We start from the raw sequence: 83,992 nt of genomic DNA, 5'->3' as shown, positions 1-83,992 counted from the left end.
CTCCCGGCTACCACCATCATAAGATGCCTATAAAAATAGGCCAACCAGAAATCTCTGGCTGACCTAATAATACGAAGACGCCCCGCTCATGTTCAGCTGTGGGACGTCTTTTTCATTATTATTTGATGATAGAGAAGTGAATCCGATGGATGCTCACTCCACAATCCTGCCAGGAGATTTTATCATCGACGATTTTTCATCTTCATGGTAGGCAAGTCTTACTTCTTCTGTTCAATAGGAATCAATTGATCCAAATCATCAGCCAGCCTGCTCCACATGAATGGAGATTGGCCATCCTCTAGCGAGGTGAGAATAGCACTCATGGATTCCTTCAATTGCTCTTCTAATACTGAAACATGGTGCTTAAGCGAGCCTTCGGCCATTCTGACATAATGCTCAGTCAATTGACCTTCCCGTATAGCGACCACGTCAGCCACGGCTTCTTTCACTTTCGGCTCAGCCGCCTCACGCAGCTTCGAGCTGCCGCTGCCTTCAAAGAAATGCTTCGGGTTCTTAAAGGTCGACCAGAAGGATAACCAATCTCCTTGAATTTGCAGCTCTGTTTCTTCCAGCTCGGGCGGTGCCCATTCCTTATCCTTACGAAGGGCCAAGGATAAACCCTCGGTCATCCCATTGATATCGGCTGCAGCCTTCAATGCTGCGCTTTCCGTTAATTGACGTCCTGCCATCTCCAACCGAAGCGTTGTCGCCCACAACTCCTGATCGAGCTCCAGGGACATCGTGCGCATCAAATCACGCCCACATGCCGTGAAGGCCGATTTCAAATGACCGGCATCTTCCCTAAGCACGGAAGGGTTGAATGCCTCCTGGAAAAAGCGAGTCATAGCATAATCCAGCCGCTGCCGCACATGAAAGAGCAGTTCGCTGCTTTCCTGCGCGATTTCGCGGGTCATCTGCAGCTCGCCGAATGCGGCAAGCCGGGACAGCGCTCGCTCCTGAACTGCCTCCAGCTCCGCAATCTTGCGTGCGCGGGTCGTCTCGTCCTGGGCGGCCATGTCCGCCCAAGACTTGATACGATCACGAACGGAAGTTATTTCATCATAACCCGCTCGCTGGGACAGCTTTGGCAGCTCTTCAACCGCAAATCGGCTGAGCGCTTCCTCAAAGACCGAGAAGCCAGATCCTTTCAAGTTCTCTTCATCTCCACTTAGCTTGCTGTCTAAGGCCGCAAGACTGGAGACGGGGAAGATGTGCGGGCTGCCTACTCCGCTAGCCGTAAGATTGGTACGAACATGCTTCACAACCTCATCCAGCTCCTCTTCGGATTGGGCAAGGTCTGCTGCATTGACAACAAAGAACATTTTATCCAGAGCAAAGCTGTCTTTGACGCGGCCAAGCTGGGACAGAAATTGTCGGTCCGCTTTAGAGAAGGCATGGTTATAATACGTTACATATACAATGGCATCGGCATTCTTAATATAGTTGAATGTTACGCCAGTATGGCGAGCATGCAGGGAATCGGCTCCCGGCGTATCGACCAGCACGATTCCTTGCTCTGTCATCGGACAGCTGTAATACAGATCAATCCCGTCTACAAAGCAGGACTTGGTTTCATCAGCTACATAACCGCGATATTCCGCCAGCTGTACAGTTTCCGTTGTACCGAGTTTGGCTTCCATCACATCCCAGCCGGCAGCAGCGGCTTTAAGGAAGCCGTAATGCGGCAGGCCTGCCGGGTGAATGCCGGCCGGATTCAATCCTTCAGCCACACTGCGCCACTGGTCGGGGGTCGGCTCTTGGAGACCTAAAACACCGAACGAATATTTAAGATCATCCCACCACATCTCCCGGCTCTTCATGCGCACGGCTGCGGTACCATGACTGTTCCCTTCAGCCGGTGCCAGAATGCGATTCACCGCTGCCGTAGTCGGGTGCGGAGATACCGGTAAGACTGACTCGCCAAGAAGTCCATTGGCGAAGGAGGACTTCCCGGCGCTGAACGCTCCGAACAGCGCCAGTGTGAACGAGCCGCCCGCCATCGCCTCCGCGCGGGCGGTCAAATCCCGCGCGGCCGAGGCAAGCGCGGGGTGCGGCGCCAGTAGCGCAGCCGCCGCGTGCAGCTCGGCTGCAGCGGCCTCAAGCCGCTGGCGCCGCTGCGGTGCCGCCGCCTGCGCAGCGGCGGGGCGGGGCGCTGTGCGCCCGTGCCCCGGCTGCGCCGCTGGGGCACCGCCCAGGGCAGCCGCTGACGCAGGCTGCCCTTCCGGCTCCCTCACCTCCGGCAGGAGACCCGGAGGGAGGGAGGTGCGCGGCGGGAGCAGCTGTGCCAGCTCGGCCGCGCGGGCGGCTTCCGCCTGCTCCAGTGCCGCATAGCTGGCGGAAGCCGCGGATTGCGCCAGAAGCTCCGCGCTCTGGCGTTCCAGCTCTTGCAGACGGACTTGCGCAGCGTCCGTCAATACCTCCTTCAGCCGGTCGGCAAGCGCCAGCACGGCTCGGCGGTAGCTGGCCTTGATTTCCTCGGCCAGCTCCCGGTTATAGTTCAATACATATTCACCGGATACCGTTGCTTCCGGATTCACGGTCCGTGTGATCATATCTTCGTGAACACCTGGGAGTTCAGCATCCATCAAACTCTCCCATTCTGTGCTCCATTCCGTATGCTGCTCTAAAATTTGGCGGAACGCTGTACGCAGATGCCAATCGATCTGCGAAGCCGTCTGTTCCTCTAACCGATGATGAAATGCCTCCAGACGACGTTTCCGTTCCTCTTCCGTCTTACCGCCTGAGAACAGGAATCCGACCTTGAACCTGCTCTTACGACTTTCAAGGAAGGACAGACTTAAATCCCGTACATCGGCAGGGGTCAAATTGGCATTTGCCAAAAGTGCATCCGCTTCTTTGCGGAGCTCTGCACGAACGGATTCGGGCAACAGCTGGGCCGATTTCTTCTCCGCATCCAGCTCCTGCATGCGCGCTTTCAACGCAGCTGCAGCTTCTTCTCCGCCCATTTCCGTAAGCAGCCGTTCCTTTTCTTCCAGATGGCTGCGGGTATAAGCCTCCACATGCTGATCGACAGCATGACGGATGGAGCAGGATACGCTGTAGCGCAGCAAAGGTTCCTTGCGAGATATCAGTTCACCAATTAGAGACTTCAGCGTTTCCCATTGATTATACGGATGATCCTGTACTTTAAGCGAAGTGCACAGCAATCCCTTATACGTTATTTTCCATTGGGCGAATGCCTTCTTGATATCGTTCAAATAAGAAGTCAGTGATAGCTCGCCATCCCGGTGTTTATCGATCTGATTTACGATCAGATAGAGCGGTTTCCCCCAATCCGACAAACTCTTGGCAAACATTAAATTGCTCTCCGACTGCACATGGTTATAATCCATGACATAAAAAACAATATCAGCCATATGCAATGCAGAATGCGTGGCAAGCCGGTGCCCGTCATCGGTGGAATCAACCCCGGGAGTATCCATCAACACGCCGTCCTCGCCAAGCAAAGGAACATCATCCCACACTTCAATCGCCGAATACTCGCGGCCTTCCTTGCAATATTCCGACAACTGGTCGATCGTCACGGTTAACGGACCGCCGTGTTCGGCTGCCGACCGGTGTATCAGCGCCCGCGGCTCGCCGCTGCGGATTGTAACTACATTCGCACTCGTAGGCACAGGCCCCGAGGGCAGCACCTTTTTACCACAGAGTGCATTGATCATACTTGATTTGCCTGCGGAAAAGTGACCGCAGAAAGCGAGCGTAAGCTCGCCGCCCGTCCCCTTGCGTATTAAATCCTCCGCCAACGCGGAGGAGGATTCATCATTCCACGTCAAGAATCGATCGCGAACGTCGGTTAGTTCTGTCATGTTATATCCGATTTCTTGTTCAGTAATCAGCTTCAATGTCATGTCTCGCTCCTGTCCATTGATCTTTCAATATCTGACACAATCTTTTCACATCATTTTATTTTATCACCGCTCGGCTCGTAAAGGAATCATTGTTTCATTTACAAGATGTCTTCATCATCACTTGACCATTATTATATGCAAAAATGGCAGGTAAGGAGGTAAAACTCCTTGCCTGCCATTTCCTCAAACATATGTGGTGCCGGCACCACGTTGATAATTAATATCACTGCTGAATTGCTTATGATACGACAGTTGTGTCCTCTGCAGGGATCAGAATTTCAAATACGTTTCCATGCTGCAGAATGGTCAAACCGCGGGATTTATCGCGCATGACAACCACTTCCGGCTTCTGAGACATCCGCTCCAAATAATGTTCGGGAGCATCTCCGGAATGGCTAAACGTTACGCCTTCGATTTCTTGCTCTTCATTCTCATTCAGTTGGTTTTGGTTCTCCACCACATGTTCAAAAATATCGGAGAACAACTCAAAGTTGTCGGTGTATACGGAGATGCATTTCATGTGTAATCCCATCCTCTTTTTAGTTTGGCTTATTCCGTTTCAAATTACCGTCTTGTTGTCCTCGCGAAGTACCGACGTTTCGATCACTTTTATTTCCAGATCTCCATTCCCTGTCTGACAGGTTTAGAAATCCGGAGACAAAGGCGAGCGCTGCACCTTATGCCCAGTCTGTCCCATTCGTTTGTGACTTAGCAAGCGATGTTTTTCTTAAATCGGATAAACCTTTCTTTTGTCTAGTTCTTGCCCGTTTTACGCTTGTTCCTTATTCTTCCTGACTGCTAAGGTTTTCATACGTTTTTTTCCTTCACGGCAAACATCCAGCAACGGGCAGACCGGACATTGCGGATTTTGAGCCTTACAGTGGTACCTTCCGAAGAAAATGATCCGATGATGTGTCATGATCCATTCATCCCGCGGCACGCGCTTCATCAGCTTCTTCTCCACCTCGAGGACGGAGTCTTTCCAGGCTGCCAGGCCAAGTCGCTTGGAAACACGCTCCACATGCGTGTCGACCGCTATCGCAGGCACACCAAAAGCATTCGACACGACGACATTGGCCGTTTTACGTCCAACTCCCGGTAACTTGACCAGCTCATCATGGGCTTCGGGTACTTCACCGCCATACTGTTCAATCAGAATGCTGCACAATCGCTGAATATGTTTGGCTTTATTCCGATATAACCCGATTCGTCTGATATCCTGCTCAAGCTCCTCAATCGGTACCGATACATAATCCAAAGGCGTTTTGTATTTCTGAAACAGGTCCTTTGTCACTTTGTTCACTGTTTCATCCGTGCACTGGGCGGACAGCAGCACGGCGATGGTCAGCTCAAACGCATTGCTGTGATTGAGTTCACAATGTGCATCCGGAAACATAGTCTCTATCGTATCCAGAATATGCCGTACCGTTGCCGCATTCATATGATTTCCCTCCTGCAAAAAAAAATCTTGATGCGGGAATCCCCGCATCAAGACGGTGTTTTTAGAGCAATCCCCAGGTAAATACCTACTGTTTTACAATCTCTACAACGACACCGTTGTTTAAGTACAGTACAATATTATCATTTTCCTTGAGGGATTGCACGGACAAAGTCGTGTCACCTTGATGAACAAATACGTTACTGGCTAAGTTAAACCGGAAATTGTCACTCATCGATTTACGCTTCACTTGAATTTCCGTTTGGTTCGCCTGCCAGAATGGACGCTCTACCTTGTCCAGAACCTGAATAATCGTAACGCCCTGCGTATCCTTTCGGATCTCGACGCGATCACCTGAATTAATTGGGCTCAGATTCGACGCAGTGGATCCGTTCTTAATCACTTTAACGTCCGCGCCTCCACCAAAACTTTGGCTATTGCCTGAATAGTCCTTTAACGTCAACACCTGACCTGAAGGATCTACACCAGTAACCTCACCAAGCGTCAACTTGACCTCAGCTACGGACACAGCGGTTAAGCCCTGGAATGTAATTTGGACCAGTGTACCAGGACGGAGGTCAGCCAGCAGAATGGCTTGTCCGTTATCTCCGGCTAATGTAGCTTTGTCGGTATAGATATCGCTTGTAGTGCCGTTCGCTTTTACCCGAATTCGGTTCTTCAACGGTTCTGTGAAGACAACCTCGAATTGTGACGCAGTTTTGACCTTCAAGCTCTGCAAGTACTCCTGATTGCTGGCGAGCTGGGCAGATACTTCGTCACCAATGCGTACATCAGCTAACGAAGCATTCGATTTGCCGAAGATCTCAACTTTCATCAAACTGTTGTACGGTACTTCTTCTATCTTCCCGTTAGCAGTCAATACCGAAATCGACATTTTGGAAGTATTAATATTGCTGATTTTCCCTTCAACTTTATATACTACTTCAAGTGAAAGTGCACGGGTGCCGATCAGTGAGACGCTGACTTTACGGCCTGCGCCAAGCAGCGGCTCCACTTTATCCAGCGTCACTCCGTTGCTTGACTCGAACTTCGTCTTGTTATCTAAGACAATGACCCGAGGCTGATTGTCGGTATCTTTGACTGTAAGCCAATGTGTTTTCGGATCATAGTTCACGATGGTAACTGCGTCCATGTGCTCCATCTGGCGACCCGTCACTTCGATCTTGGTAACTCGTTCTTCGCCATTGATCGTCAGCGTCACTTGATCTCCTGATACAGCGTCCGCGAGCAAATCGGTCAGAACGGGTTTCGCCACGCCGCTCATAATGATTTCCGGCTTTTCAACCAAAAATTTCGTTTCAAGCTGAGCACTGCCACTGCGCTTGTACGTAATGGTTTTTCCGTTCTCTTCAACAGAGTACAGCATCGCTTGAATCGTCCGGTCGACGCTTTGCGTAACCTCGATCGACTGCACTACGCTGTTCTTCACCGTAAAGTTAACCGTGAACCCATTCTTGAGCTCCGCAGGAGTCAATATTTGATTCTGATAGCGAATAACGGTTGCATCATCCCATGTATACGTGTCCTCGTAACCGGAGCTATCCTTAAGCGTTACTTTTTTGTTCGTCGTATCCACGTTTTGGACGACGCCAGCTCCCGTTTTGTTTACCAAACCGCTCTTCACGCGGATCGATACAATTTTCTTTTGCGGGCTGTACGTCTCACGCTCAATTGTAAGCAGGCTGCCTGCGGCGAGCGTCTTCGGATCGATTTTGACACCGTTCTGGTCCAGGAACACCGTACTTGGATCATAGCTCAGCTCCTCAAAGGTGCTGCCAGTATCAAGCCAAATCAGGTTGTTCGGAGACAAACGGGCATATGTTCTGTCAAACCGCTCCACTTGCTGGGTAGCATCCGTAACTTCCAGGTATGCAGCAGTGCCGTTGTTTACAATGACTACAGCTTGGGTATAAGGAAGAATATCAGAGGATTGCAATCTTTTCTCTGAATCCGATGAGAAGTAAGCAGTAGAAGCATCCAGTTTAAAAGAGTGCAGCTTTCCATCCGCATACAATTCTAATTTGCCGTTCTCAATAGAGGCGATGGAGCCTTTAAACTGATTCTCGTAATTTGTATTAATATAGGCTTGGGCACGGCTAAAAAACGTAGCAAGCTGAGCACGGGTAACAGCCCCTTGCGGATCGAACTTATTGCCGTTCACGCCTTTTGCAAGGCCTAGCTCAACTGCAATATTGACGTATCCCAACCGATCTGGGGATATCTTGGCATTGTCCGCAAAGCCTGTCGCTTTATTCTTGGCTGCATTGGCCTCCGCGGTGCGTCCAATGGAACGTACAAGCACTTCCGTTATCCATTCCCGGGATGCTTTCTGCGCGCCCCAGATGACTTTTTCATCCGTGTATCCGGACTCTTTTTGCTTGTCGAGCAGGTTTTGCTGAAAAGCCAGTTCTACATACTTTGTAAAATAATCATTTACTTTAATATTTGTCGGTAATGTCGCAGCGCCGCTGCTTAATTGATCCTGCATACTTAGGAATCGGATCGCCATAGTTACAGCTTCCTGCTGCGTTACAGGATCATTCGGGCGAAACTTTCCGTTATTCCCGGTTACGATCCCTTGTGCTGCTAATTGGTAGATATACTTTTCTCCCCAATAACCGGCACTCACGTCACTGAATACGTTAGTTGCCGTTTGGGTTGCATTCGCTGCACTCGTATTTGTTGCTGATTCATCTGCCGAGACAAGCGAAGCGCCGCCTCCGAAAGCTATAAGTCCGGCCATGACGGCGGAGACCACTTTTTTGGAATGAACATGTTTGCTGTGTCTAAGTACCATTTTCTTTCCCCTTTCAATAACTACTGCTTCATCTACTAGTATTCGACAGCAGAACGTGATCTCCTTCAACCATCATTACCGAGTCATTGGATACTCCAGATCGACATGTCCCATCAATGACTCAGCCTGCTGTCCATCAACCAGAAGTTGAATGGATTTAACCTCGTCAAACTGGAAGAAGGTTTTCTTGATCGCATCAATCGCAAAAGCCTCTCCGCCTGCGCCAAGATTGGCTTCATCCGGAACATGAACATCGATCGTAATAGTCCCGTTATCGAATTTCAACGATTTCATTTCGATTTTTTCCCAGAGAGGAATCATGTCGGGATTATCACTTTTTTGTAATGTTTGATAAGCAGCTTCGTATTTGTCCTGATCTTCCTTGTACGATATGTTCGCTGTCCCCTCTACCAGCTCCATTACATCTGGATCCGTGTAGTAGGATTTAATGCTTTCCGTTTTCGTTTCAGGCTTCGTTACTTCGTTACCCGTGGAAGCTCCACCCGCCCCGCTAGTAGGGTCTTCATTTCCCTGACCCGTCTGACCACCAGGTGCTGGTGTCACTTGCTCAGGCGTATTGTCGGGAGCAGCTCCCGGCTTCTGTCCACAGCCTGCACTAATCAGCATTACAGCTGCCAATAGGCCGATTGACCAAAATTTTCTATTCAAAAGTAGCCACCTCCTGCAATCACGATAACTTTGTCGTATCGTTAATCAACCTTCAGATATGTTTTAATACCTCTGACAATAGCCTCTGCTACGCGATCCTGAGTCGCCGAATCAAACAGCTTGCTCTCATCATTCTTGTTGCTCAGGAATCCAATTTCCAGTAGAGAACCAGGCATCGTTGTCTCGCGAATCACATGGAAATTCCCGAACCTCACTCCGCGGTCCTTTAAACCAACCGCCTTGACGATTTCTTTATGGAGTGCGTTTGCCAGCGCTTTGTCAGATTCATGGTAATAATACGTTTCGGTTCCGCTTGCAGTCGAAGGGCCGCTATTCGCATGTATCGATATAAATACATCTGCCTTCAGGCTGTTCGCAATCTTCGCACGCTCTTTTAGCTCAAGGAAAGTATCGGTAGTGCGAGTCATGACGACTTCGATATTCTTCTCCTTGGCGAGCAGCTTCTCAACCTTGAGTGCCATCGCTAGATTGAAATCTTTCTCCTTTTTCTTCGTCGCCCCTAATGTTCCCGGGTCGTGAGCCCCGTGTCCCGCGTCAATAACCACGAGTTTCTTCCCGCTTGTTCCAGGTGACGGGACAGGGTCGGAGGTCGCATTCAAATCAACAACGAGCAGGCCTGAACCATCCTCAAGTCCTGAGACGGCATAATTTTGGGCGTGATTGAGATCAATGACAATCCGAACAGTCATCGGATTAGTATCGTACAGGGAGTAACGGACAGCTTGTACATCCGGATATCCTGATACTGAAAATTGACCGTTCTTGTTGATCTCATCAAAATTGTTGTTGCTGCCGAATGTGTCCGAGAATTTCGCATTCACCATATCAATGACGATACGGTTCGGATTGCTCAACTTCGATACATTGGCTTTCGCATTGCCTGTAACAGCTACTAATAATCTGTTCTCGTCGAAGACAAGACCGTCTACGGTAGCAGCGTTGGAGCCAGTCGTTTCATCAGGGTTGAATTCACCGTAAGTTGATGTAAGATAAACCGCCTTTTGCGCATTATCCCATCTTACTTGAAGACCCATTTGCTCACTTACGAAGCGGATAGGGACTAATGTCGTTCCGCCGCGCAGAACAGGTGCATTGGTCATTTGTACCGATTGACCGTTAATGTCAGCAAGCCGGTTTCCGACCACCATCGTAACATTTTGCGACCCGTCCTGGACTGTGACCGTCTTCGTCGCCTTGTTCCAGCCAACGTTAAATCCGAGATTCTCGGAAACCACCCTGATTGGAACCATCACTGTACCGTTGTTGTTCTCCACCTTCACGCCAGATGACAGATTGATTTGTTGACCATCCAGGTAAATCTTTGCGTTGTACGAACTCGCATCCGCCACTTTAGGAAACGCAATCATGATGACAACCAGAAACATAAAAAAACCGAACTTCTTCATCCTTCACCCCTACCATCCTATTATTTTGCCATAGATTGGCGTTTCTTAACTCGGCCTGTCCGACATTACCTGACAACCTATAGACGCGAAGGCTCAATAAAAGTTGCGAAAATGTTCCCCTTTTACCAAAAAAACACCTATTTCGAATATCGAAATAGGCGTTTAGTCCTTCGTATGTTTTTCGTCACTAGTTCTTAGCGACTAATTTCGCACCATTGGATGCTCTAACTCAACATGTCCCATCAAACTTTCAATCTGCTGACCATCGACCAGCAATTCAAGAGATTTGACTTCCTCAAACTGGAAGAATGTTTTTTGTAAAGCTTCAATCGCAAACATTTCGCCACCAGAACCAAGATTAGCCTCATCGGGTTTTGTAATATCCAGTGTTAATGCTCCATTATCAAACTTGATCGAATTCAACCTAATCTTCTCCGACCATAATGGATTAAGTTGTGCATCGTCACTCTTTTGCAGTTCTTCAAAGGCTTTCTTAAATTTATCTTCTTCGCCCGAATAGGCAATCTCTCTGTTCGCCTCTTTCAGATCCATAACTTCCGGATCCGTATAATAGAGTTTAATCTGAGCTTTCTTGGAATCAGCATTTGCCGCTTTTACGTCCTTGGTTTCCGTTGTAGTCGCCGTATTTTCCCCAGCTGTTTGCTGCGGAAGAGCTTCGCCGCCCTCGTTAGCGTTCACCACGACATCTTCAACTTCACCATCATCCACGACCGCTGTATTATCCGTTTCATTCGTTGCCGTTTCCACTTGTCCTGCTGCATGATCCGGACTTGTCCCAGCGGGGGCAGCAGCCGGCTTCTGACCACAGCCAGCACTAAAGACCAGCAACAACGACAGCAATCCTGTCATCCAATATTTTTTATTCATCGCTTTCGTCCCCCTCCTCAATGATCCAAAACCGCTAAGCACATCATTGTATATTAAGATATTCTTTTATACCCGCTACAATACCTTGTGCAACACGATTCTGAAAATCGTCATTAAACAACTGGGCTTCGTCACCCTTGTTGCTCAAAAATCCAATCTCGAGCAGGACGGCCGGCATCGTTGTTTCTCTAGTAACATGAAGATTGCTGTACTTCGCGCTGCGATCCTTCAAACCGGTCGCTTTGATCAGATGTTTATGCATGATATTCGCCAAGGATTTGCTTGAATCCCTCGTATACAGAGTTTCGGTACCACTCGGACTGCTGACTGTGCTGCTGTTAGCGTGAATGGACACAAAAATATCGGCATTCAGGTTATTTGCGATCTTCACGCGATCACTAAGTTCAAGATGAGAATCATCGGTGCGAGTCATCACTACATTAATATCTTTCTCTTTCTTCAGAAGTGCTTCAACCTTCAGCGAAAGATCCAAATTGAATGCTTTCTCTTTTATACCCGAAATGCTGACCGATCCCGGTTTGATGCCACCATGTCCCGGATCGATTACAACCGTTTTCTTGCCGTTGCTGGTCATTGGAGGAACAGGAGGGACAAGGATGTCTCCTTCAACGTTCAGATCAACCATAATGATACCTGATTCATTGTTAACAGCGTAATGCTTGGGCCCGGTGAGGTCCATCACGATCCGCACGGTCGACGGATTGTCACTGAACAGGGCATATCGTACTTTTGTGACGTCTGAATAATCACTGATTGCGAGCTCACCACTGCCTTGTATATTCCCTGCATGTCCATCCAAGAACGAAGAAGCGAAGACGGTATTGGGAAGATCAATGACAATCCGGTCCGGTCCCGTTATGCTGGATACTTTCGGCTGGACATTACCTTCGGTAGCGATCATTAACCGGTTATCGCTAAAGCTAAGTCCGATCAAAGCAGATTCATATGATGAATCAACGGATGGAGGCGTTTGACTATCCGGTACCTCTTCGGTTTCCGGAACAGTTATAACTTCTTCAGCAGCAGGCGGAACTGAGCTGGAAAGGAAGACGGATTTCATCTGATTATCCCATTTTACATCTAGCCCCATCTGCTCACTCACAAACCGGAGCGGAACGAGGGTCGTTTTCCCGTCCAAAACAGGGGCCAAGTTCAGTTCAACCTGGGTTCCGTTCATCTCGGCCTGCTGGCTGCCAACCACCATGCGGACGGCCTTCTGGCTGTTCTCGACTGTTACGGTTTGACTGGCCTTCTCCCAGCCTACCTTGAAACCAAGATTTTCGGATACTACGCGTATCGGAATCATTACATTGCCCTTCATGTTGGCTACGTGGACACCCGAAGACAAATTCAGCTGTTCCCCATCAAGATAAATGTTCGCGCTTGAAGAACTCGCTTCCAGATTTTTTGGAAACGCTAGCAAGAAGACGATCAACACCATTACAAACCCTAACTTCTTCATGAATCCTCCTCGTTCATCCCATGTTTGAATTTGAAAAGCAATCTAGCATAAAGCGATACTGCAAAAATGTGAATCAGCATTCCCGGCGTATATCTGCCGAACAAATACTGACATAAAACATTGGTTTCTACCGGCAACCTTTGCATATTAATTCCATAATACCAAAAAAAACTTCCATTTCCTACATCGGAAATGGAAGTTTAATAATCTTGTAAACTTTTGTTGCATGATTTGCGAGATTACGCGAACAGACGATCGTTGTGTTTCTTCTCGTAAGCATCAATCGCATCTTCATGCTGGAGCGTCAAACCGATGTCGTCCAAACCTTGAAGCAGGAATTGACGGCGATGCTCGTCAAGATCGAAATCAATATGAAGCCCTTGATCATCCGTAATCGTTTTGTTCTCCAGATCCACGTTCAGCTGATATCCTTCATTCGCTTCCGTGCGCTGGAACAACTCTTCCACCTGCTCTTCCGACAACTTGATCGGCAAAATCCCGTTCTTAAAGCAGTTATTATAGAATATATCCGCAAATGACGGAGCGATGACAACACGGAACCCATAATCAAGAATAGCCCAAGGTGCGTGTTCACGGGATGAACCACAGCCAAAGTTCGCGCGGGAGATCAGAACCGTCGAGCCCTGGTAACGAGGCTGATTCAGCGAGAAGCTGTCGATGTTGCCTCCTTCTTCATCAAACCGCCATTCATAAAACAGGAATTGTCCAAACCCTGTGCGTTCGATTCGTTTCAAAAATTGCTTGGGAATAATAGCGTCTGTATCTACATTCACCCGATCCACGGGTGCGACTAAGCCTTTTAATGTCGTAAATGCTTGCATATCCTTCTCCTCCGTCCTTCTTAGCTCACAACTTCTTCAGTTGCAAAGTTCCAGTCACGTACATCCACGAAGCGCCCTTTAACCGCAGCTGCCGCTGCCATTGCCGGCGATACGAGATGTGTTCTGCCACCGCGGCCTTGGCGTCCTTCGAAGTTACGGTTGGACGTGGAAGCGCAGCGCTGTCCAGGCTTGAGCACGTCCGGGTTCATGGCCAGACACATACTGCAGCCTGCTTCACGCCATTCAAATCCGGCTTCAACAAAAATTTTGTCAAGTCCTTCTTTCTCGGCCTGAATCTTCACTCGGCCCGATCCCGGTACTACGATGGCCGTCACATTGCCGGACACTTTATGTCCTTTCGCAACAGCAGCGGCAGCACGCAGATCCTCAATACGCCCATTCGTGCAGGAACCGATAAATACATAATCAATCGGAATCTCTGCCATCGGGGTGCCAGGCACCAGATCCATATACTCCAAAGCCTTCTCAGCAGCCTTACGCTCGTTCTCAGTCTTGAAGTCAGCAGGATTCGGAACCGTGGAGGAAATGTCTGTACCCATGCCCGGGCTCGTACCCCAAGTCACTTGAGGGATCAGGGATTCTACGTCGAACTCAACCACAGTGTCAAACCCGGCGCCTTCGTCTGTTACAAGCTGTTTCCAGGCTGCAACTGCAGCATCAAAAGCTTCGCCCTGCGGTACGTATTGGCGTCCGCGCAAGTATTCAAACGTTGTTTCGTCTGGAGCAATCATACCCGCTCTAGCTCCGCCTTCAATGGACATGTTGCACACGGTCATGCGCTCTTCCATGGACAACTCGCGAATTGCTTCGCCTGTGTATTCAATAACATAGCCCGTAGCAAAATCTGTTCCGTATTTCGCGATAACGCCAAGGATCATGTCCTTCGCTGTTACGCCCGGATTGCGGTGACCGACAAAACGTACTTCCATCGTTTTTGCCTTCGCCTGCTGCAGACATTGGGTTGCCATAACATGCTCTACTTCACTGGTGCCGATACCGAACGCAAGAGCGCCGAATGCGCCATGAGTTGAAGTATGGCTGTCGCCGCACACAATCGTTTTGCCTGGATGAGTCAAACCTAATTCAGGTCCCATAACGTGCACAACACCTTGATCAATCGTGTCCAGATCATAGAGAGTAACACCGAAATCCTGACAGTTCTTGGTCAGTGTATCAATTTGCTGTTTCGAGATCGGATCGGTGATATTAAAGCGGTCTTTCGTAGGTACGTTGTGGTCCATCGTTGCAAACGTCAGTTCAGGACGGCGTACTTTGCGGCCGCTGAGACGCAGGCCCTCAAATGCTTGCGGGGAGGTCACTTCGTGCACCAAATGCAGATCGATGTACAAAATCCCCGGTTTACCTTCTTCTTGATGAATCACGTGGTTATCCCAAATTTTCTCGAACATTGTCTTCTTACTCATCATAATCACCCCATTGTTCTTTACGTCCATGGAAGATAACTGCTTGGATCTTCAACACATGAGGAGGAAGATCTACAACGCATCATCTTTACGTTGATAGTAATATATCATTTCCTTCTTCATTGTTCCAAGATATAATATCTATAAATGTAATAGGATTCAGCTATAGTGGAGTGATGCTTATATGGAATTAAGACAATTGCAATATACACTGCAAATCGCTGCAGATCGAAATTTCTCTCGCGCTGCCGAGAAGCTTCATATTGCCCAGCCTTCCTTGAGCCAGCAGCTTTCGAAACTGGAGAAGGAGCTTGGAGTCATGCTGTTCCAGCGCAATACCAGCAGTGTGGAGCTTACCCATGCCGGGGCCAGCTTCGTCGAGCACGCCCAGAAGATTATGGACGCAGTCGAACAATTGAAGCAGGAGATGTCGGATATTTCGCAGCTACGCAAGGGAAAAGTTGTTGTCGGCAGCATGCCGATAACAGGCTCTCATCTGCTGCCTAGAGTACTGCCCGCCTTTAAAAAAGGATATCCGGATATCGAGATCACCCTTCTGGAAGACTCCTCTTTGAACCTGGAAAAGCTGACGGCCAGCGGTAAGGCCGATCTGAGCCTGCTCGCGCTTCCGCTATCCGAGCCGTCACTGTCGTGGATTCCCATCGGCGAGGAGATGATCGATTTAGCCGTTCCACCGCAACATCCGCTTGCATTGCGTGCGACCTCCGATCCCGTTCGCCCCATTACCGTAGATGAGCTCCGAAATGAAGCGTTTGTCGTATTAAAGAAGGGGCAGGGCTTTCGGAAACTGACCTTTGATATTTGCCGTGAAGCCGGCTTTGAACCGAATGTTGTTTTTGAGAGCAACAACATTGAGACGCTCCAATCCCTAGTCGCAACGGGAATGGGGATTACGCTCGTGCCTCGTTTCATAGCCAGAGCCAAACGCAGCGAGTTTATCCCGGTATATTTGCCGCTTGCTGACCCGGTCCCGAGCCGCACGCTGGTTGTTGCATATCGTGATGGCCGTTATCTGTCCAAAGCGGCTGATGCGTTCATCGATACCTTCAAACAGGTCATGGACCATCTTGTAGTAGAAAGTATAAGAAATCATGAATGAACACGCATAAAGAGGCTCAGCCAAGGTCTGTACGCAACTTGGCTGAGCCTCTATTTGTCGTTATGTCTAACCATGTGATGCGCATCTCTAAAACAGACTATTTGCGCAAATTCTGCTGATCAATCATTCGGTTCTGTTCATCGGCGGTACGGGATTGATCACGCAGCGATTCATTCTTGCTGTTGTTCTCTCCCGCGACCTGCTCAACAAAACTGCGGAATTGATCTTTCTGCTCTTGTTCCTGCTCATTGTTTCGGCTGTCGAATTGGTTGTTCTCTGCCATGATTCTAAGCCTCCTCTCAGACGGATTACCCTTAGTATACCCGTCAACGCGCAGTTGAAACTTTACTTTAAAGTTTAGAGACGCGCAGCCCTATGAGCATTTATTTAAAATACAAATTGGGCCGGCGGTCTTCAAATACCGGGATGCGCCCTCTCACTTCATCCGTAAGATTGCAGTCGATCGTTCCGGTCAGGATCGCTTCCTGGTCATCGCCTTCCACAATGACTTCTCCCCAAGGATCGATGATCATCGAATGGCCGAAGAAATCCGTATCACCGCTAGTGCCTACTCGGTTGCAAGCTACCACATACATTTGGTTCTCAATCGCTCTGGCCATAAGTAAAGTTCTCCAGTGATGCAGACGCGGGTGCGGCCACTGTGCAGGCACAAACAGCACTTGAGCATCAGCCAGTGCAAGCGTACGCATAAATTCCGGGAATCGGATATCATAACAGATTGAGGCACCTGCCTTGATCCGCTCCAAATCAAAGGTCACCGTATGCTGACCAGCTTCCAGATGCTTCTCTTCATCCATGAGACGGAATAGATGAATCTTGGAATATTTGGCGACCTGTTCCCCATCCCGGTTAAAGACATACATCGTGTTATATATCCGGTCCTCCACGCGTTCAGCTACAGAACCACCAACAATCTGAATGCGGTGCTCTTTCGCAAACTCGCTCAGCATCCGGGAAGTTTCTTGTCCCATGGGATCAGCGATATCCTGAATCTGATCCAGCGCGTACCCTGTATTCCACAATTCCGGCAGCACAATCACGTCCGGCTTCGTATTTGCGGTTGCAGCCTTATTCATCATGTCCAGCATTTTATTCATATTGGCCTTTACGTTACCTATCTCAATATCAGCTTGGATAAGGGCGATATTCATTGGTGCTTCAGCTTTTGCAGTCATCTTACAGCCTCCTGTTATCGGTTTGAATCCATAAGGATAACGGAAAGAGGTTGTACCATTCTGGTTACCGCTTCCTATTACGGATTTATCCGACTCGATATGTCCTCATCATAGCCTCACTGGCACGGCTGCCGCAATACCTAAAGCTGTATCTCCCTCTATACACCTCTGATAAATCGTGTTAAATTAATCCTGATTGTTTCCCATATCAGACTTACTGAAGCACAAATAGATAACGGAGTGATGAACCTGCGATGAACAACAAATTAAACGAATTCCACATAGAGCCCGCTGAGATCATGTCCCAGCTGCCTACGCAATTTTTTGCAACCTTGGTTTCCAAGGTAAATCGGCAAGTGGCACAAGGACATGATGTGATCAACCTGGGACAGGGTAATCCCGATCAACCTACGCCACCCCATATTATAGCCAGCCTGAAGGAAGCGGCCGATAATCCGCTGTTTCACAAATATTCGCCATTTACCGGTTTTTCTTTTCTTAAAGAGGCCATTGCTAAGCGGTACAAGGAAGACTATAACGTGGATCTGGACCCGGAGACGGAAGTAGCCATCATATTCGGAGGAAAAACCGGTCTGGTAGAGCTGCCTCAAGTTCTGCTAAATCCTGGTGACGTCTGTCTGGTACCTGACCCTGGTTACCCAGATTACTGGTCAGGGGTCGCGCTGGCACGTGCCCAGATGAAGTTCATGCCACTAACCGCGGAGCACCAGTTCCTTCCTGATTATGATGCCATATCACCAGCAGACAGAGAGAAAGCGAAACTGATGTTCTTGAATTACCCGAATAATCCGACGTCCGCCGTCGCTCCATTATCCTTTTATGAAGACACGGTAGCCTTCGCCGCTGAGCACGGCATTGTCGTGGCTAGTGATTTTGCCTATGGTGCGATTGGGTTTGATGGCGATCGTCCGGTCAGCTTCCTGCAAGCCGAAGGAGCCAAAGAAGTTGGCGTAGAGTTTTATACTCTCTCCAAAACCTACAATATGGCCGGATGGCGTGTTGGCTTCGCCCTAGGGAACAAGAAAATCATCTCGCTGATCAATATGCTGCAAGATCACATCTATGTCAGCCTGTTCGGCGGCATCCAGGCGGCAGCTGCCACAGCTCTTACATCTTCCCAAGATTGTGTCGATGCACTGGTCGCGCGTTACCAATCAAGAAGAGATGCCTTCTATGGGGCCCTCTCTGAAATCGGCTGGGAAGCCAAGAAACCGTCAGGCTCCTTCTTCTGCTGGCTGCCTGTGCCCGAGGGCTTTACCTCAGTATCCTTCGCCGACCTTCTCCTCGAGGAAGCCAAGGTTGCTGTAGCGCCGGGTGTCGGGTTTGGCAATCATGGAGAGGGCTATGTCCGCGTCGGACTCTTAAGCACCGAAGAACGGATGAAGGAAGCAGCCTATCGAATAGGCAGACTAAATCTCTTCAACCGATCCTAATTCCTTTTGAAAAAAACAAACTGATGTGCTATTCTTGCTGTAATCTATAAATGCATAATGAAACGTGAAGACGGGACCAGTACGAAAGCATGTGGCACGCCTTAACAGAGAGCAATCCCCTGGCTGCAAGGATTGCCGTGACCCCCTTTCCGAAACCTACCCCCGAACGGCCTGGCTTGCCAGGACAGTGCCTTCTGTTACAGGGCTAAAGCCGGGTGGGCTAACGCTCATCAACAAAGGTGGTACCGCGGAAGTTAGACTTTCGTCCTTTTTCATATAGGACGGAAGTTTTTTTATTTTTATCTAAAGATCCAGACAGTTATACCACTATCATACAAGGAAGTGATCACGATGCGCTCACGCATCGTCGTAAAAATCGGAAGCAGCTCTCTAACGACAGATGAAGGCGGACTTAACCTTGATGCCATCGCTTTTTTTGCCGGAGAACTTGCGGCACTGCGCAAGCGCGGACATGAGGTTTTGCTTGTAACTTCTGGAGCCGTCGCTGCAGGCTTCCGGGAGATTGGCTACGACACAAGACCTAAGCTATTGCATGAAAAGCAAGCCTCGGCTGCGCTGGGTCAAGCGCTGCTGATGCGTGCCTACCAGAATGCTCTCGCATCGTATCGTATGAAGGCTGCGCAAATTTTGCTGACAAGAACGGATTTTGCCAATCGCAAACGAATGAACAATGCAAACATGACCATTACGGAACTCCTCAAACAAGATGTCATTCCCATCATCAATGAGAACGATACGGTTTCGATTGACGAATTGAAATTCGGTGATAACGACACGCTCTCTGCTTTGGTTGCTAATTTGGTTCGTGCCCAGCGATTGATCATTCTGACCGATATGGACGGATTGTACACGGCAGATCCCCGCAAGTCACCAGACGCGACAAGATATGAAGAAGTTGATGAAATCACAGAGGAAATTTACAACATAGCCGGCGGGGCAGGTTCCAGTGTAGGCACAGGCGGCATGCGCTCCAAGATTGATGCTGCCAAAATCGCTACCCGGGGCGGTGTTCCCGTATTTATCGGTAAAGCCAACGAGACCGGTGATCTGCTGAAAGTTCTGGAGCATACAGGCAAAGGAACCTATTTTGCCACTAACCTATCCTCTCTGCCTATGAAAAAACAATGGCTTGGCTTTATGTCCTCACCGCTAGGCCGGATTGTGGTCGATCCGGGAGCTGAGCAGGCTTTGCTTCACGGCGGCCACAGCCTTCTTCCTGTTGGTATCAAACGGATCGAAGGCAGCTTCCACGCAGGGGATGTGGTCGAGGTCGTCAATATGAGCAACGAACAGCTCGGCAGAGGGATCGTGAATTACGATGAGGAGCAGCTCCAAGCCGTGCTCGGTTTACCGAGCAGTCAAGTGATTGGCATCATCGGTGAAATCCATCGATTAGAGGTCATCCACCGCGATGAATGGATCACATTAAAGTAAACCAAGTGTTGCAGTTATTATTCAAATCCATTTCCAAGGAGGAGTTATCATGAGTGAAGTACGCAGTAAAGCCCAACTCGCCAAGCAGGCCGCATTCAGTCTCGGCAAATTAAGTACAGATGAGAAAAACCAGGCACTGATCATTATGGCAGACGCATTGATTCAGCGAGCTGCTGATATCATCGAAGCGAACGCAGAGGATCTGCGCCTCGGAGAAGAAGGCGGCACTTCTGCTTCCCTGCTCGACCGGCTTGCGCTCAATGAAGCCAGAATTAAAGCTATTGCTGAAGGCCTTCGCCAAATCGCCGAGCTGCCTGACCCAATCGGTGACATCTTGGAGACGATCGAGCGCCCCAACGGACTGAGCATCGTTAAGAAACGTGTTCCGCTGGGTGTCATTGGTATCATCTATGAAGCACGTCCTAACGTGACGGTGGATGCAGCCGGACTGTGCTTGAAGACAGGCAACGCGGTCGTGCTTCGAGGCGGCTCATCCGCCCTCGCCTCCAACCGCAAGATTGTCGAGGTGCTTCACGAAGCCATGGAGCGCACGGCATTGCCAAAGGATGCACTTCAGCTAATCGAAGATCCGAACCGATCTTCCGTGGATGAAATGTTAAAGCTGCGAGGTATGCTGGACGTCATTATTCCGCGTGGCGGAAGCTCCCTCATCCAAAATGTCGTTATGAATTCTACTGTTCCTGTGATCGAAACCGGCGCGGGAATCTGCCACACTTATCTGGACGCATCCGCTGAGCCAAGTATGGCAGCAGCCATTAGCATCAATGCCAAAGTACAGCGCCCTTCGGTTTGCAATGCCATGGAAACACTGCTTGTCCATGCTGACTATGCAAAGTCGAATATGACGGCGTTAGCTGAGGCTTTCGGGGAGCGCAAAGTGGAACTACGCGGATGTGAGCGCACCCTGCAGTATGCGCCATGGGCCACTGAAGCTACAACTGAGGATTATGCTACCGAGTACAACGACTATATATTGAATGTGAAAATTGTGGATCATCTGGATGAAGCCATAGCTCATATTTCAAAATACGGAACGAAGCATTCGGAATGTATCGTGACTGAAAGTGCGGATCATGCAAACCGATTCTTACAAGAGGTAGATGCGGCAGCTGTATACCATAACGCTTCGACCCGCTTTACGGACGGCTTCGAATTCGGCTTTGGCGCCGAAATCGGCATCAGCACCCAGAAGCTCCATGCACGTGGACCGATGGGGTTACCCGCGCTGACCTCCTCGAAATATGTTATTATCGGTAGTGGTCAAATTCGCGAATAAAGACATTCATATTTATCCTTGAAGGAGGAAACTACGATGTGCCATGCCCCACAGAACAGACCCCTAATAGATAAAGCGATCACCTTTTTCGGTGCAGGCTCGATGGCTGAAGCGATCGTGCGAGGACTGGTGAGCCGTTCCGTCGTGCTTCCAGAGAATATCACGATGCTCAACCGGAGTAATGCCCAGCGCCTTCAGGAACTGAGTGAACGTTATGGCATCCAGATCAACAACGACGATGCCGCCAAAATCGAAATTTTAAAAACTTCGCCGGTCATTGTACTGGCCATGAAACCGAAGGATGCTGCCAAAGCGTTGAAGGAGCTCGGTCCGATGCTCTCGAGTGATCAATTGATCATCTCCGTGATCGCCGGTCTGTCCATCTATACAACGCAGACACTGCTCGGGAAGCAGCAGCCCATTGCGCGTACAATGCCCAACACCTCCGCTTCGATTGGCCTGGGTTCTACAGGAATTTCCTTCTCGAAGGAAATGAGCGAGGAGCAGCGTCAGCTGGTACTCACCATATTCGAAGCTGTAGGTAACGTGACCATTATCGAAGAAGAGAAAATGGATATCTTGACCGGTATTTCCGGCAGTGGCCCTGCTTACTTCTACTATATGATGGAAGCCATGACAGCTGCGGGAATCCGAGGTGGTTTAACCGCAGAGCAAAGCGGCGATTTAACGCTCCAAACCATTCTGGGCGCGGCCCGCATGGTACAGCAGACCGGAGAGCTGCCTTCATCGCTGCGCGCTAAAATTACGTCGCCGAACGGTTCCACGCAGGCTGCGTTGGAAACCCTCGATCAGGGTGAGTTCTTTGAAACCGTCATTGCCGCGGTAAACCGCTGTGCAGAGCGCTCTAAGGAAATGGGCGCCATGCTGAAGGAGCAAATCTCATGAGCCGCTGCATTGCAACATACCGTATCTATGACGACCAGGCGGATTTTCGAAAAAAAGCAACCTCCATTGCCGTTGGCATGACGGTTGGCAGCTGGACTGAGCTGCCCCAGGCTAAACGCGAAGCTATGCAACAGCATCTAGGTGAAGTCGTTGATATCCAGGTTAACGAGGGCTGGGAGCCCGGCAGCCGTTATGCCGATGTCAGCATCGCCTATCCGGATATTAATTTTAGCCGGGACATTCCGGCGCTGCTTGTCACTGTGTTCGGCAAAATTTCCATGGACGGGCGCATCAAACTGACGTCCCTAGACCTGTCTCCCGACTTCTTAAGTGCGTTCCCTGGGCCGAAATACGGTATTGACGGAATCCGTGACCTTCTTGGTGTCCATGACCGTCCGCTGCTCATGAGCATCTTTAAATCCGTGATCGGACTGAATGCTGACGAGCTTAGAACGCAATTCGTCCGCCAGGCCCTTGGCGGTGTGGATCTGATCAAGGATGACGAGATCCTGTTCGAGAATGATCTAACTCCGATCGAGAAACGGGTCAGCATGTGCATACAGGCGGCAGCTGAAGTCGAGCAACAGACAGGTAAAAAACTGCTGTATGCAGCCAATCTGACTGGCAGGACTTCAAAGCTCCGTGAGCAAGCACTACGCGCGATCGATGCAGGCGCCAATGCCCTGCTCTTCAATGTGCTCTCTTATGGTTATGACGTTCTGCATGAGCTGAGCGCAGATCCGGACATTACAGTCCCTATTGCGGCCCATCCCGCTCTCGCGGGCGCGCTCTATCCATCTCCCCATTACGGGATCACGGCTCCGGTACTGCTCGGTCAACTGATGCGGATCGCGGGCGCGGATCTGGTGCTCTTCCCTTCTCCTTACGGCTCTGTAACGATGCCAAGAGAAGAGAATCTCGCCATTCGTGATGAGCTGCACAGTGCAAAACTGGGTGTAAAACGCAGCATGCCGGTACCGTCCGCTGGCATTCATCCTGGACTCGTTCCGCGGATCGTTCGTGATTTCGGCATGGATGTAGTCGTCAATGCCGGCGGCGGTATCCACGGTCATCCGATGGGAACTGAAGCGGGCGGCAAAGCCTTCGTACAAGCGATTGAGGCAACGATGAGATCCTTGCCTCTTGCCCAATATGCCGAAGAACACGAGGAACTAAAAGCAGCACTCGATATCTGGGGAGGAGAAGCATGACATCAAGAGATAGACAGCCCATCATTTTTTGCGATTTCGACGGAACCATTACGAACAACGACAACATTGTCGCCATCATGAAGCATTTCAAGCCGGAAGGCTATGAGCCTATCATGCAGGATACGCTCGAACGAACCATTTCTATAAGGGAGGGCGTTGGCCGCATGTTCGCGCTCTTCCCTTCCTCCATGCAGGAGGAGATCACCGATTTCGTTCTGAGCCATGCAGGAATACGCGAAGGGTTCGGGACATTCCTTGATTATTTGAAGTCCGAGCAGATTGAGTTTTATGTTACAAGCGGCGGGATCGATTTTTTTGTAGATCCATTGTTGAAGCCGTTTAATATTCCTACAGACCATATCTTCTGCAACGGTGCGAATTTCGATGGGGAACATATTGAAATCACATGGCCTCATCCTTGCAAAGAATCGTGCAATAACGATTGCGGAATGTGTAAAGTGACGGTCATGGACCGATTCCCTGCTGAGCGATATTACCGGATTCTGATCGGGGACAGCCTTACCGATTTTGAAGGCGCGAAGCAGGCTGACCTGGTCTATTCCCGCTCCACGCTCACCGAGCAGTGCAAGAAGCTTGGTGTACATCACGTGCCTTTTGAGACATTTACGGATGTTCAAAACGATATGAAGAACAAGTTTAAACAGGGGGTGCTGTAAATGTCATTTTCAGCGATCCGGCTTGAACAGAAACAAGCCGCACTGCACGACCTCAGAGGAATCAAGGAGCTGTTTGCTGCGAGAAATTGGTTCCCCGGCACCAGCGGCAATCTATCCGTCCGTGTTGGCGATTTCGCGCCTGAGCAGTTTTATTTTGCGGTAACCGCCAGCGGGAAAGACAAGTCCGTGCATACACCTGAGGATTATTTATTCGTGGATCAGGATGGCGCGCCTTGCGAGGAAACCGGTTTGAAGCCAAGCGCGGAAACCTTAATCCACTGTGAAATTTATCGTAAAACCGGCTGCGGGGCGATTTTTCATGTGCATACAATTGATAATAATTTGATGAGTGACTGGTATGGAGACCAAGGCTATATGCTCGCCCAAGGCATTGAGCTGATCAAAGCGTTTAATATCTGGGAAGAAGACGCAGCGATTCGCATCCCGATTCTTCCAAATTATGCGGATATCCCGCGGATTGCCGAGCTCGTTCCTGATGCGCTTGATCCCGCAGTGCCTGGTATTCTGCTGCGTAATCACGGCATCTATGCGTGGGGCAAAAATGCCTTTGAGGCGAAGAAACATCTGGAGGCGTTCGAATTTATATTCGAATATTCGTATCGCCGACTGCTTCTTAACGCTGCCGGCAACAAATAAAATGAACGAATACAAGTATTAGAACAGTAACAGCCGGAAAGTCGCATACAGTTAGCATCCGGGTACCAACAGGGCTCGGGTGCAGCCGGCACGTTATTATCAGAGGAGTGCAAGGCTAGTGCTTGAAAGTTTGTTTATCGGGATCATTTTTATTTTGTATGGACTGCTGCTTTTTTTGATCCCACCTAAGAGTACCAAAAGCTTCTATGCTTACAAAACTACATCTTCTCTTAAGAGTGAACGCAATTTCAAAGCATCCAATGCATACGTCAGCTTGCTGTTGATGATCTTCGGGGTCATCCTGCTGCTTATTGCGAGGCTTACCGGCTCTTTTACGATCACCGGTATCGCAACCATAATCGTTTTCATCTTGATTTATATTCTGGTGGAGCGGAAACTGAAAAACCTGTAAAACGACGGAGTCGTTTACAGGTTTTTTTCATTCCATTGTCAAGATACGGGGCGAGGTGGTTCGTACAGATCGGGATGCTAACCAGCAACCTATGCATGCAGCCATAATACTCAGGGGGAACATCGCTGCCACGCCTGCTCCATTCATAATCAAAGGAACTTTAACAATCCCGTAATCCGCTAAAATGAAGTTAAGCAATGGCGGCAGACCTGTAAGTCCTAATGGAATCCCTACTAAAGCTCCTAGTGTCGAGATAACGAATATTCCCGCCGTTACCGACATCCGAATCTGCCTGGACGTCATGCCGATTGATTTATAAATACCGTACGTCCTGCTTTCCTTCTTCATGTTAATACGGGATATGCTGTAAATAATAACAAAGGTAATGATGAGGAACAACAGGATCATGATCGACATGGGCAGTATCAATATCATTACCGCTTGAGAAAACACCTCATCCACTAACGCAGCTTGACTTGCCGTCCCGATCGCACTGCCATACCTGAGATGAAGTTCGTTCACGAAGCCCTCGATTGAAACGCCGTCTTGCAGATTGATGAAAACCGTATTCATCACGGATTCATCATCGCGACTGCCTTCTTGGATGACCTCCGCTGTGATACGTCCCGTATAGGCCATGTTGGCAATCGCCTGATAAATGCCGGTAACGGTAAGCGTATGTTTCACTCCTTCAATATAAATATCCACGGGATCTCCCAGATCGATATTCAGACTTCTGGCGATGTTAACTCCTACCGAAATTTCTTGGTCATTCAACGGATTTCGGCCTTTGATGTTCTCATAGCCGATCTCATCATAATTTCCTTCTGCCACCGTTAGCAGGATGCCCATCGTATCCTGGTTCTTGCCGGCTGATAACTCCTGATTTAGTGGCAGGACTGCATTGGCATCTCCATATCGGCTATAATTCTTCACTCTTACATCTGTTAATACATCCTCGCGAAGCTGATCATAGCTCAGTACAGCAGGATTATCGATTCTTATGGATAAATCGGACGAATCATATCCCCATTTCCCAATCGTTCCATGGATGGAAGAGATACTGTAAACGAATATAAAACCAAATACAAGGACCGCAGTGCATAATGCCGAGATCACTAGGATCAGCACAGAGCCTCGCGCATTCTTCCTTATCCCTCTTAGGCCGATCACCATCTCTATCGGAAGCGAGCCCAGCTTCAGCAGCTTCTTCTTCCATGTGCTTTCCATACCTAATGCTCTTGAACCCTTCTTCTCTGACATCCCGTAACGAATCGCTTGAGCCGGTTGGACACTGTGAGCCTTATAGGAAAACAGGAGGGCTGATAGAAAGATGACTGCGATCACAACAGCTCCTACCCATATAGCGAGCTCCAAGAATTGTACATTCCTATCTGTTCCCGTATTGAGATAAGCCATCGAGCTGTTAACAATTTGGTTGGAGAAGAAGAAACTGAGTCCAATCCCGGGTAATACCGACATCAAGGCTATCAGCGTATATTGTGACACGTAGACTGAAACCACTTTACGAGAGGTTAAGCCTATGGACTTGATTATACCGATTGTCCTGTAGCTCGAAAGAATCGCATCGGATATCGTAAAACCAAGTGTATATAGAGCAACAGAGATCATCACAACCGCAAGAAATACCATAATGAAGCTAATAATACGATTCGCGATCATATAGTAAGAGGATATACTCTCAAAATCCTTCACTGACTCCAGGTATGGTCCACCAAGAGCTCTCGCAAAGCCCTCCCAATAGGCTCGATGCTGACTGTAATCATCAAAACGCAGCCCGATCATGTACATATCGCCGCCATGCAGCGGGGACATATGAGTATCGTAATCCTGATCATTCATCCATATTCGGCCGCTCGTTGCAAAAGGTGAACAATACGATATATCTATCACAACAGCTGCGACTCGCAATTGAAATGTTCCTTTATCTGTCTTGAATTCTATCGGATCGCCGACTTTAATATCGTTGGAATAAGCAAGAGATGTCGGAATCCAGGCTGTCCCAGGCTCAGGTGCCTTCCTCTCCTCTCCTTGTACAAACAAAAGCTTATCGACGGAATAAGGGCCTTGCGGCGTATTCATCATAAACAAGTCCACATTTGGAATTTCTTCTCCAGCATGAGACATGCTGGAGAGATAGCGGTACCGCATCATATCTGAAGCCCTTACTCCCTCCTGTGCGGCCCACCACTGGTGGACTTGCCCGGGATCATGGATGCCATTCTCCAGACGCAATATTTGGTGGGCGCCATGAGTCTTGGCATGCATATCCTCATAAACCCGGTTCGTATTATTGATAACGAGCACCGCTGTAGTGAGAAGGAAGGTAGATAACATGATGATGATCGCTATGAAGCTGTTCTGTACTTTTTTAATTATGAGGTTAGACCAGCATAGCTTCCAGACCGCATACATTCTTAATCACTCCTTATCCGCCATGAACTTGAATATCTGGTTTTCTCTCGCTTTCAATTGATCTGTCGAATATTTCCCCAGCTCCAATATTCCATGGATGCTCCCATCTTCCACCAAGACCAAACGATCCGCTCTGCACGCTGCCTTTATATCATGTGTGACCATGACAATCGATTGGGATTTACGGTTCATGTCCGTCAAAATATCCAAAATGATCGTACCTTGCTCCTGACTGAGCGCTCCCGTTGGCTCATCGGCAAAAATCACCTCAGGTGAATTGATTAAGGCTCTGCCAATGGCTGCCCGCTGCTGCTGACCTCCCGAGACTTGAGACGGCAGGCGATCAGCTTGTTCAGCAATTCCCACCATTTCGAGCAGGTTCAGCGCCTGGTGATGGACCTCGCTTTTGCTGCGGCCAGCCACATATCCTGGAAAAGCAACATTCTCCAATAAAGTCAAATCGGGAATTAAATGGATCGATTGATAGACGTATCCGATTTTGTTGGAGCGAAAATAAGTAATTTCTTTTTCAGAATATTCGTCAATCCGCTGTCCTTTAAAGTACACTTCCCCGGAGGTTAGCGTATCCAGACCGCTCAGCAGATACAACAGTGTGGATTTGCCAGAACCCGAACTTCCCATAATGACGGTAAAATCCCCTTCGTACAAATCCAAATTCACGCTTTTTGCTGCATGGAATTGTGCGGTTCCCGTATCGTATGATTTGCATACATTCACCGCCTTGATCATAGCTGCCTTCTTGGGTTGGATCTTGATCAACTATACTCCTCCTAACAACATCGCTATATTCAGTACTGTTTAATATTCAATACCATTAATCCAAATATTAACATCCAGTACTGATTAATGCAAGATACTTATTAATATATCCTTCCAGTTTGAGCCCAAACTTAAAAAGAACACCGTCTCCGGTGTTCTTCTCAGCAAATCTTCGGTATGTTATTATCCATCTCTTACACTAAAGCCGGTTCTGATTCTGCTCTGATAAAGTGATTGAAGGTGACGGAGGCGAGTCCGGCGATGAGTAAGCGTTAACGATAAACAAACAAGTCACAACAAACAGAGCAATATACAGCAGATAATACAGATTTTTGGCCACTATATCTCCTCCATATTTCGTTCATATATACTATAGACGTTCCCTTTTCATTGAATCCTTTTTGGAGCCTGCCATAAGCTTAATTCCTCCGCCTATCAGAAGAACGGCAATGATCCCCGTCTTCAAGTACTCCCCGATAAAGGAATAATGATGTATGTCCGGAAACAGTGTATTCAGATATGGAAGTATCACACTTGTAAATACGAAATAGATACCGAGAATGAGCAGTCCAAGCCCAAGCCAGCGCTGGTGATTGCCCGCCCCTGAGATGATTGGACTATCCCGTAGCGGTTCTCTGCCATATCGGCTTACTTGCTGTAAACCATCAAAAAAAGCATAAAACCAGATCAGCGGAATCAAAAATAGGAACAGCGACAGCTTGAGTACGTCCAATACATAAATACTGCCGAGAAAGAGAACCATGAGCTGAAGTCCACGCTTCTGCAGCCCTAAATACATTTGTCCTGCTCCGGGAAACGCGGATAACAAGGTAGCAACCACTTTACTGCGGCGCCCGCTATCCCGGCCGCTCTCTAGCTCATCAAAGAGGGTTCGGTCTTCGATAAATTCGCCTGCTTGTTTGCGATGGACCAGCTGCACCACGTCGAACATGCAATAGAGCCATATGATTGGCAGCATGCCCAGGAACAGCAGAAATACCGTTTGGTTGGTTAAGCCCGTCAGAAACAGCAGAATCGTTCCAAGTCCGAAAAATGCGATCAGAAATGACAAGCCGCGCTGCATCAAGCCCAATTGAAAATGACCAAGGCCGGGTATAAAGGATAACAAGATGGTGTAGAAGCGCTCGGACTCATCGCTCTTTTCCTGGCGAATCTCCATCGGCCGCCCGAATTCATCGCGAATTATCGTTACGGGATTATAGCGGATGAGAGCAATTAACAGATCAAGCATGCTAATCCCCCAGAACATGATAGCGCCGAGAAGTCCCAGCACAAAAACTTGCTCGGCACCTGCCATGATCCCGAGCATAAATCCGCCAAACAAGCATCCAAAGAACAAGAAGGGGTATAACAGAGCACGCCCTTTTCTTCCCCAATAATAATGGCCGAGGCCAGGAAGAATATTTAATATAAAGGCAAACCCTTTATTTCGTTGCGGTTGCACAAGGCATCTTCCTTTCATTTATCAGTTCTAGATAAAAGCTGGTCAAGCCAGCCTGTCGTTTTTTCCATCCAATGCTCGCTGTAGGAAGGTGTATTTGACAAGGAGTTATCCCTGCTGGTTTCACCCGGAAGCAGCTGGTTGAATGCCCCGGTGAAGAGGAAGAGCATTGTAATGGACGCTGCAATGGTATAATGGACGATCGCTCGTTCGTACCAGCGCTTTGGACGTTCCTGAATCCGCAGCGCTGCTCTATGGGCATAAGGCTTAATCTGCTCATGGCCAACCAATTCATCCGCAAATGCTTCCGGATCCGGCAGGTTCGGCAGTTCAGAATCGAGTTCCGCCAGAACTTGCATGTACAACGTCAGCACACTGTCATCCGACAACATGAGTTCTTCATAATTCGACCGTTCTTCATCTGAACCCTCTCCTCTGACATATCGTTCCGTCAGCTGTCTGTACTCGTTAACCTCCCTGTTCATTTCCACTCCTCCTCCTTCCAAGACTTGCGGATCCATTGTCTGGCCCGGTACAATTTGGATTCAACTGTTTTTACTGTAACATTCATCTCGTCAGCGATTTGTTCGTAATTTTTCTCATTCAAATAAAATGCTGTTATGATATCGCGATGGTTGTCAGGTAATTGTTCGATTTTCTCTCGGAGCTCCTCTCTCTTCTCCTTATGTATGAGCAGAGAGGCCACATCTTCGTCCCGGGAAGGGAGTTTATCCATTACTTCATCATGGTCGCCGGAGAGCTGCTCCGGCGGTTTGCGGGAAAGCTTCCTCTTCATATCAATCGCCTTATTCACGGTGATTCGTGTAATCCAGGTCTTAAAGCCTTCAGATCGGTACTGGGGGAGAGCTTTGTATACTTGAATAAACACTTCCTGCGACGCATCCTCCGCTTCCTTGGCATCTCTCAGGACTGAATATGCCGTATGGAACACGTGCTGGCTGTATTGGTTCACCAGCTCCCGAAAGGCATCTTGCTTACCTTGCAGGATACGCGTGATTAACGTTTCTGCATCAATAACTCTCCCCTCCCTTCCCATATCCATTGACGTCAGCTTTGCGAGCTGCCCCTGCACTTTTTTATAAAAAAATTAAAGAAATTAAAAAAACATGACCAGCATATTCTGCCGCATATTATTTCCCTATATGGGAAAAACGAAAAAAAGAGCGTCTATAGACGCCCTAATTACGAACAGACCGCAGATACTGGTATCCATATTTAAGAAGATAACTAGCAGATCCAGAACCTCATCCGTAAAACAACTGATTACAGGATCATGCCGCTAAGCACAAATAGAATGTTCATCACAAAATGCATGGCCATAACGGGGACCAGTCCCTGTGAACGGATAGCTACTCCGCCCATCATAATACCAAAGATTGAAAACAACAGGCACACGGGCCAAGAAAAACCGAGATGGTAGTGATATAAACCAAAGGTAGTACCGGCAATGATAAGCCCCTGTATTACGCCAAATCTGCTCACAAAATGACTAAGTATAAATCCCCGCCATAACAGTTCTTCAAGTACTGAATTAATCAGCGCGAAAGATAGGGCATAACCGACAAGAACGAGGAGTCCCGGTTGTCCCCAGTCAATAAAAAATGAAAACAAAGCACAAGTGATAATCAGGAAAATCAGCATGAAGCGCCAGATCGGGTCTTTTAACGGGCCCTTGAATATCCATGGAAAATGAATCGTTGTCACCCAGGTACCTTTTGCGAGATAAAGCGGCTTTTCTCTCATCAATATCATTGTGATTGCAAATGGCATCACAAAAAGTATCAGGCTCAGTCTCGACAGAATGATTCCCCATGCCTCGTGGTCAGCTAATCCATTCCTAATCAGGTCACCGAATAAATGGTAAAGAATATATCCGATAATCATAAGAAGTGCCAGAATGGATGTTTCTCTAATTAAATTTGATATTTTGGATAATGTGAAGCTATTCGGCTTGTACAACATATAAGCCAACAGAGCAAGTCCGAATACCCACAACATGGGCATAGGAAGTGATGTGCACTGAATCCAGGTGATGGCTGCAGACATTAAAATAAAGCAAATTGCAAACTCGCCTGCGTGCTTCCTTACCAACAAGCTCTTCTCTCCTATTCTTCAAACGTGTAATGATCCCATGATACCTTTCTCTAATAGCTGGGGCAACCGGAAATTAAGTTATCAAGATAATTCCACCGGCTTCACCACATTCAGCAGAAACGAATCCCCACTCAAATATGTTTCGATGTAGGCTAGAGCATACATCTGCTCCTGCTTGATACCCTCCGTCTCACTGGGATTGGAAGCATGATGGCTATAATTCTCTATCATAATCATGATGAAAAGAATTCCAGCGATCCAATATAACCCGAATCCAGTGGTCTCACACTTTGATATCCCAGAATCACTTTATAACGCTGTTTTGGAACAAGGGATAACATAACGGCGGTCAGATCATACAGATAATGTCCGAATCCACATCTGCCAAAATCGATCGGATAGGGATGATCTTTTGCAAATACGATATTACCCAAATGTAAATCAGCATGTATAAGACCAAAGTTACCTTCATGAACATTCATTTCATCTAACTGAGACAGAACTTTGTCAACTGCTCGTTGGTACAGCAACCACGAGGCTGCCGATAAGAAGTTGTGCGCATACCTTTCCAGCTTGGCGACCGCCTCTTTAAAGCTGTCCCTCCCCCATGTTGGTCTGGTAAAACCAGCAGGTTTTTCGAAAGCTATAGCTGCCTCGTGCAGCTTGGCTATCATAACACCAACATTAGATGCTTGGATATCTGTAAGACTCTCGTTAGCGTGCTCCCCATTGACCCATTTCATCAACGTAACATTAAGCGCCGAGGAACCCTCGAATGAGTCAATTGGGATCACTCTTAAGCCATCAGGAGCGGTTAGACCTGTCGGTACCATAAAACCTGCAGCATGAAGAGCATCCAGAAATTGAAGCTCCGACAATAATTCAGCTCGGCTTCTTCCCTCCGGATGAATCCGCAATAAATATTTGTTCTCCTTCTCGGTCTTTACTTGATATGTGATCGTGTCCGAATAACCGATAAATTCAATCGCGACCCGCTTCAGGTTAAATGACTGCAATACCGATCGCGCAATCGTTTCTGCTCTAGCGAGCAGCGTTTTCCGCCCTTCTCCATCCTCAAACTGACCATAATCGTTCATGTAAACCACCTCTGTTATAACCGTAATCGTTCATAAAGCCATTATAGTAGTGAGGCAGTTCGATATCCTATATAACGAATGATTTAACATAATGTTTACATACACAAAGTAAAAAGCCACATCAGAATTTAGTCTAATGTGACTTTGCGTTATTTGTCCTTACTATACACAATTTTCTTGATGGAATCGCAAGATAAACAAAATTGAGCGGAAAGCTCATCAATCGTTGTACCGTTACCGAATAGTCTCCGAATCTCCTGGTTCCTGTTCTTCAAATATAACCGGCTGCCCGAGTTTTCTCCCCATCTCTTGCGCAAGCCTTCAGGCTTAGGTATGTATACCATTCCACCCTGTACATATTTTTGTACTTCCTTGAGCAGTTCCTCAGGAAGTATGATATCCGCGTTTATATATTTCATGGTATGCTCTGCTCCTTAAAATGTAAGTTAAGGTTTTAAGGATGCAAAGTCCACAAGATAAACGGCCTCTCTATGCGAGGTAATTAGGCGGTACCTTTCTTATCGCTCCATGCAAACAACCGCCGTTGTTCATCATATAGACCTTGCATAGAGCTCATTGTCAATCTTCCCATCATGATCATGCCCCTCCCTTCAAAATAATGACAATCCGACTGGTTGTGACCATTATACCCGATATTGCACAAAAAATCGAAGCACTTTCCTGTCAATGAAGAATTTTATACCGTCAAGCCTGTAAACGCCCCCTGCATCTCCTCCACCGTCTTGAAATAATAAGTAGGTTCGCATGCGGTCAGCTCTTCCTCCGAGCCAAAGCCATATCCAGCGGCAATGCTGTGCACGCCGCAGTTCTGAGCTCCTATCAGATCATGCTTGCGGTCCCCGATCATCACGGCATCAGACTTATCAATACGGCATGTATCCAGCACATGCTGAATGATATCGGTCTTGGCAGATCGGGTGCCATCCAGCTCGCTTCCACACACCATTGTAAAATAAGAAGACAACCCAAAATACTCAAGGATCGTTACGGCAAAAACGGTTGGTTTCGAGGTGGCGACATACAACTGGCGTCCATGCATCACCAATGTTTCCAATAGAACCCGTATACCGTCATACACTTCATTTTGGTAAATGCCGGTGTCCTTGAAATATTCACGGTAACTCAGAACCGCTTCCCAAGCTTTGTTTTCATTGAAGTGGTATTTCTCTGTGAAGGTCGCCTGGAGCGGTGGACCGATAAAGCATTCCAGCTCGGAGAGATCACTTACGTAAACTCCATGCTTCTCGAGTGCATATTGGACAGCTTTCGTAATACCTTCGCGCGGATTCGTCAAGGTTCCATCCAAATCAAAAAGAATATGGTTGTATTTCATTGAATCGTACCCCTCCATTCTTAATATCTAAATCTAAACAAAATCTTTTATTTCCATGAGATCCTTAATGATATAAGCAGGTCGCTGATGGTCACTTAGAGGGGTATCCCGGCGATTATAATAACAAAAATCGATCCCGGCTCTCGATGCTCCTTCATAATCATCCGCAAGCGAATCTCCAATATACAAGACCTCGTCTGGACCTACCATCAAATCCTGCAAAGCCAGCTCGAAAATTTTCGGGTCCGGCTTCCAGCAATTGACCTCATCGGAAATGATGAAGGACTGAAAATAATGACTTAATCCAGCTGAAGTCAGACGCTTACGCTGAGCTTCACCGATGCCGTTGGATATGACTCCGAGCGTAAAGCTGCTTTGCAAAAGTTCCAAAATAAGGTCGGCATTAGGCTCCATATGGTTGGAACTGCAGAACAATCCCCAATAGGTTTCAGAAATTTCTCGGCATTGATGAAATTCCCGATTCAACCGCACAAAAGTATCCGTAAAAGAATGCTCCAACACCTGCCAAATATTATGATTACTCTGAGTACGGTTCATCCAGTATGTAAAATTGATCGGCCCATACGTGCCCCAGAATTCCTCCCACGTTAGTTCCTCATGCAGCCGGTAATGCTCAAGGGCCTGCTGCAAACAATTCCTTTCACTCTGACTATAATCCAATAGCGTGTGATCCAGATCAAAGATAATAGCCTTATATCGCATCTTCCATCTCCCTCCAGCCTTGTTCCAATACTACCTGTTCAGTAGTCAAGTTATATGAAAATCTACCAGGAGCTTTTTCAGAGAAGTCACTTTCTGTATATTCTTCACAGGCCACTCTTTTCCCTTTCCATCAAATAACTCAGTCATAATATTCGATCGTTTGGACACAGTGAATGGAATGAAAAAGAGGCCTTCCCTTAGTCATCAGCTGATGACGTTTGGGACAGCCTCTTCTCTTCTATCTTCCAATATTTCTGAATTTCTGTGTATAAGCTTTGGCATCCTGCGCTGTACGCACGCGATTACGGCTCCATTCGAGCAGGATCCGATCAATGTAGCGGAAATGCAGCTTACCTGCAAATACCGCTTCCTTCAAGGCTAACAGGATTAACTCGTCCGGATAGCGATCCGCATCGACCCAGCCGGAGATCGTCTCCAGCTCCATGGGAGACAACGGACGCCCGAATTCTTTCTCGAAAATGGTGAACAAATTTCGTTCTTCCTTATCGGGCAGATCCATTCCTTTTTCCGATCCCTTAGCGGATGCAGACTTTGCATTCAATAGCGGGGAGGCAAAAGGCGTTACTGCCGTTCCATTCTCCTTGCCGTCTTCAGCCAGCCGCAAAGCAAGTTTCTCATACAAACCATTCAGGTTGTACCGTTCATAGTGAATCCCTTGCGACTCGTCCACATACTCATCGATACCGATCAGCCCGATCTTCATCAAGCGTTGCAGGCTTGTGGCAACGAATGCCGCCGGGGAGCCTGTTACTTCCGCAAGCTCTTCAAATGAAGGGAACGCTTTGTACTCTACCTGCTGATAGCCTAAGAGATGGATCACCAGCATGGCTTCACGATCACTTAAACCAAGCGACCGGTAGTGCCGGAGCAAGGTATATGGAATGACGGCCATAGCTTGGCTCATGCCGGCAGCGGCGCCGGCGCTCCAGCCTTGTGCGTCACTGCCAGCATGACCGTGGTTCATCGACTCACCTCTCACGGCTTACGGGTACAACCTGTACAGCGTACGAGGGAACGGAATGGTTTCACGGACGTGATCCAAACCGCAGATCCAGGCAACAGTACGCTCCAGGCCTAAACCAAAGCCTGAATGAGGCACGGTACCGTATTTACGCAAATCCATGTACCATTGATAGGTTTCCATCGACAGCTCATGCTCCTTGAAGCGCTCTTCAAGCAGCTGCGGATCATCGATCCGCTGCGATCCGCCGATAATCTCGCCATAGCCTTCCGGAGCAATCATGTCGGCACACAGTACAACTTCAGGACGATTCGGATCCGGCTTCATGTAGAAAGCCTTGATTCCTGCCGGATAATGAGTAATAAAGACCGGTTTGTCATACTTCTCGGCAATAGCCGTTTCATGCGGTGCCCCGAAGTCCTCGCCCCATGGAATATCGAAATCCTGGGTATGCAGGAAATCAATAGCCTCATCATAAGTAATCCGTGGGAATGGTGCCTGAATCGCTTCAAGCTTCGATATGTCACGACCGATCGTTTCAAGCTCCTGGCGGCAGTTTTTAACCACGGATTGCACCACATGACTAATGAACTGCTCTTGCACCTGCAAGCTCTCCTCATGGTCCGTGAAGGCCATCTCAGGCTCAATCATCCAGAACTCAATAAGGTGACGACGAGTTTTGGATTTCTCGGCACGGAACGTTGGACCGAAGGAGTATACTTTACCAAGTGCCATCGCAGCAGCTTCCATATAAAGCTGTCCGCTCTGGGTCAAATAAGCATCCTCGTCGAAATACTTTGTATGGAACAGATTCGTTGTACCCTCTGCGGAAGTAGGGGTTAAGATCGGTGGATCTACAAGCGTAAATCCGTTCGTATCGAAATACTCCTGTACGGCGCGGATGATCTCTGCACGAATCACCATAATCGCACGCTGTTTCTGGGTGCGCAGCCATAGATGACGATGGTCCATCAAATAATCGACACCATGCTCTTTAGGCGTAATTGGATAATTCTCCGTAAGGTGTATAATTTCAATGCCGGTAACCGTCATCTCATAGCCTGATTGACTCCGCGGCTCTTCTCGTATAACGCCCGTAACATATAATGAGCTTTCTTGTGTCAAGCTTTTCGCGTCATCCCATACTTGCTCAGGTACTTCGCTCTTCACAACAACACCCTGGATATAACCAGACCCATCGCGCAGCTGCAGGAATTGAATCTTCCCGCTGGAACGCTTGTTATTAATCCAGGCGCCGATCGTGACAGTCTCGCCGACATGCTGGTTGACGTTGCGAATCACACTTTTGGTGGCCATGCTAAAATCTCTCCCTTATATCACTACTGTATTAACGGTTAGAAGCTTGTACGATGCGATTCGTATCCCGGGCAATAACCAATTCCTCATTGGTAGGGATGACAAGCACCTCTACTTTCGAATTGGCCGCTGAAATACGGCGCGGTTCGCCGGAACGAATACTGTTCAGCTCCTCATCCAATTCTACCCCCAGATAGGTGAGCTGCTCAAGCACTCTTTGACGAAGAACGATCGAATTCTCGCCAACACCCGCAGTAAAGACAATAACATCCACGCCATTCATTACCGCAGCATAGGAACCGATGTATTTACGGAGACGATATTCATACATGTCAAAAGCCAATGTGGAATTAGGCTCCCCTTTCTCCATGCCTTCCGTAATCTCGCGCATATCACTGCTGATTCCGGAGATCGCCAGCAAGCCGCTGTGCTTGTTCAGCATGGAGTTCACTTCATTGACAGTCAGCTCTTCCTTGTTCATGACAAACGGGACGATTGCAGGGTCCAAATCACCGCTGCGCGTTCCCATCATCAAGCCTTCCAGCGGAGTCATTCCCATCGATGTGTCCACGGACTGTCCACCTTTGACTGCTGTCAAGGATGCACCATTGCCGATATGACAAGTGATAATCTTCAAATCCTCGATCCGGCGATTCAGAAAGTTAGCAGCCGCCTGGCTTACATATTCATGAGACGTGCCGTGTGCTCCATACCGACGTACTTTATACTTACTATAAAGCACTCTAGGTATCGCGTACAGATATGCTTTCTCCGGCATTGTCTGATGGAAAGCCGTATCGAATACGACCACCTGCGGAACCCCCGGCATGTTAGCTTCTGCAGCATTAATCCCCATCATGGAAGCAGGATTGTGCAGAGGAGCCAAGTCGAACAAACGGCGAATTTCGGCTTTGGCGTCACTGTCAACGAGCGCAGACTCTTTAAATGACTCGCCGCCGTGCACCACACGGTGTCCAACAGCTTGGATACTAGCGATGGACGGAATGACACCATGCTCCTCGTTTGTCAGCATGCCCAGCACCTTACGAATCGCAGTGGTATGCTCCAGTATTTCACTGACTTCGGTCACATCCTGCTTTCCTGTCGGCTTATGTGTCAGAATCGAGGAATCCATGCCGATCCGCTCCACTAAGCCTTTTGCCAGAACGGATTCATCATTCATATTATATAATTGATATTTCAGTGAAGAACTGCCTGCATTGATTACGAGAATATTCATACCCGGTCACCATCCTTGTCGTACTTGAAAAAGCCTTCTCCCGTTTTGACGCCCAATTGTCCAGCACGAACTCTTTTCTTCAAAACAATCGATGGACGGTACTTCAGTTCGCCATATTCCCGGAACATACGCTCCAAAGCTGCCAGAATGGAATCCAAGCCGAAACGATCCGCCATCTCAAGTGGTCCATGTTGGAACTTGTATCCGATTCTCATCGCATCATCGATATCCTCGGCTGATGCCACGCCTTCTTGAAGCAAATGCATAGCTTCATTGATCATCAGCGTAATCATACGGGTTGTGACAAAGCCAGGGGATTCATATACCATGATGCCTTTTTTATCCGCTACTTCTTCGACAAAGCGTTTGGTTTCGGTAAAAGTTTGGTCTGAAGTCTTCAGTCCACGAATAATTTCAACCAGATCTACTTTGGAAACAGGGTGAATAAAGTGCATGCCAATAACACGCTCAGGATATTTGGTAGAGCTGGCGAGCTCCGTCAAACTAAGCGTGGATGTGTTACTTGCTAATATGATATGGCTCGGACATACCTGGTCAAGCTGTGCAAATACTTCTTTCTTCGCTTCCAAATCCTCTATAATGGTCTCAATCACCATATCGCAGGAGCTGAGTTCGGCAAAATGAGTTACTTTTTGAATCCGGCTCAAGATGAGCTTCTTCTCTGCCTGAGTAATGCCCCACTTCTCAAGTTGTTTATCCAGGCTGGCTTCTATCATGCGGTATGAATAGTCCAATTTCTCTGGAGTTTTCTCTACGAGCAGCACGTCCAGACCTTTGGCAGCCAGCATCTCCGCTATGCCCTGTCCCATGGTCCCGCCGCCTACAACGCCGATTTTTTTGAAGTACATGGTTTCTACTCCACCCTTTCCTTATCTCTATACTCTATTGTACCCCATTTGTCGAAAAAATTTGTCGAAAAATACATTTTTGGAGCACAACCTCTAATGATATCTTAGCACGGCAAAAAAGTAAAAAAAAATAACCAGCATAATAATTTATGCTGGTAAAAGCTTGTTTTCACGAAATTGACATCTAAATTGTTCTCCCGAGAGAATTTCTTCCTTTAAAAGGATATCAAGAGAATTGTCGAATATTAGTCTTTGTTGTTCCAAGAGATGCTTAGTACGGTTCATTAACTCTTCCAATATTTTATTATTCTCTTTCATTAACTCTTCCGTCGTTACCATATTCATATTCACGATGCCGAGAGCCGTTAAACCAGACTTCATCATCGTCTCCACAATATTGAGCGATTGCTCAAAGTCATTGCTGGAACCTGTGCTTCGGCCGCCATAATACATTTCTTCAGCAGCGGCGCCGCCAAGCGCTATCATGATCTGCTCTTCCAGAAATGTCTTGGTATACAAATATTGCTCCTGCTGCGGATTATGACGAACATAACCCAGCGCTTTACCACGCGGACTGAGGGCAACTTGTTTTACGCTGCCGGGACGTACAAGCTCTGCCATAATAGCATGTCCCAATTCATGAATGGCAACCCGCTTTTTCTCTTCCAGATTCGATTCGCGATCAGATCGTTCACCCATCATGACTTTATCAATCGCCATTGATAAATGCCGCTGATGGATAAATTGTTCATTCTCGCGCATCGTGTAGATGGCTGCCTCATTCATAACACTTTCAAGCTGCGCACCGGAGAAGCTGTAGGCCTCCTCGGCAATTTTCTCCAGATCCACATCTTCGTGCAGCGGTTTATTGCCTGCATGGAGGTTCAAGATATGCGTGCGGCCCTTCTTATCCGGCAAATCCACCTGAATATGTCGGTCGAATCGACCTGGACGCAGCAGCGCACTATCGAGCATTTCTTTCCGGTTCGTTGCGGCTATAACGAGAATGCGCGGTGTTTCCTGCGAATAGATACCGTCCATCTCCGTCAGCAGCTGATTCAGCGTCTGGTCATATTCTCGCTGCTGACCGCCTTCGCGCTTACCGCCAATAACATCAATCTCATCGATAAAGACAATGGCGTTCTGCTTGTTTTCTTTAACTGCACGGTTTCGTGCATCTTTAAACAAGTCACGGATACGACCTGCACCAACACCTACATACATTTCAACAAATTCACTGCCTGAAGCAGCCACAAAGACTGAATCTGTATAATGGGCAGCTGCTTTTGCCATTAAGGTCTTGCCTGTCCCCGGAGGCCCGGTGAGAAGAATCCCTTTTAATGGACGAATGCCGAATTTCTTAATATCTTCATGGCGAATCAGAAAATCCAGAGCTTCACGCAACTCTTGCTTTGCATTATCCTGCCCGCCGATTTCTTCGAACGTCAGCTTCGCCGGTCCGCTCTTCTTGCGTTTGCGTTCATTCCCAGCCCCTACAGCGATTCCGCCCTTCATTTTCGCAATAAATAACAGGGCCCCGACCAGTCCTCCCGCGATCAATAGAGGTACAATGTTCACACCAATAAATACTAGAAATACCAACAACACCGGAATAAAGCCTAATATTATTTCTTTGGCCAGCTTAGGCATGATTCCACCCCTCCATTTTACCAGGTTGACGCGGTAAGATTATAAACTTACCTGACTTGCCATCGGACAAGCTGACATAAACATTATTTTCATCAATTGTTGCTTTTGCTTTCAAATTCGAGGAATTACCAGCGAGCTGCTCCAGCGAAGTTTGAATTTGAGTATATTGTTTATTATCCATGGCTTCCGCCACTGACAGCATGGCTTGATCCCACCACTGGTCCAAGGCTTCCGATGAATGATCTTCAACCTGGACTTTCAGTTCTCGACTTCCGATCACGGATTTACCTTCATGCTTGATATGCTGAATCAGTCCTTGTAAATTCGTATTTGGTTCCAAATCAAGTTTCAAAGTGACGGTATCCTGTTTAATATCTATTTGAGAATTCTTCACGCCATCATATTGGGACACAACCGAGGCGAGCGGATTCTGCAGAGCCATTTGCCGATACAGAAACCATCCACCAAAGAGAACCGATGCTGAAATCACGACAGTCAGCACGATAGGAACGATGCGTACTTTCATGAATTTCCTCCTTCAATATATTTAATTTTTTATCTATCGATAAAATAATAAAATGGCAAACTAATTTCCTATAACAATGATATATCAAAACACTTGTCTATTTATATACTCTTCTGATACATGTACGAGTATATCATATCTTATATACTTTTTCATGCATCACTGTGAAAATATTTAGAACATTTTTTCCAATATTTTCTGTATGCGCTTACATGATTATTGAATCAAAAGAGGCATCCCCTTTAACCTTTCAGGGACGCCTCTTTTCCATTGTTTACGCATTAATTGGGTAGAATAATATCATCTCCGATGGCATTCCCATCCTGAAAACGATAGAATCGATAGCCCCGCTGATCATGATTTTCATACTGCAGCTGCCACGCATACTCTCCTTCATACATTCCGGGCAGCAATCGCTTAATGACCGCATCCGGCATTTCCTGATGAATTTGAGCCAGCATCTGGGCCTCTGACAATCCTGTCTTCAGAAGTAGAGAGTGAACGGCATTATCAGCTTCGACAGGTACGTTATCGTCGGTGAATTTCACCCATACCATGCGATCTTGATTATCTGCGTCCTTCCCCGTGACTACCCAGTAATTATTGTCTTCGCCCCATACCGATTTATAGGTTTTTTCGGACGAAACCAGCTCCCCATACTGTTTGGCAGCTTGGATGGCCATGGTTTCTTCATTCCATGTATCTTTCATAACATAAGAATAATAGAGCTGTATGCCAAGCAGCAGCAGCAGTAATCCGGTTATGCTCCATAATATCCACTTCGTCTTTTTCTTCAATCCGTCTTCCTCGCTCCCCTTGAATATTCCCTAGAGGGTTGTAAGACGCTCAAATGCCATCTGTGTTTCCCGGCGGATCCGTTCCTCGTCAAGGGTAAGGCTGGCACCATGCTTTACTACCTGTTTCCCGTCAATCCAAACATGCTCCACATCCTTCGCGCTGGCGGAATAAATGGCATGTGAAATATAATCCGTTCGTGGCAGGAAGTGAGCTTGATCGGTGTCAAGAGCAACGATATCTGCTTTCATTCCTACCGAAAGACTGCCGATATCGTTCAGGAATACCGATTGAGCTCCATACGCAGTTCCCATCCGAAGAGCTTCCGAAGCCGGGATGGCAGTCGGATCCCCGCTAACTCCCTTATGGATCAGGGCAGCCAGGCGCATCTCTTCAAACATATCCAGATTATTATTACTAGCGGGTCCATCCGTACCCAGTGACACTGTTACGCCGGCTTTTAATAACTCAGGCACTCGGGCGATGCCACTGGCTAGCTTCAAGTTGCTGCCCGGATTATGTGATACTGCTACGCCATGCTTGGCCAGAATCTCAATTTCCTCGTCGGTCAGATGAACGGCATGGGCAAGCAGCGTTGGCCGGGAGAACATCCCCAGCTTCTCTAAATGGGCGACGGGGCGAAGGCCGTAGTCATTCACATTCTGAGCCACTTCAGCTTTGGTTTCGGACATATGCGTGTGCATCGGCAGATTCAAATCATGCGATGCCAGAACGAATTTCTCAATGAAATCTGGCGGGCATGTATACGGGGCATGCGGCGAAATCATCGTTGTGATTCTGCCGTCAGCCTGTCCGTGCCAGTCTTTTGCAAACGCTACAGCCTCATCCAATTTCTGCTGTTGCACTTCTGGAGGGCATAGTCCGATAACGCCACGTGTCAGAACGCCGCGCATTCCCGAATCCTCTACTACTCTGGCAACCTGATCCATATGATCGTACATATCGACGAATGTGGTGGTTCCACCCTTAATCATTTCCAGAACAGAAAGGGAGGTGCCCCAATACACATCGTCAGCCGTGAATTTGGCTTCCATAGGCCACATTTTCTCCTGCAGCCATACTTGCAAAGCCAGATCGTCCCCATAACCCCGAAGAAGTGACATGGCTGCGTGTCCGTGTGTGTTCACCAATCCGGGCAGGAAGAACAGATGTGTACCGTCGATGATTTCGGTTCCTTCTTCCACAACCGGCTTCTCTTCGCCCAGGTACGTGATCCTGTCGTTCTCAACGACCATATAACCTCGAAGAACGGGTCTTCCTTCCTCCAATACAGCAAATGTTCCGTTCTTAACCATCCACTTCGTTGTTGTCATGGGCTGCATCCTCCTTACCGTTATCCAAATAATAAGCCAAACTTTGCAAATCTGTCGTAAAATCAGCCGTATGAATACGGATATGGGAAGGAGCCTTCAGAATGGTTGGCGCAAAGTTAAGAATCGCCTCAATTCCAGCAGCAATCAACTGATTTGCTACATTTTGCGCTTCAAAATCAGGTACGGTAATAATGCCGATACGAATACTGTGCTCACGAATGGTTTTCTCCAATTCCTCCATCGGCTGAACGATTAAATTGTTAATATTCATACCAACTTTGGGAGAATACGAATCGAAAATAGCCACAATCTTCATATTATCCTTCAGAAATGCATTGTAGTTCGACAACGCATGACCAAGATTACCGGCCCCAATCAATGCAACATTAATCTGCTGGTCCAGCTTGAGAATCTGACGAATCTTCTCAATCAGATATGAGACATCATAACCGATCCCTTTCCGTCCAAAATCACCGAAATACGCCAGGTCCTTACGTATTTGCGCGGGATTGAGGTCCAGCTTCTGCCCCAGTTCCTGGGAGGAAACTGTGGAGACCTCTCTTTTCTGAAGTTCATTCAAATAGCGCAAGTATACAGGTAATCTGCGGACCACGGCCTCCGAAATTTTTTCCGATTTCATGCATGCTCCCCCTAATAATAGGTTAATAACCATTTCCTTTTTAATCATATATCCATTGCTTTACTTACTCTTCTTCATTTACACTTTCCTGCAGCCATTCCGTTACTCGCGGCACAATTGCCTCGGTCGGCATATGCTCCATCTTCGGACCAGGCAAGGAATACAAGAAATATTTCCCGTAGTAAGATTCTATCACCCTGGTGTCATATACAATCACGATTCCCTTGTCATGTGCTGTCCGTACCAGACGGCCAAAGCCTTGCTTGAATCGTATGACGGCCTGCGGAACCGAAAGTTTCATGAAAGGATTCTTCTTCTCCTGCTGCAGCAGCTCGCTTTTCGCTTCAACCAAGGGATGATTTGGCGGCTGAAACGGCAGCCGGACGATCGCCAGGCAAGTCAGAGCTTCGCCCGGAATGTCTACCCCTTCCCAGAAGGAGCTTGTCCCCAGCAGAACGGATGCACTGCTCTCCTGGAACCTCCTGATCAACTTGGTCCGGCTGGTACCATCCATCCCCTGCCCCAGTACGGTGATGTCACTGGAGGCCAACGCTTCCTTCAAAGGTTCATGCACCTGCCTCAACATCCGGTACGAGGTGAACAGAACGAGCATACGCCCATGCGTGGCATTCGCCGTGTCGGCAAGCGATTGTACAAGCGTATTCACGAAGAGGGCATCGCCAACCGAGCCCTTCACGCTCGGAAAGTCGCGAGGCACAACAAGAAGCGCCTGCTCCCTGTAATTAAACGGGGAGGGCAGCTGAACAGTATTCAGATTGCCTGTATCGGCCGCTTCTTGAAGGCCCAGGTTCTCAATCATGAACTGGAACGACTTGTCCACCGACAAGGTCGCCGACGTCAGTACCACGCTTTGTTTTTTGTCGAAAAACAATTCCTTTAGGTGGGTGCTTACATCGATAGGTACCGCATAAAGCTGCAGCGATTTACCGCGGAAATTGCCATTAGCCTCCATCCAGTATACCGTGCCTTCATCATTCAATGCCATAAAGGACCGGAGCTCTTCGCGGTGTGCAGCCAGGTCCTTAAATAGACCCGACAGATCGGTAAGCAGGCTGTCCGCACTGTAATCATCCAGATCTTCCTTCATCTCGGCTATCAGCTTGTCCCCTTTGCGAACAACATCGCCTAGCGTGATGTGAATCTGGTGTTCCAGCTCGGCCAGCTCATCCCAGCTCTTCGGTTTCTTGGCTGGCGATAGACGAAGCGAGAACTGTCCGGCATCTCCAGGCGATGCATCTCCCCGCTCCGGCAGAAGTCCAAACAATTGATCGCTGAGGCGATCCCAATTCTCTTTTACGGTGATCAAATCAGGATAGATCCGATCGATCACGGCGGACCATTCAACGGCCTTCTCGTGCGCCGATGCTTGCAGCAGCTGGCGAAGAGCCGGGAGCTGACCACTGCGGCTGTCCTTGTACATTCGAGTCAAGGTATGGACAACCGTGAAATATTTCATTTGCAAGCCAAGATGCTTGCCGGCGACATCTTCAAGATGATGCGCTTCGTCAATAACAAGACGTTCGTAGCTCGGAAGCAGTTGATGATTCGCTTTAACATCGGTGAACAGCTTCGAATGGTTTGTGATGACAACATCCGCGATGCCTGCTTCGTGCTTGGCTCTGTGATAGTAGCATTTGCGGAACCACGGACAGGCACGTCCCAGACACGAATCGGAATCGCTGGAAATGGTCTCCCAGAAATCGCCCCCGCGGCCGCCCAGATTCAGCTCCTCATCATCACCAATCTCCGTCTGGGTTAACCAGACCAGCATCTGCGCGGCAATGATCACATCTTCCTTCGGAGAATTAAAATCTCTTCTATTTATTTTATGTTCAAATTTTCTCAAACACAAATAATGTCCTCTTCCCTTAAATATTGCTGCTTTAAAAGGAAAAGGAACAACCTGAGTGAGTAGCGGAATATCCCGGTCACGCAGCTGTTCTTGAAGGTTGATCGTATGTGTGCTCACCATCACCTTCTGTTCCTGCTTCACGCTTTGATAAATCGATGGCAGCAAATATCCAAGTGATTTCCCGGTCCCTGTGCCTGCTTCGATCAATAAATGTTTGTTGTCATCCAGCGCCTGCATGACTTCACGGAACATGAGATCCTGCGCATCCCTGCTCTCATAATGAGGCAGAGTCGCCTTCAGACCCTCGCGCACATCATCCATGTATTGCTCGAAGCTTACATCCGCCAAGGGATTGGGCTCAGATTCATCACGCACAGGTGCAATATCATTCCAATCGTCAACAGCCAGCGCAAACTGACGGTAGTAAGTATGGCCTTTATCATCTTGAATGCCCTGCAGCTCCCGATCGGAACGGATCCCGTCAAAGAACCAGGCCAAATCGCTGTCCTCATCAGCAAACAGATCACTTAACCGCTGAATGGTGAGCAGTGGAAGCTCATCGATCTCCTCCAGACATTTCAGCAGGGCGTAAGCCGTAGCAAGTGCATCGCTGTCCGCTTGGTGCGGACGGTCATGCTCCAGGCCAAAATGGGAAGACACCATCCCAAGCTGATAAGATGGCAAAGATGGAAAGCATATTTTCAAAAAGTGCATCGTATCTAGAATGCGGCCGCTAAACGGTAAATAACCGCAGCGATCGAGTGCATTTTGCAGAAAGTTGAAGTCAAAAGCTACATTATGCCCAACTAATACAACATCGTCGAGCATTGGCACAAGTTCCATCATCATCTCCTCAAGAGACGGAGCATCCGCCACATCTTGATCGGAAATGCCGGTCAAACCGGTAATAAAAGGAGGGATCGGAATCCCGGGATTGACATAGGAGCCGTATACGCGGGATATGCTTCGATCCTCTTCGATGATGGCCAGTCCCACCTGAATAATCTCATCTGCAGACTGGTTGCCCGTGGTTTCAAAATCCAATACGGCAAATTTCATTTCGATAAAATCCCTTTCCTCCAGACTAATTACCAGCATACCAGAAGTTGCGGCTTTTGAACATTCCGGGTACAAATTCGCGGATAGGTCATCTCCTGTTCCCATGCCAAAAAAGCGATACCCTAGTCTCAAGGATGAGATCTGGCATCGCTTCATGTTTGGCTTGAAAGACTACAGCAGTGAAATCAATTGGCTTCCGTACTGGAGCTCACCACAGTTCTGCTTGCAGACCTCCATATTGATCATGGGATCGGGAAGCGTCGGGTCGCTTTGCATAGCCAGTACAAAATGCTCCTCAGCCTTTCGTTGTTGTCCATTCAGCACCTCGATGCATCCGAGCGCGTTGTAGATAATCGCCCTAAGCTTCCTGTCGTCTGCCAAAGGCAAAATGGATACAAGCACATCGGAGGCTTGTGAGGTTTGACCCAAATACATGTAGGACATCGCAATGTACAACTTGATCAAAAGACTGTCCGGGAAAATCAAAGCAGCGGCCTCAAACTGCTGTATCGCCGGCTGAAACATCAGCAATTTGTAATAACCTTGACCGCGAACAAACGCATCTAGCTGCAGTTCAGGCGCTTCGGTCGGTGGAAAAACCGGCGGCGACACAGCACTCTCACGAAAAATAGCCATTTTTTCTTCAAAATGAAGCCATTCCTCGAGTATGCCCTCACTCATGCTTTTGAGCATATTCCAGTTTTGTACCAGCGCCTGTTTTTGGGGACCTTTAGCAGCAGGGTAATGCTTCACAATTTCATCTAACATGTTGTTCATTTCAGCGAATACATGTTGAAACATAGCTGCATCCCACCCCTAGCTTAAAAATGAGATCAGTGCGTCGACCTGAACTCATTTTCTGTAGAAGACGGTCTTTTCATCCCTAAGATGCCCCGACACATTTTGGTTCCTTGACATCATGTTCAAAAAGACCAAGTTTTCAGCACCGAGAAGATGACTTTTAGGACCACCGCTTAGAGAATTGCGGCGTGTACCTCACGATATTCTGTCGTAACCGGTTTATTTAATTCGTCAACGATTACAACAGTTGGAGTATGATTGTCGTATTCCTCTTTGGACATCATGGCATAAGAAATGATAATGACATTGTCGCCTGGCTGAACGAGCCTTGCAGCCGCCCCATTCAAGCAAATCACACCACTGCCGCGCTCGCCTTTGATCACATAGGTTTCCAGACGGGCACCATTGTTATTGTTTACAATCTGGACTTTTTCATTTTCCAGAAGATCGGCTGCTTCCATCAAATCTTCATCAATGGTAATGCTGCCCACATAGTTCAGATTCGCTTCCGTCACAGTAGCACGGTGTATTTTGGATTTCATCATCGTTCTAAACATGGGATTCCCCTACCTTCGGTTGAAATAACGCATTGTCTATCAGACGGGTACGGCCAAAACGTACGGCCAGCGCCATAATCACGGTTCGGTCTTCATCTACAATACGATAAGAATCTTCCACGGGAGCAAGTTCCGGGAAAGTGAGCACTTCCGCATAATCAATATCAGCAAGTGGGGACCGGGATATATAATTTCGAAGATGGGTCCGAATCTCTCCTGCTGTTTCCGCTTGTCCCTGCCGGATTGCCTCCTGAGCCGTCCGTAAGGAACCAGACAGCACAAGAGCCTCAGCCCGCTCTTCTGGCTTCAAATACACATTACGCGAGCTGAGAGCCAGTCCGTCGGACTCTCGGATAATTGGACAAGGCACAATGGTTACGTCCAGGTTCAAATCCTGTACCATCTGCTCAATAACGGCCACTTGCTGGGCATCCTTCATGCCGAAGAAGGCATAATCAGGTTTTACAATATTGAACAGCTTATTAACGACTGTTGTGACGCCGTCAAAGTGCCCCGGACGGGATGCCCCGCACAATAAAGATGTAATTTCCGATACGGAAATTTTGGTTTTGATCGGCTGCGGATACATTTCTTGAACGGTGGGAATAAACACTATATCCACGCCTTCAGAATCGGCCAACGCCAGATCACGTGCTTCATCTCGAGGATATGTCTCATAGTCCTCACCTGGTCCGAATTGAATTGGATTTACGAAGATACTGATAACGACCGTGCCTGAAATCTCACGTGCTTTGCGCATGAGACTGGCGTGTCCTTCATGCAAATATCCCATCGTAGGCACAAGACCTACGGGACCCTTGTCGGTATCCCGGCGATCCTTGAGTTCTGATCTTAATTCCGCAATGGAGCGAATTACTTTCATGAAGTCGTGCCCACCTTTTCCTTTTTGCCGCCGTATAAAGTCGTTTCACTGATCTCTGCTTTATATTCGGCTTTGAATACATGCTCCTCAGCTGGGAACGAACGCTCCTTCACTTCCTTCACATACTGGGCAATCCCGTCTCGAATGATGGAACCGACGTCTGCATATGTTTTCACAAAGCGTTTGTCACGGTAAGGCGATGCGTATTTCAATAAGTCATGGTACACCAGCACCTGACCGTCACAATAACGGCCGGCCCCGATGCCAATCGTCGGTATGCTCAGCTCTTTGGATATATCCGCCGCAGCTTCTTCCGTAACCAGCTCCAGGACGATGGCAAATGCCCCAGCAGCCTCCAATGCCTTCGCATCATTCATGAGCCGCTGCGCATCTTGGGCATCCTTGCCTTGTATACGGTAGCCCCCGATCTGATTGACCGATTGAGGCGTCAGTCCAATATGACCAAGCACCGGCACGCCGGATTGTACAATTCGTTTCACGGTATCGGCGATTTCCGCGCCGCCTTCCATCTTCACAGCATGCGCATGACCTTCCTGCATCAATCTCCGCACGCCGCGAAGGCTTTCATCAATGTTCCCGTGATAAGTCATAAACGGCATATCCGCTACGATGAACGTATCCTCCGCACCGCGTGCGACGGCACGGGTATGATACACCATGTCATCCAGCGTTACCGGAATCGTAGAGTCATAACCAAGCACAACATTCCCGAGAGAATCGCCCACCAATATCATATCAATATCCGCTTCCTCTGCCAGCTTGGCCGAGGGATAATCGTACGCGGTCAGCATGGTGATCGGTACGCCCTTCTTCTTCATGTTCTTCAATTTCACAATGTTCAGTGTTTGTTTGCCTGCCATAGTGACACAGCCTCCTTTGTGTAGATGAGTTAGACACAATAAAAAAACCTTTTAGCAAATACACGCTAAAAAGTCCGAAAGGCAAAAAAGAGTCACTCGCGATCGTCCCTTCTGTCTCGGTCCTTTCGGCTCAGAGCAGAATCCAACGTAACCGGCATAACAGTTATGAAGGTGTTCTAAATACTTACCGCTATTCAAGATAGCCGCATTCTGCAGAGTGCAGTTCGCTCACAGCGATACCGCCTCTGGTTTTAGTATAACAAATAATTATCTCGAAATCACCAAGATTCATTTACCGGGTATCAAAAAAAATATCGCCGGAATAGACAGGAATCAGCTCACCAGCCTGATTGCGTACCAACAACGCGCCGTCCCTGTTTAGCCCTGTAGCCATCCCGCTAAAACGTTCCCTGGCCGTTTGTACATGAACCTCGCGTCCGACGGATCCCGACAAAGCTTCCCAGAGGGAGGCAATCGGTGTAAAACCCTGCTCGTTATACAATTGATACAGACCTTCCATCTCTGCCATGATGGACTGGATCAACTCTGTCCGGTTGACAGCTGTTCCGCCAGCCATACGAACGGAAGTCGCCACACTTCGAAGATCCTCCGGAAAATCTGATTCCTTCAGATTGGCACTAATTCCGATACCGGCAATGCAGTACCGCACCCGCTCATCCTCAGTGGCCGATTCCAATAGAATACCGCAAACCTTTTTGCCTTGAAACAAAATATCGTTAGGCCATTTGATATCCATTTGCACGCCAGTGCATTTAGCAATCGCTCGGCAGACAGCCACACCTGTCAACAAGGTAAGCTGCTGCGTGAGATGCAGCGGCTGTTTTGGCCTCAGCACCAAACTCATCCATATACCTTTACCTCGTGGGGAGTAGAATTTCTTGCCCATTCTGCCGCGGCCACCCGTTTGCTCTTCGGATATGACAAGCGTCCCCTCGGATGCCCCCTCCTCGGCCAGCTGGCGGGCATCTTCTTGTGTGGAGGTGGTCTTATCAAGCAATATTAACGGTTTGCCGAAGTATTCACTGGTCATTCCCGCTGTCAGCGTATCCATGCTCAGTGTGTCGGGTACATCCGTCATGCGGTACCCCATACGCGGGATGGCTTCAAATTCATACCCCAAATTACGTAATTTATTAATCTGCTTCCAGACGGCTGCCCGGCTGATGGACAATCTCCGACTGATCTCCTCACCCGATAGAAACTGACCCGGATTTTCCTGAAATATATGGAGAAGTGTAGTGTCTTGATCAGATTCCTTCATTATGAATTACCACCCGCTTTGCTTCATCAATCAACGATTCCTTGTCGTTGTTTAAATCTCCTGCCGCCGCCTTCTCCAGCAGCTGCCCGAGAAGCTCCCCAAGCCATGGCCCGCCAGGCTTGCCCAGCGCTTCAAGCAGTTCGCTGCCTGTGATGGCCAAATCCTTCAAGCTTCGGATCAGAAGATCTTGCTGCCAGCGCTCAAGCTGCTTAATTCTGTCCCATGAAATCGAAGCCGTTCCTGTCTCTTGCAGAGCCTTCTGCATACTCAGCCAGCTGTGGGCTGCCTCGGCTCCCTGGGCAAGGACTAGCCTGATCCAGTCAATTCTGATATGAGCCTCTCGGTCTCCAGGCAATTGCATATAAGATTCATGCAGCTTCAGAAGCTTTACGATAGCTTCCCGCTGTCGATTGGAGAATGTCCATAATCGCAGCAGCCTTTCAGCTTCCTGTGCTGAAATTCCGCAGGAAAGAAGCAGCAGTGACCAACGAATCCAGGATTGTTCCGGTCCGATCCGATCGATGGCTGCTATCGTATCCTTGTCATGCCCTGTATACGGAAAAGGCACCTTCATCCGAGCATGAAGCCCGCTGCGAACAAACATCTCTAATCCTCTTAATGGGGATGGACCCGCCATGATTTTTTCAAATTCACTGCGGATGCGTTCGAGTGCTATCCAGCCTATGGTATCTCTTTCCGAGAGGATCCCTCTCCATGTATGCGGCGCAATGGAGAAACCGAACACGGAGGCAAACCGAATACAACGCACCATACGAAGTGCGTCTTCACGAAATCGGAGACGTGCATCGCCTACACACCGAATCAACTGCTTATCAATGTCCGCTCGTCCGTCAAATGGATCAACCCAAGTGCCATCAATCCCTCTGGCCATCGCGTTCATCGTAAAATCGCGGCGTCTCAGATCTTCCTTTACTTCTCTGACAAAAGAGACCTCTGTCGGATGCCGATGATCCTCATAGCCGCTCTCCACACGATACGTCGTCACTTCAAAAGCCTGTTCTCCCATAAGGACCGTCACGGTCCCATGCTTGATACCTGTGGGGATCACTTTAGGGAAAATGGAACAGGTGACTTCCGGCAAGGCAGAGGTGGTAATATCCATGTCACTGACTCTGCGGCCCATGTATTCATCCCGCACACAGCCCCCGACCCAATACGCTTCATGTCCATGCCGAAGCAGCGTACGGATCACTTCTGCGCTCTGCTCCGCCATTGGGCCGTCCGCATTGCGCCATTGTATAGAATTAAACATATCTGCCATTCGTTTCCCGTTCCTTTATCCGAAAAACTCGGAGAGGGTGAAGCTAGCCGCAGGCTGGCCTTAGCTTGGTAGCATCCCGTCCCAATACTCGGTAATATATTTCTTCGTACTTTCCACGTATCAATTTGTTGCAGAACATCGTCATGGAACGCTCCAGGCATGCCTTCCGCAGCCGCTCACTCAGCGCTTCATCCTTCAATATCTCCAGCACATGCTGTGCCATTGTTTCCGTATCTCCGATAGGAGCCAGGAATCCGGTTTCTCCATGAGTAACTAATTCCGGAATGCCACCAGCCGTAGAACCGACCGTAGGTACTCCGCAGGCCATCGCTTCTAGTGCAACAAGGCCAAAGCTTTCCTTCTCTGATGGAAGCAGGAGCACATCTGCCATCGATATAACATGGGCAATTTCATCTTGCTTGCCAAGAAAACGCACCTTGTCCTCAAGGCCCAGCTCATTGATCCGGCACTGGATCTTAGGTAAATCGGGTCCTTCCCCGACTAACAGCAATTTAGATGGAATATGCTCTTGAACCCGAGCGAAGATATCCACAACGTCATTGACTCGTTTAACTGGCCGAAAATTGGAAATATGCATCATAATTTTTTCGTTTGGACTCGCGTAATCTTGTCGCAGCGATTTCGAATCGCGGTAATAATATACCCGTGGGTCCACGAAGTTGTATGTCAAGTCGATATCACGGCTGATATCCAACAGCTCCCGCGTCTCCCGAATCAAGTCCTGGGATACTGCCGTTACAGCATCGCTCTCATTAATGCCGAGTCGGATTAAGTCCTTAAGCGATTCATCCTGCGCCAGCACTGTAATATCCGTTCCATGGAGCGTAGTCACTACTTTGAGCTGGTTTCCAACCATCTGTTTCGCCAGCAAAGCACATACCGCATGCGGAACAGCATAATGCACATGAAGCACGTCAAGCTGCTGCATCTTGGCCACTTGAGCCATCTTAGATGCTAGCGATAAATCATATGGCGGATATCGAAACACATAGTAGTCGTTCACTTCGACTTCGTGATAGAAAATATTTTTATGAAAAGACCCCAAACGAAATGGGATGCTGTGTGCAATAAAATGAACCTGGTGTCCTTGTTCAGCCAGAAGTTTTCCCAGCTCTGTCGCCACCACGCCGGACCCGCCCAATGACGGGTAACAAGTAATTCCGATTTTTAAGGGTTCTTGATTCATGTCAGCCTCCTCTATGTACGTTTGAGTATATTATGTCTGATTGGAGCCGAATAGATGAACGACATACGGACTCTTCGTGGCAAATCCTTCTGCACGAGGAATAAGCCTGCGCGCTCCAAGCAATGAATCCCTGGCCCGCACACGCTCGATGTACCCCTCGGTTAACGGGGTAGAGACTGTATCTTCTTCAGTCTTCTGGAACTGGGAACGGTAACAAGACAAGGCCTGCTCTTTAACGCTATATACATCCGTCACGTCAACGATCAGATCCGTTCTTCCGATATCATTAATGAAATAAAAATAGAGCTCGTCCACCTTAACCGGAGCGTGCTCAGGCATATAACGGCGAAGCTTGGCATTAAATACCGCTTCTTCGACTAAACGGCTGCAGGCGACATGGTCCGGATGCCGATCTTCCCAGTAAGGTGCAAACACAATAGAGGGAGCAAATCTGCGAATTTCGGCTGTAATCCGCTCAATATGTTCCGGCGTCACGAATAACCCGCGATCCGGTAAGCCGAGATTACTCCGGACCTTTAGATCCAATACACCGGCAGCATGCTCTGCCTCCTGCTTGCGAATATCGACGGAGCCGTTCGATGACATTTCGGCCTCCGTCAGATCGCAAATCCCGACTGACAGCCCCGCTGCCGTATGCTTCGCAATCGTTCCCGCCATGCCGATCTCCGCGTCATCTGCGTGGGCTCCGAAGATTAATATATCGAGTTTGCTGTACATTAGGCATCCACACCCGGTTTGTATTTATGAACGAGCTCACGCCATGCAAAATCGCCGCGGTCCAGTGCCTTGACGAGAATTTCAGCGGTTGCCACATTGGTAGCAAGCGGAATTCCCTGTACGTCGCATAATCGAAGCAGTGCATTGATATCCGGCTCATGAGGCTGAGCCATCAACGGATCGCGCAGAAATACAATGAGATCCATCTCATTGTCCGCAACAAGAGCTCCGATCTGCTGGTCGCCGCCAAGCGGACCGGAAGCGAAACGATGAATGCTCAGATTGGTTTGCTCCATAATGCGCGTACCCGTCGTTCCTGTTGAATACAGTTTATGGTCTTCAAAGACATGTTCATAAGCGATAACGAAATTGACCATTTCTTCTTTTTTACGATCATGTGCGATAAATGCAATATTCATAGTAATTTCTCCCCTAAGTTAGTCGATAAAATGATCAAATCCATAGACCAAGCCGGTATAACCCGTGACCTTCTCGATCGCCATTTTTACCCCAGGCATATATGCTGCACGCTCATAGGAATCATGACGGATCTTCAAGCTTTGGCCATAACCTCCGAATATAACTTCCTGCTGTGCAAACACGCCCGGCAGGCGGACACTATGGATACGGAAACCGTTGTAATATCCGCCTCTAGCACCCTCAATAACCTCTTCCTCTTTCGGATTGCCTTGGCGAATCTCTTCCCGGTTTGCAGCAATCATCTCCGCCGTTTTGATCGAGGTTCCGGATGGTGCATCTAGCTTCTGGTCACCATGTGTTTCAATAATTTCAACATGCGGCAAATATTTAGCCGCCTGAGCAGCGAACTTCATCATCAGAATCGCTCCGATCGAGAAGTTAGGCGCTATCAGACCCCCAATGTTTTGCTCCATGCACTGCTTGTCCAGCTCTTCGATTTGCTCAGGCGTAAAGCCTGTTGTCCCCATAATTGGACGTACGCCGTGTTTAATAGCCAAGGCGGTGTTGCTGTAAGCGGATTGTGGCGTTGTAAAATCAACCATAACATCCGGCTTCGACTCAACAAGCGCCATTTCCAAATCGGATACTACGGAGATGCCACAAGCCGGAAGACCGACCAGCGTCCCCGCATCGGTACCTGCATCTGATAGGCCGACTGCTGCAACCAATTCCAGTTCTTCATCGCCCAGTACGAGCTTCACGACTTCTTTACCCATACGGCCGCCGGCACCGACGACCGCAACAGTTATCTTATTTGCCATTTTAACATTTCCTCACTTTCCATCCGATGTTGAATCCTGCATATATGATTTCAAGCGCTGCTTAAGTTCTTCCATCATGTGCTGAAGTCCGCTCTCCTGCGGATACAATAAGATAACTTCTTTGAGAACGGAAATGGCACGCGCATGCTCGTCGAGCTCGCTATAGACCAAAGCAAGCCATACATAGGCCTGAGCGTACAGAGGGTCCATTGCCACAGCTGATTTCAGATGCGAAACGGCTTGATACAGCACAGGTTTGGGGATATCCTTGCGATTCTCCACCATTTTTCTGGCGCGTTGTACGAGCTCGGCTGCCTTGATATGCTGCAAATGAAGGGCATACTCCGGTTTATCGGGCTGCAGCCTGACGGCTTCTTCCGCATGTGTAATCGCCATCTCCAGTTTATTGCTTCGACCGTAGGTGATGGAGCATCGATAATGCACCTCGGCATCGCCGGGATTTGCGGTGATCGCTTGTTCAAACCAACGCAGCGCCTCTTCGAAATCATTTTGAAGGATGCATCGATATGCTTTTTGTATATAGCTTTCCGGTTTCACTGGCTGTCCCTCCCCACAGCGGGTTTGGTACAGCATATGTAGCAACTGCCTAATCGGTGTTTATTTTCGTCCACCGGTCCTTATCACGTGTTGAAAATTTATGCATGACTTTATCATGCGCCTCTGTCAGATCTATGCCAAGAGAATTCGCAAAACACATCGTAATGAACAAAATATCGCCAAGTTCCATCTCGATGGAATTATCGGCTTCATCCGCTTTTTTCGGCTTTTCGCCGAACTGATGATTTACCTCTCTGGCAAGTTCGCCAACCTCTTCCGACATTCGGGCCATCATGGATAAAGGACTGAAATAACCTTCCTTGAACTGGGATATGTAACGATCGACTTCCTGCTGCATGTCAGCCATTGATTTTCCCATGATTCTAGACTCCCTTCATATCGCCATCTGTCACAACGTTCACCGGCAAGTGAAACAGTGATCTCTCATGTTGTGCGTTTGGTTTTAAACCTATGTTATCGCAAAGCGGATTTGAAAACAAATAAATTTTTATGGCTAAAACGTTATCGGCGCATACTAAGCAAGCATAACAGCAACCCGGGGCATCCAGGGAATCTCGACGATCGGGGAAACGAGGGTTATTATGAAAACAGCTAAGATGTTCGATCAGCTTCAAGCAATCATTGCGATTATCACCGGTTCTGCCATTTACGCGTTTGGTCTGCTCTATTTCATTATTCCGAATGAACTGATGGAGGGCGGGGTCACCGGCATTACCGTCCTGCTGAATTATGCCTTTAACCTATCACCGTCCATCTCAACCATGGTTCTGAATATACCGCTTTTTCTGATCGGGCTGAAGATCCTCGGTAAACGTCAGTCGATCTACACGGGGATTGGTATCGCGTCGTTAACCCTCTTCCTGTGGCTGTTCGAGCTATTGATCAACCGGGGCTTTGTAGTCCCCTTTCGGACGGAGCATGATTATATTTTGGCATCACTTTATGCCGGGGTTACATTAGGTGCAGGGCTTGGCATCGTATTTCGCTTCGGGGGAACAACCGGCGGATCTGATATCATTGCCAGAATCATCAATCGAAAGTTCGGCTTTAGCATGGGGCAAATTATTCTTTCCCTCGATATCTTGATTATCGGGCTTTCCCTGTTCTATATTCCGCTAGAGCGGATATTGTACACCCTTGTCGCTGTATTCATCGCATCCAAGGTCATCGATTTCATACAGGAAGGAGCTTACGCGGCTAAAGCTTTCACCATTATCAGTGACAAGGCCCCTGATATAGCCGAGCACATTTCGACGGAGATGGAGCGAGGGGTTACATTAATCCCTGCCGTCGGTGTGTACTCCAAGGAAGCGAAGCATATGGTCTACTGCGTCGTATCCAGGCAGGAGATCCGCCGTCTCACGGAAATCGCCAAATCCTTAGACCCTCGGGCATTTATTATCATTAATGATGTCAATGATGTGCATGGCGAAGGCTTCAAAGAGAAATAGCCCGGCATGCACCGGGCGTCTAATCGTAATGCCAATATGTCGTCTGCCGATTACCTTTTGGGTGGAAACATGGGCTTTGCGCTGTACAGCTGACCACGATACTTGCGGTAGCCTGCGAAGGATAACGCAGCCAGAATGAAAGCGCCAATTACCAGCTGCCACATCATGGGGTTCTTAACTTCTGCTAAAGGAGCAAGGGCGGGCTCATCCTTCTTTTTGCCAAATAACGTGTTCATCATTTCCTCACCCTGTACAACTACCTTCTGGACCTGTTCGGAATCCCCGGAAGAGACCAAACCTCCAGCATAAGAGATCCATGAGTCCATCATATTCACCTCTTCAGGCTTTCGCTGAATGATAATGGACGGACGTATAAGCTCGTAATGTTCAATCAGACTGTCATATGCACGCCTCATTCCTGCTGTTTCCTTCTGTACAGCATATTGACCCATCACCCTGAGATCTTCGCGGATCACCTTATGATATTGCAGCCATAACGCATTTTTGGTATGAATCAGACTGTCTGTTGCCAAACGGAGTTTACCTGCTGACCTCATCCAATGCTGCGGGTCCTGCACGGCTCGTGCAGTGGCTTCCTTCATTTCCAATATACTCTCTGACAATGCATGAATACCTTCCACTCCGGTCAGTCCTTGAAAGGAGGAAGCTTCAAACAATGCCGATACGCGGCGCATATCCTCAAGCACGGCTTGGACATTACCTTCCTCGACGTGACGATATACTTGCTCTGCTTCTTTATTCAGTGCCTTGGCTTGAATCGGAGATGCTGGTGAAGCCTGCGGCTGTGCTTGGATCGGGTTAGCCCTTATCGGTTCACCCATAGCATTGGCAGCTAGCATCAGCAGGGCAGACAGAGCCAGCAGAAACTTCGGAACGGTTCGAAACATGGGACATCCCTCCTACCGTATTTGTATGCAGAAGGGAAGAACATAGAACCACACGAACGAACGGACTAACGTCGTTTGGCGTGCGTCCTCTTCATGAAATACCAAGCCGCGAAACCGCTGAGCAGTGTCAAAAGATAAGTGAACAGCTCGACTGCGGATAGGTGGTCATACAACTGACCTGGCAGCCAAGGAAATACTCCGTATGTATAATCCACAGTATCGTTCAACAATGTCCAGGCAATCGCACCGGCAAGCGCTGTCCAGCGGTAATGAAACAATCGAACAAAAATAAGCGCTTCTACGGCCATTGCCGTATGTGATGCAACAAGCATCCAGTCCTGCCATACTAGCACATCTCCTTGTGCTTGTCCGGCAAAGATGATAGCAACCGCCCAAATCCCGTATTTGACCGATGTGACAACGGCAAGTGCCTCAATAAATTGTTGTAACAGACCGATTCCAAGCACTTTTGGCGGGTAGAGCAGCAGCAGCAGTGCCAAGCTGAAGAACAAGCTCGCTGTTGGGCTATCCGGCACAAAAATGACCTGCCATATGTAGCCATGGCTCACCGTATCAACCATTTGGCTACCATACCATATGTATCCATAAACCGTTCCAAGAATGTTGCATATAGATAGCAACCATAATATTGATCGTTTGCTAAGAAACTCCCGACTCCAAAGATGCGATATAGACAAACTCTGTCCTCCTGACTTGACTGTGTATTCATTAGTAACAACTATAGCCGATTATACCTAAACCCCGTCTATATTTCATCTGCCAATCGGGAAAAAGATCGACTGACGATGTCTCAGGAAAGAATCTCCGTATGAGCGCAGGCAGTCTTCGCATCCATAAGTAGAATGATAAGAGCCGCAAAGTTTCTACTATATATATATGTCCTAAAAAAAGAACCTGACCGTAAACGGTCAGGTTCTTCTATGCAACTTACTTGGCTGCGTCTGCCTTCTGGCTTGCAAGCCATTCAGCCAACTGATCGAGTTGTTCTTCCGTGACGCCTGCTCCAAGTGCTATGTCTTTCATTGGCGGCATATTGCCTTGGCCATTATTAATAATAGCCACAATCTCATCTTTCGAGTGGGTATCCCCTACACCACGAAGGGATGGGCCGGAGGCCCCTTTCAAATCTGCAGCATGACAAGAGATACATGTCGCCGTTTTAAAGGTCTCCATCGCTGGATTATCCTTATCAACAATGGCCACAACACTGTCCTCAGACTGTTTCGCATTGGACGTTGGAAGTCCTGCTGCGTGTTTTTCCTTCGCTTCTTCTTCACGCTGAATGTGCTCCGGTTTCTGTCCGGTAGCTTCCAGCTCATGCGTATAGTGCGTCCATGCAGCATTCGTCAAATAAATGACTGCAAACAACGACAGAATCATGAGAGCCGAAGTAATGGGCCTCTTGTAGAACCGCCGCTCTTTCCCCGTATCGAGGAATGGGACAAGCAGCAATGCACCAAAGGCAACGCCTGATACGCCGAGTGTTCCGAGCACGACATAATCTCCGGAAGCATATGGAAGCTTCAAATACTCATACAGAAACAGGAAGTACCAGTCCGGCATCGGAATTACTGATGCTCCTGGATCTGCCGGATATCCAAGTGGAGCCGGTTCCGAGATGGTCAGCACAAGGAAGCCGACCAGTACAACTACACCAACCATCCATTCCTTTAACAAGAAGTTAGGAATGAACGCTTCTGATTTGCCGGGATAAGCGGTGTAATCAGGCGGTGTAACCCATCCGCTGCCTTTTTTTACACGAGAATCACCGACGAATACTACTTTCTCATCAGATTTATGACCATGTGCCATAAATATGCGCCTCCCTTCTTCTTATAGTGGACCGGAAATACCTTGTCTACGGATCATAATAAAGTGTCCTACCAACAATGCAAGAAGGACAGCCGGAAGGAAGAACACGTGGATAGCGAAGAAACGGGTCAACGTTTCAGCACCTACAATCGTACCACCCTGCAGCAATTCTTTAATGATTGGTCCAAGCCAAGGCACGGAGTTCGCAATCTCCAGTGTAACTTTTGTAGCGAAGTATGCTTTGTTATCCCATGGCAGCAGGTAACCTGTCAAACCAAGACCGAGCATAACAAAGAAAATGAGCATACCAACAACCCAGTTCATTTCACGCGGCGCTTTGTAAGAACCGGTGAAGAACACGCGCATCGTATGCAGGAACATCATCACGATAACCAGACTTGCGCCCCAGTGGTGCATCCCGCGGACAATTTGCCCGAAAGCGACCTGCGTCTGCAGGTATTCAACACTGTTGTAAGCGTTTATGATATCCGGTACATAATACATGGTCAGGAACATCCCTGACAGAATCTGGATTACGGTGATAAAGAACGTCAAGCCGCCGAAACAATACACAAACGCGGAGAAATGATGCGCCGGGTTTACGTGTTCCGGTACCTCGTGATCCGCAACGTCTCTCCAAATCGGCGTGATATCGAGACGTTCATCAATCCAGTTGTAGACATTCTTCAACATCTGAATCTACGCCTCCTATTTAACTACGGTATTTGGCACAATTGCGCCGAGGTAAATCCAGCCGTTTTCGATTTTCGTTTCGTACTGATCAAGCGGCTTTGGTGCAACTGCCAGGTTCTTACCGTCAGGTGTATAACGTGCACCGTGGCAAGGGCAGTGGTACTCATTCGGGAAATTCTTGTTGTTATTCCATCCAACCAGACATCCCAAATGCTTACAAATCGGTGAAAGCGCTACAAGTTCACCCTGATCGTTCTTACGAATCCACGCCGTCAGAGTAGCTGTACTGTTGTACCAGCCGTCCTGCTGTTTAAGCTCAAAATGGAATTCTTGTGGTTCGTTGGTAATTTTGCTCTCCTCTGCGACCTTTACGAAAGATCCTTCTTCTTTATTTTGAAGAATCGGATCAACAGCAAAGCGGAGCATTGGCAAAACTACTCCAGCAGCCATATAAGCTGTGGCACCGCCCAACGTGTATGTAAGAAATTGTCTGCGGGACATCTCTTTCAGTCGGGGTGGATTGTGCGATTCTGCATGCTCGTCATTGTGGTTGCTGCTCATTCTGTTTCAACCCCCTTTGTCAACCGTTCTTAAGTGTCATCAATGATTAAAATCACACGACGTACTAGGACATACTAATAATATCTTAGGCACCCAAGACCGTCAAGAATTTGAACCCCATATTTGGGTTCGCTTCCAATAGCACCTTCACAAATTGTCGGTTTTTTGTCACAATTCGACTCGGCTTTCCTGCTGCCACATTTCACTAATCCGGCTTGATATCAAAGCTGGCAGTGAAATACCATCAATCCCCTCCAACCTGCGCTGTGACAGGACTAACGTGCTCTCCGTGACCTGTTCTTCAGACAGAATTGTATCAACAGTCATAACGATTACAAATTTGAAGCCGATGGATTTGACATTGTGACATACTTCATTTAGAAGCTGTATATCATCAGTCTTTCCATACTGTATAGCAGGATATGTAACCAATCTTCCCTTAAACGGAATTTCTGCCAAATCCATAAAATCACGAAGACGCTCAAGCGCAGCTGTCGTTTCCCATGGTGTCTCCAAACCTGTTAATCCCGTATACGGAATGAGACAGGTGTCATAAAAAGGCATTAGCTCCGGCCAAGTCTGCTCATCCACTTCACTAAATTTCATCCGAGGTACATCCTTTCTGTTCACTTCTAATGATTTTGTCTTCATTATACAAGTGGGATACAGGTTAGGCAAAAAAAAGAAGAAATGCGTAAAAAGCATTTCTTCAATTCAAAGTCCTCAGTTCATCCGTCAGGTTTCGAAAAGCCACTTCGTCACCGGAAGCCAGCGCTTCGTCAATTTCTTTATAGAGCTCCTCACTCCGATGCTTGCGCAAGGCTTCGTCCCACACCATCTCGGCCGCCAGACCTAACATAACCTCGTAAGTAACCTTCATCTTATCCATTAGGATGCACCTCCAAACTAAATTTTGCATTTCTCTATATTCTTTCCCTTTGTTTGCTTTACTTGCATCAAGTTTTCCATTCTGCTGCGAACATAACGACGATACAACTATGCTAGAGGATCAACTCATTCGAATCGCTGATATGTACGCAGGTTTCCGCCGCTTTCAAACCAAGGGCGGTCATCTTATACGACGTTCCCCTGCTATGGCTCTCCCCTATCCGGAGCATCCCCAAATGCATCAGCATCCGAATGATCCGGATTTCCATAATGCTTTGCGGATTATCATAATAGTAGGGACGAATTAGCCAGCCCAGCGATTCGTATAAAGAGGCTGCCGTTACCCAATCTCTGGCGCATTGACTAATCCAATAAACAAGTGAGGTAAGATTGGGTATAGCGCCTTTATAGAGTCTTAACCAAAAGCGGAATATCTGTATCACGCCAACTTGATTTCCTTGCTCAAGAAGCGCTGCTCCGCCTTCACTCAGGCTCAACCGCGCATTATTCTCGCTGACCCATTTTTTTGCGTAGGCATAATCATACAACAGGGCGAGCCGATCAGGATATTCAATGCAGGATCGGCCATATCCAAAACGCCATGCCCCCTTCGCAATCAGAGGCTCCGTAATATGCAATGTACTCAGAAGCTGCTGCTGGTTTCGCCTATACATGAATCCTTCCTGGTTCAGCTCAACTTCATGTTTGCCAATATATCGAAGAATCAGTAGCAGATCTTCCGTAGCCAATCCCTGCTCATCCCGATATACCTCCGGGTCATCCGGCAATCGTTCCAGCGTTTGAAATAGCCGTTCACGTAGAACCTCCCGAAAACGCTCCTTCAAATCCGACGGAACTTGAAACAAATACTTGGTGGAGTGGGTAAATCCGTTAAAGAGCCAGCCGCTTCTCCGATAACGGGCAACAACATCCCGCGGGCTTTCTGCCTGTGAGGCAGGCTGCTTCTTCAAAGGAGCAGGCTTGTCTCCCTCTTCCGAATCTGCCGTACGGCGAATTGCAGCAGTCAGTTCTTCCAGACTGTACCCTGTTCGAGTGTCAAAGGCCAGATGATTCAGAAACCGCAAATCGGCGGGTGACAGGGCGCGAACCTGTTCCGCAAAGAATTCTCTTCGCCCGAGCTTGGACAATATGCTCTGTATCAGGTCATGCTTTGAATTACGCTTTGCGTCACACCCATAGTGATTCGCAATATTGCTAAGCTGTCCAATATCGGCATACGTAAGCATATCCGCTAGATTCATCTTCCATCGCCTCACCGTTTTACAACCATTATGGGAAGCTTTTGGACTTTTGATACCTGATCCACTTCGAATTACTAAAAATTTTTATGTTATATAGAAATGACTATGCTCTCTTATTAAATGATAGAATACTTACTAACTACAGCAAGAAATTTCGCTGATGAAATACTGCAACTAATACGATGAAAGAATACATTAAACGGAGTTTTTTACTAAAACAAGGGAGGAGTTAGCGCGTGAGAAATCCAGAACATGAATTATAACTTGGAGCGAATAGCATCCGAGGACCTCCTGCTAGAGCAGTTCGGTTAATGACACTACACTACACATTACTCTTTGCTTGGAGGTATTTCAAAGATGATCAAAGACCCTGCATTTTTAACCTTTATTCAAGAAACGGAACAGCATTTTTCAGGATGGGACTTTTCACGCATCACGGCTTCAAATCGCATGCAGTCCAGCACCCTGCCCTGGTCTTTAGGCAGCATGGTGATCCCGTTGATGCGAAATGCCTCAACGATGCTGGACATGGGTACAGGCGGCGGCGAATTCTTATCCAGCCTTCAGCCACTCCCGCCTACCGTTTATGCAACCGAAGGATATAAGCCGAATGTGCCGATCGCTAGGCAAAACCTAGAACCGCTTGGTGTAAAGGTTGTTTATTATGAAGAAGATACTTCACTTCCGCTGCAGGATCATTATTTCGACCTTATCATTAACCAGCATGAATCCTATTCCGTCGCCGAAATAAGAAGAATTCTGAATGAGCATGGTGTGTTTGTCACCCAGCAAGCAGGAGGAACCGATTGTTACGGAATCAACCAAATATTCGGTGTCCCGCTGAATGAGGAGTTTGCTCATTGGAATATGACCACTGCAGTCCAAGAACTTCAGAACCACCAGTTTAACGTGACCTTCAGTCGGGAGGACTTTCCGCTTCAGCGTTTTTTTGATATCGGCGCTTTGGTCTATTACTAAAAAGCAATCCCTTGGCAAATCCCCGACTTTACAGTGGAGCGCTACCTGGAGCCTTTACTTCGTATTCATCATATAATTGAAAGTAAGGGATATTTCGAGGTTCTCCAGCATCGGTTTGTTTTAATTGCAGAAGCGTAGTGTTCTTTGAAGAACAATTAAGAAGGAGCCTTCCTGAGGGGGAAGGCTCCTTCTGCTGCTTCAATATTAAAATTGCTTCGTCATCAAATGCTTGGTGCAATTAAATAGTAGAGGCGCCCAATCATCTTCTTTTCTCTCTAAAACAGTTAGCGACAGATTGCCAATACGCTCGCTCAGGACACCTCGGCACACCAGCTTGTATAGCTGTGCTAAAAAGCCGCCATGACTAACCACCAGAATATTCGCATCCGGGTGCTTAAGTCTCATGTCATCAAGGAATACCAGTCCCCTTGACTGCAATTCCAGATCCGTTTCTTGACCCAGGTCCAGCAAATGCCAGTCGGTACCGAAGCGCGCCTCTCTCTCAGCGGCCGTTAATCCCTCAACCTGGCCATACCTGCGCTCGCGCAAGCGGTGGTCAGGAGGCAGCAGCGGAATATTCAACATGGAAGAAATAATCTTTGCCGTCTCTTCAGCACGGGAGAGACCACTGCTAATCGCAAAATCCCAGCGGTAAGATTCCTGCAGAAGCCGTTCTCCAAGTAACCGAGCTTGGTTACGACCTTCTTCGTTAAGCGGAATATCCGTTTGACCTTGAATTTTGCCTAAGGCATTCCAGTCTGTTAATCCATGCCGGACCAAGCCGATTTGCATGACGCCTCTCCTCCATCCTATCTCGTTTTATCTTCTAACCCGGTTTAGTCTTGCCAGGAAAAACAAAGCGAAACCGATACCCAGCAGCGATAAAATCATCCAATACTCCGGTTGAGTGGGATTCATATCGACCACAAACGGGTCAATAATGCCGCTGTTGGTTTTCGGAATTTTATAATCATCTTTAATTTTGATTCCTTGAGGTGTGTCGGCCATGCCCGTTGGCATAATCCCTGTCGTGACCGCTTCCGGTACGGAGTCGGGCTGGCTGCCCGTCACCGCAAAATAGACGACGCTGCAAACAAACAACGCCAGAAATCCTGCAATCATGAGAGTCAACCGTTTACGGAACACCCGGCTCACAGCACGGCTCTTGGAGGTTTCCTCCACCAGCCATGGGAAGTCACGATAAATGCGGTCCATCACATTGCGATTGATCTGTTCAGCGTCCAAATCCGGAATCTCATGCTCCAACTCATGAAGCATATTCTGACTATCCGTCCACATCTCATATTCTACCGCACATGACTGGCAGGTTTGAACATGCGCCATCAGCCGTTGTCGCCGCAGATCATTGTCAGGCAAATCCCAGACAGTTTCCATCAGCTCTTGGGCTTCATCGCAGGTCATCTACTCTTCATCCCTCTCATATCTTCAAAGACCGGCTCATAAAAATAAGGCTCGAGCTGGATTTTGACACTGCCGCGGGCTCTGAATAACAACGATTTGACCGAACTGACGCTTTGACCCAAAATATCTGCGATTTCCTGATAATCCAATTGATCGTACTCCCTAAGAATCAGTGCTGACCTCTGTTTCTCCGGTAAATTATTAATTGCTTCTCTAACCATATGTACTCGCTCGCTGCGAAGAATCGCTTGTTCCGGTGCCACCTCCGGCGGAGCCACAGGTACAACCCCGCTTTCCTCCAGAGGCAATGTTCCGCTGCGATGCTTCCGAAGTTCGCTCAGTACGGTATTGCGTGCAATGGTGTAAAGCCAAGTCGAGAAGGATGCATCAACCTCACGAAAAGAATGCAGACTTCGAAAAGCCTTATAAAACGTTTCCGAACATAAATCTTCAGCCATAAGCTCCATGTGCGAGCTCTTCAACATATGATAGACAAACGCCAATATTTTTCTCTGATAACGCCTCATTAATTCCGAATATAATTCCGTATTGCCTTGCTTAATTTCCTGTATTAGTTGGGAATCCGTCATATGATTTATCGTTCCTCCTTCACCCACCGGTGCCTCTTCCTTAACCCTGTGCTTACTTCAAGGCTGCAAAATCAAGGATTTGCAAAAGTACCGTCAAACCATATATAGTTACGCCTCATGATGTCTGACTATTCTATGTATATGGCAATTTCCCCAAATCTTCTACACTAGCACTCTAGCATTATAGCACATATTGGAGAAAAGTTCAGGTTTGTGCCAGTAGGTTTTCCAGAGATTGAAAAATAGGCAAAAAAAATCCGCCTTCAACATTGAAGGCGGCTGCACACTGTGCAATATTTTGGATAGGAGTGGAGACTCCTTTCCTCAAAGTGTGTTTTTTTTATATTAAGTCCCTAAGTTCTTTACTAAGTTTTAAGGCATCACTGAATCCATAATTATATGCTGTATTTAATGAAGAGTTTTTTTGAAGGAATAAGTCCTCTAATTTATTTAGATCATCTATAACATGAATTGGAACGTGTTTTCTTAACCTATTCAAAGCTTCATTAAACTGATCATAATATTCTTTATGCTCGTCCTCGCACATTCTCACAACTTCCCATATTCTTTTTTCTTTTGCTGGTTCTATCCATTCTATCAGCATAACTACCCCTCCTGAATTTCTGTGATGTTTACTGAGTTTTTTCAACATGGTACAATTTACCTCATTATGATTCACCTTTGAAAGGAGAAACAACATTTTGAAACGCGTCTCCAGAGGGAGATGCTTGCTTCCTTATCTACTCGCAGCCAGAGGTTTAAATCAAACTGACTACGCCATAAAGTCAGGGAGATCCCAAAGAATGATATCCCATTTTTGCACAAATGAGCGAATTATGCTGCCAGAAGATATGTATACTGCATCCAAGATACTCAAGTGCAAAATGGAAGATCTATACGAGTGGATAGAGCAAGACGCGGATTAGTTCCGCACCCTCTCGAGACTATTAGAACAATTTGTTCTAAACAGGTAATATATGCCTAAATTGTACTACCATACTACGCTTTTAGTCTGTCGTTTTTTGTCATAAACGGTTTGGTAATTAATTGATAATATTAACTGATTATACTTGTAGTTAATATTAACGGGATCATACGTTCTTATCAACGGTTAATTTACCTCTGCATGGATACATAATAATACGCTCATTCGTGTATAGGCGTATGTTAAATGATTTATTTAGTGGCTTTTTCGGCTGGAGATCGTCTTTAGATGATCCAAGCTTAGAATGAAGACGCTGCTCCCTAGGAGTAATCCAGTTTCCTCACAAAAAATCATATGTAATGTGGTAAAAATATCCTAGTTCTGATAGACTATGTTTGTCATAATATCTCAGAATTGGGGGAAGAACGTTTTGAAGAAGCCGCTTTATAAGAAATGGTGGTTCTGGGTACTTATTGTTATTGTGGTTGGGGTCATAGGTAATCTTGGAAATTCAGAAGAACCAAAACAAGCTGCACCGGACAAGGAAGTAGTTTCTGAGCCTGATACCAAAGCGAAAAATGTTGAACAAACTAGTGTCAAAGAAGATGTTAAAAAAGAAGAGCCAAAAGAAGAGCCGAAAGAAGAACCCAAAGAGGAACCAAAAGAAGATGATGTCCCTAGGGAACATAAATCGGCATTAATAAAAGCGGAACAGTATGCGGAAACTATGAGTATGTCAAAGGCAGGAATTTACGATCAATTGACTTCTGAATACGGAGAGAATTTTCCTAAGAAAGCTGCTCAATATGCTATCGATAACATTGAATTCGATTGGAAAGAAAATGCATTAATAAAAGCGAAACAGTATGCAGAATCTATGAATATGTCAGATGATGCTATTTACGATCAATTGATTTCTGAATACGGTGAAAAATTTACTAAGGAAGAAGCGAAATACGCGATAGATAATTTAGAATAAGATAAAAAAAGACCCTACCAGCACATAGCCGGTAGGGTCTTCAATTTTCCAAACGCTTGGGATTATTAGTACTTCGTCCAGTAGTCTATATTGCTCTTTCTCGACGTCGATTTCTCCAGCACTTCTGTCTGAATGATCTGGATTCCCTCTGTCGTTGACTTTTCCGGCCACAATATAAATCCTTGGTGCTCCAGGTAATGAAGCCCTCTCAGTAAATCCGGACGTTTCCATCCGGTCATCATCTCTAACCGTTTAAAATCAGGCATCCGGCTTTTATGTACAGGGCTTGGGTAATTTATAAGAATCCGGAGCAGCTTACGTTCACGGTCTGGTAACATACCTTACTGCCGGATCGAACATCCACATTTTTCACAATATAGGTGGATGTGTTTATTATAATTCCATACACAGCCGTAAAATTTAGTATCTTCACCACAGCGCGGACACTTCACAGCTGGCCGGTCTTCGTCATCCAGATTTCCATCGCGCTCTTCATAGTAGCCTAATATTTCGTTAAAAACGGCATCTACTCTTTGAACGAACTCTTTGGTATAAACTTTTGACAACCTTAATACCCCCTTTTGATGTATTGTAGTACGAATGTATGTTCCCGTATAATAACATAAAAAAGAAGTCCCCGCCAGTATTGAGACCAGCGGGGACTTCTTTACCGATGCCATCGGTTTACACCACGGTGTTTCCGTTAATGCTAGAAACATTTTAATACATTTGGGACATTTTGTAAACATCACTTCATTTAGTTGTAATGGTTGCGGTCTTGGTCTTGTTATCCCACCCTACTTTTGCACCCAGCGCCTCGCTTACTGCCCGGAGTGGTACATAGGTTACACCGTCCTCTAGCTTTCCATCCTTGATCTGCTTTCCGTCAACTACGACATTCACACTATCACTCACCACCGCCGCGCCCTCCTTTTTCTTCAGCCCTAAGTATTTCGCGATCCCGTTGACATGCCCTGTAATCAACGCATCAATGACATCCTGACGTTTAAGCTTGGCCGCATCGGTTGTAACATCGATAAACAGGTTTTCGGTCAAGACTGCTGGCATCTTAGATTCACGGCACATGTGCAAGTTCGCTGCTTTCTGTCCACGATCAATTATGTTATAAGGCTTCAAAGCTGCCATAATCTCGGTATGAAGAACGTTTTGCAGGGAACGTGAAGCAGTTGAAGCGCTGGTATAACGGAAAGACTCAAAACCGCCATCTCCACCGCCTGCATTACAATGGATCGATACCAAGATATCAGCGCCTGCTTTATTTGCCGCTTCTGTCCGCTCGGACAATTCAAGGAATACATCCGTTGAACGGGACAGCAACACTTGAACGCCTTCGTAATCACGTTCCAGCTGTTTTTTAATTTCGAGCGAAAGGGTTAGAACAATATTCTTTTCTTGAAGCCCGTTGGCGCCAGCTCCTGGGTCTTTACCGCCGTGACCGCCATCGATCCAGACTTTTTTCATTTAGTGGTTCCCCCTTTCCGTGACTCTGCACGTTGAATCTTTTTATCCAGCTCCGACTTCACCCAATCGATAATCGCGTTCAAAACCGGCAATGGTAGATGGTCGCCCCAACCTGCCCGGATCGAGTTAGCCGTCATACTTTGAACCACATGATACAGTGTCCCGATTGCCAGCGCTCCAAAGATGATTCCTGGCAAGTTGAAAACGACATCCAGGAGATGCCCACCAGCTGGGAGCAACAAAATAAAAAATGTCCGTGCTATTCCATCCAGGCCGTAGCGGCTGCCATACGTATTATCGCGCTTGGCGGCGCGAACGCCGGACAACCAATCCATAATGACGAAAAAGAGCAAGGCGGTCATAATAGCTATTACGGCTTCACTATCGCCATACATAAAATCAAAAACCGGGACCAAGACGGCCCCGGCTGAGCTGAATATTGCTTTCCATTTATCCACGTAAATTCCCCCTAATTATAATGGATGCCCCCGGACCACCCAGGGGCATAAAAAATACGCCTTGCGGCGCTCCTGGTGAAACTATTCTTCGATAAGGAATTCCAGATCGCTATCAACCAGGATATCGCGTACACCCGGCTGCAAGCTTGTCGGAACCTCGCTGAACTTGGTTTTGTTCAAAATCACACGTTGAGCAAAAAACATCGCCATCATATCGCCTCCACCTCCTTTCCTGAGTATCCAATAAAGGAACCGGCGTATCACTGGTAAACCTGTGTGGCCATCTCTGCGATGACGTCTTCAATAAATTCCGTTCGTTCCGTCAATGCGCTGTTCTGCGCTTTCAGCAGAGTATTTTCCTGCTTCAATGCTTCGACCTCTACCGACAACGGCTTTTTCGGCTCTTGAGGGGTTCCTGGATCATTCGGATCACGATACTGGAATTCAAGATCATAGTGCTTTTCGCCGATTAATGTTGTAATGCCTTCAACCGGATTGGCAGATTCAACAATGTGGAATGATACACTTTCATCGAAATCTTGTGAGTATTTACCGTGGTCGAGTAGTATCCCGAGTACTGTTTCTGGTGCTTTTTCGGCCAATTTAATATATGTTTGAAAGTCTTCTTCAACCGTGGATTCACGCACTGATCCTTCCATTTCCATCCGATCAATGATTATTCCACCTGTGATACTGTCCCAATAAATTTTTCGACCTAAGTTCATCTTTGCACCTCCCTTTAAATCCCATACACTACATAAGGTATATTAGAAGCATAATAAAGTCTTGAACTGAGTGTAAAAGTAACGGAATTGCTTCCGAATTGCGCTGAAGCGATCGCCACAGAACTGGACCCACTACTTTCTTGTTCATTAGGATTATGATAATCAATTTTTGCAGCTTCACTTAGGAACCCAAAAGCATCAGCAAATATATAACCTCTTGTTGTAGCTGTATAGGTGGAGCCAATTCTTAAGTATACATGCGCCACGATTAGTACGGGTTTGAAGGCCAAATTTGTGACTTGGTACGGGTAATTGTCTACACTTTGAACGGTTAGGGACCCAGATGCTGATTTTAGCTCTGTTTTGATTTGACCGATTTTATTAGCCAATACGGTATTCGTATCATTCACGGAAGCAGCCACGCCTTTTCCAGTAATCGCATTAGCTATAGCTTGCTTCTCGGCTGTGGTCATTCGTTCCAGGAGACCAGTTATACCGAAAAACGTCTTGTCTTTCGGCAGATTACCCGCAATCAGGTTTGGCTCTCCCTTGATTGTAATCGCGCTTGTATAGCGTCCAGCTGCTTTAGTCTGGTCTGTTGTTCCAGGCGTAACAATACCGCCAGCGCCTCTATCCGGGATGGTACCAGTTATCTTGCCGTTAGGACCGTAAGCTGTTTTAGGAGATATGATATCCCCGGCCGCTGCTGTGGCGTCACTAGTGTCAATCCCGACAGGTATTGAACGAATCCCTGTATCCAACTCTGCAAACGTGGCAACCTGCCCTTGTTTGGAAACCGTCCCTTTCTTGGCGATGATGGCGGTTTCCAATCGGTTTTTACCGTCAACGCCAGATTGCTTTAAACCTTCAATTTCAGTCTCTACGCCACCCACGGCGACATCAATCGCCTCGGCTAGTGCATTAAAATCCCGAGGCACATCGTTCACCGTGTTTTCGTCAATCAATGGCAAATTTAAATTCGGCGTTGTTGCCATTACATCAGCCCCTTGTTCTTGATTTCCTTATATGTCAAACCTGTAGCCTTGATTTGCCCATAGGTCATTACTGTTGCTGTCATTTCCCCATACGTATAAAAACGGAACACGTAGTTAATGGAGAGATGCGCCGGGGCAATCTCGCGGACCATTCGCTTCAGGTCATCCACGTTGGGCGGTATGCCGTAAGTACTGGTAAATTCAATACGGATTCCGTGTTCCAGCGTTACCTCTACATCGCCATTCGAATAAGCATCAGCCACAATTTTGATCTGAGCTGCCCCGATTTTCCCTGTTCCGCGGATTTTACTTTTGATCACGCTCCGGCGCTCATCGAGCGGCTTATTTAGATCCGTCCGAATCCCTAGCTCCTTCTCGTAGATGCTGAGCGCCCAAGTAGCTGTATCAATGTTCAGCTGGGCCAAGAGCGAATTCATTTCAACTTCGAAATTGTCTAAAGAAAGGCCGATTGATCCATTAATTTCATTGGTCAACGGATCTTTACGAACAATCTTGTGGAGATTTCGATTTAGCTTATCTTTAAACAAGCGTTACCGCCCCCAATACTGCAACCTGCTTGGCTCCAACTTGAGGGTTATCGATAGCTCCATTCACCAGCAATCCGGCGTAATCTTCCACGCCTACGCTGTCGAGTATAGCCTGGCCGATATGGGCAAAAGAAACGTAGTTTAGCTGAAAGGCGATGCTTTTCAGATAAACGGATATCGAATCCCGAATGTTCTCCTGCACCTCATCCTGTGTATACCCGCCCGCCATTGTCACACTGACGGAGATATCCAAAATTAATGGATCGGCAGAGAGAACATAGCATTTCGCGCCAATAGGCGCTTCGCCTTCCCCTAGGCCAGTGCTACCCGGATCGATATGCTTTTGAACTTGATCGACCAGAACCGGGGCCGCTGGCTGCTTCTCTTGATCGATAATAATCACCTCAACCGTATTATCACCGCGCTCTACTGGAAAAACTTTGGCCCCTCCGACACCGGACACTTCTTTCGCCCATTGCAGATAGTGATAAATGTTCGCGCTCGTTGGTGGTGTCCGGACAGCAATATAATATCGTTCACGCAAGCTATCATCGGTTTCGGCCGCATATCCCCCATCGGTCGGCTTCGGATTGGTGACGGCCGTTATCCCTGGGAGCGTCACAGGCATCTGTGTAATCTGATCCGCTGGAACATTCCCAACAGGCCCGGACATAACGCTTTTCACCTGTAATGTGCCTGATCCCGTGATCATCTTCGTCTCAGCTGCTGCGAATTGCACACCAGAAGGCGTTTCAAACAAATCCCCTACGTTAACCGTGCCGTTTCCAGTCACCTGAAGCATTCCTGAGCTATATGTAGCCGGTGTACGAGTAATTCCTTTCCGTTGCTTGACGAATGCTTCCAGCAGCGCTCCTGTAAGGTTGTCCACGTCCAGCAATCTCTTAATGCCTTCCAGATCACCTTTTTGCTCCAACAGGACAATCGCCACGCTCTTGAGCATATCGTGAATCAGATACCCTTCTGACTTATCATAAGAAGGATCAATGTAACTCAATAGCTGATCAAGCAATTCGGACACCTTATCCTCATCCACTGTATCTCACCTCGCTTTCAAAACCGTCGATGATTCCCCGTCTAGTCAAAATCCTAAAAGACAAGATTGCCTTTCCTTCACCGCGCTTAACGTTCAATTCCTCAATCCCCGTCACTTCCGGATGGAGTACGATCGTTTCCGTGATTTGTCGTCCGACTTCGGATGTGATTGTTGCTAGGGGGATATCCTTCCGGCCAATAAACTTGGCGATGCCGATCCCGAATTCTGGACCGTAGACAGGGTATTTGTCCGTTTCCGTGATTAAGACCATCGACACCCATTGTTTTATCGCTTCCTCATATGAAGCTTCTACCGGCTTACCATCCTTCAGCACGTACTTTTGTTCTTTGAAGTCAAATAAAAAAACCTTACCCATGGTTGCTGCGGGTAAAGTCTCTTCAGCTTCATCAAATTCCAATTCCGGGAACACGCTTATTCACCTGCCTTGTCGAGTGCGTAATAGGTTTGCCCGTTGGGAGCCGGTACCAGGATCACATAATCCCCTTCGGTCAAGGCGGTTGGCAAGTGGTACAACCGATTGGCAATAACCAAATCTTCCGTATCTAATATAATTTCGTCTCCGAGCGATACGGATAAGCTAGGAAGTCCGGATATGACTTTGCCTAAAGAGATGCCTTGTGCCTTCGGATTATTTCGCTCTTTAAAGAGATTAGCCAGCATAACATCCCACTTATCCATCAAACCGCCTCCAATTCGACAGACACTTTGTGAATCCCATTATTCACCGTATGACTGGCCGACTTGATCAGGTATTTCCCGACAATGCCGGTCACCGGCTCATTCATATTCAAAATCCTCCCCGCTCGGATCTCATCATGCCCGATCATCTCACATGAAATGGTTTCTCCCATTTTGTTCATTTCACTGAGCGTATTCGCCGCAATATTTCGAGCCTGGGACGCATTCTTTTTATCGACCGTGACAACATCGGTCAACTGTCCATATTTCGAGATGCTTTTTGGATCCGAGGCTTCAGCGAACACTTTAGTGGATTTCTCGTCTTCGGAAACCACGATCACTTTGTTTTTCATCTCTTCTATGCTGCGCTCACGGCTCGGGTTGCTGATCGTGTCCGTCACTGGAAAAGCATAGGTATTATCACTAAGTCTGCTGATCGGATTGATCACCAAGTCAGACATTTTCTGAATCGTCAGTATTCCTTTATTCATCTCCACTCGGTATCTTTGCTTTGTCTCTTGATACACCTGTTCCAATATATCCGCGATGATATCACTGACCAGCTCTTCTTTATAGATTTTCGTAATCAGTGTAGGCATACTCGCAATCTGATGTTTGACACCGAATTTATCCAGCAGCTTAGCGATGGCCTGGGAAGCCGCTGCCTTTTTAAATTGGATCACCGTCTCATTCTTGTTTAAGTACCAAGAACGATCAAAACAGGTGAAGGATTTTCCGAATCGGCCATTCATGGCATCCGTGATCACAACATAGTAATTTAAGAATTTTCCCTCATTGAAAAGGGCGACTTGATCGCCCACTTCGATGAGATCCCATTTCTTGAAAAACTGACTATCGTTATAAGCATAATTAAAGCTTAGTTCCTCACCTAAAGCATCGATATTACTGGACCATGCTAGGCTTCCGATCAGCTGCGTGACATTCTGCTTTTTCCCGTTCTTCATCAAAAGTATCTGATGCATCACGTTACCCTCACAAACTTAAATTCTTTGACTTCCAGTGAATAGCGAATATCCCCGCTGCGGTCGGGTCCATGAACAAAATTATCGATCGTACACGGCATATTCAATAATTCGCGTTCGTCATTATCTGTAATGATTACACGCAGCGGAACCCGCTTCTCCCGCCATTTCCTAAAAAACTGAACATATGACCAGGCCATACGCTTATCCTTCGCAAAAGGATAAGGGCGTACAGGAAAGAAGGATTCAATACTGAGTGTACGCAGCCCTGGCAAACCAATCAGATTGATAGTGCCAAGATTGATCGTTTCAAATTCTTCATTGTTCCAGGGATGTTCGATATTTAGTTCTGGCGGTAAAATGGGGATTCTTCGCATTTCTTCAAAACTATTGGCTGCAAACACAATATCCGTCTTAGACACCCCCTATACATTTCCTAAAGCCAGCTGGATTCTAGGAACGACTTTATTCATGAGCCGATTGATTTCCTCTTCCTCGCCAATCAGATTGCCTTGCACGATGATATTGATACTCACACTGCCCCTGTTGCCGTTGATCATCTTCTCCGACTTATCTGCAGGGATGACCTGACTGCCGCCAGGCAGATTTACAATCTCACCGCCGCGCTCGTTGATCTGCGCTAAGCCACCTTTAAAGTAGCTTGTCCCGAGTGCGAATTTCGGGATTTTCGGGATGCTCACCCCAAATGTACCGCCGCCCATCCATTCCGGGATATCCACGCTGATTCCGTTGACCTTATCGATCAAACCATTAATCATATCGATAATGGCGTTGATCGGTGCTTTGGCATACGTTTTAATCAAGCTGAACGTTCCGCTGAAGGACTCCACGATCCCATTCCATGCCCCGTCCCAATCACCTTTAAAGACTGATTTGAGGAAGTTGATAATACCGCTAAAAATCTGCTTCGTGCTGCTCACGACCCCGCGAACCGTCTCCAGGAACTGTTGACCAAGGGGGAACGAATTTAACCAATTCCCTACGCTGCTTACCGTATTCACAATAAACGTTTTAATGCTGCCCCACACGGATTTAAGCATCCCACCCAGCTGCTGCGCCTTCAGCTTCACGGTGTCCCAATTCTTCCATAGCGCAATGCCTGCCGCCACTACGGCACCAATTACAATAGCAACCATGCCAAAAGGATTGGCTGCGGCTGCAATATTCAAAGCAATCTGCGCAACGGTCATACCTTTGGTGACGGTTGTCCATGTCTTATACAGTTGGCTAACGGTCCCCACGACTTTCTGAGCCACAATAGCTGCTGTCACACCACCAAGCACCGGAATAAGCCAATCCGCGTTATCCCTGGCCCAGCCCAGCGCCTCAGAGAAGCCGTCCATGATCTGACTCGCCTTCGTAAAGGCTGAATCAATGGCCGCTTTGATCTCCGGTGTATGATCTTTAAACCATTGACCAAACTCGCTGAGCTTCGGCAGTACCTTGTCTGCAATCGGGATGAGTACCGAGGTTTCAATTAAACGACCAATGCCCTTCAGGGCCTGTGTAGGGCTGTTATATTTGATCTTGTTGATTTCACCCATGGTGTTCTTGGTCATATCAAACTGTTTTCGGGCGGTTCCCAGGGAAGCTACCACATCTTTCTCTAGGTCTTCCCACTGAGTCCCGAACAACTCCACACCCAGCGCGGAACGATAAACCGGATCATCAATGTTCTGAAGTTCCGCAATGACGCGCTGCATGGCATCTTTACCCTGGATGGCACCGGATCGGAGATCCGCCATAATCTTTTCGCCATCCCCTAAAATGCCGGACAGGGCTATAAACGCATCTTCCCCGCCTTTACCGCCTTCCTTCAGATTTTTCACCAGCTCACTTGCGGTATCAGATGACACATGTTTTAGCAGCTCCATGTATTCGGCAGACTTGGAGCCACCATTAATTAACGCCATCGTGAAATCTTCAATGCCTTCAGGAGCAAACAAGGCCCCCAGGGCATCAGCGGTCTTATCGCTGCCATCCTGGATACGGATGTTAAATTCCTTAACTACGTCCCCGACTTTATCCAGGTTAAACGCGCCGTTCTCAAGCCCTGTCCCGAAAATATCAAACATCTCATTGGCCGAGTAGCCCAGGTTTTTGAAGTACACGCTATACTCATTTGCGGTATCCAGTAATTCATCTGACTTATTTAAGCCATTTTGCGCACCTTGGGCCAAGAGATTAAAAGATTGTTCGCTGGTAATGCCGAAGTTCTTCATCATCGTATCCGCTGCTTTCACGGACTGCGTGACATCCTCCCCGAATACATCCCGGTAACCTACCGCATAAGCTGTGGTCTTCTTCAGCTCTTCCCCGGTCTGTTTCGTTACCTGTTTAGCAATCGTCATGGAGTCGGCTAGATCCGCCCAGCCTTCACCCACGTTGTTGTTATACAAGTCCGTGAGCTGATCTTTCATGGATGCCATTTCCTCGGCGGTTGCGCCTGTGGCTGCTCTCAGGTTATCGAAGGAACTTCCATACTCTTTAATAAAGTCAACGCTACCCGAAATGCCGGCCGCAGCCAGGGTAATACCACCAATGGCTAAACCTACACCCGCAGCGGCTTTGGCTGCTGCACCAAAACTAGCCAAGGATGATTTTTTGAAGTCATCGACATGGTTATTCAAGAGCTTCATTTGCCGACCGTTTTGTTTGGTGTTATCGGATACCCGCTTGAGCTTGGATGAAAACTTGTCTCTGAGGTTTAGGACGGTGTTAATCGTTTTGGTCGCCAATGCAGGCCACCCCCTCAAACCAAAATAGGGGGGCTATTTGCCCCCCAGGAGTTGCTTATATTTGTTGGCTTCTTCTTCATAGTGAAGTTCCATCCAGGCGAAATAAACCGCCTTCTCCATCTCAGAGAGCCGCAGCAATTTCTCATGATCCTGACCCCGCAACACATAAAATCCCATCATGCGAAGATCCGGATCATGCTTGATTAGTTTTTTATTTCTTCCTGCACCTCTTCGGGTTTCGAGAACCCACCTAGCACCATGACTTTGTTGGCCACTTCCTTGATTTCAGCAACCGTAAGTAGACGGTCCACGATTTCCACATTATCAACGACTTCGTATGCTTCGAGTAGCTCCTGATTCCTAAACAGACTAACGGCGTTATAGACTAGGAACATATTGGAATATACCTGGCTTTCTAAAGTATCTTCCGCCATGTCTACTGCCTTATAAAAAATACTCCGGTTAGGAGCCGTCACCGTGATGCTGCCGTCCAAGCTTTCAATATACATATCTTCGGATCGGTTACGGGCCGCTTCCTTGTCTGCTTTCTTCGCAATCAGTGCTTCTAATGTCAGTTTTACATCTCTATCTTTGTTTGCCATCTCTAAATACCTCCTTTAAATGTGAAAGGGAAGCGCTCGGCGCTCCCCTCTTGAATTACATAGTTTCTAAGATTTCATATTCCGAGAACGTGAATGGAAGTTCTTCTTCAGCAATGGATTTCGCTTCCGTACTGGAACCAAACTCTGAGAAGATGACCCCGAGTAGTGCCACACGTTCGGACCTTCCGGTTGCCCGATTTAAGATTTTGGTCACAATCTTAATATCCGGCATGATGCCGGATTTAAATGCATCCCCCATAATCGATGCACCCCGGCTCCGCATCTTGTTGAATGTTAATGTTCCTTCACCGTTATAACCCATATATTTCTTATAGGTCCGTGAATCACCCAGGAACGTAACATCTTCAAATTCACCCGTCACTTTATATTCAATAGATTTGAAATCCGGCCAAACTTCGTTATTCACCCAAACGGCTGAATCGTTGCCGCTTACGACATGGTTCCCCATATACGGATTCATAGTGGTATTTCCCCCAATCGTTCAATTTACTGAAGCTCAACGTTAAATTTAAAATCTTCCATAGCATCGGTGATTTTGATATTGCCACTCAGATAAACATTGCTCCGGAACGTATTATTTTTGACGGTTTGTTCGTCCCAATCTTCCGCCTCAGTTTTGCCGATGGCCACCCATGCCGCCCGCTGTGCTTCCACATCCACAAACGCTTTGTTTTCAAAGGTATTGTCCAGGATGTCTTCCCCAGCCAAGGCCGAAAAGTAACTGTTAATAGCCGTGATCAATAACACCTGGTAATCATATTTGTTCTTGAACTTGCCCAGGTAATCAGTCTTAAACGTCCCGGAAATGTCTTCCCGAATCAAGTCCATCGTTTCAACAATTAGGATTTTCTTGAAGTCCTCCGACACCGTTGCGGAAAGAGTAGTCAGTGAGTTAACCCCGCGGGCCACTCGGACAATCTCTTCATCGTTGAACAGCACGAATTTCCCGGCATTGACAGCCGCTTCGACATCTGCCGGTTCTTCCACACTAATTACATCAGCAAAGGAATAATACGTGCTGGATCGGGTAAGCGGTAAGCCTGCCAAAAGCCCCAGCAGCCGGGAAACAAACTTTTCTCCGGTTACCTTACCACTTGTCGTTGTAACACTCGGATTCACGAAATTGACAACATGCTGGCAATCCGGATCAGTAACATTAAAGACGATAGCCTTAATGCTCTTACCCGCTCCTTCCTGCTCTTTGACATAGGCGGTCAAATCCAATTGTTCATCGTTGGCCCCATCAGCCAGACCAATCCAGTTATACTTGCGGCTGCCGATTCGCTCGATGGCATCACCGACCACCGCCACGCTACTTGTTGCCACAGGCACCACAATGACTTTTGCAGCTCCACCTTGAAATACGTCCTTAATATACAGCACGCTGGTTGCGGTGAACTTGGTTGCTTCAATCTGAAGCTGTGATTTGTATTCTTTCACCGCATACGTGGTATCCGTGTCATCCTTGACGATGAGGGTTACAATCCCCCTAGCGGAACGCTGTACCAGCGTAGCGGCCAGCTTTTTAAACACGATATCGATACTTGGTAATCCAATCGCCATCGCTTAATCCCTCTTTTCTATGTTTAAATGCAATTCGGTGATGTCTTCCCCGGTTTCCGTCAGGTCATATTCCAGCGTGTATAAATCAAAACTGAACTGAAGCACCCCGTCCGTCTTTGTAGCATTTAGCTCCGAAGGGAAGACCGTAAATCCTTTCATGATTTCGAAAGGCTTGATAAATCCCTGTTCTAGCTTTTCCTGCATATCCAGCAATTCGATTTGCTTGTGCTGTCGTTCGGTAGGAAAATAATAGATAACCACGGGGATACTTCGTTCCCGGCCCCAACTACCATACTGAGCACTGCGAACGTCCTCCAATTCAACAAAAAATGAGGGGGTTTGATACCCCTCACTGATGTCGTTGCTTTGGATCTCCACGTCCGGAGCGATGGCAATCAATCGTTCATTGATCGCCGTGATAATTTCTTTCAGTGTGACCATTTACCTCAGTCCTTTGTCCAGCAATTCATCCACGAATTCCAAACAGTCATTAGCGAACTCAGATTCAAAAGCCTGTTGGGCCTTCTTAAATACCCGCTTCCCGCGAACAAACCCGACCGCTCGACCGTCTTTGGTCACTTGTCGGTGACCGTCCTCGATCAGATGCGCGTGCGGCGATGAATTATACACCCGAATGGCTAGCGTATCCCCTTCATACAAGTACACCTTGCCCCGCTTAATACCTTTGATATAGGAACCTGTCCGCTTTTTGGTTTCCCGCCGTGCCGTGGATACCGTCATCCGCCGTAGCTTCGTTCCTTCGGCGCGCATAAACTGCCGGATTTCTCGCGGCATCTTCCGCGTTGCAAGGTCCAGCATTTGTGAACTGAATTCATCCAGTTCGGCTAAATTAAACCCATCGCGGCGACTCATCGAATCACTTCCTCGGCAAAGATTTCAAGCTTAGCATTCCGGAAATACGGATTCAGGATAAATTTGATATCAAACCGATGGTCCTTAAAAGTGATCCACATATCCTGCTTGATGTCTTTCCCGCTTCCATACCGGACAATGATCTTATGCGTGGTATTACTCAGCAATGTTTCAGCTTGCGCCCGCTGCAATGTCGCTGTTTGCGGAATGATTTCGGCCCATACCTCTTTGAACACGGCATCCCGGTAATCCGTCTGTTTCATCTCGTTTTGAAACTTCTCCTTGTGCCAGACGTTAATCCTCCCGCGCATCTTGCCCGCGTTCATGGCGTCACCCCGCTTTGGACACTCAGCTGGACTATGAAGTTCTGGATCACGGTCGGGATTTTAATATCCTTGTCCGTGACTTCACGGTTTTCATAGAACAATGCTACCAGCATCAGAACCACGATGTTATACAGCTCGTTATCCTGCTGATCAGGCACACCCGCGCCCCGAAGGTACTCCTTTGCACCGGCAATAAAACCGGTGATCAGAAGGTCATCTTCGTCATAATCCACCCGAAGGTAATGCTTTACATATTGAAGGTTCATGGTCCATCTCCTTCATACTCCCAATCGCTTGGGAATTTCGTTTATTCGTTCCCTGTGACATCTCCTGTTGGTGGATTCGATTCGGAAGTTTCTGAACTTCCTGTTGGGGGAACGCTGTCCTCTGATGTCGGGTTGTCCTCTGTGACCTTCCGTGAGCCTTCAGGAGCGTTTTTCACCGTGTTCTGCACATCTACCGACACTTCAACCGAAAACGGCGCCAGAACGATTCTAGCGCCGCTATGCTCGGATTCAAAACGGATCTTCTCGGACAGTTGTTCATGTTCTGTTATGCTGAGTGGGCGATTCGCTTTCCAAATGACCAGCACTTCCTCACCAACTTTAACTTCTTCCGCCTTTTCGGCGGTTATCTTCTTGCCTCGTGCCATAATGGCTCATCCCTTTCTGTAAAGAGGGCGTAGCGCCCTCTGGATTAAGTTGTTGTACCTTTTTTGACGATGACCACGCCGTTTGGATCGATCAGCTTGCCATCAGCAATCAGAATCGCTTTGTCCACCCACTCGTTTGTATCATGATCAAAATAACGGAAGAGCTGCATTTCAAGATTCGAATTAAAACCGTAGTTCTTCAGGTTGCACAGGATAGCCACCGCTTCGTCCGCAACAGCATCGTCGTAGAACGGAAGGACATCTTCCTCTACCTCAATGACTTCCTTGCCGCTAAAGCGTCCCTGCGGACCGTCTGTGATACCGTAGTTGGTACGGGCGATTGGTTGACCCTGGTCATCGGTCATCCCATCAATGTAGCCTTCATACGTTGAGGACGCCATAATGAAGGTCGCCCCTGCCTTATAGGCTAACGGCAGCTTGGCCAACACTTTCTTCTTCCAACCTTCCCACGAGGTGAATTCCGCATCGGTCAACGTGACAATTTGCGCAGCCGGTACCCGGGTATCGTTCAGAATGCCTTTGGCCTTTCCGTTCCCATCCCCGCGAACAACGGCCAAATCAATGGCCTTAATCATGGCTTCCACAATAAGCTCTGTAATCGTGGCTTCAAACCCTTCCAGCGTCGTGGTGTCCGCTAGCAGCGAAATGGCCACCTTACATTCGAGGCCGTAGTAATTAAAGGATACCTTCGTATTGAAATGTACCCCATAGAGTAGACACCTAAAAAAGGTCTATCCTACGGGGTACTTTTCTATATACTTAAGAAAATAA

General features: G+C 47.6%; 91 protein-coding genes and 2 pseudogenes. 12 read left to right on the top strand and 81 right to left on the bottom strand.

Going from position 1 to position 83,992, the window contains the following annotated elements:
- Positions 1–218: 218 nt before the first annotated feature.
- The 10 genes from AM231_RS06530 to leuC form a co-directional block, all read right to left on the bottom strand.
- Positions 219–3,872, bottom strand: coding sequence for a dynamin family protein (locus AM231_RS06530; RefSeq protein ID WP_054401756.1), 3,654 nt, complete (start codon positions 3,870–3,872; stop codon positions 219–221).
- 238 nt (positions 3,873–4,110) lie between these two features.
- A complete protein-coding gene (locus AM231_RS06525) occupies positions 4,111–4,392 on the bottom strand; it encodes a hypothetical protein (RefSeq protein WP_054401755.1) in 282 nt (93 codons plus the stop codon).
- A gap of 249 nt (positions 4,393–4,641) precedes the next feature.
- Positions 4,642–5,313 (bottom strand): endonuclease III, encoded by a 672-nt coding sequence (gene nth, locus AM231_RS06520; RefSeq protein WP_054401754.1) that lies wholly within the window; start codon positions 5,311–5,313, stop codon positions 4,642–4,644.
- Positions 5,314–5,398: 85 nt separating this feature from the next.
- Positions 5,399–8,128, bottom strand: coding sequence for an S-layer homology domain-containing protein (locus AM231_RS06515; RefSeq protein ID WP_054401753.1), 2,730 nt, complete (start codon positions 8,126–8,128; stop codon positions 5,399–5,401).
- Positions 8,129–8,203: 75 nt separating this feature from the next.
- A complete protein-coding gene (locus AM231_RS06510; protein ID WP_054401752.1) occupies positions 8,204–8,797 on the bottom strand; it encodes a GerMN domain-containing protein in 594 nt (197 codons plus the stop codon).
- A gap of 41 nt (positions 8,798–8,838) precedes the next feature.
- Entirely contained in the window at positions 8,839–10,224 is a 1,386-nt protein-coding gene (locus AM231_RS06505; RefSeq protein WP_054401751.1) for an N-acetylmuramoyl-L-alanine amidase family protein, read from the bottom strand.
- 201 nt (positions 10,225–10,425) lie between these two features.
- A complete protein-coding gene (locus tag AM231_RS06500) occupies positions 10,426–11,112 on the bottom strand; it encodes a GerMN domain-containing protein (protein ID WP_054401750.1) in 687 nt (228 codons plus the stop codon).
- A 43-nt stretch (positions 11,113–11,155) separates the two neighbouring features.
- Positions 11,156–12,595 carry an N-acetylmuramoyl-L-alanine amidase family protein gene (locus AM231_RS06495; RefSeq protein WP_054401749.1) on the bottom strand — a complete coding sequence of 480 codons (1,440 nt, stop codon included), beginning with the start codon at positions 12,593–12,595 and terminating at the stop codon, positions 11,156–11,158.
- A 239-nt stretch (positions 12,596–12,834) separates the two neighbouring features.
- Positions 12,835–13,437: a 3-isopropylmalate dehydratase small subunit gene (gene leuD, locus AM231_RS06490; RefSeq protein ID WP_053493905.1), complete on the bottom strand. Its 603-nt coding sequence runs from the start codon at positions 13,435–13,437 to the stop codon at positions 12,835–12,837.
- 20 nt (positions 13,438–13,457) lie between these two features.
- Positions 13,458–14,882, bottom strand: coding sequence for a 3-isopropylmalate dehydratase large subunit (leuC, locus tag AM231_RS06485; protein WP_053493906.1), 1,425 nt, complete (start codon positions 14,880–14,882; stop codon positions 13,458–13,460).
- Positions 14,883–15,066: 184 nt separating this feature from the next.
- Here leuC and AM231_RS06480 point away from each other — a divergent pair, with 184 nt between their 5' ends.
- On the top strand, positions 15,067–16,002 hold the full coding sequence (locus AM231_RS06480) for a LysR family transcriptional regulator (protein ID WP_054401748.1): 936 nt from the start codon (positions 15,067–15,069) through the stop codon (positions 16,000–16,002).
- A gap of 97 nt (positions 16,003–16,099) precedes the next feature.
- On the opposite strand, the gene AM231_RS06475 is transcribed toward AM231_RS06480, so the two are convergent.
- Positions 16,100–16,285, bottom strand: a complete 186-nt coding sequence (locus tag AM231_RS06475; RefSeq protein ID WP_053493908.1) for a hypothetical protein — start codon at positions 16,283–16,285, stop codon at positions 16,100–16,102.
- Positions 16,286–16,385: 100 nt separating this feature from the next.
- A complete protein-coding gene (locus AM231_RS06470; RefSeq protein WP_054401747.1) occupies positions 16,386–17,198 on the bottom strand; it encodes a carbon-nitrogen family hydrolase in 813 nt (270 codons plus the stop codon).
- Between the two features lie 254 nt (positions 17,199–17,452).
- Here AM231_RS06470 and AM231_RS06465 point away from each other — a divergent pair, with 254 nt between their 5' ends.
- From AM231_RS06465 to AM231_RS06430, 8 genes are all read left to right on the top strand, one after another.
- A complete protein-coding gene (locus AM231_RS06465; protein ID WP_053493910.1) occupies positions 17,453–18,652 on the top strand; it encodes a pyridoxal phosphate-dependent aminotransferase in 1,200 nt (399 codons plus the stop codon).
- A 351-nt stretch (positions 18,653–19,003) separates the two neighbouring features.
- On the top strand, positions 19,004–20,107 hold the full coding sequence (gene proB, locus AM231_RS06460; RefSeq protein WP_082341548.1) for a glutamate 5-kinase: 1,104 nt from the start codon (positions 19,004–19,006) through the stop codon (positions 20,105–20,107).
- Between the two features lie 49 nt (positions 20,108–20,156).
- Positions 20,157–21,404, top strand: coding sequence for a glutamate-5-semialdehyde dehydrogenase (locus AM231_RS06455; RefSeq protein WP_054401745.1), 1,248 nt, complete (start codon positions 20,157–20,159; stop codon positions 21,402–21,404).
- 36 nt (positions 21,405–21,440) lie between these two features.
- The gene (gene proC / locus AM231_RS06450) at positions 21,441–22,310 is read left to right on the top strand and encodes a pyrroline-5-carboxylate reductase (RefSeq protein ID WP_054401744.1); all 870 of its coding nucleotides are present in this window, start codon (positions 21,441–21,443) and stop codon (positions 22,308–22,310) included.
- Positions 22,307–23,521 (top strand): 2,3-diketo-5-methylthiopentyl-1-phosphate enolase, encoded by a 1,215-nt coding sequence (locus AM231_RS06445; RefSeq protein ID WP_054401743.1) that lies wholly within the window; start codon positions 22,307–22,309, stop codon positions 23,519–23,521. Before proC ends, AM231_RS06445 begins: the two co-directional genes overlap by 4 nt.
- Entirely contained in the window at positions 23,518–24,198 is a 681-nt protein-coding gene (locus AM231_RS06440) for a 2-hydroxy-3-keto-5-methylthiopentenyl-1-phosphate phosphatase (protein WP_053493915.1), read from the top strand. Before AM231_RS06445 ends, AM231_RS06440 begins: the two co-directional genes overlap by 4 nt.
- Positions 24,199–24,855 carry a methylthioribulose 1-phosphate dehydratase gene (locus tag AM231_RS06435; protein WP_053493916.1) on the top strand — a complete coding sequence of 219 codons (657 nt, stop codon included), beginning with the start codon at positions 24,199–24,201 and terminating at the stop codon, positions 24,853–24,855.
- Positions 24,856–24,973: 118 nt separating this feature from the next.
- On the top strand, positions 24,974–25,267 hold the full coding sequence (locus AM231_RS06430) for an SdpI family protein (RefSeq protein WP_054401742.1): 294 nt from the start codon (positions 24,974–24,976) through the stop codon (positions 25,265–25,267).
- A gap of 27 nt (positions 25,268–25,294) precedes the next feature.
- On the opposite strand, the gene AM231_RS06425 is transcribed toward AM231_RS06430, so the two are convergent.
- The 34 genes from AM231_RS06425 to AM231_RS06270 all read right to left on the bottom strand — a co-directional run bounded on the left by AM231_RS06425 (position 25,295) and on the right by AM231_RS06270 (position 57,328).
- Positions 25,295–27,703, bottom strand: coding sequence for an ABC transporter permease (locus AM231_RS06425; protein WP_054401741.1), 2,409 nt, complete (start codon positions 27,701–27,703; stop codon positions 25,295–25,297).
- A 6-nt stretch (positions 27,704–27,709) separates the two neighbouring features.
- Positions 27,710–28,453, bottom strand: a complete 744-nt coding sequence (locus AM231_RS06420; protein WP_054403547.1) for an ABC transporter ATP-binding protein — start codon at positions 28,451–28,453, stop codon at positions 27,710–27,712.
- A 229-nt stretch (positions 28,454–28,682) separates the two neighbouring features.
- Positions 28,683–28,823: a hypothetical protein gene (locus tag AM231_RS28985; RefSeq protein WP_165593377.1), complete on the bottom strand. Its 141-nt coding sequence runs from the start codon at positions 28,821–28,823 to the stop codon at positions 28,683–28,685.
- A gap of 30 nt (positions 28,824–28,853) precedes the next feature.
- Positions 28,854–29,948, bottom strand: coding sequence for a DUF6677 family protein (locus AM231_RS06415; protein WP_054401740.1), 1,095 nt, complete (start codon positions 29,946–29,948; stop codon positions 28,854–28,856).
- 14 nt (positions 29,949–29,962) lie between these two features.
- On the bottom strand, positions 29,963–30,430 hold the full coding sequence (locus tag AM231_RS06410; RefSeq protein WP_054401739.1) for a hypothetical protein: 468 nt from the start codon (positions 30,428–30,430) through the stop codon (positions 29,963–29,965).
- On the bottom strand, positions 30,427–31,008 hold the full coding sequence (locus tag AM231_RS06405; protein WP_278044610.1) for an RNA polymerase sigma factor: 582 nt from the start codon (positions 31,006–31,008) through the stop codon (positions 30,427–30,429). The genes AM231_RS06410 and AM231_RS06405 overlap by 4 nt, the downstream gene beginning before the upstream one ends.
- A 221-nt stretch (positions 31,009–31,229) precedes the next feature.
- Positions 31,230–32,060, bottom strand: a complete 831-nt coding sequence (locus AM231_RS06400; RefSeq protein ID WP_054401738.1) for a CPBP family intramembrane glutamic endopeptidase — start codon at positions 32,058–32,060, stop codon at positions 31,230–31,232.
- 81 nt (positions 32,061–32,141) lie between these two features.
- Entirely contained in the window at positions 32,142–32,297 is a 156-nt protein-coding gene (locus AM231_RS29825; RefSeq protein WP_242615075.1) for a hypothetical protein, read from the bottom strand.
- Positions 32,294–33,157 carry a phosphotransferase enzyme family protein gene (locus AM231_RS06395; RefSeq protein WP_242615074.1) on the bottom strand — a complete coding sequence of 288 codons (864 nt, stop codon included), beginning with the start codon at positions 33,155–33,157 and terminating at the stop codon, positions 32,294–32,296. Before AM231_RS06395 ends, AM231_RS29825 begins: the two co-directional genes overlap by 4 nt.
- A 149-nt stretch (positions 33,158–33,306) precedes the next feature.
- Entirely contained in the window at positions 33,307–33,576 is a 270-nt protein-coding gene (locus tag AM231_RS06390) for a CD3324 family protein (protein ID WP_054401737.1), read from the bottom strand.
- Between the two features lie 278 nt (positions 33,577–33,854).
- The gene (locus tag AM231_RS06385) at positions 33,855–34,511 is read right to left on the bottom strand and encodes an HAD family hydrolase (RefSeq protein ID WP_054401736.1); all 657 of its coding nucleotides are present in this window, start codon (positions 34,509–34,511) and stop codon (positions 33,855–33,857) included.
- 33 nt (positions 34,512–34,544) lie between these two features.
- Positions 34,545–35,234, bottom strand: coding sequence for an HAD family hydrolase (locus AM231_RS06380; protein WP_054401735.1), 690 nt, complete (start codon positions 35,232–35,234; stop codon positions 34,545–34,547).
- Positions 35,235–35,472: 238 nt separating this feature from the next.
- Positions 35,473–36,219 carry a DnaD domain protein gene (locus AM231_RS06375; RefSeq protein ID WP_054401734.1) on the bottom strand — a complete coding sequence of 249 codons (747 nt, stop codon included), beginning with the start codon at positions 36,217–36,219 and terminating at the stop codon, positions 35,473–35,475.
- An 18-nt stretch (positions 36,220–36,237) separates the two neighbouring features.
- On the bottom strand, positions 36,238–37,533 hold the full coding sequence (gene asnS / locus AM231_RS06370; protein WP_053488726.1) for an asparagine--tRNA ligase: 1,296 nt from the start codon (positions 37,531–37,533) through the stop codon (positions 36,238–36,240).
- 31 nt (positions 37,534–37,564) lie between these two features.
- Entirely contained in the window at positions 37,565–38,773 is a 1,209-nt protein-coding gene (locus AM231_RS06365) for an acetate/propionate family kinase (RefSeq protein ID WP_054401733.1), read from the bottom strand.
- Positions 38,770–39,642: a 3-hydroxyacyl-CoA dehydrogenase family protein gene (locus AM231_RS06360; RefSeq protein WP_053488728.1), complete on the bottom strand. Its 873-nt coding sequence runs from the start codon at positions 39,640–39,642 to the stop codon at positions 38,770–38,772. Before AM231_RS06360 ends, AM231_RS06365 begins: the two co-directional genes overlap by 4 nt.
- Before the next feature lie 147 nt (positions 39,643–39,789).
- Positions 39,790–41,292 carry an AAA family ATPase gene (locus AM231_RS06355; RefSeq protein ID WP_054401732.1) on the bottom strand — a complete coding sequence of 501 codons (1,503 nt, stop codon included), beginning with the start codon at positions 41,290–41,292 and terminating at the stop codon, positions 39,790–39,792.
- Complete coding sequence (locus tag AM231_RS06350) at positions 41,285–41,818, bottom strand: hypothetical protein (RefSeq protein WP_053488730.1); 534 nt, start codon at positions 41,816–41,818, stop codon at positions 41,285–41,287. The genes AM231_RS06355 and AM231_RS06350 overlap by 8 nt, the downstream gene beginning before the upstream one ends.
- 281 nt (positions 41,819–42,099) lie before the next feature.
- Positions 42,100–42,615, bottom strand: a complete 516-nt coding sequence (locus AM231_RS06345; protein ID WP_054401731.1) for a cell wall elongation regulator TseB-like domain-containing protein — start codon at positions 42,613–42,615, stop codon at positions 42,100–42,102.
- A 30-nt stretch (positions 42,616–42,645) separates the two neighbouring features.
- Positions 42,646–43,947 carry an amidohydrolase gene (locus tag AM231_RS06340; RefSeq protein ID WP_054401730.1) on the bottom strand — a complete coding sequence of 434 codons (1,302 nt, stop codon included), beginning with the start codon at positions 43,945–43,947 and terminating at the stop codon, positions 42,646–42,648.
- Positions 43,922–44,587, bottom strand: coding sequence for a redox-sensing transcriptional repressor Rex (locus tag AM231_RS06335; protein WP_053488733.1), 666 nt, complete (start codon positions 44,585–44,587; stop codon positions 43,922–43,924). The genes AM231_RS06340 and AM231_RS06335 overlap by 26 nt, the downstream gene beginning before the upstream one ends.
- A 64-nt stretch (positions 44,588–44,651) precedes the next feature.
- Positions 44,652–47,519 (bottom strand): ATP-dependent DNA helicase DinG, encoded by a 2,868-nt coding sequence (dinG, locus tag AM231_RS06330; protein ID WP_054403545.1) that lies wholly within the window; start codon positions 47,517–47,519, stop codon positions 44,652–44,654.
- Between the two features lie 171 nt (positions 47,520–47,690).
- Positions 47,691–48,296, bottom strand: a complete 606-nt coding sequence (locus tag AM231_RS06325; RefSeq protein WP_242615073.1) for a tetratricopeptide repeat protein — start codon at positions 48,294–48,296, stop codon at positions 47,691–47,693.
- A gap of 197 nt (positions 48,297–48,493) precedes the next feature.
- Positions 48,494–48,877: an aspartate 1-decarboxylase gene (panD, locus tag AM231_RS06320; protein WP_054401729.1), complete on the bottom strand. Its 384-nt coding sequence runs from the start codon at positions 48,875–48,877 to the stop codon at positions 48,494–48,496.
- A complete protein-coding gene (panC, locus tag AM231_RS06315) occupies positions 48,870–49,760 on the bottom strand; it encodes a pantoate--beta-alanine ligase (RefSeq protein ID WP_054401728.1) in 891 nt (296 codons plus the stop codon). The genes panD and panC overlap by 8 nt, the downstream gene beginning before the upstream one ends.
- Complete coding sequence (gene panB, locus AM231_RS06310; RefSeq protein ID WP_054401727.1) at positions 49,757–50,641, bottom strand: 3-methyl-2-oxobutanoate hydroxymethyltransferase; 885 nt, start codon at positions 50,639–50,641, stop codon at positions 49,757–49,759. The genes panC and panB overlap by 4 nt, the downstream gene beginning before the upstream one ends.
- Positions 50,642–50,933: 292 nt before the next feature.
- Entirely contained in the window at positions 50,934–51,923 is a 990-nt protein-coding gene (locus AM231_RS06305; protein WP_054401726.1) for a biotin--[acetyl-CoA-carboxylase] ligase, read from the bottom strand.
- Complete coding sequence (locus AM231_RS06300) at positions 51,910–53,205, bottom strand: CCA tRNA nucleotidyltransferase (protein ID WP_054401725.1); 1,296 nt, start codon at positions 53,203–53,205, stop codon at positions 51,910–51,912. The genes AM231_RS06305 and AM231_RS06300 overlap by 14 nt, the downstream gene beginning before the upstream one ends.
- Positions 53,206–53,248: 43 nt before the next feature.
- Positions 53,249–54,412 (bottom strand): N-acetyl-alpha-D-glucosaminyl L-malate synthase BshA, encoded by a 1,164-nt coding sequence (gene bshA / locus AM231_RS06295; RefSeq protein WP_054401724.1) that lies wholly within the window; start codon positions 54,410–54,412, stop codon positions 53,249–53,251.
- A gap of 30 nt (positions 54,413–54,442) precedes the next feature.
- Positions 54,443–55,150, bottom strand: coding sequence for a bacillithiol biosynthesis deacetylase BshB1 (gene bshB1, locus AM231_RS06290; protein ID WP_054401723.1), 708 nt, complete (start codon positions 55,148–55,150; stop codon positions 54,443–54,445).
- Positions 55,150–55,569: a methylglyoxal synthase gene (gene mgsA / locus AM231_RS06285; protein WP_053488742.1), complete on the bottom strand. Its 420-nt coding sequence runs from the start codon at positions 55,567–55,569 to the stop codon at positions 55,150–55,152. The genes bshB1 and mgsA overlap by 1 nt, the downstream gene beginning before the upstream one ends.
- A gap of 18 nt (positions 55,570–55,587) precedes the next feature.
- Positions 55,588–56,391, bottom strand: a complete 804-nt coding sequence (gene dapB / locus AM231_RS06280; protein WP_054401722.1) for a 4-hydroxy-tetrahydrodipicolinate reductase — start codon at positions 56,389–56,391, stop codon at positions 55,588–55,590.
- A gap of 12 nt (positions 56,392–56,403) precedes the next feature.
- Entirely contained in the window at positions 56,404–56,949 is a 546-nt protein-coding gene (locus tag AM231_RS06275) for a tetratricopeptide repeat protein (RefSeq protein WP_054401721.1), read from the bottom strand.
- A gap of 49 nt (positions 56,950–56,998) precedes the next feature.
- Positions 56,999–57,328 carry a nucleotide pyrophosphohydrolase gene (locus AM231_RS06270; protein ID WP_053488745.1) on the bottom strand — a complete coding sequence of 110 codons (330 nt, stop codon included), beginning with the start codon at positions 57,326–57,328 and terminating at the stop codon, positions 56,999–57,001.
- Positions 57,329–57,551: 223 nt separating this feature from the next.
- Between AM231_RS06270 and AM231_RS06265 the strand changes: the two genes are divergently transcribed.
- The gene (locus tag AM231_RS06265) at positions 57,552–58,421 is read left to right on the top strand and encodes a YitT family protein (protein WP_054401720.1); all 870 of its coding nucleotides are present in this window, start codon (positions 57,552–57,554) and stop codon (positions 58,419–58,421) included.
- 50 nt (positions 58,422–58,471) lie between these two features.
- Here the strand turns inward: AM231_RS06265 and AM231_RS06260 are convergent, their stop codons facing one another.
- The 8 genes from AM231_RS06260 to AM231_RS06225 all read right to left on the bottom strand — a co-directional run bounded on the left by AM231_RS06260 (position 58,472) and on the right by AM231_RS06225 (position 64,566).
- Complete coding sequence (locus tag AM231_RS06260; RefSeq protein WP_054401719.1) at positions 58,472–59,329, bottom strand: sporulation protein YpjB; 858 nt, start codon at positions 59,327–59,329, stop codon at positions 58,472–58,474.
- Positions 59,330–59,394: 65 nt separating this feature from the next.
- On the bottom strand, positions 59,395–60,027 hold the full coding sequence (locus tag AM231_RS06255) for a DUF1405 domain-containing protein (RefSeq protein ID WP_054401718.1): 633 nt from the start codon (positions 60,025–60,027) through the stop codon (positions 59,395–59,397).
- Between the two features lie 250 nt (positions 60,028–60,277).
- A complete protein-coding gene (locus AM231_RS06250) occupies positions 60,278–61,162 on the bottom strand; it encodes a menaquinol-cytochrome c reductase cytochrome b/c subunit (RefSeq protein ID WP_054401717.1) in 885 nt (294 codons plus the stop codon).
- Between the two features lie 21 nt (positions 61,163–61,183).
- Positions 61,184–61,855 (bottom strand): menaquinol-cytochrome c reductase cytochrome b subunit, encoded by a 672-nt coding sequence (qcrB, locus tag AM231_RS06245; protein ID WP_006209500.1) that lies wholly within the window; start codon positions 61,853–61,855, stop codon positions 61,184–61,186.
- A gap of 15 nt (positions 61,856–61,870) precedes the next feature.
- The gene (locus AM231_RS06240; protein ID WP_053488750.1) at positions 61,871–62,416 is read right to left on the bottom strand and encodes a QcrA and Rieske domain-containing protein; all 546 of its coding nucleotides are present in this window, start codon (positions 62,414–62,416) and stop codon (positions 61,871–61,873) included.
- Between the two features lie 168 nt (positions 62,417–62,584).
- Positions 62,585–63,022, bottom strand: coding sequence for a DUF2487 family protein (locus AM231_RS06235; RefSeq protein ID WP_054401716.1), 438 nt, complete (start codon positions 63,020–63,022; stop codon positions 62,585–62,587).
- A gap of 103 nt (positions 63,023–63,125) precedes the next feature.
- Entirely contained in the window at positions 63,126–63,305 is a 180-nt protein-coding gene (locus AM231_RS06230; RefSeq protein WP_006209497.1) for an IDEAL domain-containing protein, read from the bottom strand.
- A gap of 112 nt (positions 63,306–63,417) precedes the next feature.
- Positions 63,418–64,566 (bottom strand): hypothetical protein, encoded by a 1,149-nt coding sequence (locus AM231_RS06225; RefSeq protein ID WP_054401715.1) that lies wholly within the window; start codon positions 64,564–64,566, stop codon positions 63,418–63,420.
- A 357-nt stretch (positions 64,567–64,923) separates the two neighbouring features.
- On the opposite strand from AM231_RS06225, the pseudogene AM231_RS06220 reads away from it, so the two are divergent.
- Positions 64,924–65,682 (top strand): annotated as a pseudogene (locus tag AM231_RS06220) (class I SAM-dependent methyltransferase).
- 66 nt (positions 65,683–65,748) lie between these two features.
- On the opposite strand, the gene AM231_RS06215 reads toward AM231_RS06220, so the two are convergent.
- From AM231_RS06215 to AM231_RS06200, 4 genes are all read right to left on the bottom strand, one after another.
- Positions 65,749–66,336, bottom strand: a complete 588-nt coding sequence (locus tag AM231_RS06215; RefSeq protein WP_054401714.1) for a histidine phosphatase family protein — start codon at positions 66,334–66,336, stop codon at positions 65,749–65,751.
- Positions 66,337–66,363: 27 nt separating this feature from the next.
- Positions 66,364–66,966: an anti-sigma factor family protein gene (locus AM231_RS06210; protein WP_054401713.1), complete on the bottom strand. Its 603-nt coding sequence runs from the start codon at positions 66,964–66,966 to the stop codon at positions 66,364–66,366.
- On the bottom strand, positions 66,963–67,556 hold the full coding sequence (locus AM231_RS06205) for an RNA polymerase sigma factor (protein ID WP_053488756.1): 594 nt from the start codon (positions 67,554–67,556) through the stop codon (positions 66,963–66,965). The genes AM231_RS06210 and AM231_RS06205 overlap by 4 nt, the downstream gene beginning before the upstream one ends.
- Before the next feature lie 340 nt (positions 67,557–67,896).
- Complete coding sequence (locus AM231_RS06200) at positions 67,897–68,160, bottom strand: basic helix-loop-helix domain-containing protein (protein ID WP_054401712.1); 264 nt, start codon at positions 68,158–68,160, stop codon at positions 67,897–67,899.
- Positions 68,161–68,911: 751 nt separating this feature from the next.
- Between AM231_RS06200 and AM231_RS06190 the strand changes: the two genes are divergently transcribed.
- On the top strand, positions 68,912–69,460 hold the full coding sequence (locus AM231_RS06190; protein WP_242615072.1) for an Ltp family lipoprotein: 549 nt from the start codon (positions 68,912–68,914) through the stop codon (positions 69,458–69,460).
- Between the two features lie 65 nt (positions 69,461–69,525).
- Here the strand turns inward: AM231_RS06190 and AM231_RS29415 are convergent, their stop codons facing one another.
- The 23 genes and pseudogenes from AM231_RS29415 to AM231_RS06080 form a co-directional block, all read right to left on the bottom strand.
- On the bottom strand, positions 69,526–69,702 hold the full coding sequence (locus AM231_RS29415; protein ID WP_207383538.1) for a hypothetical protein: 177 nt from the start codon (positions 69,700–69,702) through the stop codon (positions 69,526–69,528).
- 511 nt (positions 69,703–70,213) lie between these two features.
- Positions 70,214–70,942, bottom strand: coding sequence for an N-acetylmuramoyl-L-alanine amidase (locus AM231_RS06175; protein WP_054401707.1), 729 nt, complete (start codon positions 70,940–70,942; stop codon positions 70,214–70,216).
- Positions 70,939–71,400 (bottom strand): phage holin family protein, encoded by a 462-nt coding sequence (locus AM231_RS06170; protein ID WP_054401706.1) that lies wholly within the window; start codon positions 71,398–71,400, stop codon positions 70,939–70,941. The genes AM231_RS06175 and AM231_RS06170 overlap by 4 nt, the downstream gene beginning before the upstream one ends.
- Positions 71,401–71,481: 81 nt before the next feature.
- Complete coding sequence (locus AM231_RS30175; RefSeq protein ID WP_278044609.1) at positions 71,482–71,613, bottom strand: hypothetical protein; 132 nt, start codon at positions 71,611–71,613, stop codon at positions 71,482–71,484.
- Positions 71,614–71,660: 47 nt separating this feature from the next.
- Entirely contained in the window at positions 71,661–72,125 is a 465-nt protein-coding gene (locus tag AM231_RS06165; protein ID WP_054401705.1) for a coiled-coil domain-containing protein, read from the bottom strand.
- A 14-nt stretch (positions 72,126–72,139) separates the two neighbouring features.
- Positions 72,140–73,120: a hypothetical protein gene (locus AM231_RS06160; protein WP_054401704.1), complete on the bottom strand. Its 981-nt coding sequence runs from the start codon at positions 73,118–73,120 to the stop codon at positions 72,140–72,142.
- Positions 73,120–73,668: a putative phage tail protein gene (locus AM231_RS06155; protein ID WP_054401703.1), complete on the bottom strand. Its 549-nt coding sequence runs from the start codon at positions 73,666–73,668 to the stop codon at positions 73,120–73,122. The genes AM231_RS06160 and AM231_RS06155 overlap by 1 nt, the downstream gene beginning before the upstream one ends.
- Positions 73,661–74,722: a baseplate J/gp47 family protein gene (locus AM231_RS06150; RefSeq protein WP_054401702.1), complete on the bottom strand. Its 1,062-nt coding sequence runs from the start codon at positions 74,720–74,722 to the stop codon at positions 73,661–73,663. Before AM231_RS06150 ends, AM231_RS06155 begins: the two co-directional genes overlap by 8 nt.
- A complete protein-coding gene (locus tag AM231_RS06145) occupies positions 74,715–75,152 on the bottom strand; it encodes a DUF2634 domain-containing protein (protein ID WP_054401701.1) in 438 nt (145 codons plus the stop codon). Before AM231_RS06145 ends, AM231_RS06150 begins: the two co-directional genes overlap by 8 nt.
- A 2-nt stretch (positions 75,153–75,154) precedes the next feature.
- The gene (locus AM231_RS06140; RefSeq protein WP_054401700.1) at positions 75,155–75,421 is read right to left on the bottom strand and encodes a DUF2577 family protein; all 267 of its coding nucleotides are present in this window, start codon (positions 75,419–75,421) and stop codon (positions 75,155–75,157) included.
- The gene (locus AM231_RS06135; RefSeq protein ID WP_207383537.1) at positions 75,421–76,386 is read right to left on the bottom strand and encodes an XkdQ/YqbQ family protein; all 966 of its coding nucleotides are present in this window, start codon (positions 76,384–76,386) and stop codon (positions 75,421–75,423) included. The genes AM231_RS06140 and AM231_RS06135 overlap by 1 nt, the downstream gene beginning before the upstream one ends.
- Before the next feature lie 17 nt (positions 76,387–76,403).
- Positions 76,404–76,826, bottom strand: coding sequence for a hypothetical protein (locus tag AM231_RS06130; RefSeq protein ID WP_054401698.1), 423 nt, complete (start codon positions 76,824–76,826; stop codon positions 76,404–76,406).
- Positions 76,827–76,829: 3 nt separating this feature from the next.
- Positions 76,830–79,163: a phage tail tape measure protein gene (locus AM231_RS06125; protein WP_054401697.1), complete on the bottom strand. Its 2,334-nt coding sequence runs from the start codon at positions 79,161–79,163 to the stop codon at positions 76,830–76,832.
- Positions 79,164–79,196: 33 nt separating this feature from the next.
- Entirely contained in the window at positions 79,197–79,343 is a 147-nt protein-coding gene (locus AM231_RS29410; protein WP_207383536.1) for a hypothetical protein, read from the bottom strand.
- Between the two features lie 23 nt (positions 79,344–79,366).
- Positions 79,367–79,765: a phage tail assembly chaperone gene (locus AM231_RS06120; protein ID WP_054401696.1), complete on the bottom strand. Its 399-nt coding sequence runs from the start codon at positions 79,763–79,765 to the stop codon at positions 79,367–79,369.
- 55 nt (positions 79,766–79,820) lie between these two features.
- Positions 79,821–80,246, bottom strand: a complete 426-nt coding sequence (locus AM231_RS06115; protein WP_054401695.1) for a phage tail tube protein — start codon at positions 80,244–80,246, stop codon at positions 79,821–79,823.
- Positions 80,247–80,272: 26 nt separating this feature from the next.
- Positions 80,273–81,349 (bottom strand): phage tail sheath C-terminal domain-containing protein, encoded by a 1,077-nt coding sequence (locus tag AM231_RS06110; RefSeq protein ID WP_054401694.1) that lies wholly within the window; start codon positions 81,347–81,349, stop codon positions 80,273–80,275.
- 3 nt (positions 81,350–81,352) lie between these two features.
- Positions 81,353–81,790 (bottom strand): phage tail terminator family protein, encoded by a 438-nt coding sequence (locus AM231_RS06105; RefSeq protein ID WP_054401693.1) that lies wholly within the window; start codon positions 81,788–81,790, stop codon positions 81,353–81,355.
- Positions 81,791–82,222, bottom strand: coding sequence for an HK97 gp10 family phage protein (locus AM231_RS06100; protein ID WP_054401692.1), 432 nt, complete (start codon positions 82,220–82,222; stop codon positions 81,791–81,793).
- Positions 82,219–82,548, bottom strand: a complete 330-nt coding sequence (locus AM231_RS06095; RefSeq protein WP_054401691.1) for a phage head closure protein — start codon at positions 82,546–82,548, stop codon at positions 82,219–82,221. The genes AM231_RS06100 and AM231_RS06095 overlap by 4 nt, the downstream gene beginning before the upstream one ends.
- Positions 82,545–82,814 (bottom strand): head-tail connector protein, encoded by a 270-nt coding sequence (locus AM231_RS06090; RefSeq protein ID WP_054401690.1) that lies wholly within the window; start codon positions 82,812–82,814, stop codon positions 82,545–82,547. The genes AM231_RS06095 and AM231_RS06090 overlap by 4 nt, the downstream gene beginning before the upstream one ends.
- Positions 82,815–82,855: 41 nt before the next feature.
- Positions 82,856–83,200, bottom strand: a complete 345-nt coding sequence (locus tag AM231_RS29405; RefSeq protein WP_207383535.1) for a hypothetical protein — start codon at positions 83,198–83,200, stop codon at positions 82,856–82,858.
- Between the two features lie 44 nt (positions 83,201–83,244).
- A pseudogene (locus tag AM231_RS06080) lies at positions 83,245–83,898 on the bottom strand (phage major capsid protein); the annotation flags it as partial.
- Positions 83,899–83,992: the final 94 nt, after the last annotated feature.

It is taken from the genome of Paenibacillus solani (assembly GCF_001277345.1).
Classification (GTDB): domain Bacteria; phylum Bacillota; class Bacilli; order Paenibacillales; family Paenibacillaceae; genus Paenibacillus_AQ; species Paenibacillus_AQ solani.
Note: the sequence above shows the minus strand (reverse complement) of the source record. Positions and strands in the feature narration are given on the sequence as shown.

Bases quoted from the DNA above. Each gene is read 5' to 3' on its own strand.
- nth (WP_054401754.1), bottom strand. From the start codon at position 5,313: ATGAATGCGGCAACGGTACGGCATATTCTGGATACGATAGAGACTATG.
- AM231_RS06495 (WP_054401749.1), bottom strand. From the start codon at position 12,595: ATGAAGAAGTTAGGGTTTGTAATGGTGTTGATCGTCTTCTTGCTAGCG.
- asnS (WP_053488726.1), bottom strand. From the start codon at position 37,533: ATGGCCACCAAAAGTGTGATTCGCAACGTCAACCAGCATGTCGGCGAG.
- AM231_RS06300 (WP_054401725.1), bottom strand. From the start codon at position 53,205: ATGGCAGATATGTTTAATTCTATACAATGGCGCAATGCGGACGGCCCA.
- AM231_RS06100 (WP_054401692.1), bottom strand. From the start codon at position 82,222: ATGAGTCGCCGCGATGGGTTTAATTTAGCCGAACTGGATGAATTCAGT.
- AM231_RS06390 (WP_054401737.1), bottom strand. From the start codon at position 33,576: ATGAAATATATAAACGCGGATATCATACTTCCTGAGGAACTGCTCAAG.
- AM231_RS06475 (WP_053493908.1), bottom strand. From the start codon at position 16,285: ATGGCAGAGAACAACCAATTCGACAGCCGAAACAATGAGCAGGAACAA.
- AM231_RS29825 (WP_242615075.1), bottom strand. From the start codon at position 32,297: ATGATTATGATAGAGAATTATAGCCATCATGCTTCCAATCCCAGTGAG.
- AM231_RS06465 (WP_053493910.1), top strand. From the start codon at position 17,453: ATGAACAACAAATTAAACGAATTCCACATAGAGCCCGCTGAGATCATG.
- AM231_RS29415 (WP_207383538.1), bottom strand. From the start codon at position 69,702: ATGATGACCGGATGGAAACGTCCGGATTTACTGAGAGGGCTTCATTAC.
- AM231_RS06505 (WP_054401751.1), bottom strand. From the start codon at position 10,224: ATGAAGAAGTTCGGTTTTTTTATGTTTCTGGTTGTCATCATGATTGCG.
- leuC (WP_053493906.1), bottom strand. From the start codon at position 14,882: ATGAGTAAGAAGACAATGTTCGAGAAAATTTGGGATAACCACGTGATT.
- AM231_RS06165 (WP_054401705.1), bottom strand. From the start codon at position 72,125: ATGAACTTAGGTCGAAAAATTTATTGGGACAGTATCACAGGTGGAATA.
- AM231_RS06205 (WP_053488756.1), bottom strand. From the start codon at position 67,556: ATGACGGATTCCCAACTAATACAGGAAATTAAGCAAGGCAATACGGAA.
- AM231_RS06355 (WP_054401732.1), bottom strand. From the start codon at position 41,292: ATGCCTAAGCTGGCCAAAGAAATAATATTAGGCTTTATTCCGGTGTTG.
- AM231_RS06360 (WP_053488728.1), bottom strand. From the start codon at position 39,642: ATGTACTTCAAAAAAATCGGCGTTGTAGGCGGCGGGACCATGGGACAG.
- AM231_RS06500 (WP_054401750.1), bottom strand. From the start codon at position 11,112: ATGAATAAAAAATATTGGATGACAGGATTGCTGTCGTTGTTGCTGGTC.
- AM231_RS06425 (WP_054401741.1), bottom strand. From the start codon at position 27,703: ATGTATGCGGTCTGGAAGCTATGCTGGTCTAACCTCATAATTAAAAAA.
- AM231_RS06265 (WP_054401720.1), top strand. From the start codon at position 57,552: ATGAAAACAGCTAAGATGTTCGATCAGCTTCAAGCAATCATTGCGATT.
- AM231_RS06350 (WP_053488730.1), bottom strand. From the start codon at position 41,818: ATGAAAGTACGCATCGTTCCTATCGTGCTGACTGTCGTGATTTCAGCA.
- AM231_RS06420 (WP_054403547.1), bottom strand. From the start codon at position 28,453: ATGATCAAGGCGGTGAATGTATGCAAATCATACGATACGGGAACCGCA.
- AM231_RS06250 (WP_054401717.1), bottom strand. From the start codon at position 61,162: ATGGCACATGGTCATAAATCTGATGAGAAAGTAGTATTCGTCGGTGAT.
- AM231_RS06380 (WP_054401735.1), bottom strand. From the start codon at position 35,234: ATGCGATATAAGGCTATTATCTTTGATCTGGATCACACGCTATTGGAT.
- leuD (WP_053493905.1), bottom strand. From the start codon at position 13,437: ATGCAAGCATTTACGACATTAAAAGGCTTAGTCGCACCCGTGGATCGG.
- AM231_RS06140 (WP_054401700.1), bottom strand. From the start codon at position 75,421: ATGGATAAGTGGGATGTTATGCTGGCTAATCTCTTTAAAGAGCGAAAT.
- dinG (WP_054403545.1), bottom strand. From the start codon at position 47,519: ATGAAATTTGCCGTATTGGATTTTGAAACCACGGGCAACCAGTCTGCA.
- panB (WP_054401727.1), bottom strand. From the start codon at position 50,641: ATGGCAGGCAAACAAACACTGAACATTGTGAAATTGAAGAACATGAAG.
- panC (WP_054401728.1), bottom strand. From the start codon at position 49,760: ATGAAAGTAATTCGCTCCATTGCGGAATTAAGATCAGAACTCAAGGAT.
- AM231_RS06515 (WP_054401753.1), bottom strand. From the start codon at position 8,128: ATGGTACTTAGACACAGCAAACATGTTCATTCCAAAAAAGTGGTCTCC.
- AM231_RS06445 (WP_054401743.1), top strand. From the start codon at position 22,307: ATGAGCCGCTGCATTGCAACATACCGTATCTATGACGACCAGGCGGAT.
- AM231_RS30175 (WP_278044609.1), bottom strand. From the start codon at position 71,613: ATGATGGCGATGTTTTTTGCTCAACGTGTGATTTTGAACAAAACCAAG.
- AM231_RS06225 (WP_054401715.1), bottom strand. From the start codon at position 64,566: ATGAATCTAGCGGATATGCTTACGTATGCCGATATTGGACAGCTTAGC.
- AM231_RS06480 (WP_054401748.1), top strand. From the start codon at position 15,067: ATGGAATTAAGACAATTGCAATATACACTGCAAATCGCTGCAGATCGA.
- AM231_RS06365 (WP_054401733.1), bottom strand. From the start codon at position 38,773: ATGAATATTCTCGTAATCAATGCAGGCAGTTCTTCACTGAAATATCAA.
- AM231_RS06440 (WP_053493915.1), top strand. From the start codon at position 23,518: ATGACATCAAGAGATAGACAGCCCATCATTTTTTGCGATTTCGACGGA.
- AM231_RS06435 (WP_053493916.1), top strand. From the start codon at position 24,199: ATGTCATTTTCAGCGATCCGGCTTGAACAGAAACAAGCCGCACTGCAC.
- dapB (WP_054401722.1), bottom strand. From the start codon at position 56,391: ATGGCAAATAAGATAACTGTTGCGGTCGTCGGTGCCGGCGGCCGTATG.
- AM231_RS06470 (WP_054401747.1), bottom strand. From the start codon at position 17,198: ATGACTGCAAAAGCTGAAGCACCAATGAATATCGCCCTTATCCAAGCT.
- proC (WP_054401744.1), top strand. From the start codon at position 21,441: ATGTGCCATGCCCCACAGAACAGACCCCTAATAGATAAAGCGATCACC.
- AM231_RS06375 (WP_054401734.1), bottom strand. From the start codon at position 36,219: ATGAACCACGGTCATGCTGGCAGTGACGCACAAGGCTGGAGCGCCGGC.
- AM231_RS29410 (WP_207383536.1), bottom strand. From the start codon at position 79,343: ATGATGGGATTTTATGTGTTGCGGGGTCAGGATCATGAGAAATTGCTG.
- AM231_RS06200 (WP_054401712.1), bottom strand. From the start codon at position 68,160: ATGCTGATAGAATGGATAGAACCAGCAAAAGAAAAAAGAATATGGGAA.
- AM231_RS06120 (WP_054401696.1), bottom strand. From the start codon at position 79,765: ATGGCAAACAAAGATAGAGATGTAAAACTGACATTAGAAGCACTGATT.
- AM231_RS06270 (WP_053488745.1), bottom strand. From the start codon at position 57,328: ATGGGAAAATCAATGGCTGACATGCAGCAGGAAGTCGATCGTTACATA.
- AM231_RS06395 (WP_242615074.1), bottom strand. From the start codon at position 33,157: ATGAACGATTATGGTCAGTTTGAGGATGGAGAAGGGCGGAAAACGCTG.
- AM231_RS06525 (WP_054401755.1), bottom strand. From the start codon at position 4,392: ATGAAATGCATCTCCGTATACACCGACAACTTTGAGTTGTTCTCCGAT.
- AM231_RS06110 (WP_054401694.1), bottom strand. From the start codon at position 81,349: ATGGCGATTGGATTACCAAGTATCGATATCGTGTTTAAAAAGCTGGCC.
- qcrB (WP_006209500.1), bottom strand. From the start codon at position 61,855: ATGTTGAAGAATGTCTACAACTGGATTGATGAACGTCTCGATATCACG.
- AM231_RS06335 (WP_053488733.1), bottom strand. From the start codon at position 44,587: ATGAAATCGGAAAAAATTTCGGAGGCCGTGGTCCGCAGATTACCTGTA.
- AM231_RS06215 (WP_054401714.1), bottom strand. From the start codon at position 66,336: ATGCAAATCGGCTTGGTCCGGCATGGATTAACAGACTGGAATGCCTTA.
- AM231_RS06340 (WP_054401730.1), bottom strand. From the start codon at position 43,947: ATGACAACAACGAAGTGGATGGTTAAGAACGGAACATTTGCTGTATTG.
- AM231_RS06175 (WP_054401707.1), bottom strand. From the start codon at position 70,942: ATGAAAAAAGTCTGGATCGATGGCGGTCACGGCGGTAAAGACCCAGGA.
- AM231_RS29405 (WP_207383535.1), bottom strand. From the start codon at position 83,200: ATGGCACGAGGCAAGAAGATAACCGCCGAAAAGGCGGAAGAAGTTAAA.
- AM231_RS06230 (WP_006209497.1), bottom strand. From the start codon at position 63,305: ATGGATAAGATGAAGGTTACTTACGAGGTTATGTTAGGTCTGGCGGCC.
- AM231_RS06405 (WP_278044610.1), bottom strand. From the start codon at position 31,008: ATGGATATGGGAAGGGAGGGGAGAGTTATTGATGCAGAAACGTTAATC.
- mgsA (WP_053488742.1), bottom strand. From the start codon at position 55,569: ATGAATATTGCATTTATCGCACATGATCGTAAAAAAGAAGAAATGGTC.
- AM231_RS06210 (WP_054401713.1), bottom strand. From the start codon at position 66,966: ATGACCTGCGATGAAGCCCAAGAGCTGATGGAAACTGTCTGGGATTTG.
- AM231_RS06135 (WP_207383537.1), bottom strand. From the start codon at position 76,386: ATGAAGAACGGGAAAAAGCAGAATGTCACGCAGCTGATCGGAAGCCTA.
- AM231_RS06530 (WP_054401756.1), bottom strand. From the start codon at position 3,872: ATGACATTGAAGCTGATTACTGAACAAGAAATCGGATATAACATGACA.
- proB (WP_082341548.1), top strand. From the start codon at position 19,004: ATGCGCTCACGCATCGTCGTAAAAATCGGAAGCAGCTCTCTAACGACA.
- AM231_RS06160 (WP_054401704.1), bottom strand. From the start codon at position 73,120: ATGGCAACAACGCCGAATTTAAATTTGCCATTGATTGACGAAAACACG.
- bshB1 (WP_054401723.1), bottom strand. From the start codon at position 55,150: ATGTACAGCAAACTCGATATATTAATCTTCGGAGCCCACGCAGATGAC.
- AM231_RS06455 (WP_054401745.1), top strand. From the start codon at position 20,157: ATGAGTGAAGTACGCAGTAAAGCCCAACTCGCCAAGCAGGCCGCATTC.
- AM231_RS06325 (WP_242615073.1), bottom strand. From the start codon at position 48,296: ATGAACAACATGTTAGATGAAATTGTGAAGCATTACCCTGCTGCTAAA.
- AM231_RS06260 (WP_054401719.1), bottom strand. From the start codon at position 59,329: ATGTTTCGAACCGTTCCGAAGTTTCTGCTGGCTCTGTCTGCCCTGCTG.
- AM231_RS06115 (WP_054401695.1), bottom strand. From the start codon at position 80,246: ATGAATCCGTATATGGGGAACCATGTCGTAAGCGGCAACGATTCAGCC.
- AM231_RS06240 (WP_053488750.1), bottom strand. From the start codon at position 62,416: ATGAGCAGCAACCACAATGACGAGCATGCAGAATCGCACAATCCACCC.
- AM231_RS06090 (WP_054401690.1), bottom strand. From the start codon at position 82,814: ATGAACCTTCAATATGTAAAGCATTACCTTCGGGTGGATTATGACGAA.
- AM231_RS06095 (WP_054401691.1), bottom strand. From the start codon at position 82,548: ATGAACGCGGGCAAGATGCGCGGGAGGATTAACGTCTGGCACAAGGAG.
- panD (WP_054401729.1), bottom strand. From the start codon at position 48,877: ATGTTTAGAACGATGATGAAATCCAAAATACACCGTGCTACTGTGACG.
- AM231_RS06305 (WP_054401726.1), bottom strand. From the start codon at position 51,923: ATGAAGGAATCTGATCAAGACACTACACTTCTCCATATATTTCAGGAA.
- AM231_RS06385 (WP_054401736.1), bottom strand. From the start codon at position 34,511: ATGAAATACAACCATATTCTTTTTGATTTGGATGGAACCTTGACGAAT.
- bshA (WP_054401724.1), bottom strand. From the start codon at position 54,412: ATGAATCAAGAACCCTTAAAAATCGGAATTACTTGTTACCCGTCATTG.
- AM231_RS06235 (WP_054401716.1), bottom strand. From the start codon at position 63,022: ATGAAATTTAGTGAAGTGGATGAGCAGACTTGGCCGGAGCTAATGCCT.
- AM231_RS06105 (WP_054401693.1), bottom strand. From the start codon at position 81,790: ATGGTCACACTGAAAGAAATTATCACGGCGATCAATGAACGATTGATT.
- AM231_RS06410 (WP_054401739.1), bottom strand. From the start codon at position 30,430: ATGAACAGGGAGGTTAACGAGTACAGACAGCTGACGGAACGATATGTC.